At 32.8% G+C, this 111,645-nt stretch carries 128 protein-coding genes, 2 tRNA genes, 3 riboswitches and 1 other annotated feature (1 of these 134 cut by a window edge); of the genes, 123 read left to right on the top strand and 7 right to left on the bottom strand.

The window, feature by feature from the left end:
• The 7 genes from KPL51_RS03505 to disA form a co-directional block, all read left to right on the top strand.
• On the top strand, positions 1-577 hold a 577-nt coding region (locus KPL51_RS03505), incomplete at its 5' end, for a group II intron maturase-specific domain-containing protein (protein ID WP_280526755.1).
• 194 nt (positions 578-771) lie between these two features.
• Positions 772-1,008 carry a hypothetical protein gene (locus KPL51_RS03500; RefSeq protein WP_216157384.1) on the top strand — a complete coding sequence of 79 codons (237 nt, stop codon included), beginning with the start codon at positions 772-774 and terminating at the stop codon, positions 1,006-1,008.
• Positions 971-1,195 carry a hypothetical protein gene (locus KPL51_RS03495; RefSeq protein WP_216157382.1) on the top strand — a complete coding sequence of 75 codons (225 nt, stop codon included), beginning with the start codon at positions 971-973 and terminating at the stop codon, positions 1,193-1,195. The genes KPL51_RS03500 and KPL51_RS03495 overlap by 38 nt, the downstream gene beginning before the upstream one ends.
• A gap of 341 nt (positions 1,196-1,536) precedes the next feature.
• On the top strand, positions 1,537-2,787 hold the full coding sequence (locus KPL51_RS03490; RefSeq protein WP_216157380.1) for an aminopeptidase P family protein: 1,251 nt from the start codon (positions 1,537-1,539) through the stop codon (positions 2,785-2,787).
• Between the two features lie 272 nt (positions 2,788-3,059).
• Positions 3,060-5,495, top strand: a complete 2,436-nt coding sequence (locus tag KPL51_RS03485; RefSeq protein WP_216157378.1) for an ATP-dependent Clp protease ATP-binding subunit — start codon at positions 3,060-3,062, stop codon at positions 5,493-5,495.
• A gap of 178 nt (positions 5,496-5,673) precedes the next feature.
• The gene (locus tag KPL51_RS23925; RefSeq protein WP_263628188.1) at positions 5,674-5,796 is read left to right on the top strand and encodes a hypothetical protein; all 123 of its coding nucleotides are present in this window, start codon (positions 5,674-5,676) and stop codon (positions 5,794-5,796) included.
• A gap of 91 nt (positions 5,797-5,887) precedes the next feature.
• The gene (gene disA, locus KPL51_RS03480) at positions 5,888-6,952 is read left to right on the top strand and encodes a DNA integrity scanning diadenylate cyclase DisA (protein ID WP_216157376.1); all 1,065 of its coding nucleotides are present in this window, start codon (positions 5,888-5,890) and stop codon (positions 6,950-6,952) included.
• Positions 6,953-6,988: 36 nt separating this feature from the next.
• Here disA and KPL51_RS03475 read toward each other — a convergent pair whose 3' ends face one another.
• On the bottom strand, positions 6,989-7,393 hold the full coding sequence (locus tag KPL51_RS03475; protein WP_216157374.1) for a nucleoside triphosphate pyrophosphohydrolase family protein: 405 nt from the start codon (positions 7,391-7,393) through the stop codon (positions 6,989-6,991).
• Positions 7,394-7,539: 146 nt separating this feature from the next.
• On the opposite strand from KPL51_RS03475, the gene KPL51_RS03470 reads away from it, so the two are divergent.
• The 66 genes from KPL51_RS03470 to cwlD all read left to right on the top strand — a co-directional run bounded on the left by KPL51_RS03470 (position 7,540) and on the right by cwlD (position 56,423).
• Positions 7,540-8,013: a CarD family transcriptional regulator gene (locus KPL51_RS03470; RefSeq protein WP_216157372.1), complete on the top strand. Its 474-nt coding sequence runs from the start codon at positions 7,540-7,542 to the stop codon at positions 8,011-8,013.
• A gap of 117 nt (positions 8,014-8,130) precedes the next feature.
• Positions 8,131-9,237, top strand: a complete 1,107-nt coding sequence (locus KPL51_RS03465; RefSeq protein ID WP_216157369.1) for a PIN/TRAM domain-containing protein — start codon at positions 8,131-8,133, stop codon at positions 9,235-9,237.
• Positions 9,238-9,262: 25 nt separating this feature from the next.
• The gene (gene ispD, locus KPL51_RS03460) at positions 9,263-9,955 is read left to right on the top strand and encodes a 2-C-methyl-D-erythritol 4-phosphate cytidylyltransferase (protein ID WP_216157366.1); all 693 of its coding nucleotides are present in this window, start codon (positions 9,263-9,265) and stop codon (positions 9,953-9,955) included.
• 185 nt (positions 9,956-10,140) lie between these two features.
• Positions 10,141-11,853 carry a proline--tRNA ligase gene (locus tag KPL51_RS03455; protein ID WP_216157363.1) on the top strand — a complete coding sequence of 571 codons (1,713 nt, stop codon included), beginning with the start codon at positions 10,141-10,143 and terminating at the stop codon, positions 11,851-11,853.
• A gap of 22 nt (positions 11,854-11,875) precedes the next feature.
• Positions 11,876-12,298 carry a Mini-ribonuclease 3 gene (locus tag KPL51_RS03450; protein WP_216157360.1) on the top strand — a complete coding sequence of 141 codons (423 nt, stop codon included), beginning with the start codon at positions 11,876-11,878 and terminating at the stop codon, positions 12,296-12,298.
• 2 nt (positions 12,299-12,300) lie between these two features.
• A complete protein-coding gene (gene thyX / locus KPL51_RS03445; RefSeq protein WP_216157357.1) occupies positions 12,301-13,104 on the top strand; it encodes an FAD-dependent thymidylate synthase in 804 nt (267 codons plus the stop codon).
• A gap of 335 nt (positions 13,105-13,439) precedes the next feature.
• The gene (rlmB, locus tag KPL51_RS03440; protein WP_224853639.1) at positions 13,440-14,225 is read left to right on the top strand and encodes a 23S rRNA (guanosine(2251)-2'-O)-methyltransferase RlmB; all 786 of its coding nucleotides are present in this window, start codon (positions 13,440-13,442) and stop codon (positions 14,223-14,225) included.
• Positions 14,226-14,233: 8 nt separating this feature from the next.
• Entirely contained in the window at positions 14,234-14,743 is a 510-nt protein-coding gene (locus KPL51_RS03435) for an NYN domain-containing protein (RefSeq protein WP_216157351.1), read from the top strand.
• 75 nt (positions 14,744-14,818) lie between these two features.
• Positions 14,819-15,460: an RNA polymerase sporulation sigma factor SigH gene (gene sigH, locus KPL51_RS03430; protein ID WP_216157348.1), complete on the top strand. Its 642-nt coding sequence runs from the start codon at positions 14,819-14,821 to the stop codon at positions 15,458-15,460.
• Between the two features lie 70 nt (positions 15,461-15,530).
• Positions 15,531-15,605, top strand: a tRNA-Gly gene (locus KPL51_RS03425).
• Positions 15,606-15,614: 9 nt separating this feature from the next.
• Positions 15,615-15,690, top strand: a tRNA-Thr gene (locus KPL51_RS03420).
• 80 nt (positions 15,691-15,770) lie between these two features.
• Positions 15,771-16,964 (top strand): elongation factor Tu, encoded by a 1,194-nt coding sequence (gene tuf / locus KPL51_RS03415; protein ID WP_216157309.1) that lies wholly within the window; start codon positions 15,771-15,773, stop codon positions 16,962-16,964.
• A 253-nt stretch (positions 16,965-17,217) separates the two neighbouring features.
• Positions 17,218-17,367 (top strand): 50S ribosomal protein L33, encoded by a 150-nt coding sequence (rpmG, locus tag KPL51_RS03410; RefSeq protein ID WP_125002828.1) that lies wholly within the window; start codon positions 17,218-17,220, stop codon positions 17,365-17,367.
• Between the two features lie 39 nt (positions 17,368-17,406).
• The gene (gene secE, locus KPL51_RS03405; RefSeq protein WP_216157432.1) at positions 17,407-17,631 is read left to right on the top strand and encodes a preprotein translocase subunit SecE; all 225 of its coding nucleotides are present in this window, start codon (positions 17,407-17,409) and stop codon (positions 17,629-17,631) included.
• A 35-nt stretch (positions 17,632-17,666) separates the two neighbouring features.
• Positions 17,667-18,188 carry a transcription termination/antitermination protein NusG gene (gene nusG / locus KPL51_RS03400; RefSeq protein WP_216157344.1) on the top strand — a complete coding sequence of 174 codons (522 nt, stop codon included), beginning with the start codon at positions 17,667-17,669 and terminating at the stop codon, positions 18,186-18,188.
• Between the two features lie 55 nt (positions 18,189-18,243).
• Entirely contained in the window at positions 18,244-18,669 is a 426-nt protein-coding gene (gene rplK, locus KPL51_RS03395) for a 50S ribosomal protein L11 (RefSeq protein WP_216157341.1), read from the top strand.
• A 58-nt stretch (positions 18,670-18,727) separates the two neighbouring features.
• The gene (rplA, locus tag KPL51_RS03390) at positions 18,728-19,417 is read left to right on the top strand and encodes a 50S ribosomal protein L1 (RefSeq protein ID WP_216157338.1); all 690 of its coding nucleotides are present in this window, start codon (positions 18,728-18,730) and stop codon (positions 19,415-19,417) included.
• A gap of 37 nt (positions 19,418-19,454) precedes the next feature.
• Positions 19,455-19,593 (top strand) — a sequence feature (ribosomal protein L10 leader region).
• A 35-nt stretch (positions 19,594-19,628) separates the two neighbouring features.
• Positions 19,629-20,129, top strand: coding sequence for a 50S ribosomal protein L10 (gene rplJ, locus KPL51_RS03385; RefSeq protein WP_216157335.1), 501 nt, complete (start codon positions 19,629-19,631; stop codon positions 20,127-20,129).
• A gap of 138 nt (positions 20,130-20,267) precedes the next feature.
• Positions 20,268-20,627: a 50S ribosomal protein L7/L12 gene (gene rplL / locus KPL51_RS03380; protein WP_216157332.1), complete on the top strand. Its 360-nt coding sequence runs from the start codon at positions 20,268-20,270 to the stop codon at positions 20,625-20,627.
• 265 nt (positions 20,628-20,892) lie between these two features.
• Positions 20,893-24,606 carry a DNA-directed RNA polymerase subunit beta gene (gene rpoB, locus KPL51_RS03375; RefSeq protein WP_216157327.1) on the top strand — a complete coding sequence of 1,238 codons (3,714 nt, stop codon included), beginning with the start codon at positions 20,893-20,895 and terminating at the stop codon, positions 24,604-24,606.
• 20 nt (positions 24,607-24,626) lie between these two features.
• Positions 24,627-28,160: a DNA-directed RNA polymerase subunit beta' gene (gene rpoC / locus KPL51_RS03370; RefSeq protein WP_216157324.1), complete on the top strand. Its 3,534-nt coding sequence runs from the start codon at positions 24,627-24,629 to the stop codon at positions 28,158-28,160.
• A 119-nt stretch (positions 28,161-28,279) separates the two neighbouring features.
• Positions 28,280-28,522, top strand: a complete 243-nt coding sequence (locus tag KPL51_RS03365) for a ribosomal L7Ae/L30e/S12e/Gadd45 family protein (RefSeq protein ID WP_216157321.1) — start codon at positions 28,280-28,282, stop codon at positions 28,520-28,522.
• Between the two features lie 116 nt (positions 28,523-28,638).
• The gene (rpsL, locus tag KPL51_RS03360; RefSeq protein ID WP_216157318.1) at positions 28,639-29,019 is read left to right on the top strand and encodes a 30S ribosomal protein S12; all 381 of its coding nucleotides are present in this window, start codon (positions 28,639-28,641) and stop codon (positions 29,017-29,019) included.
• Positions 29,020-29,156: 137 nt separating this feature from the next.
• Complete coding sequence (rpsG, locus tag KPL51_RS03355; RefSeq protein ID WP_216157315.1) at positions 29,157-29,627, top strand: 30S ribosomal protein S7; 471 nt, start codon at positions 29,157-29,159, stop codon at positions 29,625-29,627.
• Positions 29,628-29,702: 75 nt separating this feature from the next.
• Positions 29,703-31,769 carry an elongation factor G gene (fusA, locus tag KPL51_RS03350; RefSeq protein ID WP_216157312.1) on the top strand — a complete coding sequence of 689 codons (2,067 nt, stop codon included), beginning with the start codon at positions 29,703-29,705 and terminating at the stop codon, positions 31,767-31,769.
• A 132-nt stretch (positions 31,770-31,901) separates the two neighbouring features.
• Entirely contained in the window at positions 31,902-33,095 is a 1,194-nt protein-coding gene (tuf, locus tag KPL51_RS03345; RefSeq protein WP_216157309.1) for an elongation factor Tu, read from the top strand.
• 408 nt (positions 33,096-33,503) lie between these two features.
• Complete coding sequence (gene rpsJ, locus KPL51_RS03340; RefSeq protein ID WP_216157430.1) at positions 33,504-33,812, top strand: 30S ribosomal protein S10; 309 nt, start codon at positions 33,504-33,506, stop codon at positions 33,810-33,812.
• Between the two features lie 120 nt (positions 33,813-33,932).
• A complete protein-coding gene (rplC, locus tag KPL51_RS03335; protein WP_216157306.1) occupies positions 33,933-34,562 on the top strand; it encodes a 50S ribosomal protein L3 in 630 nt (209 codons plus the stop codon).
• Positions 34,563-34,586: 24 nt separating this feature from the next.
• Positions 34,587-35,207, top strand: a complete 621-nt coding sequence (gene rplD, locus KPL51_RS03330; protein WP_216157305.1) for a 50S ribosomal protein L4 — start codon at positions 34,587-34,589, stop codon at positions 35,205-35,207.
• Complete coding sequence (gene rplW / locus KPL51_RS03325) at positions 35,207-35,500, top strand: 50S ribosomal protein L23 (RefSeq protein ID WP_216157302.1); 294 nt, start codon at positions 35,207-35,209, stop codon at positions 35,498-35,500. Before rplD ends, rplW begins: the two co-directional genes overlap by 1 nt.
• A gap of 56 nt (positions 35,501-35,556) precedes the next feature.
• Positions 35,557-36,390: a 50S ribosomal protein L2 gene (rplB, locus tag KPL51_RS03320; RefSeq protein WP_216157299.1), complete on the top strand. Its 834-nt coding sequence runs from the start codon at positions 35,557-35,559 to the stop codon at positions 36,388-36,390.
• A gap of 46 nt (positions 36,391-36,436) precedes the next feature.
• On the top strand, positions 36,437-36,718 hold the full coding sequence (rpsS, locus tag KPL51_RS03315) for a 30S ribosomal protein S19 (protein ID WP_216157295.1): 282 nt from the start codon (positions 36,437-36,439) through the stop codon (positions 36,716-36,718).
• 22 nt (positions 36,719-36,740) lie between these two features.
• Positions 36,741-37,076: a 50S ribosomal protein L22 gene (gene rplV / locus KPL51_RS03310; RefSeq protein WP_216157292.1), complete on the top strand. Its 336-nt coding sequence runs from the start codon at positions 36,741-36,743 to the stop codon at positions 37,074-37,076.
• A gap of 16 nt (positions 37,077-37,092) precedes the next feature.
• Positions 37,093-37,758: a 30S ribosomal protein S3 gene (gene rpsC / locus KPL51_RS03305; protein WP_216157290.1), complete on the top strand. Its 666-nt coding sequence runs from the start codon at positions 37,093-37,095 to the stop codon at positions 37,756-37,758.
• A 25-nt stretch (positions 37,759-37,783) separates the two neighbouring features.
• Complete coding sequence (rplP, locus tag KPL51_RS03300) at positions 37,784-38,227, top strand: 50S ribosomal protein L16 (RefSeq protein WP_216157287.1); 444 nt, start codon at positions 37,784-37,786, stop codon at positions 38,225-38,227.
• Positions 38,217-38,429 carry a 50S ribosomal protein L29 gene (gene rpmC / locus KPL51_RS03295; RefSeq protein WP_164951487.1) on the top strand — a complete coding sequence of 71 codons (213 nt, stop codon included), beginning with the start codon at positions 38,217-38,219 and terminating at the stop codon, positions 38,427-38,429. Before rplP ends, rpmC begins: the two co-directional genes overlap by 11 nt.
• 21 nt (positions 38,430-38,450) lie before the next feature.
• Positions 38,451-38,705, top strand: a complete 255-nt coding sequence (gene rpsQ, locus KPL51_RS03290) for a 30S ribosomal protein S17 (protein WP_216157283.1) — start codon at positions 38,451-38,453, stop codon at positions 38,703-38,705.
• 36 nt (positions 38,706-38,741) lie between these two features.
• Positions 38,742-39,110, top strand: coding sequence for a 50S ribosomal protein L14 (rplN, locus tag KPL51_RS03285; protein ID WP_216157280.1), 369 nt, complete (start codon positions 38,742-38,744; stop codon positions 39,108-39,110).
• Positions 39,111-39,127: 17 nt separating this feature from the next.
• Positions 39,128-39,451: a 50S ribosomal protein L24 gene (gene rplX, locus KPL51_RS03280; RefSeq protein ID WP_216157276.1), complete on the top strand. Its 324-nt coding sequence runs from the start codon at positions 39,128-39,130 to the stop codon at positions 39,449-39,451.
• Between the two features lie 22 nt (positions 39,452-39,473).
• The gene (gene rplE, locus KPL51_RS03275; protein WP_216157274.1) at positions 39,474-40,016 is read left to right on the top strand and encodes a 50S ribosomal protein L5; all 543 of its coding nucleotides are present in this window, start codon (positions 39,474-39,476) and stop codon (positions 40,014-40,016) included.
• 15 nt (positions 40,017-40,031) lie between these two features.
• Positions 40,032-40,217: a type Z 30S ribosomal protein S14 gene (locus KPL51_RS03270; RefSeq protein ID WP_125002882.1), complete on the top strand. Its 186-nt coding sequence runs from the start codon at positions 40,032-40,034 to the stop codon at positions 40,215-40,217.
• Positions 40,218-40,249: 32 nt separating this feature from the next.
• Positions 40,250-40,648, top strand: coding sequence for a 30S ribosomal protein S8 (gene rpsH / locus KPL51_RS03265; RefSeq protein ID WP_216157272.1), 399 nt, complete (start codon positions 40,250-40,252; stop codon positions 40,646-40,648).
• 200 nt (positions 40,649-40,848) lie between these two features.
• Positions 40,849-41,388 (top strand): 50S ribosomal protein L6, encoded by a 540-nt coding sequence (gene rplF, locus KPL51_RS03260; RefSeq protein ID WP_216157270.1) that lies wholly within the window; start codon positions 40,849-40,851, stop codon positions 41,386-41,388.
• A 20-nt stretch (positions 41,389-41,408) separates the two neighbouring features.
• Positions 41,409-41,771, top strand: coding sequence for a 50S ribosomal protein L18 (gene rplR, locus KPL51_RS03255; RefSeq protein WP_216157268.1), 363 nt, complete (start codon positions 41,409-41,411; stop codon positions 41,769-41,771).
• Positions 41,772-41,788: 17 nt separating this feature from the next.
• Positions 41,789-42,286 (top strand): 30S ribosomal protein S5, encoded by a 498-nt coding sequence (gene rpsE / locus KPL51_RS03250; protein WP_216157266.1) that lies wholly within the window; start codon positions 41,789-41,791, stop codon positions 42,284-42,286.
• A gap of 12 nt (positions 42,287-42,298) precedes the next feature.
• Positions 42,299-42,478 (top strand): 50S ribosomal protein L30, encoded by a 180-nt coding sequence (gene rpmD / locus KPL51_RS03245; protein ID WP_216157263.1) that lies wholly within the window; start codon positions 42,299-42,301, stop codon positions 42,476-42,478.
• Between the two features lie 17 nt (positions 42,479-42,495).
• Positions 42,496-42,936, top strand: a complete 441-nt coding sequence (gene rplO, locus KPL51_RS03240) for a 50S ribosomal protein L15 (RefSeq protein WP_216157261.1) — start codon at positions 42,496-42,498, stop codon at positions 42,934-42,936.
• A complete protein-coding gene (gene secY / locus KPL51_RS03235) occupies positions 42,937-44,217 on the top strand; it encodes a preprotein translocase subunit SecY (RefSeq protein ID WP_216157259.1) in 1,281 nt (426 codons plus the stop codon). It begins immediately after the preceding gene.
• Between the two features lie 21 nt (positions 44,218-44,238).
• Positions 44,239-44,892 carry an adenylate kinase gene (locus tag KPL51_RS03230; RefSeq protein WP_216157256.1) on the top strand — a complete coding sequence of 218 codons (654 nt, stop codon included), beginning with the start codon at positions 44,239-44,241 and terminating at the stop codon, positions 44,890-44,892.
• Positions 44,889-45,635 (top strand): type I methionyl aminopeptidase, encoded by a 747-nt coding sequence (gene map, locus KPL51_RS03225; RefSeq protein ID WP_216157255.1) that lies wholly within the window; start codon positions 44,889-44,891, stop codon positions 45,633-45,635. The genes KPL51_RS03230 and map overlap by 4 nt, the downstream gene beginning before the upstream one ends.
• A 14-nt stretch (positions 45,636-45,649) precedes the next feature.
• Complete coding sequence (locus KPL51_RS03220; protein WP_216157253.1) at positions 45,650-45,931, top strand: KOW domain-containing RNA-binding protein; 282 nt, start codon at positions 45,650-45,652, stop codon at positions 45,929-45,931.
• Positions 45,932-45,938: 7 nt separating this feature from the next.
• On the top strand, positions 45,939-46,157 hold the full coding sequence (gene infA, locus KPL51_RS03215) for a translation initiation factor IF-1 (protein WP_216157251.1): 219 nt from the start codon (positions 45,939-45,941) through the stop codon (positions 46,155-46,157).
• A 15-nt stretch (positions 46,158-46,172) separates the two neighbouring features.
• Complete coding sequence (gene rpmJ, locus KPL51_RS03210) at positions 46,173-46,286, top strand: 50S ribosomal protein L36 (protein WP_021122033.1); 114 nt, start codon at positions 46,173-46,175, stop codon at positions 46,284-46,286.
• A 137-nt stretch (positions 46,287-46,423) separates the two neighbouring features.
• The gene (gene rpsM / locus KPL51_RS03205; RefSeq protein ID WP_216157249.1) at positions 46,424-46,792 is read left to right on the top strand and encodes a 30S ribosomal protein S13; all 369 of its coding nucleotides are present in this window, start codon (positions 46,424-46,426) and stop codon (positions 46,790-46,792) included.
• Positions 46,793-46,807: 15 nt separating this feature from the next.
• Complete coding sequence (rpsK, locus tag KPL51_RS03200; protein ID WP_216157246.1) at positions 46,808-47,200, top strand: 30S ribosomal protein S11; 393 nt, start codon at positions 46,808-46,810, stop codon at positions 47,198-47,200.
• Positions 47,201-47,251: 51 nt separating this feature from the next.
• The gene (gene rpsD, locus KPL51_RS03195; protein ID WP_216157243.1) at positions 47,252-47,872 is read left to right on the top strand and encodes a 30S ribosomal protein S4; all 621 of its coding nucleotides are present in this window, start codon (positions 47,252-47,254) and stop codon (positions 47,870-47,872) included.
• A gap of 64 nt (positions 47,873-47,936) precedes the next feature.
• Positions 47,937-48,884: a DNA-directed RNA polymerase subunit alpha gene (locus tag KPL51_RS03190; RefSeq protein ID WP_216157240.1), complete on the top strand. Its 948-nt coding sequence runs from the start codon at positions 47,937-47,939 to the stop codon at positions 48,882-48,884.
• 12 nt (positions 48,885-48,896) lie between these two features.
• Positions 48,897-49,238, top strand: coding sequence for a 50S ribosomal protein L17 (gene rplQ / locus KPL51_RS03185; RefSeq protein ID WP_216157237.1), 342 nt, complete (start codon positions 48,897-48,899; stop codon positions 49,236-49,238).
• 80 nt (positions 49,239-49,318) lie between these two features.
• Positions 49,319-50,164 carry an energy-coupling factor transporter ATPase gene (locus KPL51_RS03180; RefSeq protein WP_216157234.1) on the top strand — a complete coding sequence of 282 codons (846 nt, stop codon included), beginning with the start codon at positions 49,319-49,321 and terminating at the stop codon, positions 50,162-50,164.
• Positions 50,149-51,003 carry an energy-coupling factor transporter ATPase gene (locus KPL51_RS03175; RefSeq protein ID WP_216157231.1) on the top strand — a complete coding sequence of 285 codons (855 nt, stop codon included), beginning with the start codon at positions 50,149-50,151 and terminating at the stop codon, positions 51,001-51,003. Before KPL51_RS03180 ends, KPL51_RS03175 begins: the two co-directional genes overlap by 16 nt.
• 76 nt (positions 51,004-51,079) lie before the next feature.
• The gene (locus tag KPL51_RS03170) at positions 51,080-51,880 is read left to right on the top strand and encodes an energy-coupling factor transporter transmembrane component T family protein (protein WP_216157228.1); all 801 of its coding nucleotides are present in this window, start codon (positions 51,080-51,082) and stop codon (positions 51,878-51,880) included.
• A 39-nt stretch (positions 51,881-51,919) separates the two neighbouring features.
• Positions 51,920-52,654 carry a tRNA pseudouridine(38-40) synthase TruA gene (gene truA / locus KPL51_RS03165; protein ID WP_216157225.1) on the top strand — a complete coding sequence of 245 codons (735 nt, stop codon included), beginning with the start codon at positions 51,920-51,922 and terminating at the stop codon, positions 52,652-52,654.
• Positions 52,655-52,818: 164 nt separating this feature from the next.
• A complete protein-coding gene (rplM, locus tag KPL51_RS03160; RefSeq protein WP_216157222.1) occupies positions 52,819-53,259 on the top strand; it encodes a 50S ribosomal protein L13 in 441 nt (146 codons plus the stop codon).
• Between the two features lie 24 nt (positions 53,260-53,283).
• On the top strand, positions 53,284-53,676 hold the full coding sequence (gene rpsI, locus KPL51_RS03155) for a 30S ribosomal protein S9 (protein WP_216157219.1): 393 nt from the start codon (positions 53,284-53,286) through the stop codon (positions 53,674-53,676).
• Positions 53,677-53,942: 266 nt separating this feature from the next.
• Positions 53,943-55,556, top strand: a complete 1,614-nt coding sequence (locus KPL51_RS03150; protein ID WP_216157216.1) for a Na/Pi cotransporter family protein — start codon at positions 53,943-53,945, stop codon at positions 55,554-55,556.
• A 144-nt stretch (positions 55,557-55,700) separates the two neighbouring features.
• Positions 55,701-56,423 carry an N-acetylmuramoyl-L-alanine amidase CwlD gene (gene cwlD / locus KPL51_RS03145; RefSeq protein WP_224853631.1) on the top strand — a complete coding sequence of 241 codons (723 nt, stop codon included), beginning with the start codon at positions 55,701-55,703 and terminating at the stop codon, positions 56,421-56,423.
• 120 nt (positions 56,424-56,543) lie between these two features.
• On the opposite strand, the gene KPL51_RS03140 is transcribed toward cwlD, so the two are convergent.
• Positions 56,544-56,741, bottom strand: coding sequence for a hypothetical protein (locus tag KPL51_RS03140; RefSeq protein ID WP_216157214.1), 198 nt, complete (start codon positions 56,739-56,741; stop codon positions 56,544-56,546).
• Positions 56,742-57,013: 272 nt separating this feature from the next.
• Here KPL51_RS03140 and KPL51_RS03135 point away from each other — a divergent pair, with 272 nt between their 5' ends.
• From KPL51_RS03135 to KPL51_RS03050, 18 genes are all read left to right on the top strand, one after another.
• The gene (locus KPL51_RS03135) at positions 57,014-57,997 is read left to right on the top strand and encodes a GntR family transcriptional regulator (protein ID WP_244997981.1); all 984 of its coding nucleotides are present in this window, start codon (positions 57,014-57,016) and stop codon (positions 57,995-57,997) included.
• 49 nt (positions 57,998-58,046) lie between these two features.
• Positions 58,047-58,469, top strand: coding sequence for a methylaspartate mutase subunit S (glmS, locus tag KPL51_RS03130; RefSeq protein WP_216157208.1), 423 nt, complete (start codon positions 58,047-58,049; stop codon positions 58,467-58,469).
• An 11-nt stretch (positions 58,470-58,480) separates the two neighbouring features.
• Positions 58,481-59,875, top strand: coding sequence for a methylaspartate mutase accessory protein GlmL (gene glmL / locus KPL51_RS03125; RefSeq protein ID WP_216157205.1), 1,395 nt, complete (start codon positions 58,481-58,483; stop codon positions 59,873-59,875).
• Between the two features lie 18 nt (positions 59,876-59,893).
• Positions 59,894-61,351, top strand: a complete 1,458-nt coding sequence (locus tag KPL51_RS03120) for a methylaspartate mutase subunit E (RefSeq protein ID WP_216157202.1) — start codon at positions 59,894-59,896, stop codon at positions 61,349-61,351.
• Between the two features lie 51 nt (positions 61,352-61,402).
• Positions 61,403-62,644, top strand: coding sequence for a methylaspartate ammonia-lyase (locus tag KPL51_RS03115; protein WP_216157201.1), 1,242 nt, complete (start codon positions 61,403-61,405; stop codon positions 62,642-62,644).
• Positions 62,645-62,737: 93 nt separating this feature from the next.
• Positions 62,738-63,580: a fumarate hydratase gene (locus KPL51_RS03110; protein ID WP_216157198.1), complete on the top strand. Its 843-nt coding sequence runs from the start codon at positions 62,738-62,740 to the stop codon at positions 63,578-63,580.
• Positions 63,581-63,600: 20 nt separating this feature from the next.
• Positions 63,601-64,158, top strand: a complete 558-nt coding sequence (locus KPL51_RS03105; protein ID WP_216157195.1) for a Fe-S-containing hydro-lyase — start codon at positions 63,601-63,603, stop codon at positions 64,156-64,158.
• 32 nt (positions 64,159-64,190) lie between these two features.
• Positions 64,191-64,454 (top strand): citrate lyase acyl carrier protein, encoded by a 264-nt coding sequence (gene citD, locus KPL51_RS03100; RefSeq protein ID WP_216157192.1) that lies wholly within the window; start codon positions 64,191-64,193, stop codon positions 64,452-64,454.
• A gap of 12 nt (positions 64,455-64,466) precedes the next feature.
• Positions 64,467-65,339, top strand: a complete 873-nt coding sequence (locus KPL51_RS03095) for an HpcH/HpaI aldolase/citrate lyase family protein (RefSeq protein ID WP_216157188.1) — start codon at positions 64,467-64,469, stop codon at positions 65,337-65,339.
• A gap of 49 nt (positions 65,340-65,388) precedes the next feature.
• Positions 65,389-66,927, top strand: coding sequence for a citrate lyase subunit alpha (gene citF / locus KPL51_RS03090; protein WP_216157185.1), 1,539 nt, complete (start codon positions 65,389-65,391; stop codon positions 66,925-66,927).
• A 156-nt stretch (positions 66,928-67,083) separates the two neighbouring features.
• The gene (gene citC / locus KPL51_RS03085; protein WP_216157182.1) at positions 67,084-68,127 is read left to right on the top strand and encodes a [citrate (pro-3S)-lyase] ligase; all 1,044 of its coding nucleotides are present in this window, start codon (positions 67,084-67,086) and stop codon (positions 68,125-68,127) included.
• A 6-nt stretch (positions 68,128-68,133) separates the two neighbouring features.
• Entirely contained in the window at positions 68,134-68,646 is a 513-nt protein-coding gene (citX, locus tag KPL51_RS03080; RefSeq protein WP_224853628.1) for a citrate lyase holo-[acyl-carrier protein] synthase, read from the top strand.
• Positions 68,636-69,523, top strand: coding sequence for a triphosphoribosyl-dephospho-CoA synthase CitG (citG, locus tag KPL51_RS03075; RefSeq protein WP_216157176.1), 888 nt, complete (start codon positions 68,636-68,638; stop codon positions 69,521-69,523). Before citX ends, citG begins: the two co-directional genes overlap by 11 nt.
• Before the next feature lie 562 nt (positions 69,524-70,085).
• Positions 70,086-70,637, top strand: a complete 552-nt coding sequence (locus KPL51_RS03070; protein ID WP_216157173.1) for an RNA polymerase sigma factor — start codon at positions 70,086-70,088, stop codon at positions 70,635-70,637.
• Positions 70,637-71,680: a DUF4652 domain-containing protein gene (locus KPL51_RS03065; RefSeq protein ID WP_216157423.1), complete on the top strand. Its 1,044-nt coding sequence runs from the start codon at positions 70,637-70,639 to the stop codon at positions 71,678-71,680. The genes KPL51_RS03070 and KPL51_RS03065 overlap by 1 nt, the downstream gene beginning before the upstream one ends.
• Before the next feature lie 518 nt (positions 71,681-72,198).
• Positions 72,199-73,458 carry a tetratricopeptide repeat protein gene (locus KPL51_RS03060; RefSeq protein WP_216157171.1) on the top strand — a complete coding sequence of 420 codons (1,260 nt, stop codon included), beginning with the start codon at positions 72,199-72,201 and terminating at the stop codon, positions 73,456-73,458.
• A 204-nt stretch (positions 73,459-73,662) separates the two neighbouring features.
• Positions 73,663-73,980: a thioredoxin gene (trxA, locus tag KPL51_RS03055; RefSeq protein WP_216157168.1), complete on the top strand. Its 318-nt coding sequence runs from the start codon at positions 73,663-73,665 to the stop codon at positions 73,978-73,980.
• A 97-nt stretch (positions 73,981-74,077) separates the two neighbouring features.
• Positions 74,078-74,947 carry an NAD(P)/FAD-dependent oxidoreductase gene (locus tag KPL51_RS03050; RefSeq protein WP_216157165.1) on the top strand — a complete coding sequence of 290 codons (870 nt, stop codon included), beginning with the start codon at positions 74,078-74,080 and terminating at the stop codon, positions 74,945-74,947.
• Between the two features lie 63 nt (positions 74,948-75,010).
• Here the strand turns inward: KPL51_RS03050 and KPL51_RS03045 are convergent, their stop codons facing one another.
• Positions 75,011-75,571, bottom strand: a complete 561-nt coding sequence (locus tag KPL51_RS03045; RefSeq protein ID WP_216157420.1) for a cell wall hydrolase — start codon at positions 75,569-75,571, stop codon at positions 75,011-75,013.
• Positions 75,572-75,578: 7 nt separating this feature from the next.
• Positions 75,579-75,708, bottom strand: a riboswitch (cyclic di-AMP (ydaO/yuaA leader).
• A gap of 25 nt (positions 75,709-75,733) precedes the next feature.
• Positions 75,734-76,753 carry a hypothetical protein gene (locus KPL51_RS03040; RefSeq protein WP_216157162.1) on the bottom strand — a complete coding sequence of 340 codons (1,020 nt, stop codon included), beginning with the start codon at positions 76,751-76,753 and terminating at the stop codon, positions 75,734-75,736.
• A gap of 263 nt (positions 76,754-77,016) precedes the next feature.
• Between KPL51_RS03040 and cdaA the strand changes: the two genes are divergently transcribed.
• The 20 genes from cdaA (at position 77,017) to KPL51_RS02940 (ending at position 96,846) form a co-directional block, all read left to right on the top strand.
• Positions 77,017-77,865, top strand: coding sequence for a diadenylate cyclase CdaA (cdaA, locus tag KPL51_RS03035; protein WP_216157158.1), 849 nt, complete (start codon positions 77,017-77,019; stop codon positions 77,863-77,865).
• Entirely contained in the window at positions 77,835-79,082 is a 1,248-nt protein-coding gene (locus KPL51_RS03030) for a CdaR family protein (protein ID WP_216157155.1), read from the top strand. Before cdaA ends, KPL51_RS03030 begins: the two co-directional genes overlap by 31 nt.
• A complete protein-coding gene (locus KPL51_RS03025) occupies positions 79,072-80,670 on the top strand; it encodes an NAD(P)/FAD-dependent oxidoreductase (protein WP_216157152.1) in 1,599 nt (532 codons plus the stop codon). The genes KPL51_RS03030 and KPL51_RS03025 overlap by 11 nt, the downstream gene beginning before the upstream one ends.
• Positions 80,671-80,802: 132 nt before the next feature.
• A complete protein-coding gene (buk, locus tag KPL51_RS03020) occupies positions 80,803-81,888 on the top strand; it encodes a butyrate kinase (protein ID WP_216157148.1) in 1,086 nt (361 codons plus the stop codon).
• 35 nt (positions 81,889-81,923) lie between these two features.
• A complete protein-coding gene (gene ptb / locus KPL51_RS03015; protein ID WP_216157144.1) occupies positions 81,924-82,832 on the top strand; it encodes a phosphate butyryltransferase in 909 nt (302 codons plus the stop codon).
• 97 nt (positions 82,833-82,929) lie between these two features.
• A complete protein-coding gene (gene buk / locus KPL51_RS03010; protein ID WP_216157140.1) occupies positions 82,930-84,000 on the top strand; it encodes a butyrate kinase in 1,071 nt (356 codons plus the stop codon).
• Between the two features lie 165 nt (positions 84,001-84,165).
• Positions 84,166-84,828 (top strand): nucleotide-binding protein, encoded by a 663-nt coding sequence (locus tag KPL51_RS03005; RefSeq protein ID WP_216157137.1) that lies wholly within the window; start codon positions 84,166-84,168, stop codon positions 84,826-84,828.
• Between the two features lie 132 nt (positions 84,829-84,960).
• Positions 84,961-85,170: a 4Fe-4S binding protein gene (locus KPL51_RS03000; protein ID WP_216157134.1), complete on the top strand. Its 210-nt coding sequence runs from the start codon at positions 84,961-84,963 to the stop codon at positions 85,168-85,170.
• A gap of 19 nt (positions 85,171-85,189) precedes the next feature.
• Positions 85,190-86,260 (top strand): 3-methyl-2-oxobutanoate dehydrogenase subunit VorB, encoded by a 1,071-nt coding sequence (locus KPL51_RS02995; RefSeq protein ID WP_216157131.1) that lies wholly within the window; start codon positions 85,190-85,192, stop codon positions 86,258-86,260.
• On the top strand, positions 86,260-87,009 hold the full coding sequence (locus tag KPL51_RS02990; RefSeq protein WP_216157128.1) for a thiamine pyrophosphate-dependent enzyme: 750 nt from the start codon (positions 86,260-86,262) through the stop codon (positions 87,007-87,009). The genes KPL51_RS02995 and KPL51_RS02990 overlap by 1 nt, the downstream gene beginning before the upstream one ends.
• Position 87,010: 1 nt before the next feature.
• Positions 87,011-87,541, top strand: coding sequence for a 2-oxoacid:ferredoxin oxidoreductase subunit gamma family protein (locus KPL51_RS02985; RefSeq protein ID WP_216157125.1), 531 nt, complete (start codon positions 87,011-87,013; stop codon positions 87,539-87,541).
• 562 nt (positions 87,542-88,103) lie between these two features.
• On the top strand, positions 88,104-88,724 hold the full coding sequence (locus tag KPL51_RS02980; RefSeq protein WP_216157122.1) for a YhbD family protein: 621 nt from the start codon (positions 88,104-88,106) through the stop codon (positions 88,722-88,724).
• 17 nt (positions 88,725-88,741) lie between these two features.
• Complete coding sequence (locus KPL51_RS02975; RefSeq protein ID WP_216157119.1) at positions 88,742-89,476, top strand: polymer-forming cytoskeletal protein; 735 nt, start codon at positions 88,742-88,744, stop codon at positions 89,474-89,476.
• Between the two features lie 169 nt (positions 89,477-89,645).
• Positions 89,646-90,014, top strand: a complete 369-nt coding sequence (locus KPL51_RS02970) for a DUF2089 domain-containing protein (protein ID WP_216157116.1) — start codon at positions 89,646-89,648, stop codon at positions 90,012-90,014.
• Between the two features lie 48 nt (positions 90,015-90,062).
• Positions 90,063-90,476, top strand: coding sequence for an SHOCT-like domain-containing protein (locus tag KPL51_RS02965; RefSeq protein ID WP_216157113.1), 414 nt, complete (start codon positions 90,063-90,065; stop codon positions 90,474-90,476).
• Positions 90,477-90,499: 23 nt separating this feature from the next.
• The gene (locus KPL51_RS02960) at positions 90,500-90,754 is read left to right on the top strand and encodes a hypothetical protein (protein ID WP_216157110.1); all 255 of its coding nucleotides are present in this window, start codon (positions 90,500-90,502) and stop codon (positions 90,752-90,754) included.
• Between the two features lie 123 nt (positions 90,755-90,877).
• Positions 90,878-91,078: a hypothetical protein gene (locus KPL51_RS02955; RefSeq protein ID WP_216157107.1), complete on the top strand. Its 201-nt coding sequence runs from the start codon at positions 90,878-90,880 to the stop codon at positions 91,076-91,078.
• A 418-nt stretch (positions 91,079-91,496) separates the two neighbouring features.
• A complete protein-coding gene (gene glmM, locus KPL51_RS02950; RefSeq protein WP_216157104.1) occupies positions 91,497-92,846 on the top strand; it encodes a phosphoglucosamine mutase in 1,350 nt (449 codons plus the stop codon).
• An 850-nt stretch (positions 92,847-93,696) separates the two neighbouring features.
• Positions 93,697-95,523, top strand: coding sequence for a glutamine--fructose-6-phosphate transaminase (isomerizing) (gene glmS, locus KPL51_RS02945; RefSeq protein WP_216157101.1), 1,827 nt, complete (start codon positions 93,697-93,699; stop codon positions 95,521-95,523).
• A gap of 1,068 nt (positions 95,524-96,591) precedes the next feature.
• The gene (locus KPL51_RS02940) at positions 96,592-96,846 is read left to right on the top strand and encodes a S66 peptidase family protein (RefSeq protein WP_216157098.1); all 255 of its coding nucleotides are present in this window, start codon (positions 96,592-96,594) and stop codon (positions 96,844-96,846) included.
• Between the two features lie 139 nt (positions 96,847-96,985).
• On the opposite strand, the gene KPL51_RS02935 is transcribed toward KPL51_RS02940, so the two are convergent.
• Positions 96,986-97,846, bottom strand: a complete 861-nt coding sequence (locus KPL51_RS02935) for a YitT family protein (protein ID WP_216157095.1) — start codon at positions 97,844-97,846, stop codon at positions 96,986-96,988.
• A 232-nt stretch (positions 97,847-98,078) separates the two neighbouring features.
• A complete protein-coding gene (locus KPL51_RS02930) occupies positions 98,079-99,299 on the bottom strand; it encodes a sensor domain-containing diguanylate cyclase (RefSeq protein WP_216157092.1) in 1,221 nt (406 codons plus the stop codon).
• Positions 99,300-99,547: 248 nt separating this feature from the next.
• On the opposite strand from KPL51_RS02930, the gene KPL51_RS02925 reads away from it, so the two are divergent.
• The 5 genes from KPL51_RS02925 to KPL51_RS02905 all read left to right on the top strand — a co-directional run bounded on the left by KPL51_RS02925 (position 99,548) and on the right by KPL51_RS02905 (position 102,789).
• Positions 99,548-100,072, top strand: a complete 525-nt coding sequence (locus KPL51_RS02925) for a 2'-5' RNA ligase family protein (protein ID WP_216157089.1) — start codon at positions 99,548-99,550, stop codon at positions 100,070-100,072.
• 27 nt (positions 100,073-100,099) lie between these two features.
• Positions 100,100-100,660 carry a GNAT family N-acetyltransferase gene (locus tag KPL51_RS02920; protein ID WP_216157086.1) on the top strand — a complete coding sequence of 187 codons (561 nt, stop codon included), beginning with the start codon at positions 100,100-100,102 and terminating at the stop codon, positions 100,658-100,660.
• Between the two features lie 155 nt (positions 100,661-100,815).
• The gene (locus tag KPL51_RS02915; RefSeq protein ID WP_216157083.1) at positions 100,816-101,340 is read left to right on the top strand and encodes a DNA topology modulation protein; all 525 of its coding nucleotides are present in this window, start codon (positions 100,816-100,818) and stop codon (positions 101,338-101,340) included.
• A 267-nt stretch (positions 101,341-101,607) separates the two neighbouring features.
• Positions 101,608-102,132, top strand: coding sequence for an NUDIX domain-containing protein (locus KPL51_RS02910; RefSeq protein ID WP_216157080.1), 525 nt, complete (start codon positions 101,608-101,610; stop codon positions 102,130-102,132).
• A gap of 51 nt (positions 102,133-102,183) precedes the next feature.
• Entirely contained in the window at positions 102,184-102,789 is a 606-nt protein-coding gene (locus tag KPL51_RS02905) for a histidine phosphatase family protein (RefSeq protein WP_216157077.1), read from the top strand.
• Between the two features lie 270 nt (positions 102,790-103,059).
• On the opposite strand, the gene KPL51_RS02900 is transcribed toward KPL51_RS02905, so the two are convergent.
• The gene (locus tag KPL51_RS02900) at positions 103,060-104,055 is read right to left on the bottom strand and encodes a L,D-transpeptidase family protein (protein ID WP_216157073.1); all 996 of its coding nucleotides are present in this window, start codon (positions 104,053-104,055) and stop codon (positions 103,060-103,062) included.
• A 303-nt stretch (positions 104,056-104,358) separates the two neighbouring features.
• Between KPL51_RS02900 and KPL51_RS02895 the strand changes: the two genes are divergently transcribed.
• The 7 genes from KPL51_RS02895 to KPL51_RS02865 all read left to right on the top strand — a co-directional run.
• Positions 104,359-104,859 carry a GNAT family N-acetyltransferase gene (locus KPL51_RS02895; RefSeq protein WP_216157069.1) on the top strand — a complete coding sequence of 167 codons (501 nt, stop codon included), beginning with the start codon at positions 104,359-104,361 and terminating at the stop codon, positions 104,857-104,859.
• A gap of 255 nt (positions 104,860-105,114) precedes the next feature.
• Positions 105,115-105,235, top strand: a riboswitch (SAM riboswitch).
• Between the two features lie 162 nt (positions 105,236-105,397).
• A riboswitch (SAM riboswitch) is annotated at positions 105,398-105,502 on the top strand.
• 121 nt (positions 105,503-105,623) lie between these two features.
• Positions 105,624-106,616 (top strand): methionine ABC transporter ATP-binding protein, encoded by a 993-nt coding sequence (locus KPL51_RS02890; protein WP_216157066.1) that lies wholly within the window; start codon positions 105,624-105,626, stop codon positions 106,614-106,616.
• Between the two features lie 52 nt (positions 106,617-106,668).
• Positions 106,669-107,310 carry a methionine ABC transporter permease gene (locus KPL51_RS02885; protein ID WP_216157417.1) on the top strand — a complete coding sequence of 214 codons (642 nt, stop codon included), beginning with the start codon at positions 106,669-106,671 and terminating at the stop codon, positions 107,308-107,310.
• A 26-nt stretch (positions 107,311-107,336) separates the two neighbouring features.
• Entirely contained in the window at positions 107,337-108,152 is an 816-nt protein-coding gene (locus KPL51_RS02880; RefSeq protein WP_216157063.1) for a MetQ/NlpA family ABC transporter substrate-binding protein, read from the top strand.
• A 391-nt stretch (positions 108,153-108,543) separates the two neighbouring features.
• Positions 108,544-110,073 carry an alanine/glycine:cation symporter family protein gene (locus KPL51_RS02875; protein ID WP_216157060.1) on the top strand — a complete coding sequence of 510 codons (1,530 nt, stop codon included), beginning with the start codon at positions 108,544-108,546 and terminating at the stop codon, positions 110,071-110,073.
• Between the two features lie 234 nt (positions 110,074-110,307).
• Positions 110,308-110,892, top strand: a complete 585-nt coding sequence (gene rbr, locus KPL51_RS02870; protein WP_216157057.1) for a rubrerythrin — start codon at positions 110,308-110,310, stop codon at positions 110,890-110,892.
• Positions 110,893-111,175: 283 nt separating this feature from the next.
• On the top strand, positions 111,176-111,645 hold the 5' portion of the coding sequence (locus KPL51_RS02865; RefSeq protein WP_216157054.1) for an energy-coupling factor transporter transmembrane component T. 325 nt of this gene lie beyond the right edge of the window; only the first 470 of its 795 coding nucleotides appear in the window; it begins with the start codon at positions 111,176-111,178; the stop codon falls past the right edge of the window.

Here is a 111,645-nt window from a genome sequence, read left to right as displayed (position 1 = left end):
TGTTAAAAGCGAGAAATCAGCAAATAGAGTAATGAAGAGTATTACAAGATTTATTGAGGAAAAATTAAAGCTTAAAGTGAATAAAGAAAAGAGTACAGTAGATAGACCTTGGAAACTTAAATTTTTAGGATTTTCGTTTTACCGAGCAAAAGGTGAATATAGAATGAGAGTTCCTCAAAAACCTATATGTAAATTCAAAGCAAAGCTAAAGGAATTAACTTCAAGAAGTAATGCGATGAGCATGGAATATAGATTTAGGAAACTTAAGCAGGTGATAGTTGGATGGGTAAACTATTTTGCTATCGCAGATATTAAAACTATTCTTAAAACACTTGATGAATGGTTAAGACGAAGAATTAGAATGTGTTTTTGGAAACAATGGAAAAAGATTAAAACCAAGCATGAAAACCTTATTAAATTAGGTTTAAATAACAATAAAGCTTGGCAATATGCAAATACTAGGAAAAGCTATTGGAGAACTTCCAATAGTCCTATATTAAACAAAACATTAACCAATAAATACCTTAAAAATTTAGGATTAGTTTCTATATCAGAAACATATTTATTAAAACATTAATTTCTATTGAACCGCCGTGTACCGAACGGTACGCACGGTGGTGTAAGAGGTCGGCTAATCAAATAATGATTAGCCTCCTACTTGATTTGAAAACTAAATTCTAATATACTAAATAGATATATTAATATAAATGTGCATATTTTAATTGAAATTGCAAACCCTAATCTTAAATATATCAAAGAGGGGAGAACTGAATGTCTGAATATAGATTAGATCTTGTTTCTGATATTAATTTAAGTGATTATAGCAGCATTCATGATTATATGGAGTTGATTGACGAAAATGATAAGTTTACAATTACATCAAAAATGAAAAGCACTGAAGAAATAAAGATATTGTGTAAAATGTTAGAAAATAATTATTTTACGGTTGTGTCACAAGGAGGCAAAGAAAATGGCGAATATTATATCACATCACAAAAGAGAAAATAAAGATGATCTTATAGATACCAGATTAATAGAGCAAGCATATGGTTCAGACTGCCCAGGGAAAGTGACACCACATCCACTAGTGATTAACAGTTATGCAGATTCTACAATGACATCTAAGTCAATGATACCATCTGTGGACTTAGAAAATGGACTACGGATTCATAATAATAATGAATTATCCAAGTAATTAGTTAATTGATATACAAACATAATAGATGAGAAGTTAAATAGCACCTAAGTATTTTTATAGTATTTTAATAAGACAAATTTCAGAGGTGACTTTCCGAAATTTGTTTTTGATTTTATAGAAGATTATAAAGGGGTAATAATATTATTTGAATCCATTATAAGCGGGTTCTTCGTGTTAGTTTGTTATCATCTTTGAAAACATTTTAGGGAGTTATTCATACATCTTAAATCAACTATAAAAAAATATTGAAAATACTTGAGCTCAGTGTTATGTTATAGAGAGAAAAGATATCTAAAGAACGTATTGGTTTTATACTTAACTAGGTAGGGGGAATTGTAATGAAAAAAGAGTTATTTATAAAAAATAGAACTAATTTATGGGCTAAATTAGAAGAGAATTCCATAACATTAATGTTTGCAGGTGAGGCCCCATATAAATCAGCAGATGAAACATATGCTTTCACTCCAAACAGAAATTTTTATTATTTAACGGGTATAGACAGAGAAAAAATGATTTTAATGTTAGTGAAAAGAAATGGTAAGGTGGATGAAACACTATTTATAGAAAAGAATGATCCTATTATGGCTAGATGGGTAGGAGAAAAAATGCCAGAAGTAGAAGCAAAAGAGATTTCAGGCATAGAAAGTATTAAGTTCTTAAAGGAATTTGAAGAAACTTTTGGGGCTATTATGGATAGAGCCAAAATAGATAATTTATACTTAGATCTTGAAAGGCAACAGTTTCATATATCAATGACCTCGCCACAAATGTTTGCTAAGGTTGTAATGGAAAGGTACTCTTATTTAAGAATAAAAAATATACACCATGATATATCAAATCTTAGGCTTATCAAATCAGAGGAAGAAATAGATTTAATAAGAGAAGCTATAGATATAACGGACAAAGGTATAAAGGAATTAATGAGAAATTCTAAAGCAGGAATGAAAGAATATTCGCTAGAGGCTTATTTTGATTTTGTATTAAAAACCAATGGCATAACAGACTATGCTTTCCATACTATTGCAGCTTGTGGTAAAAATGCCACAATACTTCATTATGACCAGAATAATAGTGAACTTGAAGATGGTAAATTAATATTATTTGACTTAGGTGCTCAATATAAATATTATAATGCAGATATAAGTCGCACATTCCCTGTTAATGGAAAATTTACTGAGCGACAAAAGCAGGTATATAATGTAGTACTAAGAGCCCAAGAAGCAGTAACAGCTGTTGCAAGGCCAGGTATATTATTCTCAGTTTTAAACGAGACGGCTAAAAAAGTACTTGCGGCAGGATGCATAGAGTTAGGTCTTATTAAAGATGCTATCGAGTTACCTAGGTATTATTTCCATGGTGTAAGCCATTATTTAGGACTAGATACTCATGATGTGGGAAGTAGAGATCTGGAATTAAAACCAGGAATGGTCCTTACTAATGAGCCAGGACTCTACATAGAGGAGGAAAATATTGGCATTAGAATAGAAGATGATATATTAATTACGGAAGATGGTTGTGAAAATATTTCTATACAAATAATTAAAACCATAGAAGAAATCGAAGAGTTTATGGGAAGTCATAATCATTAAAAAGTTCATATCTTACTGCTTATCTTCTTATTTTTGGAGGGTAAGCTTTTTATTTTGCGAAAATATATAAAGATAAGAATATTATGTACAAAAATGTAAAAAAAACTATCACGGAAAGTATTTTTTAAAGCAGGGTAAAAGAACTTTTTATAGAATAACAATATGTGGTAGAAAATTACTTTGATTTTGAAGGAAAATAATGTGTAAGAATGAAATGAAAGTGGGCATAATTAAAGATATAAGTAAATTCGTTTCAAGTGAGGTGTTTGAATATGATGTTTAATAAATTCACAGAAAGAGCGCAAAAGGTATTGGTATATGCTCAAGAAGAGGCTGAGGAGTTAAAGCATGGGTATGTGGGCACAGAGCATATACTTTTAGGAATTCTAAAGGAACAAGATGGGTTATGTAAAAAATCATTGAATGATATGAAGATTTCTTCAGAAGGGGTAAAAAAATTAGTAATGGAGTATGAGGGTGAAGGAGACGTAGAGATGCGTAGAAATGAGATACCTCTAACTCCTAGGACAAAACGATTATTAGAATTAAGTCTGATAGAAGCCAGAAATTTAAATCATAATTATATTAGTCCAGAACATATTTTGCTTGCTTTAATTCGAGAAGAAGAAGGTGTTGCCTACACAATTTTAACTAATTTAGGAGCGAATTTTAACAAGATAAGAAATGATATACTAAATAATTGGTCCTCTGAAGATATTCAAAAGGGAAGTTTATCAAAAGAAAAAAAGCAACATGGTATCGAAACATTAGATCATTTTGGTAAAGACCTAACTGAAATGGCAAGAGAGGGTAAGCTTGACCCTGTTATAGGAAGAGATAATGAAACTCAAAGGCTACTCGAAATTTTGTGCAGAAGAATGAAGAATAATCCCTGCCTTATCGGAGAAGCTGGTGTGGGTAAAACCGCTATAGCAGAAGGTCTTGCACAAAGAATAGCAACAGGAAGTATTCCTGAAATTCTAAAAAATAAAAGAGTAATAACATTGGATATATCCTCCATGGTGGCAGGATCTAAATATAGAGGAGAATTTGAGGAAAGGCTTAAAAAGGTTATGCAGGAGATAGTAGAAGCAGGAGATGTTATTATATTTATTGATGAAATCCATACTATCATTGGAGCGGGGGGAGCGGAAGGTGCTATTGATGCGTCTAATATATTAAAACCAGCGCTTGCTCGGGGGGAACTTCAATGCATAGGCGCGACTACTATAGATGAATATAGAAAGTACATCGAAAAGGACTCAGCACTGGAGAGAAGGTTTCAACCTATAACGGTAGGAGAACCAAGTAAAGAGGAAGCTGTTGATATATTAAAAGGGCTAAGAGATAAGTATGAAGCACATCATAGAGTTAAGATTACAGATGGCGCAATCGAGGCCGCTGTAACCTTATCAGATAGATATATATCTGATAGATATTTACCTGATAAAGCAATAGATCTTATTGATGAAGCTGGGGCAAAAGTAAGAATTCGAAATTTAACCGCCCCACCAAATTTGAAAGATTTGGAAGATGAAATAGATAAAATTTCTAAAGAGAAATCTGATGCTATTTCAGTACAGGACTATGAAAAAGCTGCTAAGTTAAGAGACTGCGAAAAACAATTAAAGGATAAATTAGATAATTCTAAAAATAATTGGAAAACTCAAAATCAAGGTGATGAATTAATAGTTTCTGAACTTGAAATTGCCAGTGTTGTGTCAAAATGGACTAATATTCCTATAGAAAAATTGACCCAAAAGGAATCTGAGAAATTACTAAAGCTAGAAGAATCACTCCATAGGAGAGTAATAGGACAAAATGAGGCTGTGAAATCTATTTCAAAAGCCGTTAGGCGGGCTAGGGTAGGTTTGAAGGACCCCAAGAGACCTATAGGCTCTTTTATATTCTTAGGTCCAACTGGTGTAGGTAAAACAGAGTTATCAAAAGCATTGGCTGAGGGTATGTTTGGTAATGAAAATAACATGGTAAGAATAGATATGTCTGAATATATGGATAAACATACTGTTTCAAGGCTTGTGGGTTCACCGCCAGGGTATGTAGGTTTTGATGATGGTGGCCAATTAACAGAAAAGGTGAGAAGGAACCCTTATTGCGTTATACTTTTTGATGAAATTGAAAAAGCCCATCCAGACGTAACTAATATTTTATTACAGATATTAGAAGATGGAAGGCTAACAGATGGGAAAGGAAAAACAGTAGACTTTAAAAATACAGTAATTATAATGACATCAAATGTAGGTGCAGCTACTCTAAAAAAGCAGAAGTCTTTAGGGTTCGACATAAAGAAAAAGGGTATAGATTCAGAATATGAAAAGATGAAAGAAAATATAATGGAGGAATTAAAACGTTCATTTAAACCAGAATTCTTAAATAGATTAGATGACATTATTGTGTTTCATTCATTGGAAAAAGAGGAATTATATAAAATAGTAGAATTAATGCTTAATGTAGTGGAGAAGCGCCTAAAAGACCTCGAAATCAATATTACTTTTAATGAGGAGACTAAAAAACATTTAGCTACGGCTGGAATTAATACTGAATATGGCGCTAGACCTTTAAGGCGAGAAATTACAAAGTCTGTGGAAGATGTGCTTTCTGAAGAAATACTTAGGGGGAATATTAACAAGGGTGATGATGTAAGTGTTTTCGTTAGAGAGAATAAATTGATTTTTAAGACTTTATAATTTTAATGTTGTTTATATATAGCAAAAAGTATATACTTTAATTATATTATTTTTTTAAAACCACTCTTGAGTGGTTTTTTAAATTACATTAAAAATAAATAATTCAAAAGTGATTTTTATTGACGTTACTGTTTAAAATAAAGATATTATAGTTAAATAAAAATAGGAGGGCGCATTTATGGAAATTGGCCTTGTAGGTGAAGGAAGACCAATAGCTCAATGCGACAAGATATTTAGTGAAGCAAGTAAGTTAGGGTTAAAAATACTATTATACCTGAGAGAAATTCAAAGAGATTATTGACAAGCGTATTAATATTATAGGTACAGATTCATTAAAAGATATTTTAAATAAGATTTTTTAATGGGGATATCTATTAAATAGGGAGAAAAAAATGAGAGAAGAGAAAAGCAAGGAACTTATGAGTATACTAAAAACAATGGCGCCAGGCACTTCCCTTAGAGAAGGGCTTGAAAATATTTTAAGAGCTAAAACTGGTGGGCTTATTGTTTTAGGAGATGGAAGGGAAATATTAGATATCGTAGATGGTGGTTTTGGAATAAATGCAGAGTATAGTCCCGCTTATATATATGAACTAGCAAAGATGGACGGAGCTATAGTAATAAGCAGTGACCTTAAAAAAATATTATATGCAAATACTCAACTTATGCCTAGTCCTACTATACCCACTTTTGAGACGGGAACAAGGCACAGAACAGCTCAGAGAATAGCTAAGCAAACTGGATCGGTTGTTGTTGCAATATCCCAAAGAAGAACTATCATAACTGTTTACAAAGATGATATAAAATATGTTTTAAGAGATAGTAGTGTTATTTTAGCAAAGGCAAATCAAGCTGTTCAGACCTTAGAAAAATATGTTTCAGTTCTTGAGCGAGTGGTAAGTAATCTAAATCTTTTAGAATTCCAAGATTTAGCTACTCTTTTTGACGTGATATCAGCTATACAAAGGACAGAAATGGTTATGAGAATAGTTGGAGAAATAGAAAGATATATTTGTGAATTAGGGAATGAAGGTAGACTAATTTCAATGCAACTCAATGAGCTGATTAGAAGCGTTGAAGAGGATGGAATACTCTTAATGAGAGATTATTGTCAAAGTGGCATGAACTATACTGAGATGTATAGACAAATAGAAAATTTGAGTTCTGAGGAACTAATGGATTTAGACTTTATTTCTAAAATCATTGGATATGTAGGTGTTCCACTAGTGGATACCTTAATTTCTCCAAGAGGATATAGGATGCTAAATAAAATACCTCGAATACCTGTGAATGTTATAGAAAACTTAGTTAAGAACTTTAGAGAATTAAAAGGTACAATGGAAGCTTCTTATGAACAACTTGATAGTGTAGAAGGAATAGGTGAAGCTAGAGCCAAAGCTATTAAAAATGGATTGAGAAGATTAAAAGAAAAATTCATGTTAGACAAACAAATATAGCACAAAATAAGTTTCAACTTAGTTTGTGCTATATTTTTATCTAAGGTTATATTTACCTAAGGTATTAATTTTGTCATATTCTTTTAAAATAACATCATATAAATTTAAATCTAGAAGGTTGCATAGTGAGGTAGTATAGAAAAGATTGTTTCCAATTTCTCTCTCTATAACTTCTCTACAGTTTTCGCAAAGATTACCTTCCATATGTGTATCAAGTGATGAACTAAGAGTATCTAAATCCAAATCATCTATATTATCAGGAGTATACTGCTTTTTTGCTTCCACTTTAATACAACCACAATTTGTAATAGACTTTACAACAGCTCTATTAACCCGGGCCTCTGATTCTTGAAGCTTAGTAATTATATCTAAAATACTTCTATGTCGCAATAGTGACTCATCCACAGAATTTTGAAAATTATCAAATATACAATCTTTCATTGTGTTCAGCTCCTTATAAAGATTTAAATAACTACACTATATTAATTATAAGTTTTATATTATGTTTTTGTCAATAAATTAAGTACGAATTTCAGCTTATGAATATATAATAAATCAATAGCAGTTTTATTCATAGGGGGAATGTTATGTTAAATATTGGTGAAAACGTATTTTTAGCAGATTATGGTGCTGGGTATGTACAAAATATAGATAGCAATGAATTGTCTTTTATAAAAGGCAAATATGTAAATATTTACATTATACTGGATAATATGAATTTTATGATTCCCATAGAAAAAATAGAGAATTACAAAATAAGAAGAATTTTGAGTAAATTAGAATTAGAGAAGGTCTTGAATATAATATCAAACCATTTTGATTATATAGAAAGTAATTGGAATAATAGGTATAGAATTAATAAGAAAAAAATTCAAAGCGGAGATGCTATAAAAATGTGTCAGGTAGTTAGAGATTTATATTATTTAAAAAAAGAAAATCTGCTTCCGCCAGGAGAGGAAAAGATATTAGAAAGAGTTGAAGGCATGGTAGCCAGTGAAATAATGTTAGTATTGGGAATTAATATGGATGGGGCATTACGTAAAATAAGGAACTTAGTTTAACAAATTGTTAATTGTATGACAGATTTCATTGAAATACGGAAAATTATAGTATATATTAGATAATAACAGGATATAAATTGGATTAAGTGTTAATAATTTAAAAGGAGGTGAAATTTTTTGTTGAAAAAAATTTTAAGAGGACTTTTTACAATAATAGGATTAATTATAGGGTACTTAGTAGGAGATATGCTTCTAACTACAAGTTATTTTGTTGGTCTTAATAACTTTGAAAGTGGTACAATTAAAGGAATAATATTCATTGTTTTTTCTAGTTTGGTTTTTGGAGGTATTTTATTTCTAATATCTCCTATAATCGTGTCTTTGATAATGAGGCTTATGGATTATGTGGAGAAAAGTGTACAGAAGATGCCCACGGCACAAATTATTTTTGGAACAGGTGGTGCAATAATAGGTCTTGTAATTGCAGCCTTATTTGCTGGATTATTTAAATATCAATCACCTATATGGAATATAATTGCTGTTATTTTTACAGTGATAATGGCAGCTTTAGGAGCTGACATTTGTGCTAGAAAAAGAGATGAAATATTATCTTTCTTTACAAGCATTAAAAAGAAAGACGGGTTTAAAGACAAAAAAACCAAGGGGTTTACTAATGAAAATCCAAAAGTATTAGATACGTCTGTAATAATTGATGGTAGGATATTTGATATTTGTCAAACTGGTTTTGTTGAAGGTCCGCTAATAATACCTACATTTGTATTAGAGGAGCTTAGGCATATAGCTGATTCTTCTGATGGACTTAAGAGAAATAGAGGAAGACGAGGATTGGACATACTAAACAAAATTCAAAAAGAATTAAATATCGAGGTTGAAATTTGGGAAAAAGATTTTCCGAATATTGCAGAAGTGGATAGCAAACTCCTAAAATTAGCTCAGGTTTTGAATGGTAAAGTAATTACAAATGATTTTAATCTTAATAAGGTGGCTGAATTCCAAGGAGTTCCAGTTTTAAACATTAATGAACTTGCTAATGCGGTAAAACCAGTAGTACTTCCAGGGGAAGAAATGAAAATTCAAGTGATGAAAGATGGAAAAGAATCAGGCCAAGGAATAGCATATCTAGATGATGGCACAATGATTGTTGTTGAAGGTGGAAGACGTTATATTGGTGAAAATATAGTTGTTATTGTAACATCAGTACTTCAGACTGCTGCAGGTAGGATGATTTTTGCTAAAAATAAAGATTCCTTAGTAAAAAGTTAATCATATTATGTAAGCGAGGTTTTATATGAGTAGAAATTGTGCCATAATTTTGTCGGCGGGCAAGGGTAGCCGTATGGGAGAGACTATTAACAAGCAATACCTAAATATTAAGAATCGTCCCATTTTGTATTATACTTTAAAAGCTTTCACGCAATGCAATTGCATAGATGATATTATAGTAGTTGTAGCAGAGGGTGAAATGGATTATTGCAAAGAAAATATAATTAAAAAATATAATTTTTTAAAAGTGAAAAATGTGGTTATTGGTGGCAAGGAGAGACAACATTCTGTGCTTAATGGTCTAAAGGCTGCATCAAATTGCGAAGTTGTACTTATTCATGATGGTGCAAGACCTTTTATAAACGAATCTATTATTAAAAATGCAATCATATATGCTAATTTATATGGAGCCACTGCTTGTGGAGTAAAGCCCAAGGATACTATTAAAATTAGAGACTCTTCTGGATTTTCTATGGAAGCTCCAGATAGAGAAACACTTTTCTGTGTTCAAACCCCTCAAGCATTTAAGTATGATCTTATATTAAATTGTCATAATAAAATTAACGAAGAAGGCATCAAGGTAACTGATGATACTATGGTAGTTGAAAGGTATGGTAATAAGGTATATCTTTATGAGGGCAGTTACAATAACATAAAGATTACAACACCAGAGGATTTGGAGATGGGAAGACAAATATTAGAAAAGTTTAACTGTTGACACCATCACATTTAATGTGTATCGTAAATAGTAATTATAAAGAATTTTTTTAACAATTAAATTTTAGGTGGTACCGCGAGTTAACTCGCCCTAAAATAGGGCGAGTTTTTTATTTTTTGATATTTTAGTGTTTTAATAAGTAGGTGTTTATTTGAACATGCCTAACTATAAAAGGGGGAATATTCATGAAATTATCAAAAATGCTAATAAGTACGCTAAGAGAAGTACCCGCAGAGGCAGAAATATGGAGTCATAAATTAATGTTAAGAGCTGGTATGATAAGAAAAACGGGATCAGGGTTATACACGTACATGCCATTTGGAATAAAAGTTATAAGAAAGATAGAAGATATTGTTAGATGTGAAATGGAGGATATAGATGCACAAGAGTTTTTAGCATCAAATTTATTGCCTTCAGAAACATTGTCGGAGTCTAACAAATGTGATGTTTTGGGTGTGGAAATGTTTAGACTAAAAGACAGAAGTGGGAATGAATTCTGCTTAGCGGCTAAACATGAAGAGGCGTTTACTGATATAGCTATAAATGAAATTAAATCTTATAAACAATTACCATTAAATTTATATCAAGTTCAAAATAATTACAGAGATGAGAAGTCACCAAAATTTGGTGTTATGAGATCAAGAGAGTTTATAATGGGAGAAGCATGTAGTTTTGATGCAAGTAGTGAAGGATTAGATATATCCTACAATAAAATGCAGGATGCTTACAACAATGTGTTTAGAAGATGTGCGCTGGAATGTAAAGCTGTTGAGGCTGATTCGGTCGCAATTGGTGGCACTAATTCAGTAGAATTTATGGTTAAATCTGAAGTTGGTGAAGATGAGGTCATTTTTTGCAGTTCATGTAGTTATGCAGCAAATATGGAAAATGCCCCAAGTAATCCAGAGCCTACGCAAAAAGAGGAGTTTAAAGAACTTAAAAAAACATTAACTCCAAATGTGAAAACCATAGATGATTTAGCAGTGTTCTTTAATACCACAAATAAAAAATTCGCTAAAACCCTTATTTATAAGGCGGATGATAAAGTAGTTGCTGTTATGGTACGTGGAGATAGACAATTAAATGAGAGTAAAGTAATTAATGCAATAGGTGGAGCTATGAAGTTTGAATTGGCTGATATAGAGACTGTAATGAAATCCACTTCTGCAGAAGTTGGATTTGCAGGCCCAATTGGTATTGTATCCGACGTATTATTAGTTGACGAAGAGGTAGCTAATATGTATAATTTTATGGTCGGTGCAAATGATACAGGATATCATTACGAAAATGTTAATTATGGAAAAGATTTTAAAGGTCAAGTTGGCGACTATAGGAAAGCAGCTGAGGGTGATAAATGCAGTAAGTGTGGATTACAGCTTACTATTGGTAGAAGCATAGAAGTAGCTCACATATTTAAATTAGGAACAAAGTATTCAAAGACTATGGGTGCAACATTTATGGGGCAAGATGGAAAAAATCAACCTTTAGTTTTAGGGTGGTATGGTATAGGTATAAATAGAATAATGGCAGCTGTTATTGAAAAGCATCATGATGAAAATGGCATAATATGGCCAATGGCGGTGGCGCCATATCAGATTGTAGTAGTACCTGTATCTATAAAAGATGAAGAGCAAATGAGAATCGCTGAAAAGATTTATAATGACTTAAAACAATTAGGAATAGAAGTTCTCATGGACGATAGAAATGAGAGAGTTGGGGTTAAATTTAAGGATTTAGATTTAATTGGAATTCCAATGAGAATTACTGTAGGTAAAAAGATTTCCGAAGGTAACATTGAGTTTAAATTACGATGTGCTGGAGAAAATGAAATAGTGGAAATATGTTCAGTTATTGAGAGAGTCAAAGAAGAATTTATAAGTAATAACATAAAATTGTAATATATAAAGGAGCAGAATAAACATGGAATTTAATATGCTAAAGGGTAAATTTACAACGCAGCAAGTTAAACAGTTAAACCCTCTTGTTCTTGCAATAGTTGGAGATGCAATTTATGAGGTGTTTATTAGAACTTACCTTGTAGAAAAAAATAGAGATATGAATGCTCATAAAATTCATGTTAAAGCAGTTACATATGTGAAAGCACATGCGCAAAGTGAATATATGAAATTATTAATAGAAGATTTAGATGAAGAAGAACTGGGTATATTTAAAAGAGCTAGAAATTCCAAAAGCGGAACTACACCTAAAAATGCGAATTTAAATGAATATAAATGGGCTACAGGGTTTGAAGCACTAGTAGGTTATTTATATTTGAGTGAAAAAAATGAACGGTTAAATTGCATTTTTGAAAAAATTATAAACTTTGATTTGGGGGATGAATAATCATGCTTGTAGTTAAATTAATAGAGCATACACCTAGCCCTGAAAAAGTTATAGCAGCAGCAGCTAAACTTTGTTATAGCCCTGTAGGTGTTGATGAAATACTAGATAATTTAGATGAGAAGAAAACCGAAAAGCTTTTGGATATGCTAATGACTTATGGACATCATTCGCCCATAGAACATGTTAGTTTTACCTTTGCAATTGAGGGCATTTCAAGAAGTCTTACTCATCAATTGGTGAGACATAGGGTAGCATCATATTCTCAACAAAGTCAGAGATATGTAAAGCTAGAACAATTTGAATACATAATTCCACCAAATATTGAGAAAAATGAAGTTGCAAAGAAAATATTTATAGAATCTATGAATCGCGTCCAAATAGAGTATAATCAGTTAGTGGAGATTTTGTGCAAAAATGAATTGGATATTCTAATAAAGGAATATTTAAGCCTAGAAAAATTAGTAAGTACTGTAGAAATTGAAAAGAAAAAATACATAATGCTTAAAAGTAAAGCTGAGAAAAAGGCAATCGAGGACGCACGATATGTATTTCCAAATGCTTGTGAAACTAAAATAATAGTTACTATGAATGCTAGAGAATTGATTCATTTCTTTAATCAGAGATGTTGCAATAGAGCTCAATGGGAAATACGGCAAATGGCAAAAACAATGCTTATGCAAGCCAGGGTTGTAGCACCTACATTATTTAAACATGCAGGTCCAAGTTGTGTAAGTGGAACATGTCCTGAAGGTTCTATGTGTTGTGGAAAGACTATGGACGTAAGAAAAGAATATGAAGTTAAATAGATAAAGAAAGTGAGGAATTTAAAATGAGTGACAACAAAAAGCATCAAGGAAGTAGAGAACCTAGAGAGAATAGAGGGGCTTCAAGTACTAGAGAAGATAAAAGTGCAACGGGTTCTAGAAGAGTTTGGACTAAGGAGCCTGCGTCAAAAGAAAGTAGAGGTTCTTCAAGTAGTAAATATAATAAAAGTGCCAAACCAGCTAGAAGATTTAGAGATGACGAAAAAGGTGGAAAAGTTGCAAAAGAAAGCAGAGAAGAGAAAAGCAAAATAAGTACGAAAAGACAAATGGATGAGAATGTTGTAGATGGAAAGAAAATTACTAGGGAAAAATCTGAAATGAAACATAAAAATAGTAATTCCAATGAAGGGTCTGAAACTAAAATCATTAGAGAAGACTTAATTGAAGGAAGAAATGCAGTTATTGAGGCACTAAAATCAGATAGAACTATAGAATATATTCTTATTGCCAAAGGTGATATGATAGGATCTATAAGTGTAGTATTGGCACTTGCCAAAGAAAAAGGAATTGTTACAAAAGAGGTTGACAGAAGGAAGCTTGATGAGATGTCACAAACGGCATCACATCAAGGAGTTATGGCAGTAGTTACACCATACAAATATTTTTCATTGAGCGATATATTTAAAACTGCAGATGAAAGAGGAGAAAAACCTTTTATAATTATACTAGACGAGATAGAAGATCCTCATAATTTTGGGTCTATCATAAGAACAGCTGAGGTATGCGGAGCTCATGGTATAATTATACCTAAGAGGAGAAACGTGGGGGCTACACCAACAGTTTATAAAACATCCGCGGGTGCAATTGAACATGTAAAGATAGCAAAAGTAACTAATATCAATGCTGCTATTGATGAAATAAAAGAACGTGGAGTTTGGGTTTATGGTGCGGATATGGATGCTGAGAGTTATATTTTTAACACTGATTTAACTGGTGCGGTAGCCCTTGTTATTGGAAGTGAGGGGAGAGGTATTTCTAAACTTACAAAAGAAAAATGTGATGTTTTAGTGAAAATACCTATGGTTGGTAAAATAACCTCTTTGAATGCATCAGTTGCTGGTGGTATAATAATGTATGAAATTATGAAACAAAAAATTAGATGAGGTAAAAAGTGAAAACAGTTTTTGTAGATGGGTATAATGTTATTAATAGCTGGCCAAATCTTAATATGATTAAAGATTATAGTTATGAATCTTCTAGGCAGCAACTTATTGACACTCTTCAAAACTACACGGAATTTAAGGGTTATAAAATGTTTATAGTTTTTGATGCACATATGGTTAAAGGAAGTCTTGAAAAAAAAGAAAAACAAGGAAATTTATTTGTGGTTTTTACTAAAGAAGGTGAAACAGCAGATAAATATATTGAAAGAATGGTCAACGATATTGGGAGAAAATGTGAAATATCTGTTGTTACATCTGACTCTTTAGTGCAACAGGTTACTTTTCAAAGAGGGGCTACTAGAATGTCTTCTATTGAATTTTATTATGAAGTAATTAGCATAGAAAAAAAAATTCGAATTAAGACAGAAAAGAAGTATTTAGAAAAAAGAAATTCCTTAGAAGAGAGAATAGATGAAAAAACATTGGCGAAACTTGAGAAAATACGAAGGAACCATTGAATTGTCTTGACTATGGAAATTCCTCTAAGGTATAATCATTTATATGACACATGATTGCTGTGGAGGGGATATTTGTTGGAAAAAATAATTAGGGTAAGTGTTGATATCTCATGCTTTGAAGACAGGTTGGATGAAGAGGTAGTTATTGAGGCACAAAATAAAAATGTTAGAGCACAAGAATATTTAATTAATAAGTACAAAAACTTTGTTAAAGCCAAGGCTAAGTCGTATTTTTTGATTGGTGCTGATAAAGAAGATATATATCAAGAAGGAATGATAGGTCTCTATAAGGCTATTAGAGATTTTAAAGCGGACAGATTGTCTTCATTTAGGGCTTTTGCAGAAATTTGTGTTACAAGACAGATAATTACAGCAATAAAAACAGCTACTCGCCAAAAACATATTCCTCTTAATACATATATATCTTTAAATAAACCAATATATGATGAGGAATCAGACAGAACATTATTGGATGTGTTATCAGGTGCTAAAATTACTGATCCTGAGGAATTAGTTATAAGTAGGGAAGAAGTAATTAGTATTCAAAATGAAATAGGTGAGGTTCTTTCGGAGTTAGAAATGGAAGTCTTGATGTCCTACCTAGATGGTAAATCTTATCAGGAAATTGCATGCGATTTAGACAGACATGCAAAGTCTATTGACAATGCACTTCAAAGAGTAAAAAGAAAATTAGAAAAATGTCTAAGTAAAAGGTAAAAATGTATTGACAAAAAAAACAAACAATAGTAACATTAATAACTGGTGTATAGCTTTAAGTTGTACGTCAGCGGGAGTAGCTCAGTGGTAGAGCACCAGCTTCCCAAGCTGGGTGTCGCGGGTTCGAGACCCGTTTCCCGCTCCAAAATTAAGTGCCCATATAGCTCAGTCGGCAGAGCGTCACCTTGGTAAGGTGGAGGTCACCGGTTCAATCCCGGTTATGGGCTCCATAATTATTAAGGTCCTACAACACACTAGGATAAGTTTACTTGCACAAAAGTGTAATTGTTTAAATAAGGAGGAATACAAAATGGCAAAAGCAAAATTTGAAAGAACTAAACCACATGTAAACATTGGTACAATAGGACACGTAGATCACGGCAAGACAACGCTAACAGCAGCAATAACAGCAGTCCTTGCAACTAAGGGGTTAGCTCAAGCATCAAAGTTTGACCAAATTGACAAAGCACCAGAGGAAAGAGAAAGAGGAATTACAATTAATACTGCGCACGTTGAGTATGAAACAGTAAATAGACATTATGCACACGTTGATTGCCCAGGACATGCAGATTATGTAAAGAACATGATCACAGGAGCAGCACAAATGGATGGAGCAATCCTAGTAGTTAGTGCAGCAGATGGTCCAATGCCTCAAACAAGAGAACACATACTACTCGCAAGCAGAGTTGGAGTAGGATATATAGTAGTATTCTTAAACAAAGCAGATATGGTAGATGATCCAGAATTATTAGAATTAGTTGAAATGGAAGTAAGAGAATTATTAAGTGAGTATGACTTCCCTGGTGATGACATTCCAATTGTAACAGGATCTGCATTAAAAGCATTAGAAAATCCAACAGACGAAGAAGCATCAAAATGCATATTTGAATTAATGGAAGCTGTAGACACTTACATTCCAACACCAACAAGAGCAACAGATAAACCATTCTTAATGCCAGTAGAAGATGTATTTACAATTACTGGACGTGGAACAGTAGCAACAGGAAGAGTTGAAACTGGTATACTTAAGGTTGGAGAAGAAGTAGAAATCGTTGGACTTAGCGAAGAAAAAAGAAAAGTTGTATGTACAGGAGTTGAAATGTTCAGAAAACTTCTAGATCAAGCAATGGCTGGAGACAACATTGGAGCACTATTAAGAGGGGTACAAAGAGCAGATATAGAAAGAGGTCAAGTACTTGCAAAACCAGGTTCAATACATCCACATGATAAATTTGTAGGTCAAGTATATGTACTTAAAAAAGAAGAAGGCGGAAGACATACACCATTCTTCGACGGATATAGACCACAATTTTACTTCAGAACAACTGATGTAACTGGTTCAATCAAATTACCAGACGGAATGGAAATGGTAATGCCAGGAGACCACATTGACATGAATGTAGAATTAATCACTCAAGTTGCAATGGATGAAGGATTAAGATTTGCAATCAGAGAAGGCGGAAGAACAGTAGGTTCAGGAGTTGTTACTTCAATAGTTAAATAATATGGAAAAGATATAACTTAATAGGTATAAATACGCTAAGCTTAATGCATTAGCTCCTAAAAAACAAAATGTGTAGGTTGAATTAGGATAATAAGGAGCATTTAATAAAAAAACACCTTAAACTAACTAATCCATTGACATATCTATTAAGTTGTGATAAATTGTTTAAGTGAAATAAAAAATGCTAAAGATGGCATAGTGCTTATTAAGCATGAGCTTTCTTAAATAGATGGAAAACCGGGAGGTGTAGATTGTGAGAGTAAAAGTAACATTAGCATGTACTGATTGTAAACAGAGAAATTACAATACAATGAAGAACAAGAAAAATAACCCAGATAGAATAGAGATGAAAAAATACTGCAAGTTCTGCCACAAACATACACTTCATAAAGAGACAAAATAATACAGCATAAAACACAAAACGGTGGGGGATGTGAATGAAATGGCTGTTAATGGGAATGTTAAACTTAAAGAAAAATCAAACCAAAAGGGAATGTCAAAGTTTTTTAGGGAACTAAAAGCAGAAGCGAAAAGAATAACTTGGCCTTCAAAAAAAGATACTAAAAAATCAACTATTGCAGTTGTAAGTTTTTCTTTCATTTTTGTAGTTCTTGTAGGTTTGTTGGATTATGGTTTTAATAACCTCTATAAACTAATCTTTAAATAAGGAGGTAGGGGACGGAGTATTCCACCCCGTGAGCTATGGCAGATAAAGCTAAATGGTACGTTGTACATACATATTCTGGTTATGAAAATAAAGTTAAAGTCAACCTAGAAAAAGCAATTGAAAATAGAAACCTTGAAGAATATGTACATGACATTCAAGTGCCTATGGAAGAAGTAGTTGAAGTAAAGGATGGCAAGAAAAAAATAACTTTTAAAAAAGTGTTTCCAGGTTATGTTATGGTTAAAATGCTTATGACAGATGAATCTTGGTATATAGTTAGAAACACAAGGGGCGTAACAGGGTTCGTAGGACCAGGTTCTAAGCCAGTGCCTCTCACTGAAGAAGAAGTTAGAACTATGGGAATAGCAGAAAAAATGATAGTTGTTGACTACGAAATAGGTGAGAACATACAGGTAACATTTGGACCATTAGAAGGATTTGTTGCGCTAATACAAGAGATTCATTTAGAAAAGCACAAAGTTAAAGCACTTATCAATATGTTTGGCAGGGAAACACCTGTTGAACTGGAATTTAATCAAATACAAAAATTAGAATAGGTATCAAGTGGGAGGATTTTTAATCCGATTACCACAATATAGGAGGTATAAACTCATGGCTAAGAAAATAACAGGAATGATAAAACTTCAACTTCCTGCAGGAAAAGCAACACCAGCACCACCAGTTGGACCAGCACTTGGACAACACGGTGTTAATATCATGGGATTCTGTAAAGAGTTCAACGCAAAAACTTCTGATCAAGCAGGAATGATAATACCAGTAGTAATAACGGTATATCAAGATAGATCTTTTAGTTTCATACTAAAGACTCCACCAGCAGCTATATTATTAAAGAAAGCAGTTGGGCTTGAAAGTGGTTCAGGAGTTCCAAACAAAACTAAAATTGCTACAATTTCTAAAGCTAAAGTAAAAGAAATAGCTGAAATAAAAATGCCAGACTTAAATGCAGCATCAATTGAAGCAGCTATGAGTATGATAGCTGGAACAGCAAGAAGTATGGGAATAGTTGTAGAAGAATAATTTTTAATTAATTACGTGGGAGGTAAAAACCGTTATAACCACGAAGGAGGATATTAATATGGGAAAGAATTACATAGAGAGCGCTAAACTTATAGACAAAACAGCTCTATACACACCAACAGAAGCTATGGAACTTACGGTAAAAACTGCTAAGGCTAAATTTGATGAAACTATAGAACTTGCTGTAAGCCTTGGTGTAGATCCAAGACATGCAGATCAACAAGTAAGAGGAGCAGTAGTGCTTCCTCATGGTACAGGTAAAGTAGTTAGAGTTTTAGTTTTTGCTAAAGGCGAAAAAGCTAAAGAAGCAGAACTTGCAGGCGCTGATTTTGTTGGAACTGATGAATTAGTTGATAAAATTCAAAAAGAAAATTGGTTTGAATTTGATGTAGTTGTTGCTACACCAGATATGATGGGTGTTGTTGGTAAATTAGGTAGAGTACTTGGACCTAAGGGATTAATGCCAAATCCAAAGTCAGGAACAGTAACATTTGATGTTACTAGAGCAATAAATGAAATAAAAGCTGGTAAAGTTGAGTATAGAGTTGATAAAACTTCTATAATTCATGTACCACTTGGAAAAGCATCTTTTGGTTCTAAAAAATTAATCGAAAATTTCCATGCTTTAATGGAAGCAGTAGTTAAGGCTAAACCAGCAGCGGCTAAAGGACAATACTTGAAATCAGTATCAGTTTCTAGCACTATGGGACCTGGAATAAAAGTTAATCAAGCTAAAGTCTTAGACTAGTATTGACAAAAAGACTTTTGAATGATATAATTCTAGAGGTAAAATAGATAATATTCCGTAGATAGTAGGTGCGAAAGCGTAAAAGACAACATACCTACCGAGGATTCCAATAGATGTACTTTTGTACGGATATTAGGTCTCTTCGTGTCTGCGGAGAGACCTTAATTTTTTTATAAAGCAGTGTTAAAAACTGTGAGGAGGTGGATACACAGTGTTAAGCAATAATAGACAATTAAAAGAAGCAAAAGTAGCAGAAATAAAAGAAAAATTAGCGAAAGCTCAAGGTGTAGTACTTAGTCAATATCAAGGTTTAAATGTAGAAGATGATACTTTGTTAAGAAAAAACCTTAGAGAAGTTGGAGTAGAATATAAAGTCTACAAAAACACTTTAGTTATTCTAGCAGCTAAAGAATTAGGAATTGAAGGTATAGAAACACACTTGCAAGGATCTATTTCATTAGCATTTGGATACGAAGACCCAACTGTTGCAACTAGAATTTTAGCTGAATTTGCAAAAACTCATAAAAAGTTAGAACTTAAAGCAGCTTTAATTCAAGGAAAAATATTTGACGGTGCGCAGGTTAATATGCTTGCATCAATACCACCAAGAGATGTTCTTATTGCAAAATTACTTGGAAGCTTCAAAGCTCCATTATCAAATTTTGCATACCTATTGAATGCAGTTAAAGAGCAAAAGGAATTAGCTGAATAATATTTTTATTATTGGGCTAAGGTACATAGCAAATAATTTTAATTGATTCAAGAAATGCTTTTATAAAAAGCAGATATGCTTTTATAAAGGGTAAATAAAAAAATATATATATGAAAAAAATTCGGAGGTGCATTTATAATGACAAGAGAAGAAATTATTCAAGCTGTAAAAGATATGAGTGTTTTAGAATTAAATGAATTAGTAAAAGCTTGCGAAGAGGAATTTGGAGTAAGTGCTGCAGCACCAGTTGCTGCTGCAGGAGTTGCTGCAGTTGCTGCTGAAGAAAAAACTGAATTTGACGTAGTTTTAACTAGTGCAGGAGCTAGTAAAATTAAAGTTATAAAAGTTGTTAGAGAAATAACTGGATTAGGATTAAAGGAAGCTAAAGATATGGTTGACGGAGCTCCTAAAACAATTAAAGAAGCTGTAAGCAAAGACGACGCAGAAGCTATTAAAGCTAAAATAGAAGAAGTTGGCGGCGGAGCAGAAGTAAAATAATTTTTTCAGAAAAGGGGGGTGCTTTTATTTAAGAGTGCCCTTTTTTTGAAATGTTATGTTGACATAGAAATATAATTATGATAATATAGCATGATGCACTGAAAATTAGTATTTTGTCGCTAAAAAAAATGCAAATACTGAAAAAAGGTGAATTAAATTAACAAGAGTGGTTATAATATTATAAAAATGTGTGAATCCAGAAACACAAAGTCCTAGGGGAAAGTGTGTTTTTGGTTATTTTAGTTTATGCAAGGGGTGAAAGCTGATGGTACATCCTGTCCAATTAGGTAAAAGAACAAGAATGAGTTTTTCAAAAATAAGAGAAGTAACTGATATGCCAAATTTAATTGAAATACAGTTAGACTCTTATAATTGGTTTCTAAAAGAAGGACTTCAAGAGGTTTTTGACGATATAAATCCTATTCAAGACTATACTGGAAATCTTGTTCTAGAGTTCGTAGGTTACAAACTTGATATAGAGAATATCAAGTATACTGTAGAACAATGTAAAGAGAGAGATACAACTTACGCAGCACCTTTAAAAGTTAAGGTTAGATTGCGTAATAATGAAACTGGTGAAATCAAAGAGCAAGAAGTCTTTATGGGAGATTTCCCTCTGATGACAGAACAAGGGACATTTGTTATCAATGGTGCAGAAAGAGTTATAGTAAGTCAATTGGTGAGATCACCAGGCGTTTATTACAATTATTCTGTGGATAAAACAGGAAAAAAACTTTACTCTGCAACGGTAATACCAAACAGAGGAGCATGGCTAGAGTATGAAACAGATTCTAATGATATTGTATATATTAGAATTGATAAGACAAGAAAATTGCCTATAAGTATTTTGGCTAGAGCTATGATGGATAATGGTAGTGATTTAGACCTACATGAATTATTGGGTGAAGAAGAAAGATTAACAGCAACAATAGAAAAGGACAATACAAAAACAAGAGAAGAAGCACTAATAGAGATATATAAGAGATTAAGACCGGGTGAACCACCTACAGTTGATAGTGCCATATCTCTTATCGATTCACTGTTCTTTGACGCGAAAAGGTATGATTTATCAAGAGTTGGTAGATATAAGTTTAACAAGAAATTATCAATCAATCATAGAATTTCAAATCAAATTGCTGCAGGCAATATTGTAAACCCTATAACTGGTGAGGTTATAGTTGAAAAAGATCAAAAGATAGACAGAGAAACTGCTTTAGACATTCAAAATTTGGGGATTAATGTAGTAGATCTTCAAGTAGAGGATAAAGTTTTAAGAGTTATAGGAAATAACTTTGTCAACATCAATAGTGTAATTAAATTTGATATTTCTGATCTTAACATTAGGGAAATGGTTCATTTTCCAACATTAAAAGAAATATTAGATAATTTCACAGATGAAGAAGCAATTAAAGAGCAAATTAAAATTAACAAAAGCAGATTAATACCAAAACATATAATTAAAGATGATATGTATGCTACAGTGAGCTACGAGTTAGGACTAACTTATGATATCGGTTATATTGATGATATTGATCATTTAGGGAATAGAAGAATTAGATCTGTAGGGGAACTTTTACAGAATCAATTCAGAATAGGCTTATCTAGAATGGAAAGAGTTGTAAAAGAAAGAATGACAATTCAAGACCAAGAAGGAATAACGCCTCAAGCACTCATTAACATAAGACCCGTAGCTGCAGCTATAAAAGAGTTCTTTGGAAGTTCTCAACTTTCTCAATTTATGGATCAAACAAATCCATTATCAGAACTTACAAATAAGAGAAGATTATCTGCACTAGGACCAGGTGGACTTTCAAGAGAACGAGCTGGGTTTGAAGTCAGAGACGTTCATTACTCACATTATGGAAGAATGTGCCCTATAGAAACACCAGAAGGACCTAATATAGGACTTATTAACTCTCTTGCTAGTTATGCTAAAGTAAATGAATATGGGTTTATAGAAACACCATATAGGGTTGTTGATAAGAAAACGTCAGTAGTTACAAACAAAATTATATATATGACAGCAGACGAAGAAGATTTATATTTAGTAGCACAGGCAAGTGAACCAATAAGTGAAGATGGTACTTTTGTAGATAAAAAAGTTACTGTAAGATTTAAAACAGAAGTAATGGTTGTTTCAAAAGAAGAAGTGGACCTTATGGATATATCGCCAAGGCAGATAGTTTCTGTTGCAACTGCAATGATTCCTTTCCTTGAAAATGATGATGCTAGTCGTGCTCTAATGGGTTCGAACATGCAACGCCAAGCGGTGCCACTGCTTAAATCACAAGCACCAATTGTTGCTACAGGAATTGAATACAGAGCTGCAGTAGATTCCGGTGTTCTTCCGAAAGCTAAAAATGCAGGCACAGTTGAGTATGTAAGTGCCAATGAAATTAGGGTAAGAAGAGACTCAGATGGTGAATTAGATGTTTACAAAATTCTTAAGTTTAAAAGATCCAATCAAGGTACATGTATAAATCAAAGACCTATAGTTGATAAAGGTGAAAAAGTTGGAGTAAATACTGTACTTGCAGATGGACCTTCTACAGACCTTGGAGAAATAGCATTAGGTAAGAATATTCGTATTGGGTTTGTAACTTGGGAAGGATATAACTATGAGGATGCAATGCTCATATCTGAAGAGCTTGTTCGTGATGATATATTTACTTCAGTTCATATTGAAGAGTATGAGTCAGAAGCAAGAGATACAAAACTTGGACCAGAAGAAATAACTAGAGACATCCCAAATGTCGGAGAAGACGCACTTAAAGACATAGATGAGGGTGGAATAATAAGAATAGGTGCTGAAGTTAGATCTGGAGATATCCTAGTGGGAAAAGTAACCCCTAAGGGCGAAACAGAGCTTACTGCAGAGGAAAGATTATTAAGAGCAATATTTGGTGAAAAAGCAAGAGAAGTAAGAGATACATCACTTAGAGTGCCACATGGCGAAGCTGGAATTATAGTTGACGTTAAAGTGTTCACTAGAGAAAATGGTGATGAACTTCCACCAGGTGTAAATGAACTAGTTAGATGTTATATAGCTCAAAAGAGAAAGATTTCTGTAGGAGATAAGATGGCAGGAAGACATGGTAATAAAGGGGTTATCTCTAGAGTATTACCTATAGAAGATATGCCGTTTTTACCTGATGGAAGGCCACTTCAAATATGCTTAAATCCACTAGGGGTTCCTTCTCGTATGAATATAGGGCAGGTATTAGAAGTCCACTTAGGATGGGCAGCTAGTGAACTCGGTTGGCATATTGCAACTCCAGTATTTGATGGTGCGCAAGAAGAAGAAATTGAAGCATGCCTAGAAAAAGCCGGATACCATGCAGATGGTAAAACTGATTTATATGATGGAAGAACAGGAGATGCATTTGATAGCAGAGTTACTGTTGGATATATGTATATCTTAAAACTACATCATTTAGTAGATGATAAAATACATGCAAGATCAACAGGGCCATACTCTCTAGTAACTCAGCAACCATTAGGTGGTAAAGCACAGTTTGGTGGTCAAAGATTCGGAGAGATGGAAGTGTGGGCACTAGAAGCTTATGGTTCAGCTCATACTCTACAAGAAATTTTAACAGTTAAGTCTGATGATGTTGTAGGTAGAGTTAAAACTTATGAAGCAATAGTAAAAGGCGAGAATATTCCAGAACCTGGTGTGCCAGAATCCTTCAAAGTTCTTATCAAAGAATTACAAGCATTGTGCCTAAATGTTAAAGTTCTTACTGATGAATTAGAGGAAATTAAACTTAAGGAATCAGTTGATGATGAATTAGAAGAGTTAAATTTAAATGTTAACATTGAAGGATCAGAAGACGTAATTCCTGAAGCACCAACAGAAGAGTACATTGAGCTTATCGATGAAGACGAAGAAGTAGACGTTGATATAAATTATGATGAAATACCCTTGGAAGAATTTGGTGAGGATTTAGAATTAAATGACTTTAATGACGAGCATTAATATGAAGGGAGGATGTACCCTTGTTTGAATTTAATAATTTCGATGCTATTCAAATAGGATTAGCATCACCAGAACAAATCAGAGAATGGTCAAAGGGCGAAGTAAAAAAACCTGAGACTATAAACTATAGAACTTTAAAACCTGAAAGAGATGGCCTTTTTTGCGAAAGAATTTTTGGACCAATTAAAGATTGGGAATGTCACTGTGGTAAATATAAGAGAGTAAGATATAAGGGAATAGTTTGTGACAGATGTGGAGTTGAAGTTACAAAATCTAAAGTAAGACGTGAAAGAATGGGGCATATTGAACTTGCTGCTCCAGTTTCTCACATCTGGTATTTCAAAGGAATACCATCTCGTATGGGACTTATTTTAGATATGTCACCTAGATCACTTGAGAAAATCCTTTATTTTGCTTCCTATGTGGTACTAGACCCAAAAGAAACATCACTACTTAAAAAACAAATCCTTAGTGAAAAAGAATATAGAGAAGCTATAGATAAGTTTGGAGCAGATAGTTTTGTAGCTGGTATGGGTGCAGAATCTGTAAAAGTACTGCTACAAGATATAAACTTAGAAGAGTTATCTAAGGAATTGAAAGAAGATTTAAAAACAAGTACAGGACAAAAGAGAATTAGAAGTATAAGAAGACTGGATGTGTCAGAATCCTTCAGAAAGTCTAAAAACAAACCTGAATGGATCATAATTGATGTTATTCCAGTAATACCACCTGATTTAAGACCAATGGTACAATTAGATGGAGGAAGATTTGCTACTTCTGATTTGAATGACTTGTATAGAAGAGTAATAAACAGAAACAATAGATTAAAAAAGCTTCTAGATTTAGGTGCTCCAGATATAATTGTAAGAAATGAAAAAAGGATGCTCCAAGAAGCTGTAGATGCTCTAATTGACAATGGAAGAAGAGGAAGGCCAGTTACAGGACCGGGAAATAGGCCTTTGAAATCTCTATCTGACATGTTAAAGGGAAAGCAAGGGAGATTCAGACAGAATCTACTTGGAAAACGTGTTGATTACTCAGGTCGTTCGGTTATAGTTGTTGGACCAGAACTTCAAATGTATCAATGTGGTCTTCCAAAAGAAATGGCCTTAGAATTATTTAAGCCATTTGTTATGAAAAAACTTGTTGGAAGTGGAGTAGCTCATAATATTAAGAGTGCTAAAAGAATGGTAGAGAGAGTTATGCCTCAAGTATGGGATGTACTTGAAGAAGTAATATCTGATCATCCGGTACTGCTAAATCGTGCACCTACACTTCATAGACTTGGAATTCAAGCTTTCCAACCTGTACTTGTAGAAGGCAGAGCAATTAAACTACATCCTCTTGTATGTACGGCTTATAATGCTGACTTTGATGGAGATCAAATGGCGGTACATGTACCTCTATCTGTTGAAGCTCAAGCAGAGGCAAGATTCTTAATGCTTGCAGCACACAATATTATGAAACCATCGGATGGTAAACCAGTTTGCGTACCTACTCAGGATATGGTTTTAGGTGCTTATTACCTAACTATTGATAAAGATGGTGCTAAGGGCGAAGGAAGAGCATTTTCTTCACCTGATGAAGTAATAATGGCTTATTCAGTAAAGCAAATTGATATTCATGCTAAGATTAAAGTTAAGATGACTGGAGTAGTTAATGGTAATAGTATCACTCAAATCATAGAAACTACACCAGGAAAATTAATCTTTAATGAAACTATACCTCAGGATTTAGGTTTTATTGATAGAACTATACCTGGGAATGAACTGAAATTTGAAATAGATTTCTTGGTAAGTAAAAAGAATCTTGGTAGTATCATTGATAAATGCTACTTAAAATATGGTCCTTCAGAAACTTCTAAAATGCTAGACAAAATAAAAGCTACAGGATATCATTATTCAACAATTGGAGCAATTACTGTTGCTACATCTGATATGGTAGTTCCAGAAGCTAAAAAAGCACTGCTTGCAGATGCAGATGCCACTGTTGATAAGATTGAGAAGATGTATCGAAGAGGATTTATATCTGAGGAAGAAAGATATGAAAGAGTAATAGAAAAATGGACTAAGACTACAGAAGATGTAGCAAATGCTTTAATGGATAGTTTGGATAAATTTAATCCAATATTCATGATGGCAGATTCAGGAGCCAGAGGGTCTAAGAGTCAGATTAAACAATTAGCAGGTATGAGAGGCCTTATGGCTAACCCATCTGGTAAGATAATCGAGTTACCGATTAGAGCATCTTTTAGAGATGGCCTAGACGTACTAGAGTATTTTATTTCAACACATGGAGCTAGAAAAGGTAATGCAGATACTGCACTTAAAACAGCTGACTCAGGTTATTTAACAAGAAGGCTTGTTGATGTATGTCAAGATGTTATAGTAAGACACGAAGATTGTGGAACAACTGAAGGTTTTGAAGTTTCAGAAATTCGTGATGGAAGTGAAGTAATTGAACAGTTAGTTGAAAGACTTACTGGAAGATATACTGCTGAGGATATTATTCATCCAAAAACAGGCGATATTTTAGTTCCTAAAGGTGAATATATGGATATTCACTTAGCGGAAGCAGTTCAAAAAGCTGGTGTAAAAAAAGTTATGATTAGATCAGTATTTACATGCAAAGCTAAAATTGGTGTTTGTGCACACTGTTATGGAATGAATATGGCAACCTCACAAAAGATCAATATTGGAGAAGCAGTAGGTATAATTGCAGCTCAATCCATAGGTGAGCCGGGAACACAACTTACAATGAGAACATTCCATACAGGCGGAGTAGCGGGTTCAGATATAACTCAAGGTCTTCCAAGAGTTGAGGAATTATTTGAAGCTAGAAAGCCAAAAGGACTTGCAATAGTAAGTGATGTTAACGGATCAGTTAAAATGGAAGATACTAAGAAAAAAAGAGTTGTCATTGTAATTGCTGATTCAGGAGAAGAATTTAGTTATGATATACCATTTGGTTCAAGATTAAAAGTTGCAAATGGAGATACTATTGAGGCTGGAGACGAAATAATTGAGGGTTCAGTTAACCCACATGATATTTTAAGAATCAAAGGTGTTAATGGAGTTAAAAATTATCTTTCTTCTGAAGTACAAAAGGTTTATAGACTTCAAGGTGTTGATATCAATGATAAGCATTTAGAAGTTGTTGTAAGGCAGATGACAAGAAAAGTTAAGGTTGAGGAATCTGGAGATACAGAATTACTTCCAGGAAATTTAGTAGATATTTTTGCATTTGAAGATGCTAATGCTAAAATTGAATCTGAAGGTGGAGTACCTGCTGAAGGTAAAATTTCATTACTAGGAATAACCAAAGCAGCACTTGCAACAGAATCATTCTTATCAGCAGCATCATTCCAGGAAACAACGAGGGTACTTACTGATGCAGCTATTAAGGGTAAAATTGATCCATTGCTTGGATTAAAAGAAAATGTAATAATTGGTAAGTTAATACCTGCTGGTACTGGAATGACAAGATATAGGACAATAAAGATCAATACTGAAGATGATGAGAAGGTAGAAACTGAAAATGATTTAGAAGTATAAGTATTATTAGTTGACATGGTGGTTCTAAAATGATAAAATACACCTTGTGTGTGACTTTAATCGAGTAGATATATCTATATTAGATAAATCTTGCGATTTTAATTATGAGGGGGTTTGAAATGTTAGGTAAAATTGTAGGTCAAAAGGTCGTTGGAGTTAAACAAACCCTGAAAGCTTTAAAAAATAGTAAGGGTAAGGTTTTGTATATAGCCAAAGATGCTGATAGTATTATTACTGAACCTATATTAAAACTAGCTAAAGATAATTCCCTACAAATAATATTTGTAGACACAATGAAAGAATTAGGTAATCTTTGTGATATAGATGTTGCGTCAGCAACAGCATTACTTCTAGAAGATTAAATCAATGCTAGAAACTAAATAACATAGATATATCATGCTGTAACATAGCCATTAAGTTATGTTACAATGCATTGATGTAAATAAACATTAGCTTATAAAAATGAGGAGGTGAAAACATGCCAACTATTAACCAATTAGTAAGAAAAGGCAGAAAGACATTAACAACAAAGTCAGCTTCACCAGCTTTAAAAGACTGTCCACAAAAAAGAGGCGTTTGTACAGTAGTTAAAACAACAACACCTAAAAAGCCAAACTCTGCATTAAGAAAAGTAGCAAGAGTTAGACTTACAAATGGATACGAAGTTACTGCTTATATACCAGGTGTAGGCCATAACTTACAAGAACATAGTGTTGTTCTTATAAGAGGTGGAAAAGTTAAAGATTTACCAGGAGTTAGATATCACATCATCAGAGGGACATTAGACTCTGCTGGAGTTGCTGGAAGACTAAAAAGTAGATCAAAATACGGGACTAAGAGACCAAAGCAAAAAAAATAATGCTTTGACCTAAGGTGCAATGTCTTCAGCATTTATATATATGATAAATTTTATTTACATACATTTGCGAAGTACAGAGCGCTTTGCGGTAGGAATACCGAGTACCTATGAGTTAATTTATTAAGGAGGGAAGAAAAGTGCCAAGAAAAGGATATATTGCGAAAAGAGATGTATTACCAGATCCTATGTACAATAGCAAAGTCGTTACAAAGTTAATAAACAATGTAATGGAAGATGGAAAAAGAGGAGTAGCACAAAAAATATGCTATGAGGCTTTTGACATAATTAAAGAAAAAACAGGTAAGGACCCATTAGAGGTGTTTGAATTAGCACTAACTAATATCATGCCATTACTTGAGGTTAAAGCTAGAAGAATAGGTGGAGCTAATTATCAAGTACCTATCGAAGTTAGACCAGAGAGAAGACAGACATTAGGTCTCAGATGGTTACTTGTTGCTACAGATAAAAGAGGCGAGAAGTATGCAAGAGAAAAACTTGCTAACGAATTAATCGAAGCTTCAAACAATACTGGAGCAGCAGTAAAGAAGAGAGAAGATACTCATAAAATGGCTGAAGCCAATAAGGCTTTTGCTCATTACAGATATTAATATAAAAAACTGTTTTGGCTTTGCCAAGACAGTTTTGTCAAATTTAAAATCACTGGCTGATAGGAGGAACAAATAGTGGGTAGAGAATATTCTTTAGATAAATTCCGTAATATAGGTATTATGGCACATATAGATGCTGGTAAAACAACAACTACTGAGCGTATATTATTCTATACAGGAAAAACACATAAGATTGGTGAGGTTCATGATGGCGGTGCTACTATGGATTGGATGGTTCAGGAACAAGAAAGAGGAATAACAATAACCTCTGCAGCTACAACTTGTTTTTGGAAAGGTTATAATATAAATATAATTGATACACCAGGTCACGTAGATTTCACTGTTGAAGTTGAAAGATCTTTAAGAGTACTAGATGGTGCGGTTTCCGTTTTCTGTGCAAAGGGTGGAGTTGAACCACAATCTGAGACAGTATGGAGACAAGCAACTAAGTATAACGTTCCAAGAATGGCATACGTTAACAAAATGGATATAATGGGTGCAGATTTTTATCATGTTGTTGACATGATGAGAGAAAGACTTCATGCTAATGCAGTTCCAATACAACTTCCAATAGGCAAGGAAGAGGCATTCCTAGGAATTATAGATTTAATTAGAAATGTTGCAGAAGTTTATAAGGATGATTTAGGAACTCAAATAGAAGAAGTAGAAATTCCAGAAGATATGAAAGCATTAACAGAAGAATATAGAGCTGCTATGATTGAAGCAATAGCAGAACTAGATGAAGACCTTATGATGAAATATCTTGATGGTGAAGAAATAAGTGAAGATGAATTAAAAGCAGCACTTCGAAAAGGTGTAATAAAAAATGAAATAGTACCTGTAATCTGTGGTTCTTCATACAAAAACAAGGGTGTTCAAATGATGATTGATGCGGTTATAGAATATATGCCGTCACCTCTCGATATACCAGCTATCAAAGGGCAAGATGTTGATGATGGAGAAGAAATGGAAAGACACCCAAGTGATGATGAGCCTATGGCAGCATTAGCATTTAAAATAGCTACAGATCCTTTTGTTGGAAGACTTTGTTTTGCAAGAGTTTACTCAGGCATAATGAAAACTGGTACATATGTATTGAACGCTAACAAAGGTAAAAAAGAAAGAGTTGGTAGACTAGTTAAAATGCATGCTAATCACAGAGAAGAAGTTGATGAATTACGTGCAGGAGAATTAGGCGCGATAATTGGACTTAAGAATACAACTACTGGAGAAACATTATGTGATGAAGATCATCCAATATTGTTTGAAACTATGGTTTTCCCAGATCCAGTTATTCATGTAGCTATTGAACCAAAAACAAAAGCTGGTCAGGAAAGAATGGGTATGTCCCTTGCTAAGCTTTCTGAAGAAGATCCAACTTTTCAAACTTATACTGATCAAGAAACAGGTCAAACAATAATTGGTGGTATGGGTGAACTTCATCTAGAGATCATTGTTGATAGACTTCAAAGAGAATTTAAAGTTGAATGTAATGTAGGTAAGCCACAAGTTGCATATAAAGAAACAATACGTAAAGCGGTTAAGGCAGAAGGTAAGTATATTAAACAATCAGGTGGACGTGGACAATATGGCCATTGTTGGATAGAGTTAATACCAACTACTGAACCTTACTCATTTGAAAATGCTACTGTTGGAGGATCTATTCCAAAAGAATTTATATCTCCAATTGAAAACGGAATTAAAGAAGCATCAAAAAGCGGTATTCTTGGTGGATATCCAGTTCTTAACTTTAAAGTTAAAGTTGTTGATGGTTCATACCATGATGTTGACTCAAACGAAATGGCATTTAAGGTTGCTGGTTCTATGGCATTTAAAAACGGTATGGCAAAAGCAGATCCAGTACTTTTAGAACCAGTAATGAAGGTTGAAGTAACAGTTCCAGAAGAGTACATGGGAGATGTTATGGGAGATCTTAATTCAAGAAGGGGTAGAATAGAAGGTATGGAAGCTCAATCAGGAGCTGAAGTAATTAGAGCAATGGTTCCATTGTCAGAAATGTTTGGTTATTCTACTACATTAAGATCAAGAACTCAGGGTAGAGGAGTATACAGTATGGAATTTGCTGCATATGAACCAGTTCCAAAGAATATTCAAGAACAAGTTATAGGAAATAAGCAATAAGCAGAATAATAAATAGGAATATATCTAAATAAATTATTATTTAGATATTCCATTCTATTTGTAAGAATAAGCTAGTTATTTTCTACTAATATAAAATATAAGATAATATGTAAATATAAGGAGGAATACAAAATGGCAAAAGCAAAATTTGAAAGAACAAAACCACATGTAAACATTGGAACAATAGGACACGTAGATCACGGCAAGACAACATTAACAGCAGCAATAACAGCAGTCCTTGCAACTAAGGGGTTAGCTCAAGCATCAAAGTTTGACCAAATTGACAAAGCACCAGAGGAAAGAGAAAGAGGAATTACAATTAATACTGCGCACGTTGAGTATGAAACAGTAAATAGACATTATGCACACGTTGATTGCCCAGGACATGCAGATTATGTAAAGAACATGATCACAGGAGCAGCACAAATGGATGGAGCAATCCTAGTAGTTAGTGCAGCAGATGGTCCAATGCCTCAAACAAGAGAACACATACTACTCGCAAGCAGAGTTGGAGTAGGATATATAGTAGTATTCTTAAACAAAGCAGATATGGTAGATGATCCAGAATTATTAGAATTAGTTGAAATGGAAGTAAGAGAATTATTAAGTGAGTATGACTTCCCTGGTGATGACATTCCAATTGTAACAGGATCTGCATTAAAAGCATTAGAAAATCCAACAGACGAAGAAGCATCAAAATGCATATTTGAATTAATGGAAGCTGTAGACACTTACATTCCAACACCAACAAGAGCAACAGATAAACCATTCTTAATGCCAGTAGAAGATGTATTTACAATTACTGGACGTGGAACAGTAGCAACAGGAAGAGTTGAAACTGGTATACTTAAGGTTGGAGAAGAAGTAGAAATCGTTGGACTTAGCGAAGAAAAAAGAAAAGTTGTATGTACAGGAGTTGAAATGTTCAGAAAACTTCTAGATCAAGCAATGGCTGGAGACAACATTGGAGCACTATTAAGAGGGGTACAAAGAGCAGATATAGAAAGAGGTCAAGTACTTGCAAAACCAGGTTCAATACATCCACATGATAAATTTGTAGGTCAAGTATATGTACTTAAAAAAGAAGAAGGCGGAAGACATACACCATTCTTCGACGGATATAGACCACAATTTTACTTCAGAACAACTGATGTAACTGGCTCAATCAAATTACCAGACGGAATGGAAATGGTAATGCCAGGAGACCACATTGACATGAATGTAGAATTAATCACTCAAGTAGCAATGGATGAGGGATTAAGATTTGCAATCAGAGAAGGCGGAAGAACAGTAGGTTCAGGAGTTGTTACTTCAATAGTTAAATAATAATTTCAATATATTTGTAACCATCAATTGATGAAAATTTCCAATAATAAAAGCTTTTATTATTAAGGAGAAGAGGACGCTCTTCTCCTTTAAAATACAACAAAATTAATGTAAAAATATAAGTATAAATTACTAATATAAAAATTATAAGATAATAGTGAAAAAATACTTGTCAAAGCAAATAAAGTGTTGTATACTTTAGTAGTTGTATTGTGGTAACAGCGATGAGGGAAGAGGTTGCCGGACTTCCGGGTTATTCTTCACCGAGCATGTCCTGATCTTGAATCGGGCGACGGGGTTCATGTGGTTGTTTCATGTATTTATTGCATGCAACACCCGGAACAGTTTACAGAACATCCGCTGTTGCACGTAAGAAGTAGAGCGTGCGATGAAAAGGAGGGTATATTAATGATAAAACAAAAAATCAGAATCAGATTAAAGGCTTTTGATCATAACATATTAGATCAATCAGCTGAAAAAATCGTTCAGACAGCAAAAAGTACAGGAGCAAAAGTAGCTGGTCCAGTGCCACTACCTACAGAAAAAGATGTAATTACAGTTTTAAAAGCTCCACACAAATATAAAGATTCAAGAGAACAATTCGAAATAAGAACTCATAAGAGACTAATAGATATAATTAGTCCTTCACCAAAAACTGTTGATGCTCTAATGAGACTCGACTTGCCAGCCGGTGTTGATATCGAAATAAAACTATAAGCGTACATAGAAGTGCGATAAAACACATAAGTGGAGTTCACTGTGTGTAAGTAATAGATAACTATTACTAACTATTATGATCACTGATGTGGTCCGCTAATAAGTAGGAGGTGTATTTTCATGAAAAAAGGAATAATGGGTAAAAAACTTGGTATGACTCAAATATTTGATGAAAATAGAAGAGTTGTTCCAGTTACAGTTGTTGAAGCAGGTCCATGTGTTGTTGTTCAAATTAAAACTATTGAAAATGATGGTTATAATGCAATAAAAGTTGGATTTGGTGACATAAGAGAGAAATTAGTTAACAAACCAATGCAAGGACAATTTGCAAAAGCAGGAACATCTTTAAAAAGATTCGTAAAAGAATTTAGAATGGAAGATACAAGTGCTTATGTGGTAGGTCAAGAATTTAAAGCAGACATATTTGCTGCTGGAGATAAAATTGACGTATCAGGAATATCTAAGGGAAAAGGATTCCAAGGTGTTATAAAGAGATGGAACGCAGCTTGTGGACCAATGAGTCATGGTTCAAAGTTCCATAGAGCCCCTGGATCAATGGGAGCATCTTCTGATCCATCAAAAACATTCAAAAACAAACATATGCCAGGACACATGGGTAATGTTAGTAGAACGGTAATAAACCTTGAAATAGTTAAAGTAATGGTTGAAAAAAACATTATATTAATTAAAGGTGGCATACCTGGTCCAAACAAAGGCACAGTTGTAATAAGAAATGCTGTTAAAGCGTAAATTTAAGGGAAAGGAGGATGCAGAATGCTTACATTAGATTTATTTAACAAACAAGCAGAAAAAGTTGGAGACATTCAACTGAATGAGAACATATTTGGAGTAGAAATTAACACTCATGCTATGCACCAAGTTGTAGTAGCACTACTTGCAAATAAAAGACAAGGAACTCAATCAGCTAAAACTAGAGCTGAAGTTCGAGGCGGTGGAATTAAGCCTTGGAGACAAAAGGGAACTGGTAGAGCAAGACAAGGTTCAATCAGAGCACCACAATGGATACATGGTGGTATAGTATTTGCTCCAAAGCCAAGAGATTACCGTATGTCCGTACCAAAGTCAATGAGAAGAGTTGCTTTTAAATCAGCTTTATCAGCGAAAGTTGCAGAAAATGAAATGATAGTTATAGATAGTTTAGAATTTGATTCACCAAAAACTAAAGCAATGATAGAAGTTTTAAGCGCTTTTGGTGCTAAGAAAACATTGATAGTTGTTGAAAAATCAAACGAAAATGTCTATAAATCAGCAAGAAACATACCAGGAGTTCAAGTATCTCCAGTGAACAATTTAAATGTTTATGACATACTTAAGTATGAAAATTTCATAGTTACAAAGGATGCTGTATCTAAAATTGAGGAGGTGTATATATAATGAAGCTAACTAGCCATGATATTATAAGAAAACCGGTAATCACTGAAAAAAGTATGGCTGTAATGGCTGATAAAAAATACACCTTTATAGTTGATATTCATGCCAATAAAACTCAGGTTAAAAAAGCAGTAGAAGATGTATTTGGAGTCAAAGTTGAAAATGTAAGAACTTTAAGAAACATAGGTAAAACTAAGAGGGTTGGAGTTCACATTGGAAAACGTGCTGATTTCAAAAAAGCTATTGTTACTTTAACAACAGAAAGTAAGACAATTGAGTTTTTTGACGGAATGTAATTATTAAGCAGGTATTGGCAGAAGCCAGATAAGCGAAGAAAAGGGAGGGAAATCAAATGGCTATTAAGAAATTCAGACCAACCACACCTTCAAGAAGAAATATGACTATGTCAGATTTTGTAGAGATAACTACAGATAAGCCACTAAAATCACTTCTTGTAAGCACAAAACGATCAGGTGGTAGAAATAACCAAGGTAAAATAACTGTTCGTCACCGTGGTGGTGGAGCAAAACAAGCATACAGACTAATAGATTTCAAGAGAACTAAAGATGGTATTCCAGCAAAAGTTTCTACAATTGAGTATGATCCAAATAGATCTGCTTACATAGCTCTTGTTGTATATGCTGATGGTGAGAAAAGATACATAATCGCTCCAGTTGGATTAAAAGTTGGAGATGTAATTGTATCAGGTGCTGATTCTGACATAAAAATTGGGAATACTCTTCCAATAGTAAATATACCAATCGGTTCTACAATTCATAATATTGAATTACAGGTTGGAAAAGGTGCTCAGCTAGTAAGATCTGCAGGTTCTTCAGCGCAGCTTATGGCTAAAGAGGGAGACTATGCTCAGGTAAGACTTCCAAGTGGAGAAGTAAGATATATTAGAGTGAACTGTAGAGCTACTATAGGAACAGTTTCTAATGTAACTCATGATATTGTTAATATAGGTAACGCAGGTAAAAAGAGACATTTAGGCTTTAGACCTACAGTCAGAGGTTCTGTAATGAACCCTAACGATCATCCACATGGTGGTGGAGAAGGTAAGTCACCAGTTGGTCATGCTAGTCCGATGACTCCTTGGGGTAAACCAGCATTGGGATATAAAACTAGAAAAACTAAAAAATACTCTGACAAATATATTGTTAAGGGAAAAAATAGAAAGTAGTTTTATTTTTAATCTATGATTAAGTTTTTGAAGGGAGGCCACAAAAGTGAGTAGATCAGTTAAAAAAGGACCTTTTATACAAGAAGTTCTTTTAAAAAGAATAAATGAAATGAATAAAGCTGGCGAGAAAAAAGTTATAAAGACATGGTCCAGAGCTTCTACTATTTTTCCACAAATGATAGGGCATACTATTGCTGTTCATGATGGAAGAAAACACGTACCAGTTTATGTACTAGAAGATATGGTAGGACATAAATTAGGAGAATTCGCGCTAACTAGAACGTTCAAAGGACATATTGATAAGGAAAAAACAAGCAGAGTAAGATAGTGTCGGAAGGAGGAAACAATTAATGGAGGCTAAAGCTATAGCTAAATATGTGAGAACATCCTCAATGAAAATGGGAATTGTTCTTGATCTAATAAGAGGTAAGAATGTAAAAGAAGCATTTTCTATATTACAATTTACTTCCAAAAATGCAGCTGATGTAGTAACCAAAGTACTTAAATCTGCTGTAGCAAATGCAGAAAATAACTTGAACTTAGATGTTAATAGATTATATGTTGCTAATGCCTATGCATGCCAAGGTCCAACACTTAAAAGATTTAGACCGCGTGCACAAGGAAGAGCATATAGAATAAGAAAAAGATCTAGCCATGTAACTATAATAGTTACAGAAAGATTATAAGAAGGAGGGATATAACTTGGGACAAAAAGTAAATCCACACGGCTTTAGAGTTGGGGTAATAAAAGATTGGAATTCTAAATGGTATGCAGACAAAAAGAACTTCGCAGACAATCTTGTTGAAGATTATAAGATTAGAGAATTCTTAAAAGGCAAACTTTATACAGCTGGAATTTCTAAAATTGAAATTGAAAGAGCTGCAAAAAGGGTTAAAATCAACATACACACTGCTAAACCAGGAATGGTTATTGGTAGAGGTGGCTCTGGAATTGAAGTTATAAAACAAGACATGAAAAAACTTGTAGCTGATAAAAATGTTTTAATTAACATTGTAGAAGTAAAACAAGCTGAGAATAATGCTCAATTAATGTCAGAAAACATTGCTTCTCAATTAGAAAAGAGAATTTCTTTTAGAAGAGCTATGAAGCAAACTATTCAAAGAGCTATGAGAACTGGTGTTAAGGGAGTTAAAACTGCTTGTGCAGGAAGACTTGGCGGAGCAGAAATAGCTAGAACAGAACACTATCATGAAGGTACAATTCCGTGTCAAACATTAAGAGCTGATATAGATTATGGATTTGCAGAAGCAAATACCGTATATGGTAAAATCGGCGTAAAAGTTTGGGTTTATAGAGGTGAAGTTCTTCCTACAAAGAAAATCGTTAAGGAAGAAGTAAACGCATAGAAGTGTAAGGAAGGAGGAATAAAATATGTTAATGCCTAAGAGAACTAAACATCGTAAAGTTCATCGCGGTAAAATGCGAGGAAAAGCTACAAGAGGAAACTTTATTGCATACGGTGATTATGCATTGCAAGCTACAGAATGTGGTTGGGTTAAAAGTAATCAAATTGAAGCTGCCAGAGTTGCTATCAATAGAGAAGTAAAAAGAGGCGGACAGGTTTGGATAAAAATCTTCCCTGATAAGCCAGTAACTGAAAAACCAGCTGAAACTCGTATGGGTTCAGGTAAAGGATCAGTAGAATATTGGGTAGCAGTTGTTAAGCCAGGCAGAGTCTTATTTGAAATTGCAGGAGTAACAGAAGAAGCAGCTAGAGAAGCAATGAGACTTGCTTCACACAAACTTCCAATTAAAACTAAGTTTGTATCTAGAAAAGATTTTGAGGAAATGGGTGGTGAACTCAATGAAGGCTAATGAATTAAATGAATTAAGACAAAGTAATCCTCAAGATTTGCAAGTGAAAATGTCTGATTTAAAGGCAGAATTATTTAACCTTAGGTTTCAGCTAGCTACAGGACAATTAGAGAACCCTATGAGAATTAAACAGGTTAAAAAATCTATAGCCCAAATTAAGACCATCCTTAGACAAGAAGAAATAAGGTCTTTAGAACAGTAAAACTGAAAGGAGGTTGCTCTTGTGGAAAGAAATAACCGAAAGACAAGAACTGGTAGAGTAGTTTCTGATAAAATGGATAAGACAGTAGTTGTTGCAATTGAAACAAAAGTTCGTCATCCATTATACGGAAAAATAATCAATAAAACAACAAAATTTAAGGCTCATGATGAAAATAATGAGGCGCAAATTAATGATAAAGTTACAATTATGGAAACTAGACCATTATCTAAAGATAAAAGATGGAGAATTACTGGAATAGTTGAAAAAGCTAAATAATATTTCAGTTTAAGAACTGAAAGGAGGGTATTTGAAATGATACAACAGCAATCTAAGTTAAAAGTTGCAGATAATTCTGGTGCAAAAGAAATTATGTGTATTAGAGTATTAGGTGGATCCAAGAGAAAATGGGGAAACATCAGCGATACAATAGTTGCCAGCGTAAAAAGTGCAACACCAGGTGGAGTTGTTAAAAAGGGCGAAGTTGTTAAGGCTGTTATAGTTAGATCTGTAAAAGGTTTAAGAAGAGCAGATGGATCATATGTTAAATTTGATGATAATGCAGCTGTTATTATTAAAGATGACAAAACCCCAAAAGGTACCCGTATATTCGGACCTGTTGCTAGGGAGTTAAGGGATAAAGACTTCAGTAAGATCTTATCACTAGCGCCTGAAGTTTTATAAGATAGGAGGTGTCTAACATGGCAGTTAAAAAAGTGCACGTAAGAAAGAAAGATTCAGTAATGGTTATTTCAGGTAAAGATAAAGGAAAAATAAGCGAAGTCTTAGCTGTATTTCCTAAAACTGGTAAGGTTTTAGTGAAAGATGTTAGCGTGGTTACAAAGCATCAAAAACCAAGCAAACAAAACATGCAAGGTGGAATAACTCATAGAGAAGCAGCTATAAATTCTGCAAAAGTTATGTTATATTGCACAAAATGTAAAAACGTAACAAGAATTAATAGTAAAATTCTTGATGATGGAACTAAGGTTAGAGTTTGCAAAAAATGTGGAGAAACATTTTAATTTCTGAAAGGAGGTTTAACATATGAGTTCAAGGCTACAAGAAAAATATGAAAACGAAGTAGTTCAAGCTTTAATGGAAAAATTCGGGTATAAAAACATAATGGAAGTACCAAAACTTGAAAAAATCGTTTTAAATATGGGAGTTGGCGAAGCTAAAGACAATTCTAAAGTTTTAGAATCTGCTGTTAGTGATATGCAAATTATAGCTGGCCAAAAGCCAATTATAACAAAAGCAAAGAAATCTATAGCTAACTTCAAATTAAGAGAAAATACACCAATAGGTTGTAAAGTTACATTAAGAAAATCACAAATGTTTGAATTTGCTGATAAATTAATGAATGTTGCATTACCTAGAGTTAGAGATTTTAGAGGAGCTTCTTCTAAAGCATTTGACGGCAGAGGAAACTATGCAATAGGTGTTAAAGAACAACTTATATTCCCTGAAATTGAATATGATAAAATAGATAAGATAAGAGGAATGGATATAATATTCGTTACTACTGCAAAGACAGACGAGGAAGCAAGAGAGCTATTAAGATTCCTTGGAATGCCATTTGCTCAATAATAAGGAGGGAAACATATGGCACGTAAGGCATTAATAGAAAAGTGGAAAAAAGAACCTAAATTTTCAACTAGAGCTTATACAAGATGCAGACTTTGTGGAAGACCGCACTCTGTATTACAAAAATTTGGTATATGCCGTATCTGTTTTAGAGAACTTGCACACAAGGGAGAAATTCCTGGTTGCAGAAAAGCAAGTTGGTAATTAGAACATTCTAATGAAAGGAGGCACGAAAAATGGTTATGACTGACCCAATCGCAGATTTGCTAACACGTATAAGAAATGCAAATGTTGTTAAACATGAAATAGTAGAAATACCTTCTTCAACTATAAAGAAGGAAATTGCAAATATAATGCTTCAAGAAGGATATCTTAAAAACATTGAAGAATATAATGATGGCGTTGTTCCTATGATGAGACTTGCAATGAAATATGGTCAAAACAAGGAAAGAGTTATCACTGGACTTAAGAGAATATCTAAACCAGGACTAAGAGTATATTCTAAAAATGAGGATATTCCAAAGGTATTGAACGGATTAGGAGTTGCTATAATATCAACTTCAAAAGGACTAGTTGCAGATAGAGATGCTAGAAAATTAGGACTAGGCGGAGAAGTTATTTGTTATATTTGGTAGTATAATAATTCTAAGACATAACGAATTGGTTTGTTATGTACATAGTATTGATATATAGTATAAGGAAAATCAAAAAAAAGTATGTACTTACAGTACATATAGAATAAATAATTCTAAATTGGTTAGTACTTAATAAGAATATAAAGGGCATAGCAATTAATAATTGTTAGGTGTCTAAAAACAAAACAGGAGGTGTAAGTATGTCAAGAATCGGGAGACTTCCAGTAGCTATACCGAGTGGTGTAACTGTTACAGTTTCACCAGCTAATGTTGTGAATGTTAAAGGACCGAAAGGCGAATTAACTCAAAACATGAGTGCTAAAATGACTATAGCTATAGAAGACAATATTTTGGTAGTTACAAGACCAAGCGATGTAAAAGAGCATAGAGCTCTTCATGGACTTACAAGATCATTAATAAACAATATGATTATTGGCGTTACAGAAGGATACCAAAAAACTCTTGAGTTAGTTGGTGTTGGTTACAGAGCTCAATTAAAAGGACCTAAAATTACATTAAATCTTGGATATTCACATCCAGTTGAAATAGATGCAGTTGCAGGAATCCAATTTGAATTACCTGATGCTAATAAAATAATAGTAAAAGGTATTGATAAACAATTAGTTGGCGCGGTTGCAGCAAAAATCAGAGCTTGGAGAAAACCAGAACCTTACAAAGGCAAAGGAATTAGATATTCTGATGAAGTTGTTAGACGTAAGGAAGGTAAAACAGGGAAATAAAGTAGGAAGGAGTGATTGATTTGTTCAAGAAAGAAGATAGACAAAAGCATAGAGTTAAGCGTCATCTTAGAGTACGTAGAAAAATTTCTGGTACAGCAGCAACACCTAGATTAGCTGTATATAGAAGTGCTAAGAACATATATGCTCAAGTAATAGATGATGTTGCTCAAATCACATTAGTTTCTGCTTCAAGCATAGATAAAGCTTTCGAACTAAAATTAGGAAGCAATAAAGAAGCAGCAAAATTAGTAGGGAAAATGATTGCTGAAAGAGCACTTGCAAAAGGAATAGAAGGAGTAGTATTCGACAGAGGTGGTTATGTATACCACGGTAGAGTACAAAACTTAGCTGAAGGCGCGCGTGAAGCGGGACTTAAATTCTAAGAAAAGGAGGGAAACACATGAAAATAGATCCTAGCACATTAGATCTTAAGGAAAAAGTAGTTAATATAAACAGAGTTGCTAAGGTTGTTAAAGGTGGAAGAAACTTCAGATTCAGCGCACTAGTTGTTGTTGGAGACGAAAACGGACACGTTGGCGTTGGAATGGGTAAATCTGTAGAAATTCCAGAAGCAATTAGAAAAGGAATAGAAGATGCTAAGAAGAATTTAGTAACAGTAGCTATGGTTGGAACAACAATTCCTCATACTATTGATGGTAAGTTCGGAACTTCAGTTATACACATAATGCCTGGTGCAGAAGGTACAGGAGTTCTAGCTGGCGGACCAGTTAGAGCAGTTCTAGAATTATCAGGATTAAAAGATGTTAGAGCCAAATCTTTAGGCTCAAGTAATGCAAGAAATGTAGTTAATGCCACTATTGATGGTTTAGCAAGGCTAAGAACAGCAGAAGATGTTGCTAAATTAAGAGGTAAGACTGTAGAAGAAATATTAAGATAGGAGGGGAAAACCTTGGCTAAAGTCAAACTAACATTGGTTAAGAGTTTAATAGGTAGAAAAAAAGAACATATTGCTACTTGTAAAGCTTTAGGATTAAGAAAAATAAGACAAAATGTTGAGCACGAGGAAACTCCTCAAATCAGAGGTATGATTAACAAAGTTATATATCTAGTAAATGTAGAAGAAGTTTAAAACGAGGAGGTGTTTACATGAAACTTCAAGATTTAAGACCTGCGGAAGGCTCAAAAAAATCTCGTAAAAGACTTGGTAGAGGTACTGCTACTGGGTGGGGTAAAACTGCGGGAAGAGGTCAAGACGGACAAAACTCTAGATCAGGTGGAGGAACAAGACCAGGATTTGAGGGTGGTCAGATGCCTTTATACAGAAGATTACCTAAAAGAGGATTCACTAATATTTTTGCAAAAGAATATGCTTGTATAAATGTAGATAGACTTAATATTTTTGAAAATGGAACAGAGATTACACCAGAATTGCTATTAGAGAGAAGAGTCATAAGAAAAGTTCATAATGGAGTTAAAATACTTGGAAATGGTAATTTAGAAAAGAGTTTAACTGTAAGTGCAACAAAATTCTCTAAAGCAGCAGCTGAAAAAATTGAAGCGGCTGGAGGAAAAGTTGAGGTGATATAAATGTTATCAACCCTACGTAATGCCTGGAAAATTCCGGATTTAAGAAAACGTATGATATTCACACTACTTATGGTTGCGATTATTAGGATGGGTATTTTCATTCCTGTTCCTGGTGTAGATGCTAGCAAACTTTTATCATTAACTAGTAATGGAGGCACATTATTTAGTTTTTATGATATGCTTTCAGGTGGTGCATTTAGTAAGTTTAGTATTTTTGCGATGGGTGTAGGTCCATACATAAATGCATCAATTATAATGCAACTACTTGTAATAGCAATTCCTTATTTAGAGCAACTTTCTAAAGAGGGTCTTGAGGGACGCAAGAAGATACAGGATTACACAAGATATGCTTCAATAGTGCTTGGAGCACTGCAAGCTTTTGGTATGTATGCAATTATTTCAAGTACTGGAGCATTTTCAAGTAATTCTAGTTTAACCATATTCTTAGTCATACTAACGATGACAACTGCATCAACATTTTTGGTGTGGATAGGTGAGCAAATCACTGGTAAAGGTATCGGAAATGGTATTTCGTTGATAATTTTTATTAATATTATATCAGGGTTACCTTCACTTGTGTATAAAATTTCTGGACTTCAGCAGGCAGGAACTGTAAATTTTGTAGAGGTTATAATGTTTATTGTAGTAGCTATAGCATTATTAGTAGCAGTAGTAATAGCAAGTTTAGGTGAAAGAAGAATTCCTGTTCAATATGCTGGAAAGTCAGTTGGAAATAAAACATTTAAAGGACAATCAACACATATCCCAATCAATGTAAATGGATCTGGAGTTATAGGTATTATTTTCGCAATGTCAGTAATGACATTCCCAGAAACAATAGCGCAACTTAAACCGACATCTTCATTTGCAAAATTCATTACAGGAAGTCCTTGGAGCATTTTTGAAAGGAACAGTTGGAAATATGCCACGGTATATTTTGTGTTAGTAGTATTCTTTACTTGGTTCTATACTCAGGTAACATTTAAACCAGATGAAATGGCTGAAAACATGCATAAATCATCAGGCTTTATACCAGGTATTAGACCGGGAGAGAATACAGCGAATTATATCGATATGGTATTGACTAAGATTTCAATACTTGGAGGAACTTTTGCGGCTGTTATAGCAATATTCCCTATTATTATAGAGGGATATACTCACTTTAAAGGAGTATACTTTGGTGGGACAATGTTAATGATCATGGTAAATGTTGCTATTGAGACGTTAAGGCAACTTGAATCACAATTAGTAATGCGCCATTACCAAGGATTCCTTAGATAAATTATACCAGGAGATGATACTATGAGAATAATCTTGTTAGGTCCTCCGGGAGCCGGAAAAGGAACGCAAGCAAAATCTATAAGTAATAAATTCTCCATACCACATATATCAACTGGGGATATATTCAGAAAGAATATTTCAGAAAAAACCCCTCTTGGAATCGAAGCTAAGAAACATATTGATAAGGGACATTTAGTTCCTGATGGATTGACTATAGATATAATCAAGGATAGATTAGATAATGAAGATTGTAAAAATGGATTTTTATTAGATGGATATCCAAGAACCGTTAAACAAGCAGAAGCCTTAGAAACCCTTTTAGTTGAAAAAGGCGACTATCTTGATACGGCATTATTAATAAAGGTTCCTAGAGAATTTATTCTCAATAGAATGACTGGTCGAAGAGTTTGTCTTACCTGTGGTGCTAGCTATCACATTACATTTAATCCACCACAAACAGAGGGAAAGTGTAATTTGTGCGGATCTGCTCTTGTACAAAGAGCGGATGACAGTAAAGACACCGTTAGTGAACGGTTAGACATATATGATGCTCAAACGCAGCCACTTATAAAGTATTATGGTGACAAAAACTTATTATCAGAAGTTGATGGAACACAAGCAATTAATAGTGTATTTGAAAGTATCTGTGGTATCTTAGAAGAGATAGAAAAGTGATTAACATAAAAAGTGATATGGAAATACAATATATGAGAAATGCAGGTAAAGTAGTTGCTGAAACTCTTGCATTAATTGAATCAGTAATAAAACCTGGAATAACCACTGCAGACTTAGATAAATTAGCTGAAGAGTTCATAATAAAGCAGGGTGCTAAACCATCTTTTAAAGGTTATTGTGGGTTTCCAGCTTCCATATGTACATCTGTTAATGATGAAGTGGTTCATGGAATTCCCAACAACCGGATTTTACTTGAAGGAGATATAATTAGCATAGATTGTGGTGCCATAGTAAATGGCTATCATGGAGATGCTGCTAGAACTTTTCCAGTAGGAAGAGTATCTAATGAAGCTGCAATGCTCATCGAAGTCACTAAAAACAGTTTTTTTAAGGGTGTTGAAAAAGCTATAATCGGTAATAGATTATCAGACATATCTGCTGCAATTCAGTGTTATGCGCAGGAGCATGGATACTCTGTAGTTAGGGATTTTGTAGGTCATGGTATTGGGAGATCAATGCATGAAGATCCAGAGGTTCCTAATTATGGTACTCCGAGTAGAGGTCCTAAATTAGTTCATGGTATGGTACTTGCAATTGAACCTATGATAAATATAGGAAAGCATTATGTCAAAGTAAAATCTAATAGATGGACGGTAGTAACGAAAGATGGCAGTTTATCTGCACATTATGAAAACACTGTTGCTATCATAACAAGTGGTCCTGAAATATTAACTTTGAACTAATAGAGGTGAATGATTTGGACGAAAATAGCCTTTTAGGTAAGGTAGTACATTCTAAAGCGGGAAGGGATATGCACAAAAAATTTATTGTGGTAGGTATACTTAATAAGGAATATGTGTATATTTCTGATGGAGATTTAAGAAAGATTGAGAAACCTAAAAAAAAGAAGGTTAAACATCTGGATTTTACAGGCATTGTAGCTGAGGAAATTAGAGATTTAATTTTATCTAAGGAAAAGGTTACAAATTCAAAAATTAAAATATTTTTGCAATCTGCAGATATTGGTAAGGAGGTTTGATTACCTTATGTCAAAAGATGATATAATAGAAATGCAAGGTGTAGTATTAGAAACTTTGCCCAATGCAATATTTCAAGTTGAGCTTGAGAGTGGACATAAAGTATTAGCTCATATTTCAGGTAAATTAAGAATGAATTTTATACGAATACTACCAGGTGATAAAGTTACAGTAGAACTTTCTCCATATGATTTGACTCGTGGGAGAATAACTTGGAGAGATAAGTAATAAGGAGGGTTTGCTATGAAAGTAAGACCATCAGTTAAACCTATGTGCGAAAAATGTAAGGTTATTAAAAGAAAAGGACGAGTAATGGTTATCTGTGAAAATCCTAAGCATAAACAAAAGCAAGGTTAATAGGTTTTATTTACAAATAGGTGTTAACTATTAAATGTAAAAATTAATATATTATTAATAAATCACATTAAATCGTTTTATAGGATATAGATGTGATAAGATTGTAACAACAAGTATCTAGGAGGTGTAAACAGTAAATGGCAAGAATAGCAGGTATTGACCTACCAAGAGAAAAAAGAGTTGAAATAGCTTTAACATATATCTTTGGTATTGGACTTTCTAAATCACAAGGAATAGTAAAAGAAACAGGAGTGAATCCTGATACTAGAGTTAAAGACTTAACTGAAGAAGAAGTTAATGAACTTAGAACATACATCACCAAAAACTTTATAATTGAGGGTGACTTAAGAAGAAAAGTTGCATTAGATATAAAAAGGTTGATGGAAGTTGGATGTTATAGAGGAATAAGACATAGAAAAGGTCTTCCAGTAAGAGGACAAAAAACTAAAACTAATGCTAGAACAAGAAAAGGCCCTAAGAAAACAATGGCGGGCAAAAAGAAATAGTTAGGAGGGAATACAATGGCTCAAAAAGTTAAGAGAAGTAGAAGAAAAAAAGAGAAGAAAAATATTGAGCACGGTTGTGCACATATAAAGTCTACTTTTAATAATTCTATCGTTACACTTACAGATGTAGCGGGAAATGCTTTATCTTGGTCTAGTGCAGGCGGATTAGGCTTTAGAGGATCAAGAAAGAGTACTCCTTTTGCAGCTCAAATGGCAGCAGAAGCTGCTACAAAAGCAGCTATGGAGCACGGTTTAAAGAGTGTTGATGTATTCGTTAAAGGACCAGGAGCAGGTAGAGAAGCGGCAATTAGATCACTTCAAGCGGCTGGATTAGAGATTACTTTAATCAAAGACGTTACTCCAATTCCACATAACGGATGTAGACCACCAAAAAGAAGAAGAGTCTAGTTATTAAGATTAAAGTAAATAGACGTATAGAAAACAGGAGGTGTAATTTGAATGGCAAGATATACTGGAGCTACTTGTAGGCTTTGCAGAAGAGAAGGTATGAAGCTAAACCTTAAGGGTGATAGATGCTTTACAGATAAATGTGCATTTGCAAGAAGAGGCTATGCACCGGGACAACACGGACAGAGTAAGAAAAAAATGTCTAATTATGGATTACAATTAAGAGAAAAACAAAAAGCTAAGAGAATATACGGAATACTTGAAAGCCAATTTAGAAGATACTATGATAAAGCTGACAAGTTAAGAGGCATAACAGGTGAAAATTTATTAAGACTTCTAGAAGTAAGACTTGATAACGTAGTTTATAGATTAGGTTACGGTAATTCAAGACAAGAAGCTAGGCAACTAGTAACTCACGGACATTTCTTAGTAAACGGTAAAAAGGTAGATATTCCTTCATACAGCTTAACTGCAAATGAAGTAATTTCACCATGTGAAAAGAGTAGAGCTACTGAGAAATTTAAAGTATTTGCTGAGAATCCTAAAACTTTACCAAGTTGGTTAGCAGCTGATACAGAGAAATTTGAAGGAAAAGTTTTAGCACTACCAACTAGAGAAGATATAGATGTTCCTGTTAACGAGACTTTAATCGTCGAGTTATACAGCAAATAGGCATTAATATAGAATCGGTTGCCCTCATAATAAGTTGCCAATTAAAAAAAAGGAGGGTTTTAGTATGTTAGAAATAGAAAAGCCAAAAATAGAATGTGTAGAGACTGCTGATGATGATTCATATGGTAAATTCATAATTGAACCATTAGAAAGAGGTTATGGTATAACACTAGGTAATGCATTAAGAAGGATTCTTCTTTCTTCATTACCTGGAGTTGCTACAAGTGCAGTCAAAATTGATACAGTACTTCATGAATTTTCCACAGTTAAGGGTGTTAAAGAAGATGTTACAGAATTAATTCTAAATATCAAAAGCTTAGCACTTAAAATGAATGGAGAGGGGCCTAGAACAGTCTACATTGATGCTAAAGGACCTGGAGTAGTTACTGGAGCAGATATTAAAACTGATGGTGATATAGAGGTTGTTAACGATGATTTACATATAGCAACATTAGATGATGGTGCTAAACTATATATGGAACTAACTGTTAACAAGGGTAGAGGATATGTGTCTCAGGCTAAAAATAAGACAGATGAATTACCAATTGCTACTATACCAGTAGATTCAATCTATACTCCAGTTAAAAGAGTTAATTTTGCTGTAGAAAACACTAGAGTAGGCCAGATTACTGATTATGATAAATTAACTATTGAAATTTGGACTAATGGAACTATTAGACCAGACGAAGCTATTGGTTTATCAGCTAAAATACTTATTGAGCACTTTAAATTATTTATGACATTAACAGATCATGCAGATAATGTTGAAATAATGGTTGAAAAAGAAGAAGATAAGAAAGAAAAAGTTCTTGAAATGACTATTGAAGAATTAGACCTATCTGTTAGAAGCTATAATTGCTTAAAAAGAGCTGGTATTAATACAGTTCAAGAATTAACAGAGAGATCGATGGATGATATGATGAAGGTCAGGAATTTGGGTAAGAAATCACTCGAAGAAGTTGAACAAAAACTTCAAGCATTGAGCTTGAACTTGAAGCTAAGCGAGGAGTAAGGAGGAAAACATATGGCAATGTATCGTAAATTAGGACGTTCTACTGATCAAAGAATCGCGATGTTTAGAAGTCTTGCAACTAATTTGTTGAAATACGGAAAAATTGAGACAACAGTTACTAGAGCAAAAGAAACTAGAAAGTTTGCAGAAAGAATGATAACTCTTGGAAAAAGAGGAGATCTTCATGCTAGAAGACAAGCACTTTCATTCATTACTGAAGAAAGTGTAGTTAAAGATTTGTTTGACAATATTGCACCTAAATATGCTGAGAGAAACGGCGGATATACTAGGATCATGAAAATGGGTCCAAGAAGAGGCGACGCAGCAGAGATGAGTATAATAGAATTAGTATAGTTTGAACAAAGGGGATTAAGTTAAATCAAACTTAGTCCCCATTTTCTTATAAATATTTATAGATGTAGGGAGTGACACTTATGGGTGAAAAAATGGTTGTATGTAATGATCTTGTTTATAAGTACCCTCAAAGTGAAGATGAGCAGCCTAAAGTAGCCATAGATGGACTAAATTTAGAGGTTAACAAGGGTGAATTTTTAGTAGTACTTGGCCATAATGGCTCAGGAAAATCAACTTTTGCTAAACATATAAATGCACTATTAATACCTACTGACGGGCAAGTGTATGTAGATGGATTACAAACATCGAAGGAAAGCAATTTATGGGACATTAGGAAGGTAGCTGGAATGGTATTTCAAAATCCAGATAACCAAATTGTTGCAACAATTGTAGAGGAAGATGTAGCATTTGGTCCTGAGAATTTAGGCCTGGAGCCTAAAGAAATAAGAAAAAGAGTGGATGATTCATTAAAAAATGTTGGAATGTATGAATATAGGAAACATGCTCCACACTTACTTTCCGGAGGCCAAAAACAAAGAGTAGCTATTGCTGGTATTCTTGCTATGATGCCAAAGTGCATTGTATTTGATGAACCTACAGCAATGCTGGATCCATTTGGGAGAAAAGAAGTTATTCGGACAATAAAAGAAATAAACAAAAAATATGGTATAACAATAATATTAATAACTCATAACATGGAAGAAGCAGTAGAAGCGGATAGAATTGTAGTTATGGATAATGGCAAAATTGTAATGAATGGAATACCTAGAGAAATATTTAGAAATGTTGCTACTATGAAAAAAATAGGGCTTGACGTTCCACAGGTAACAGAACTAGCCTATGAACTTAAACAAAGTGGTATTAATATAGCATCAGATATATTAACCATAAATGAGATGGTGAATGCATTATGTCAATTAAAATAGAAAATTTAACACATATATATATGCCAAAAACTCCTTTTGAAAAAAAAGCTTTAGATAATGTATCTGTAGAAATAAAGCAGGGAGAATTTGTGGCACTCATTGGGCATACTGGCTCAGGGAAATCTACATTAATACAACATATAAACGGACTTCTAAAACCAACATCAGGAAGTCTACTAATAGACGACATAGATATAACAAAGAAAAATGTAAAACTTACAAACATAAGAAAAAAAGTTGGACTAGTGTTTCAGTATCCTGAATATCAACTTTTTGAAGAAACTATCGAAAAAGACATTGCCTTTGGGCCACAAAATTTAGGTCTAGATAATGATGAAATAAATAAAAGGGTTCGTAGAGCTATGAAAATTGTTGGACTGGGCTATGAGCAATTTAAAGATAAATCACCTTTTGAAATAAGTGGTGGGCAAAAGAGAAGAGTGGCTATTGCAGGTGTAGTGGCTATGCAGCCAAGCATTTTAATTTTAGATGAACCAACTGCAGGTCTTGACCCAAAAGGAAGAGATGATATTTTAAATAAGATTGTTGAGCTATACAAAGAAAACAATATCACTATAATTTTAGTGTCGCATAGCATGGAAGATGTTGCTAAAGTTGCAAATAGGATTATAGTAATGGATAGTGGAACTTGCATTCTAGACGGAACCCCAGAGAAAATATTCAAAGAAATAGAAAAATTGGAAAGCGTAGGACTTGCAGTACCACAAGTAACATATTTAATTAGAGAACTACGCAGCAAAGGGTTCCATATATCTGAGGATATATTTACTATAGAAAAAGCTAGACAAGAATTGCTTAGAATATTAAAAAAGCAGTAGTCTAAATTTTTGTCTTAATAAGATTTTTATATAAAACAGTAATGTGTGATGCTTATAACACATTGGAGGAATTTTTATGATCAAAGATATTACAATAGGTCAATATATACCAGGGGAGTCATTTGTACATAAACTAGATCCAAGAGTGAAAATATTGGTATCTCTACTATTTATTGTTGACTTATTTTTAGTGAATAATTTTGAAGGCTATTTATTTGTAATAATATTTTTAATAGTTACAATTTTAATCTCAAAATTATCATTTAAGTATATTTACAGTGGATTAAAGCCAATTTTAATATTATTACTTATTACAGCAGTATTAAATATTTTTATGACTACTGGAAAACAGCCAGCAATTTTTCACTGGGGGTTTATAAATGTTTATAAAGAAGGGCTAATAATTGCAGCCTTTATGATAGTTAGACTAGTTTTCTTAATTATGGGAACATCAATACTAACACTTACAACATCACCCATAGAGTTAACTGATGGCATAGAGAAGCTCTTAAACCCATTTAAAAGAATAGGAGTGCCAGCTCATGAACTGGCAATGATGATGACTATTGCATTAAGATTCATTCCGACGTTAATGGACGAAACTGATAAAATCATGAAAGCACAAATGGCTAGAGGTGCTGATTTTGAGTCTGGAAATTTGATACGTAGAGCAAAAAGTTTAATTCCTATTTTAGTGCCATTATTTATAAGTTCTTTTAGACGAGCTGATGAATTGGCTATGGCTATGGAGTCAAGATGTTATAAAGGTGGAGAAGGAAGAACTAGAATGAAACAATTAAAAATAACTAGAAAAGATTATATTGCAAGTTTTGCGTTTACACTTCTATTTGTTGTTACTATTATTAGCAGAACATAATCATCTGCTAAAGTTATAAATAGAAAAGGGTGTGAAGTGGTGAGAAATATAAAGATTATAATAGAATACGATGGAACAAATTATGCAGGATGGCAAAGACAAAAGAACATAATGACTATTCAAGAAAAAGTAGAGACGGCTATTGAAGCGATTACGGGTGAAAAAACTCAGATTACAGGTGCTAGTAGAACAGATGCTGGGGTTCATTCAAAAGGATATGTAGGTAACTTTTATACTGATAGTAAAATACATGTAGAAAAGTTCACGGGGGCTATTAATAGCAAACTCCCACTAGATATTGTGATCCTACACTCATTTGAGATGCCTTGTGAGTTTCATTCAAGGTATAATAGTACTGGAAAGCTTTATAGTTACACTATATTAAATAGGTATGAGTCTGTTGCAATAGGACGTAATTATATATATCATCACAAAAGAATGTTAGACATAGATGCTATGAAACAAGCAGCAGAATATTTTATGGGTACTCATGACTTTTCTGCATTTAAAAATTTAGGTAGCTCCGTAAAAACCTCTGTAAGAACTATTTTTAAACTAGATATCATAAAGAATGAAGATATAATAAAAATATATATTGCAGCTGATGGATTTCTTTATAATATGGTTAGAATAATAGTCGGGGCACTAATTCGAGTTGGAGAAGGAAAGATTAACCCTAATGAAATAGAAAATATAATCCTTTCAAAAGAAAGAGCAAGGGCTGGAAAATCTGCTCCGCCTGGTGGATTATGCTTGGAAGAAGTTTTTTATTAAAATAAAACATTAATAGTTGCAATATCCTGTGTAAAAACATTGACACACCCGGTAGAATGTATTATACTTATTAATGTTTGAATATATTATCGTGTAATGAGATCCACTAGCCCCGGATCTTTAGCATAGAAATTAATTTGTTAAAAGTTCAGGGAGGGAAAATAATGAAATCAAAATCATTTATAGCAAAACCACTAGAAATTGAAAGAAAATGGTTCGTTGTCGACGTAGAAGGAAAAGTTTTAGGAAGAGCAGCTAGCCAAATAGCTTCAATATTAAGAGGAAAACATAAACCAACATTTACACCACATGTGGATACTGGTGACTTTGTAATCGTAATAAACGCTGATAAGATCGTTTTAACTGGTAAGAAATTAGACCAAAAAATGTTAAGACATCACTCTTTTTATCCAGGTGGATTAAAAGAAGTTCCATATAGAATAGCAATGGTTAAAAAACCTGAGTTTATTTTTGAAGAGGCAGTAAGAAGAATGCTTCCAAAGGGACCATTAGGTCGTCAAACAATTAAGAAAATGACTGTTTACAGAGGACCAGAACATAAGAACCAGGCACAAAACCCAGAAGCATTAGTGCTTAAATACTAATCAGGTTAGGAGGGAGTAAATATAATGGCAAAAGTTCAATATATAGGAACAGGAAGAAGAAAGAAATCAGTTGCGAGAGTTAGACTTGTACCTGGCGAAGGTAAAATAGTTATAAATAAAAGAGCAATAGAAAATTATTTCGGATTAGAAACTTTAATGCTTATAGTTAATCAACCACTAGTGTTAACTGGAACTAAAGATAAATTCGATATATTAGTAAATGTGCACGGCGGTGGATATACAGGTCAAGCCGGAGCAATAAGACACGGAATTTCTAGATCACTTTTAAAAGCTGACGAAACTTTAAGACCAGAACTTAAAAAAGCAGGTTTTTTAACAAGAGATCCAAGAATGAAGGAAAGAAAGAAATACGGTCTTAAAAAAGCAAGAAAGGCATCTCAGTTTTCAAAGAGATAATATTATTGCAATCAAGAGAGAATATACACTTATTAATAAGTGTATATTCTCTCTTTTATTTTAGAAGGATATATAGAGTTATTAGTACTAGAATTGTAATATACAATGTGGTTAAAAAGTAAATACCTCATATGTTATGTTTGTGTTAAGTTTCTTAAAGTCTATGTTAAATATATTATCAATTACCTAACATACGGTCTAATTTATAGTATTATTTATATGAAAGATTAAAATACTAATAGTACCTAAAAATATGGAGGGATTTTATGAATGTTGTAAATATGGTCATTGGCCTTTTTGGAGGGCTTGGATTATTTCTATATGGAATGAAAATGATGGGCGATGGACTCGCAAATACTTCTGGTGAAAAACTTAAAAAAATATTTGAAAAAATAACATCTAATCCAATAAAGGGAGTAGCCACAGGAGCTGCCATAACAGCAGTTATACAAAGCAGTAGTGCTACTACTGTAATGGTAGTAGGGTTTGTTAATGCAGGCCTTATGAACCTATATCAAGCGGCTGCAGTGATTATGGGAGCTAATGTTGGAACTACTATAACTGCTCAATTAATTGCCTTTAAACTAGATAACATAATTCCGATATTTTTAGGAGTAGGTTCTTTAACAATAATATTTTCAAAAGGTAAAAAAGGTAGAGAAATAGGTAATATTATATTAGGATTTGGTATTCTTTTTTTAGGAATGGAGCTAATGAAGGACACTATGTCTCCATTAGGTGATTCTCCAGCTTTTGCAACTTTAATAATGAAATTAGAGGGAAATACTCTATTGGGAATTTTAACTGGTGCACTGATGACAGCAGTAATACAAAGTTCATCCGCATCTACTGGTATTTTAGTGGCTTTAGCTTCCACAGGAGCATTGCCTCTTGGAGTAGCGGTTCCAATTTTATTTGGTAATAATATAGGGACATGCATAACCGCTTTATTATCAAGTATAGGAACCTCTAAAACAGCTAAAAAAGCGGCACTAATACACTTATTCTTCAACATATTTGGTACATTGATTTTTATTCCATTAATACATCCACTAATACAATTAGTACAATATATATCACCGGGCGGAAGTATGGAGATAAAAAGACAAATTGCCAATGCTCATACTATATTTAATATATCAAATACAATAATTATGGTGCCATTTATAAAATATCTTGTAGCACTTGTTAATAAGATAATACCTGGAGACGATGAAGTTCAAATAATGGATGTTAAATATATAGACGACAGGTTACTAGAAACACCAGTTATTGCAGTTGGGCAAACTAAAAAAGAGGTTGTTAGAATGGCCAATTTAGCAAAAGAAAATGTGCAACTTGCTATGGAGTGCTTTATTACCGATAACGAAAATAGTATAAAAACTGTTTATGATAATGAAAAATTAATAAATTTACTTGAGGATGAAATTACATCATATTTAGTGAAACTTTCTTCTACACAATTATCAGAACAGCAAACTAAAATAGTAACTTCCATGTTTAATGTAGTAAATGACATAGAGCGAATAGGAGACCATGCTGAAAACTTAGTAGATATAACTAGTGAAAAGATTCAAAAGAATTTAGATTTTTCTAAAGATGCATTGCAGGAGTTAGATGGAATGTATAAATACATAGTTCACGCGTTAGAGATTAGTATCGAGAGTTTTGAAAACAATGATATTATAAAAGCGGAATCCATTATGGCGATAGAAAATAGAATAGATAGCTTAGAAAGAGAACTAAGATTATCACATATAAGAAGATTAAATAACGGAGTATGCGGAGCTACAGTTGGTACTATGTTTTTAGATATGATTAGTAATTTTGAACGAATAGGAGATCATGCAACTAATATTGCTGAAGTAGTAATAAAGTAAAAGTAAATAAGAATGCAAAAAAAACAGCTGCTAAAATTTTTAGTGGGTGTTTTTTTATTTCAGTCACATTTTTATGTCAAAAATACTAAATCATCTGCAAACTGAATAAAATTAAGGACAGGAATAAATAAAAGGGTGGGTGTGTTGAGATACAGGAACAATAAATTAATAGCTATAGTTATAGTAATCACTTTATCAATGGTGAGTTTTATGGGCATAAATCTAAGATTTGTAAAAGAAACTATGAACAATGAAAAATTACAAGGTGGAAGTAGAATAATACTTATTGATGCTGGTCATGGAGGAATGGATGGTGGAACAAGTTCTAAAAATGGCACTGTAGAAAAAAACATTAATTTAAGCATAGCAATAAAGCTTAAAGCTAGCCTACAAAATGCAGGCTACCAGGTTGTGATGACAAGACAGGAAGATACAGGAACTTTTTTAACCAATGGAACTATACGAGAAAGGTATAAGGAAGATTTAAAAAATAGATACGATTTAAAGAAATCTAGTAATTGTGATATGTTCATTAGCATTCATTTGAATTATTTTACCCAAAGTAAATATTACGGAGCACAAGTATGGTACTCGAATTATAAAGATAGTCTAACTCTTGCCAGTACAATTCAGAAAAATTTTAGGAATGATATAGATCTTAGCAATAATAGAGTGCAAAAGCCTGCTAAAAGTGCTTACAGAGTATTAAGAGAGAATGATAATATGCCAAGTGTTATAGTTGAATGTGGATTTTTATCAAACTTTGAAGAAGAACAAAAATTAAAATCTGACGAGTATCAAGAAAAAATTGCAAAGTCCATAAGTAAATCTGTAGGTGAGTTTTATAAGAGTTTTCCCAAAGAATAAATAATCGTAACACAGTAATTTTAGTCCAATATAATTATAAAAATATTTAATGAATTATTAAGTCAAAAAGAGACATATTGTTCTATGAATATGTCTCTTTTGCATTAAATTGGGCCTTTTTCAATAAGTCCAATATAAATTTATTCCTTTAATATAAGGCTTATTAAAAACTCTTTCACCGGTATATTTTGATATAGTTATTTTATCTACATTAATATATGAAATATGTGTGATAACCATAAATATAAATGTTGAAAGAGCTAATACTAAAACAGCACTTAAAAGATATATAACAAAAGAAAACTTATTCTTGATCATAAGGGTCCCCCTTAGTATTTATATATATTATAATAATGATGATTTTTACAAAATATAACCATAATTGTGAAACTCTTATTAGACAAAACATGAAAACCTTATCAAGCATATGTGGAAATAGTATTAAATATAAGACTAAGCTAGCTAATCAAGGCTAGTACCTTTAAAACACGAAATACAATGCTAAAGACTGATAATTCAATCATTGAAATGGACTAGTCCATATGGTATCATAAAGGTATCGGTGGATTAGTCCATTAATCCAATATGCTTTGGGAGGGATTTTTATCGATATTGAAGTAAATAAAAAAAATGGAGTACCACTTTACATTCAAGTAAAAAAACAAATCATGGATGAGATAAAAAAAGGATCTCTCAAGGTTGGAACGAAAATGCCTACAGAAAGAGAATTATCTCAAAGAATATGTGTAAGCAGAAATACAATAAGTACTGCATATAATGACCTAGAACAAGATGGGGCACTTAAATCCTATCAGGGAAGGGGAACTTTCGTAGTTGAAGAAGCTATTTCTTGGGAGAGTTTAGACATAAAAAAGAAGATAATGAAATTCGTGGACTTGGGCTTAGAAGAAGCTTTAGAAATTGGAATGAAACCAGAAGAATTTTTAGATTTAGTAAATCAAAGAGTAAATGAGAAAAAACAGATAATGGACAAAATCATAGTAATATACGTAGAGTGCAATATTGAACAAGCTAAAGTATTTAGTAAGCAACTTAGTAGGAATAGTAACATGAATGTTATGTTCTTAACTATAAGCGATTTAAAAAAGATGGACAAGGATACTAAAGATAAGATTGAAAGCGCTGAGTTCATAATAACTACATTTAATCACATTAATGAAGTGACTGATCTTACCATTGGACTTGATAAAGAGATTTTAGGAGTTGCTATAATTCCGAATTTAGAACCAATAGTTAAGATTGCTAGGTATAGTTTAAATACAAAGTTTGGGTTTATATGTATCTCAGAAGAATTTATATTTAAAATTAAGGGAGCTTTAGAAAAAGCAGGATTGTGTGAAGCTGATATAAGCTATTCCAATACTACTGATACAAAAGAACTTGAGGATATAATTAAGAAATCAGATGTGCTGATAGTATCTCCGGGTAGATATAAAGATGTTAAGAGTTCAAATTCAGAAAACAAGGAAATAATCGAATTTCTATATAGTCTAGATGAAGGTTCTGTAAAAGCACTTAAGTCAAAGATTATTGAAATAAAGTTCAAAAAATAATGTGTTTAAAAATTATATGCTAATAAATTATTTGGGAGGCTTTTAAAAAATGGAAAAAAAGACTTTGATTTTAGGAGTAATAGGGTCAGATTGTCATGCTGTTGGCAATAAAATATTAGATTATGCTCTAACAGAAGCTGGTTTTAATGTTATAAACATAGGAGTGCTTTCTCCACAAGAGGATTTTATAAATGCAGCTGTTGAAACTAATGCAGATGTAATAATAGTATCTTCTCTTTATGGTCAAGGAGAAATCGATTGCAGGGGTATGAGAGAAAAATGTGATGAAGCAGGATTAAATGGGATATTGTTATTCGTAGGTGGAAACATAGTTGTTGGAAAACAAAATTGGGACGATGTACATAAAAGATTCACTGCAATGGGATTTAATAAGGTATATCCACCAAATACATCTTTGGAAACAACAATACACGATTTAAAAGAAGCACTAGGTTTATTACAAAACAAATAGGAGTGATATAAGTGGATGCATATTTGCTTGTAGATTTTGGAAGTACATATACTAAACTAACCGTTGTAGATTTAGAAAAAGAGGAAATAATTGCTACAGCAAAAGATATAACCACTATTGAAGATAATATAATGATAGGTTATGATAAGGCTTATTCAAAAATAGAGGGTATACTAAAAAAGCAGAACGTTAATTTCGTTAAGAAGTTAGCATGTTCCTCAGCTGCGGGTGGTCTCAAAATGATAGCTATTGGTTTGGTGCCAGATTTAACTGCAGAGGCTGCCAAAAGAGCGGCACTTGGAGCTGGAGCTAGAGTGTTAAAAGTATATAGCTATGAATTAACACTTACTGAAATTGAAGAAATCAAAAATTCAGATTTAGATATAATACTTCTTGCAGGTGGAACCGATGGTGGTAACAAAGATTGTGTTATACACAATGCAAGAATGTTAGCTGAAAATGAAATTAAATTACCAATAGTAGTAGCTGGAAATAAAGTGGCAAGCGATGAGATAAGAGAAATATTTACTAAGGCTAAAATGTACTTTACTATTACAAGTAATGTAATGCCACAGTTAAGTAAACTAAATGTAGAGCCTGCTCGCGAAGAAATTAGAAAAGTATTTATGGATAAAATAATTTATGCTAAGGGACTGAGCAATGCAGAAGAGTTAGTAGAAGGTATCTTAATGCCAACACCAGCAGCGGTTCTAAAGGCTGCAAGGACATTAAGTGAAGGCAGTGATGAAGAAAGTGGTCTGGGAGATTTAATAGTTATAGATATTGGTGGCGCAACCACCGACGTACATTCTATAGCAGACGGAGAACCTACAAAAGCAGGGGTTACCGTAAGGGGTCTTGAGGAACCATTTGCTAAAAGAACTGTTGAAGGTGATCTTGGAATGAGATATTCTGCAGTTTCATTAAGAGAAGCAGCCGGTAGCAGAAAAATGAGAAATTATCTAGGTGATACGGAAAGAAAGATTGATATTGATGCAAGTTGTAAATATAGAATAGAACATATAAAAATGGTTCCTATGACTAAGGAAGAAATAGACTTTGATGAGGCTATGGCGAAGGTAGCCACAGAGTTATCAATGGAAAGGCATGTAGGTACAATAGAACACACAGCTACTCCTATGGGAGCTATGTATACCCAAATAGGAAAAGATCTTATGGATGTAAAGTTTGTGATAGGTACAGGTGGAGTATTAGTTCATAGTGAAAATCCACAAGATATTTTAAAAGCAGGAGCTTTTAATGATGAGAACCCAATATATTTGAAACCACGTAATGCAAAGTATTTGATGGATAAAACTTATATATTATCCGCTATGGGATTACTTTCACAATATTATCCAGATAAAGCTGTTAGAATTATGAAAAAATATTTAGTGCAAGTATAATTATTAGGAGGGATTTTAGTGGAATTAAGAAATAAAAAATGGACAGACGAAGAGTTCTTTGAAATAAGAGAAGAAGTATTAAAGCAGTGGCCAACAGGCAGTGAGGTAGATTTAAAAGAGGCTATAGAATACAATAAGCAAATTCCTGATCACAAAAACTTTGCTAAAAAATTAATAAAAGCTAAAGAAGAAGGAATAACACTAGCACAACCAAGAGCAGGTGTTGCATTAATTGACAAGCACATTGAACTTTTAAAATTTTTAGAAGAAGAAGGTGGAGCTGATTTACTTCCAACGACAATAGATAGTTATACAAGGTTAAATAGATATGACGCATGTGAAATAGGAATAAAGGACAGTATAACTGAAGGAAGATCATTGTTAAATGGATTTCCAGGAGTTAATCATGGAGTTAAAGGTTGTAGACAAGTATTTGAAGCAGTAAACCTTCCATTAGAAGCAAGACACGGTACACCCGATGCAAGACTACTTGCTGAAATAACTCATGCTTCAGGTTGGACTTCAAATGAAGGCGGCGGAATTTCTTACAATATTCCTTATGCTAAAAATGCAAGTTTGAAGAAATCAATGTTAGATTGGCAATATTGTGATAGACTTGTTGGTTATTATGAGCAGCAAGGAATATCAATAAATAGAGAACCTTTTGGACCATTAACAGGAACTTTAGTTCCACCTAGTACTTCAAATGCAGTTGCCATAATAGAAACATTAGTTGCAGCAGAACAAGGTGTTAAAAACGTTACAGTTGGATATGGTCAATGTGGTAATTTAATACAAGACGTAGCAGCTATAAGAGCTTTAGAAGAGCAGTGCCATGAATATTTAAAAGCTAATGGATATAACGACGTATATGTAACAACAGTAATGCATGAATGGATGGGAGGATTCCCAGAAGATGAAGCAAAAGCTTTTGGAGTTATAGCAACAGGAGCAGCAGCTGCAGCACTTGCAGGAGCAACAAAAGTAATAGTTAAAACTCCTCATGAAGCTGTAGGAATTCCTACTAAAGAAGCTAATGCTATGGGAATAAGGGCTACAAAAATGACTTTGAACTTATTAAGTGGTCAAAGAATGCCTATGTCTCAGGAATTAAAAACTGAGATTGAAATAATTAAAGCAGAAACGAAATGTATGGTAGATATGATTTATCAAGTTGGAAAAGGTGATTTAGCCATAGGAGTTATTAAAGGCTTTGAAATGGGAATTATTGATGTGCCATTTGCACCAAGTAAATTTAATGCTGGTAAAATGATGCCTGCAAGAGATAATAATGGAGCAATAAGATACTTTAAATTTGGTAATCTACCATTTACAGAGGAATTGAAAAATTTTAATACTAAAAAGTTGGAAGAAAGAGCGAAGTTTGAAAATAGAGATGTATCCTTCCAAATGACAATAGATGATATATTTGCAGTAGGAAAAGGTGTACTTATAGGAAGACCAGAAAAAAAATAAACAAATTGATTAAAAGGTATTATAAAATAAAAAAAAGGATAGGTGTTAAATATGAAAATTATTGATGTATTATGTTCAACAGGAAGAACAGGATTTTATTTTGACGATCAAAGAGCTATAAAAGCTGGAGCAGGTCATGATGGTTTTACATATGTAGGAGAACCAGTAACAGAAGGATTTACATCCATTAGACAAGCGGGAGAATCAATATCAGTAATGATTATACTTGAAGATGGGGAGGTTGCTTATGGAGATTGTGCAGCAGTACAATATTCTGGAGCTGGCGGACGTGATCCATTATTCCTAGCAAAAGACTTTATTCCAATCATAGAAAAAGAAATAGCACCAAAATTAATAGGTAGAGAATTAAACAGCTTTAAAGAAATGGCAGAAGAGTTTGACCACATGCTAGTTAATGGTAAAAGACTTCATACAGCAATAAGATACGGAGTGACTCAAGCTATTCTAGATGCTGTAGCAAAAGCTAAAAAAGTAACTATGGCAGAAATCGTTCGTGATGAATATAAAACTGGAGTAGATATTAAGAGAATTGCTATCTTTACACAATCAGGTGATGATAGATACAATAGCTCAGATAAAATGATAATTAAAGGTGCAGACGTAATGCCTCACGCATTAATAAACAATGTAGAAGAGAAATTAGGACTTAAGGGTGAGAAATTACTTGCTTATGTTCAATGGTTAAGTGCTAGAGTATTAAAACTCCGAACTGATAAAAACTATAACCCAATATTCCACATAGATGTATATGGAACAATCGGAGTTGCTTTTGACAATGATATAAAAGCTCAGGCAGATTATATAGCAACTCTTGAAGAAGCTGCGAAACCATTCAAGTTAAGAATCGAAGGGCCAATGGATGTTGAGCACAGAGAAAGACAAGTTGAGGCACTAGCTGCATTAACTGCTGAACTCGATAATAGAAAAATCAATGTTGAATTAGTTGCAGACGAATGGTGTAACACATATGAAGACGTAGTATTGTTTGCAGATAAGAAAGCAGGCCATATGCTTCAAATAAAAACACCAGACTTAGGTGGAGTTAACAACATAATTGAATCAATACTATACTGCAAGAAAATGGGCCGTGGAGCATACTGTGGTGGAACATGTAATGAAACTAACAGATCAGCAGAAGTTTGCACAAACATAGCTATTGCTTGTGGAGCAGATCAATGCCTTGCTAAACCAGGTATGGGCGTAGATGAAGGATACATGATAGTTAATAATGAAATGAATAGAGTTGTAGCTCTAGTTAATAGAAAAAAATAATTGAATATAAATTTGGGAAAGTTACTTAGGTAGGCGGTTTATATAAACTGCCTTTTCCCATATTGAAATATTTACTTAAAAAGGAGCCGAGCGATGAAAGAAATAAATGTAGCTGAAATAACAAAAACTATAAAAAAATTATGTATAGATGCTAATTACTACCTTTCTGATGATATGAGAGATCAATTAAAAAAGGCTAAAGAAAAGGAAACTTGGGATATAGCAAAAGGTATTTTAGATAAGATTATAATAAATGCAGATATAGCTAAAAATGAAAAAATGCCAATGTGTCAAGATACAGGTATGACTTGTGTATTCATAGAGCTAGGCCAAGAGGTTCATATAATAGGTGGCGGACTTTATGATGCTATCAACAAAGGTGTAGCGCAGGGTTATGAAGAGGGATTTTTAAGAAAATCAGTAGTTAGTGATCCAATTAAAAGAGTAAATACAAAAGATAACACTCCAGCAGTTATATATTATGATATAGTGCCAGGAGATAAATTAAAAATAACTGTAGCTCCAAAGGGTTTTGGGTCAGAAAACATGAGTCAAATTAAAATGCTCAAACCTTCAGATGGACTTCAGGGAGTTAAGGAATTTATCATAAAAGTAGTAAAAGAAGCTGGTCCTAATCCATGTCCACCTATAGTGGTGGGAATAGGTATAGGCGGAACTTTTGACAAGGCAGCAAATCTTGCTAAAAAAGCAGCAGTTAGACCTACTGACCAAGCAAATTCAAATCCATACTATGAAGATCTTGAAAAAGAGCTTAAAGAGGAAATAAATAAGCTAGGTATAGGACCTCAAGGTTTTGGGGGAAGAACTACTGCTTTAGCTGTTAATATTGAAACTTATCCAACCCACATAGCAGGTCTACCAGTGGCAGTAAATATAAACTGTCATGCTGCAAGACATGCTAGTGCAGAATTTTAAGGATAAGGGAGGAGAATATTATGGAGAAAAGAATAACTACGCCACTTACAGAAGATAAAATTAAAGATTTAAAAGTAGGAGATAGTGTACTGCTATCTGGTGTAATATATACAGCTAGAGATGCAGCTCATAAAAGACTAGTAGATCTTATAGATAAGGGAGAAAAACTCCCAATAGATGTTAAAGATGCAGTTATATATTATGTAGGACCAACTCCTGCAAAACCTGGAAATGCATTAGGATCAGCAGGTCCAACTACTAGTTATAGAATGGATGCTTATGCACCACAACTTTTAGATAAAGGTTTAAAAGGAATGATAGGTAAAGGACTTAGATCACAAGAAGTTGTAGATTCCATGATTAAAAATGGTGCTGTATATTTTGCAGCTATTGGTGGTACGGGAGCTTTAATAGGCAAATGTGTAAAAAAGGCAGAAATAGTAACTTATGAGGATTTAGGCTCTGAAGCTATAAGAAGACTTGAAGTAGAGGATTTACCTATAGTCGTAGTAATCGATAGTCTAGGTAATAATCTGTATGAACAAGGTCAAAATGCTTATTTAGAAAGTGTAAAATAAATATAACTTAAAGTAAAGCGAGAGGTGATACCATGGAAATAAACAAACCAGCCAAAGCAGGAACAATGGAATCTAACGATATATATGTAATGATTATGCCTAGCCCTAAGGGTGGTATTGAAATTAATCTTCAAAGTATTGTTATGAAACAGTTTGGTGAAGAAATAGAAAAAGTAATACGTAATACTCTTAAGGAATTAGGAGTAGAGAGTATTATAGTAAATGCTCAAGATAAAGGTGCATTAAATTATACAATAAAAGCTAGAATAGAAACTGCTACAAAAAGAGCGGAGTAAGAGGTGATTAATATGAAAAGGTTGAGAAGAACTATGCTTTTTATGCCGGGTAATAATCCAGGAATGCTTCAGAATGCAGGTATATTAGGTGCAGACTCAATTATATTAGATTTAGAGGATGCTGTAAGTCTAACAGAAAAAGACAGTGCTAGAATTTTGGTAAGTGAAGCAATAAAAAATGTAGATTATGGAAATGTAGAAGTAGTAGTAAGGGTAAATCCATTTACTACGGAATTTGCAAAAAAAGATATTGATGTAATAGCAAGGGTTAAACCAGATACACTAATGATACCAAAAGCTACAGAAGAAGAACTTATAGCTATAGACAAAATACTTACAAAGATTGAAAGTGAAGAAGGCTTTGATGCAAAAAGTATAAAATTAATTCCTTTAGTAGAAACAGCCTATGGTCTTGAAAATGTTTATAGCATAATAAAATCTTGTGACAGAATAGTAGCGATTTTACTTGGAGGAGAAGATTTAACTTCAGATTTGGGTATTGTGAGAACTAAACCAGGGGAAGAAATTTTCTATGCAAGAAATAAAGTGGCTGTTGCATGCAGGGCAATGAAGGTGGATTCTATAGATACTCCATTTACAGATACCAATGATTTTGATGGATTAGCCATAGACACTAGAAAAGCTAAAAGTTTAGGATTTACAGGAAAAGCTGCAATAAGTCCAAAACATATTGATACTATTCATTCTGTATATGCTCCAAGTTTAAAGGAAATAAAACATGCCCAAAGAGTACTCGAGACTATGGAAGAAGCAGAAAGTGAAGGAAAAGGAGTATTTTCTCTAGATGGTAAAATGGTAGATGCTCCAGTTATAAATAGAGCTAAAAACACAGTAGAACTAGCAAGGATTTTAGGTCTTATCTAAAAACTTATTAGAAGCTACTTTTGTGTATTAGTTAATTGAGGTGATAATAATGAAAAATGTATTAGGTAGAGAAATACCTGAATATATAGAAGGTTACGGAAAAGTAATTCCTTTTGAAGGGGCATTTAAACATGCTGGTATTAAGGTGAAAAAAGAAATTAAATTAAACTGCGTAACTCCAAATGACAAAAAAGTTTTAAGCAATATAGAAGAAGTTTTAGACAAGGTAGAGTTAAAAGATGGCATGACAATTTCATTTCATCATCATTTAAGAAATGGCGATCATGTACTTAATTTAGTAGTTGCTGCAATTGCTAGCAGAGGAATAAAAAATCTTACACTGGCTGCAAGTTCACTATTCCCAAACAATGTGCCTTTAATTGAGCACATAAAAAATGGTGTAATTACTAAAATAGTGACTAACTATATGTCTGGGCCAATAGCTCAAGAAATTTCTAGAGGTATATTAAAAACTCCAGTAATAATGCATACCCATGGTGGACGTGCTAGAGCAATAGAAAGTGGAGAGCTGCATATAGATGTAGCATTCATTGCAGCACCCACAGTAGATACTTATGGAAACGTTAATGGATTATATGGAAAATCAGCATGTGGTGCTCTAGGTTATGCAGTAGCAGATGCTGAGTGTGCAGACAAGGTAGTAGCAATAACGGATAATTTAGTACCATATCCAGCTTGCCCTATTGAAATCAGCCAGATATATGTAGATTATGTTGTACAGGTAGATTCTATTGGTGATCCAGCTGGAATAGTATCAGGGACTACAAAAATTACTAACGACCCAGTGGGACTTAAAATAGCTAAAATGGCTAACCAGGTTATGGTGGCCACCGGTCTTGTTAAGAACGAAATGTCATTTCAAACAGGTGCAGGCGGAACTTCACTAGCTGTAGCTGCGCAGCTTAAAAAATACATGAAAGAAAATGAAATAGTTGGAAGCTTTGCATCAGGTGGAATAACTGGATATCTTGTAGATATGTTTAAAGAAGGATTGTTTAAATCATTATTTGATGTACAGTGTTTTGATTTACAAGCAATTCAGTCTTATGTAAGTTCACATAAGCATCAGAGAATGTCTGCTTCTATGTACGGAAACCCAGATAACAAAGGCGCGGTTGTAAACAATCTAGACATAGTTATCTTAGGTGCTACAGAAATAGACACAAACTTTAATGTTAATGTAACCACTGGTTCAGATGGTGCTATTATGGGTGGCTCTGGAGGCCATAGTGACACAGCAGCAGGAGCGAGACTTACAATAATTGTTACGCAATTAATGAAGGCAAGACTTCCAATTATAGTTGACAGTGTAACTACAGTAACAACTCCAGGTGAAAGTATTGATGTTATTGTAACAGAAAGAGGAATAGCAGTTAATCCGAGAAGGACAGATATAATTGAAAAATTAAAGAAAACTAATCTTCCTATAATGACGATTGAAGAACTTAAAGCAATAGCTGAAAAAATGACAGGTAAACCAAAAGCTATTGAATTATCTGATGAAATAGTTGCAGTTATAGAATATAGAGATGGATCAGTAATTGATGTGGTTAGAAAACCTCTATAATACATAAAATAAAGCTGGAATTAATAATTTCCAGCTTTATTTTATTTCATATTATTATTTTCTAGTAAAACTAAATATATTGCCTTTTTATACATAATAAACATATAATATATTTAAATATAGTCTTGGTATTAGCTTTAATAAGGAGGAAATTCTATGTGTGGAATTGTAGTCCAGAAAATCAATCTATTGGACAAAGATGCAGTAAAAGAAGTAAGAGATTTTTTACAAACCTTTCAATTATTACTTGATGACAATGTTGATTATACTATAGTTGTAAGGCAAAATGAAGAGATTAAAGCAACCTGCTCTAAGGCGAAAAATGTGTTTAAATGTTTTGCGGTCTCAGAGGATTTAAGAGGAACTGGTGTAGCAGCGATTCTTATGGGAGCAGTATCAGATAGGTTATTTGAGGAAGGGATTTATCATAGTTTTATATTTACTAAGGTAGCAAATATAGATATATTCACCTCGCTTGGGTACGAATTAATCTATAAAATAGAAAATGTAGCTCTCCTTGAAAGTGGAATATATGACATAGTAAAATATCTAGAACAATTAAAAGAGAAATACAATATAGATACAGTTACTAAGAAGTCAGCGATAGTTATGAATTGCAATCCCTTTACTTTAGGGCACAAGTATTTAATAGAAGAGGCTGCATCGCAAAGTGAAGAGGTACTGGTATTTATAGTTGAAGAAAATAAATCTTCATTCCCCTTTATTGATAGATATAATATGGTTAAAGAAGGTGTTTCTCATTTGCATAATGTTAAGGTGATTAATGGCGGAGAATACATCATTTCCGAGGCTACCTTTCCAACATATTTTCTAAGAAAAAAAGATGAAATACTAAAGGCCTATACTACCTTAGATGCATCGATTTTTGGGAAATATTTTTGTAAGACTCTAAATATAACTAAAAGATATATTGGAGAAGAACCATATTGTCAGGTTACAAATGCTTATAATGATGCACTTAAAGATATTCTACCTACCTTTGGAGTAGAAGTTGTAGAAGTAAAAAGAAAAGCTTTTATGGATGATATTATTAGTGCTTCAAAGGTGAGAAAATTAATTGTGGAAGGGAAAATATCGGATATTCAGCAGCTTGTTCCTAATTCAACCTGGGAATTTTTAAATACTGTGATAGGAAAGGAGATAATGGGGCGGATTAAAGTTAGTGATTCCCCGCATTAATATGATATGTATACAGCAGAAGATATATTGATGGAAAGAGAAAGAAGAGTTGAGTTTCAAGAAAAACTATCAGAAAAATACAAAATGTCAATACTGGTTATAAGGGTGAACTATCCTGGAATAAATAAAGACAACGATATTTCACAAGGAATAACTGTCATTATAGAGCAAATACTTAGTGAATTATTTTCTTATTCTATTAATTATAAAATAATGACTACTACTGCGGAAGGCCCTATTGTGATTATGGCGATAGACAAAACAGCAAGAGATATAAAATCAATTACACTTGATATAGAGGATAAACATATTTTAGGAAGATGTGTGGATATAGATGTATATGATGAAAATGGCAGGGGTATTAGTAGAGAAGATTTTGGACTCGGCATGAGAAAATGCTTTATTTGCGATGACATAGCCCATATTTGTGTAAGAAGTAAAAAACATAGCTTAGATGAAGTTGAAGAATTTATCAAAAATAGATATTTAAAATATATGGAGAAATTTTATGGAAAATAAGTATTTAATATCCAAAGAAGCTTTTATTATAGCAGCCTATGCAATTGAAGCAATGCTATGCGAAGTGGCTTCATATCCATCGCCTGGTCTAGTGTCATCTATATCCAAGGGAGCTCATGCAGATATGGACCATTACTTATTTATTAAAAGCACATCTATCTTAAGTAAGTACATGGTGTTATTTGCGCAGAAAGGATACTCAAATAGAACTCCCAAAGAAATATTTGTGGCTATCAGAAATATAGGAATAGAAGCCGAGAGTGAAATGTTTAAGGGTACCAAAGGTGTCAACACTCATAAAGGTATGATTTTTCTTTTAGGGATAAGTTGTGCAGCTGTCGCAAAAGCAATGTATGATAAAGTTAATTTTAGTGAAATTAAAAATATAATAAAGCAAATGACTAAAGGGCTTGTTCAGAATGAACTATGCTATATGGATAAAGATAAAGCCAAAAGCTATGGCGAAAAATTGTTTGTAAAATACAATGTACAGGGGATAAGAGGTCAAGTAGAAAGCGGCATACCACTTGTATTTGATTATGCTCTCTCGGTATATAAAGAAAATAAAACTTTAACATTAAATGATAGGTTAATACATACTCTTATATGCATCATGCAGCATTGCGAGGATTCTAATGTACTTCACAGGCATTCAATGGATATGCTAAAACAAGTACAGAAAAAGGCAAAACATATAATAACACTTGGTGGAATGTCCACGGAGGTAGGAAAAGTAGCAATAGAAGAATTGGATCATGAATTTATAAAAGGAAACATAAGCCCAGGGGGATCTGCAGACATATTAGCCGTAACTGTATTCTTTAATTCTGTAGAGGGGTATTTCAACGACAATGCAGAATCTCACAGGATGGGTTAATACTTTATAAACAAGTGTGCATTATTTTTGTGGATAAACTAGTTTTAAAATTCAGATTGTGGATAACCTCATTAAAAATAAATTAAATATAATACAATATTTTATACAAGCATATCCAGCCATTTCCTAATGCTGGTTATGCTTGTTCTATATGGAATACTAGTATATATATATTTAACATCATCAATAGCAAGTCTTATGCAAGCATGGGATAGGGGAGTTCCCAGTCTACCATCTTGAATATATTCATTATTATCAACATCATAATATGAAATACCCCTTTAACTAAGAAATTTTAATTTCTTAGTTAAAGTTGTTTAGAAAACACTATATTACGTAAATTTCAATCCTTAAGATCTAGTAATTGGGAGATGCGTTAAGAAATATGCATGTTTGAGCGCTAGCGAGTTTGCATATTTTAGCATCTTTCATTAAAATTTGTTTAGAATTCCTCAGCGCAGCGAACAGAAGTTGTAGTAATATATACTTCCCACTTGTCACTTTTATTTGTTTGAAACGTATATAAAGTAGAAAGAAAATCCATCCTAAGGGGGGAATGAGAGTGCAGGAAGATTTAAATTTAATTGAAAACATATTAGACGGAAATGTTGATAGCTTTAATATATTAGTTAATAAATATGAACTTACAGTTTTAAGGTTTATTTACAACATGATAAAGGATAAAGAAGCCTCAGAGGATATAACTCAAGAAGTGTTTATTACGGTCTATAATAAACTTTATCTTTATGATAAAACTCATAAATTTTCAAATTGGTTACTGCAAATTTCTAAAAATAAATGTATTGATTATATAAGAAAGTATAAAAGGGTGTACGAATCAAACATAGAGGATATACCAAATATTACATCAAAAGAAATGTCGCCAGAACAGGTAGCGGAATTCAAAGAAACAAAAGAAAATATAGAATCTTATTTAAATTGTTTAAATGAAGTAGACAGGCAAATACTATCTATAAGATATTCGCAAGACATGACATTTTATGATTTGTCACAAATTTTAGAAATGACAGAATCAAATGTTAAACGCAGATACTATAGGAGTAGAGAAAATTTTAAAACTTTTATATCTCAAAACGAAAAGGGGTGTAAATAATGAGTTGTAATATGTTTAAAGACAGATTAGAGGATTATGTACTAGGAAACACTTCTAATGATTTAAAAATTGCATTAGAAAAACACATGGAGGGATGCGAAAGCTGTAGAAGGCTATATGAGGAAGAAGTTAAAATTGATACAGATTTTAGGATGATTTTATCAATAGATGGGATAGATTTTAACAAATCAAGGGCTAGTATAATTAAGTCTATAGATAAAAATAGATATAGCAAAAGGACTTCTAATAAAATATTATACAATTTTAGAAGATATAAGAATAAATATTTATCTTATGCAGTGGCTGTTATAGCTATGATAGTATTCATTCCAATTATGCTTAAGGGTTTTCCTGGAGTAAGCTATAAGGGTGAAACCTCCCCCAAAAGCACAGATATGGAAAAACCAAGCAAGAAAGAACTTACTGAAAGCAATGAGAGTAGTGCCAAAAAAAGTTTAGCAATGGATAAAGCCGATGAGGGAAATGTAGCAGCAAAGAGTGTACCACTACAGAATGTAACATTGCAATTTAAAAAAAGCATAATCGCAAAACTGCCATCATTTAATTATGATCTTAAGTGGAAAAACTCAACAGAGGGGAAAAGTTCTGCTGCTATAGATATAAGACCAGTAAAGGACGTAGATTTCGGTATACATTTACTATACATTAAAAATATAAAGACCAATGAGATAGTAAAATATGAAGTTATAAATAATGATAGGCAATTTACACCACGAAGTGTAGAATGGTGGGACAATGAGCATTTAATAATAGTAGCTGGTTTGGGATATGGCACTGTAGCCTATGGATCAGAAATTTATAGTTTAAATGCTAGTACTGGTGAGATTTCTACCTTATATCAGGAAAAAGATAAAAAACAACAAATACTGGAGTTTGAAAAGGTGGGAGAAGATTTAATATTCCAATTGATATTCTATAATGATGATACCAATAATGCCTTTCATAAAGGCATTGGCAAGATGACTGTATCACAATTAGAAAAACCAGCAGAAATGCAAATTATAAGTGAAGATAAAAAATAAGGTTATGCAGTAATAAGTATGCAATTTATTCTTTTTTGTGTTTTTCAAACTTAAAGATGGGAGGGAAAGTATATATTACTTAAGAAGCATTCGAATTTTACATCACTGAATTAGCTTATTCATTAGGTCATTTTCACTTGAAATTATATAAATCAACTTTTCTGTTTCGTTAAAAGACAATTTATAATCATGAAGGTGAAAGTATGTAGGAATGTGGAAGATAGTATATAATGAGTTTTATAGAGTCTTAGTTTATGTAATGAAAAATTTCCGTAAGCAGCCCAGGACGGGATGCTACAACTTCTAAGACAGGATGTCCAATAAGTGCGTTAGGAAATTTTTCATGGAATAAACTTAGAGTCTGTTAACGAATGCTCTACTATCAGAACATCCTACATGCCGAACCTTCATGGGATATTTAGAATTAGTCAGCAAAGTGAGATGCATCTGTAGTAATATATACTTTTCTAGTGGTATAATTAGAATACTCATAAATATAGGAAACTAAAGGTGAAACTATGGATAAATCAGGAAAGACTTATGTAAAGGCTATGAATAAATATAATGATGGATATATAGACAAAGCATTAGCTCTTTGTGAAAAAAGTATTTCTTTAAATATTACAAATGCTGCTGCTTTAAACTTAAAGGGGATTTTATATTATTTAAAAGGCGATTTAGAAAATGCAAAAAAAATGTGGAACATAAATTATAAAAGAAATAATGATAAGATATCAAAAAAATATATTAAGGATAGCATACGTGATAAGGAAAAGCTACAGTTGTATGTTAGCTCCTTAGAATTAATAAAGTCTTTTAATATATCTGGCGCTCTAGAAATTTTAGAGCAGTGTGAAGATAGCGACTTTAATTTTATAAATGTAAATAACCTTATTAGCCTTTGTTATATAAAACAAGGAGAATATGATAAAGCACTACCTCATATAGTGAAAGTTTTAAAAACCGATAAAAAGAATACAGCAGCTATTATGAATAAAAAAACATTAATAGAATATGGCAACTTAAAGCGGGAAATAAACTATAAGAAAACATTTATAGTAGCTGCTGGGATATTTGTAGCTATATCATTGATATTAATAAGTAAGACATATATGTATAAATTAAAAAATATTTCAACAACGGGTATCAAAAAAGTAGAAAAAAATACTGAATTAGTGGAGCAAAGTACGAATATGAGCACAGAGAAACCCGTAGAAAAAAAACCCGCAGAAAATAAAGCTATAGAAAATAAAACCACGGATTTACCTAAATTCCCCAAGGAGCAATTAACAGAAAGCATAAAGAATAATAACATGGAGCAAATAGTTGGATATTTGAATCAATGGAATAAGGTTGATTTGGATATGAATGATAAACTACTTATGGTAAAAGGTGAAGAAATTATTAAAAATAATGGAATAGTATATTTTTATGAAAAAGGTATAAAGTATATGGAAGATAAAAATTTTATGGAGGCAGAAAAATATTTTTTATATGCATTGCCTTATTCTAAAGATAATTATCTTAGTGAACATATCATCTATATGTTAGCCGTAAGTTATAAATCTAGTTCTGATTTTGAAAAAGCTATTAAATATTACGAAAATTGTTTAAAACAATTTCCTAAGGGAAGCTATACGGAGGAAGCTTTATATAACTTAATCCTGATAAATAAAGATGTGGATAAAAACAAAGCGGTGGGATATGCAGAAAAATTAGTAGATCAATTTCCAAACTCACAATACTATAACACTATAGTTAAAAATATATTAAAATAGTCAAAGGCATTTTTGTATTTTTGTTTGGGTATACTAATATTATTATGTAAGATGATGAAACGGGGAATTCTTACTTTCAAAGATCTAAAAAAAACCAAGTTTTAACAAATATTAGATTAAAATATTATTGACTAGTCGCATAATAAGGTATACAATAATAATATAGAATATACCCTTACGGGGTATAAAACTGGAGGTAATAATATGATTAAAGAAATTAATGATAAAAATTTTGGTGAGGAGATTACGAATTCCGATAGCATAGTTGTAGTTGATTTTTGGGCACCTTGGTGTGGACCTTGTAAAATGCTAAGTCCAGTAATCGAAGAATTAGCAAAGGAAATGGGAAAAGAAGTTAAATTTGCAAAAGTAAATGTAGATGAAAATCCATTGATATCATCAAAATATAGAATTGCAAGTATTCCAACAGTTATGGTATTTAGTAAAGATACAGTAAAAGAAACTATGGTGGGATTTAGACCTAAAGCGGACATAAAAAAAATAATTCAAAGAAATTTATAAGATTAGCAGAAGTATTTTGGAGATATATTATTTAAATTTTTATAATTTAAATAAATATCTCCATTTTACCTATTACAGGATAAAATGGAGGAGAATAATGGGAGAAAGATATGATATAGCTATAATTGGAACGGGTCCAGCTGGACTTGAAGCAGCTATTAATGCAAAAATTAGAAATAAAAATATAATAATTTTCGGAAGTTTGGATTTAAGCCCAAAATTAGTAAAAGCACCTAAGATAAATAATTTTTTAGGATTTTATAACGTTACAGGGAAAGATCTTAAAAATCAGTTTGCAGCTCATATTTCAGCTATGGGAATAGGTATAGTAAGAGAGAGAATAAATAATGTTTATGCTATGGGAGATTATTTTGCACTGATGGTGAATGAGAAAATATACGAGGCTAAAGCTATAATTTTAGCTACAGGCATAGAATATGCAAAACCATTAAAAGGAGAAGAAGAATTTTTAGGGAAGGGTGTAGGCTACTGCGCTACATGTGATGCTCCATTATATAAAGGCAAAATAGTTGTTATAGTTGGGTACAATAAAGAAAGTGAAGAAGAAGCTAATTACGTAAGCGAGTTAAGTAGCAAAACATATTATATTCCAATGTATAAGGGGGAATATAAATTAAATCCTAATGTAGAGATAATAAGCCGTAAACCAATGGAAATAGTCGGTGATGATAGGGTAACTAAAATTATTTTAGCTCAAGGCGAAATAATCACAGACGGAATTTTTATGCTAAGGGATAGTTTATCGCCAAGTCAATTAGTACCAGGTCTTCAAATAGAAGAAGGCCATATAAAAGTAGATAGGAATATGATGACAAATATAGAGGGATGTTACGCTGCAGGGGACTGTACTGGAAAGCCATATCAATATATGAAGGCTGCCGGTGAGGGCCAGGTAGCTTCATTAAGTGCAGTTACCTATTTAGATAAGGCAAATGAGAAGAAATAAAAACAGGTAGCTAATTTTAGTTAGCTACCTAGAATGTAGTGTATTTTCACACTACATTTTTTTTCATTTAACTACGAAAAAAACGTGATTTCCTATAGTTTTTATATTGGATTTTTTTACATCCTTCATCCACTTAGAAGTGGATATTTCAGGATTGTAAAAGAAAACAGCCCTGCCAGTAGGATCTTTACCTTTTAATGCATTTAATACAGCAGTGTAACTAGCGGAATCTGGAACAATATCCGTTTTGCCATTGTGAATTACCTTCCCTCTTCTAACACAAGAAAATGCATTCTTTTGATTAATAACACCGGAAATAGATTTTGGAAAGGATCCATCTCTAGCGCGATTTAGTATAACGGATGCTACTGCAAGTTTGCCGCTGTCAGATTCACCACAACTCTCAGCATATACAACCTGAGACATTAAATAAATGTCTTGATCAGTAACATAAATAGAGTCATTGGTCTTATTAAACACTGCAATTGCTGTTATTTTCTCATTATATAAATCTTCAACCTCTGAATCTGAACCTAGTGAATATAGAGATTCTCCATTTACGCATAAGCTGGGTAATACTAAAAACAACGTTAGAATACAACTTAAAAAGCTTAGTTTTTTCATTTTCATATTATCTTCTCCCTTTGCCTACGGAGTTAGCTGACGGGTTCGGAAAAGGTTTAACCTACACAAATAGTGATTCACCCCAAATGCTTGGTTCCTCCGCGTTTTTTTTATTTTTACTTAGGCTTGTAATAGTATTTCCTAGAGTGAAAAAATAATACACTATTTTTTCAATTGAGTAAAGACTTTAACAAATCCATTATAGGAATTCTGTAGTTCACCAAATTTTACATTAGAAGAATCATATAAAGCATCTAATACTGATGGAGAGACTACTGCACTTAGGGTTTGTATTTTTTCGCTTATTAAAGCAAGTTTAAAGTCCCTTAAATAATTTTCATACATATATAATAATGGTCTGAAGGCTTGATAAGTAGGAAGAGTAGAAGCTGGTATAGACAAATTTTTAAAATCAGTTTGTAACATACTTAACTTTGCAAAATTATTATCTACCAATAACAAAAGTTCATCATAAGACATACTTTTTTTTCTTACCTTAAGGACATATGAGGAGTAATTGATTTTAATATCTAAGAAGTTCTTGGATAAATCATCAATTTTACTGATGAACTCTTTATTTTGCTGCGATTTAATATCGTCTTCTTTTTTCATCATTAATGATTTATAACTGTAATTAAGAACGTTATCTATGAATGATAAAGTGGTTGGGGGTAAGTCTATTCTAATATTCTTAATATTTAATAAGGAGTAAAAATTCATACAATCATTTCTATAAGTTTTAAGGTTAGCACTAAGCTCAGCTACATCAGGCCCAGAAGGATTATTTAAAATTGCTAGTGCTTGCCTATATATCAATATGTTATTATCTAAGCCTGATTTTAGATTTTCATGGTCCACTCTATATTTTGAAGTAGGTTGTGAATTTGATAAATCATATCTCAATGTAGATAAATTTTTTATGATATTAGGTAATTGGTCTTTGGCATATTTAATATCTATGGTTTGGAGACTATTAAATTGTGCTATATTTTTATTGACTTCATTAATGCCGTTAATATCAGTTACTAAGGTGGTTTCATAGGAGTCATATACCTTATATATTGATGAATAGTAGCTAGCTAAAAAAATGCCTATAGAGGCAATTATAATCGATAGAAAAAGTATAATTTTAAATGTTGTTTTTTCACTTTTAGTATTTACAATATTTTTATCTTCACTCAAAATATTCACTCCCTTATTATTTGTCTTATACTATTATGTGCTTATATTCTTATATTATCATAATATACATATTATTCTAACTAATTTATTTTAGCAAATTAGAGGATTACAGTCTTTGTCTTTAATGATATTACATACTAATTATAGTGACTTAAGAATATAAGTTAGATTATTAAAATAAAATTAACTTATAATTTATATTAATAAGCCAAATCATGGTGTATAATTAAATATAGGAGTTTTAGTGGGGAGGTGGAAGCTTTATGGAGATATTTAAGTTAATGTTAAGTACTATTAAAAATATGAGTTTCTTTTCAGTTTTGGATATATTAGTGGTGGCATATATATTTTTTAAAATTTATATGTTAATGAAGGAAACAAGAGCTGAGCAATTATTCAAAGGAATTATTCTTATTTTTGTACTTATTCCAATAAGCCAATTGCTTAATTTAACAATTTTAAATTGGATTTTAAATAAGACAATAACAATCGGTGTTTTGAGTATTATTATAATCTTTCAACCAGAAATAAGAAGAGCATTAGAGCACCTGGGAAGATCAGCTTTTACGGATAAACATATATTTGAAAATGAAGAGACTATGGAGATAGTTATTACTGAAATTGTTAATGCTGTTGAAAGCTTATCAAAAAGTAAAACAGGAGCACTAATAGTAATAGAACAAAAGACAGGTATCGGAGAAATAATCAAAACAGGAACAACTATAGATGCGTTAATATCCGGGGCACTATTAGAAAATATATTTGTAGTTAACACTCCGCTTCATGATGGAGCTACAGTAATAAGAAATGGTAGGATAATAGCGGCTGGATGTTTTCTGCCTTTAACAAATAATGATAAAATAAGCAAAAAACTAGGGACTAGGCATAGAGCAGCCATAGGAATAACTGAAACATCAGATGCACTAACAATAATAGTGTCAGAAGAAACTGGAACTATATCTCTAGCGGTTAATGGGAGATTAGTAAGGAACTATGATAAGGATAAACTTAAGAAAATACTTGTTCAAATAATAAAGAATAGACAGAGCAAAAAAATAACATTAAAGGAGAGAGTGAAGTCATGGATAAAGACGGAAAACAACAATTTATAATTAAAATTTGCTGTGTGATAGCTGCCTTTGCACTATGGCTTTTTATAACAAGTACAGAAAACCCAGTTACTGCTTTTAAAATTAAAAGTATACCTGTACAGCTTTTAAATGCTGATGTACTGACTCATTCAAATCTTATTTTAGTGCCAGGGCAAGATTTAACCACAAGTCTAAATATTAAAGGAGCTAATACAAGCACACTTCTAAATGCGAAAGCAACAGATTTTACAGTAGTAGCAGATTTAAGTCAATATGCGCTTAAAAAAGGAGAACAAAAGATTCCTATTGAAATAAGAAAAAGTCCTGATAATATAAGTGTGATAAATAGTGATAGTCTTTTTATAACGGTAAACCTAGATGAACGTATTGAAGCTAAATTACCTATAAGTGTAAATGTAACTGGAAAGCCTAAAGAAGGTTTTTACGCATCTGCAGCAAAATTATCACAGGAGTATGCTACTGTAGTAGGCGGATCAAAATTTGTCAATATAGTAAAAGAATTATTAGTAGAAGTGGACATAGAAGGTCAAGAATCAGATGTTGTTAAAAACTACAAGCTCAAACCGGTAGATGCGGCAGGAAAAGAAATAAAAGAAGTTGCTGTAAATCCATCTAATATGGATGTTAAAATTCCGGTAAGAAAGACCAAAGCTGTAGCAGTAAAAGTAAAAACTACAGGAAATTTAAGCTCTGATTATACTTTGGCAAGTATAACCGTGTTACCGGAACAATTAGATATAACGGGAAGCACAGCTGATCTTGAACAACTAGAAAATTTAAATACAGAGGCTATTGATTTAAGCAAAATAAATAAGACCACTACAGTGAACGCAAAGGTATTAATTCCAGATGGATTAAGTTTAGTTAACAATACTACCGATGGCATAGTTAAGGTTCAAATCACTCTAAATAAAGTAGTGCAAAAGAATCTAAGTCTAGATATCAAATATGTTAATTTAGATGGAAAATATGATGCGAAGTTAGAAAAAGTTAAACAAGCAATAGTTATTTCAGGTACTGAAACGGTTATAAATTCACTTGATTTAAAAAAGTTTAGTGCTGCAGTAGATTTAGCTAATTTAGTAGAAGGTGAGCATACTGTTAAAGTATCAGTACCTATGCCAGAGGGCGTAAATTTGATATCAGGAGTTCCAGATAAAATCTTAGTAACTATTACTAAAAAACAAACGGGGGTAACTACCAGCAATGGCAATTAAAATAAATAACATAGGATTAGATATAGAAGAAGATATAGATGATGTAAAAACAAAGGCAGCAAGAAAAATGAAGGTTGCTGAAAGCGAAATAAAATGGTTTAGAATAGCCAAAGAATCCATAGATGCTAGGAAAAAAAATAATATTAAGTTTAATTATTCTGTTCTTGTGAAAATGGATGATGAAATAAAAATCGTTGCTAGAGCGAATGATAAGGATGTTAAACTTGAAGAAATTAGATATGATTCTGAGTTTGAATTTGGAAATAAAGAGATGAAGCATAGACCTATAATAGTAGGAATGGGACCAGCAGGAATGTTTGCGGGCCTTCTTATGGCACAAAAGGGGTATAAGCCACTAATTATCGAAAGAGGAGAAAATGTAGAACGTAGGACAAATAGTATAGTTAAGTTTTGGACTAGGGCAGTTTTAAATACAGAATCTAATGTGCAATTCGGTGAAGGTGGAGCAGGGACTTTTTCAGATGGAAAGTTAACCACAAGAATAAAGGACACTAGATGTGATTACGTATTAGAGGAATTTGTAAAAGCTGGTGCACCAGAGGAAATATTATATATGGGTAAACCTCACATAGGTACAGATATACTTAAATCAGTGGTAAAAAACATTAGAGAAACCATTATAAGTCTGGGCGGAGAGGTAAGATTTAACAGTAAACTTTGCGATATAATAATTAAAAATAAAAAAATAAGAAGCATAATAGTGAATGGAGAAGAAATACCTTGTGAGAACTTAATATTAGCGCCAGGACATAGTTCTCGTGATACCTATGAAATGTTATATGAAAAGGGAATATTTATGTCTAGTAAGCCTTTTGCAGTGGGAGTTAGAATAGAGCATCCCCAAGCTATGATTGATGAAAATCAATATGGAAAGTATGCCAGCCATCCAAGGTTAAAGGGAGCGGATTATAAGCTTACTTATACAAGCGGAAAATCTGGAAGATCAGTTTATAGTTTCTGTATGTGTCCGGGTGGAGAAGTAGTAGCAGCTGCTTCAGAGAAGGGATGCCTTGCAATAAATGGTATGAGCAGTTATAACAGAAATAAAACAAATGCAAATTCTGCCATAGTTGTATCAGTAGGTCCTAAAGATTTTCCATCAGATAGTCCACTAGCTGGGATAGAGTTCCAAAGGCATTATGAATCCTTAGCATACACACTAGGAGGATCAAATTATAATGCACCGGTACAATTGGTTGGAGATTTCTTAAGGGACAGTACTAGTAGCGAAATAGGCGGTGTAAAGCCAAGTTATACTCCAGGATATAAATTTGCTGATCTTACCAAATGTTTGCCAAATTTTGTAACGGATACTATAAAAGAGGCATTGCCTAAATTTGAATATAAAATTAAAGGCTTTGCAAGGGAAGACGGAGTTATGACTGGTATTGAAACAAGAACATCAGCGCCACTCAGAATTGATAGGAACGAAAAACTTCAAAGTATATCTTTAGAAGGGCTATATCCAGCAGGAGAAGGCGCGGGATATGCAGGTGGAATAATATCTGCAGCTGTGGATGGATTAAAAGTTGCAGAAAACATAATGAAAGAATGGAAGCAATTATAATTAATTTCCATAGTCCTTGAAATTCATCTATAAAATTTGTTAAAATGGATGTAGCAACGGAAACACATATTTACCATAGATAATAATTAGTAGTTGCTATTATTACACAGGCAAATAAGGAGAGGTGTTTAAATGAAAAGCAAAGGATACATTTTAGCAGTAAATCCTGGTTCTACTTCAACTAAATTATCAATATTCAAAGGTGAACAGTGTGTAATTATATCTAATTTGACCCATAGCTATGATGAAATTAAGAAGTTTGACAAGATTTATGATCAAAAGGACATGAGAACCAATTTGATTCTACAGTGGTTAGAGAAAGAAGGCATAGCCCTTGAAGATTTAATTGCAGTAGTTGGCAGAGGCGGGTTATTAAGGCCAATGCCAGGTGGTACATATGAAATTACACCGAAAATGCTAGAGGATTTAAAAATAGGGTATCAGGCAGAACATGCTTCCAACCTAGGCGGAGTAATAGCTTTTAAGATTGCAAAAAAAATTAATATACCCTCATTTATAGTAGACCCGGTAGCGGTGGATGAGATATTAGATGTAGCAAGAATATCAGGACTTCCAGAAATTCAAAGGCGCTCACTAGTTCATGCATTAAATATAAAAGCTGTAACAAGAAGGATTTGCACTAAATTACATAAAGATTTTGAAAATAGCACTTATGTTGTTGCGCATATTGGTGGGGGAATTTCTGTGTCTCCAGTTAAAAATGGAAGAATTTTAGACGCTAACAATGCCAACGAAGAAGGTCCTTTTTCTCCAGAAAGAACTGGAGGACTTCCAGTAGGAGATTTAGCAGCACTGGCTTTTAGTGGAAAGTATACTCTTCCACAGTTAAAGAAAAAATTAACCGGTGAGGGGGGGCTCGTGGCTTATCTAAACACTAACGATGGAAGAATCGTTGATAAGATGATAGACGATGGCGATGTGAGAGCAGAACTTATTTTAAAAGCTATGGCATATCAAATCGCTAAGGAAATTGGAGCCATGGCAACTGTAGTTTCTGGGCAAATTGATGCTGTGATTCTTACAGGAGGACTTGCCTATAATAAGAGACTCACTACTTGGATAAGTGAAATGGTGAGCTTTATAGCTCCCGTTGAATTAGTGCCAGGGGAAGATGAAATGCTAGCCCTGGCACAGGGAGCTCTAAGAATATTAAATGGAGAAGAGAAAGCTAAAATATACGAAGAAGAAACAAAGTAAAAAAATATAATATAAACTAGAAGGAGTGTAATCTAATGATTAAAACTTTTAATGAAGTATTAAAAACCGCAAAAATGCAAGGTATGAAAACTGTAGCAGTAGCTGTAGCACATGACGAACCAGTTCTTGAGGCAATTTGCGACGCTAAGAAAAATGGCATAGCAAATGCAATACTAGTAGGAGATAAGGAAAAAATAATTTCTGTTGCAAGTAAAATAGGTATGAACATAGAAGATTTTGAAATTATAGATGAAAAAGATGATAAAAAAGCATCTATGACTGCAGTTGCACTTGTATCATCAGGAAAAGCTGATATGCTTATGAAGGGACTAGTAGATACAGCTACATTCTTAAGAGCTGTGTTAAACAAAGAAGTAGGTCTTAGAACTGGAAAGCAAATGTCCCACGTAGCAGTATTTGAGATACCCGGCTATGATAGATTGATATTTATAACAGATGCTGCCTTTAATATGTATCCAGAATTAAAAGAAAAAATAGATATAATAAAAAATTCAGTGGGAGTAGCGAAAGCTTGTGGTATTGATCTTCCAAAAGTTGCAGCAGTTTGCGCGGTAGAAGTAGTAAACCAAAATATGCCAGCAACACTAGATGCAGCAATGCTTTCAAAAATGAATGAAAGAGGACAGATAAAAGGGTGTATTATTGATGGACCTCTAGCACTAGATAATGCATTATCAGAAACAGCTGCAAAACATAAAAACCTACAAGGACCAGTAGCCGGTAAAGCAGATATTCTTTTAATGGCTAATATAGAAGCTGGAAATGCTATGTATAAATGCTTAACTTATACTACTCAGGCTAAGAATGGTGGACTATTAGTAGGCACCTCTGCCCCAGTTATATTAACTTCTAGAGCAGATACTCCAGAAACAAAATTAAATTCTATAGCACTTGCAGCATTAGTTGCAGAGTATAACAAATAAGATTACTAAGTGTTAGGCTGCATTTGCATTTGTTAACTTAACCGAAAGGGTTTTGCAGAATATAATAAATGATTTTAGAGTACAAGGGAGGAACAATATGACATATAAATTGTTAATAATTAATCCAGGATCAACATCAACTAAAATAGGCGTTTATGAAGATGAAAAGGAAGTTTTAGTAGAAACCTTAAGACATTCATCAGAAGAAATAGGTGAGTTTGAAGGTATATTTGAACAGCTTAATTTTAGAAAAGATGTTATATTAAATGTACTTAAAGAAAAGAACTTTGATATAAATACACTGAATGCTATAGTAGGCAGAGGCGGACTTCTAAAACCTATCGAAGGTGGTACTTATGCCGTAAATGATGCTATGCTCAATGATTTGAAAATCGGTGTGCAAGGTCAGCATGCTTCAAATTTAGGCGGAATAATTGCAAACGAAATAGGGAAATCTTTAGGTGTACCAGCATTTATAGTTGATCCAGTGGTTGTGGATGAAATGATGGATGTAGCTAGGATATCAGGACTTCCAGAAATAGAAAGAAAGAGTATTTTTCATGCACTAAATCAAAAGGCAGTAGCTAAAAGATATGCAAAAGAAATTGATAAAAAATATGAAGAACTCAATTTAATAGTAGCACACATGGGTGGAGGAGTTTCAGTAGGAGCTCACAAGGCTGGAAAAGTTGTTGATGTTAATAATGCATTAGATGGAGATGGCCCATTTTCACCAGAAAGAGCTGGAGGATTACCAGTTGGTGATTTATCCAAAATGTGCTTTAGTGGAAAATACACTGTTGAGGATATAAGGAAAATGATAAATGGAAAAGGCGGCTTTGTTGCTTACCTTAACACAAATGATGCTAGAGAAGTAATAGCTAAAGTAGAAGCTGGTGATAAAAAGGCTAAATTAGTTTTTGAAGCTATGTCCTATCAAATAGCTAAAGAAATTGGTAAATGTGCAGCAGTTTTAGCGGGAAAAGTAGATGCTATAATTTTAACTGGCGGAATAGCTTACGGTAAAGAAACAGTTGAGTATATAAAAGAAAGAGTAGCATTCATAGCAAAGGTGGTAGTATATCCAGGTGAAGATGAATTACTAGCACTAGCTGAAGGCGGGTTAAGAGTATTAAACGGTGAAGAAATGGCAAAAGAATATAAATAACAAACTGCAGTAATAATAGTAATAAGGCACATTCAAATAAATGATAAGTAGTATACTATTTATTTGAATGTGCCTAAACTCTTTTAATTCTCCATTAATAATAAAATAATGAAATAGTGAAGTAACAAAATAAGCAATTTACAAAAATTTAAAGGGGTGAGTGAGATGAGTAGAATTAGGGTATTTACGGGTCACTTTGGTTCAGGAAAGACAGAAATAGCAATAAACTATGCAATAAATCTTGCAAAACAAGGGAAGAAAGTTGCAATAGCTGATTTAGATATAGTAAATCCTTATTTTTGTGTAAGAGACGTTAGAAAACAACTAGAAGATTACGGAATAAGAGTTATAGCATCAAAACCAGAACTAGTTAATGCAGAACTAATGGTAGTGCCAGCAGAAATAATAGCTATATTTAATGATAAAAGCTATGAAGTTGTAGTAGATGTAGGTGGAGATGATTTAGGTTCAATAGCCCTTGGTCAGTACAATAGGTTTTTTGTGGAGGAGCCCTATGATATGTACTTTGTTATAAATACAAATAGACCATTCACATCAAATTCTGGGGACGTTGTGGAATACTTTAAAGCAATAGAAAGAGCCTCAAGACTCAAGATAACGCATTTGATTTCCAATACAAATTTATCTTATGAAACTGTACCACAACATATAATAGATGGAGATAAAATAGTGGCTAAATTATCTAAAGAATTAAATATACCCCACGCATATACTGTTTGCAGAAAAGATCTAGTAGAAGAGATGACGGGAAAATTGCAAGGAGACATATTTGGTATAGATATACATATGTTACCACCTTGGAGATAGCAAGAATATAATTAAAAAATTAACAATATTGACAGTTGAACATTCACAAGGTAAAATCAAGTAGTAAACGTTTAAATTTTATAAATTAGTATTTCTACAGCACCGTAAGGTGATGATTAAGGAGGTTTAAACATGCCAAGAGTAACCTTTAGAGAAGACAGATGTAAAGGGTGTGGACTATGTATAACAGTATGCCCTAAGAAAATCATAAGTTTTTCGGATAAATTAAATATAAAAGGATATCATCCAGCAACGGTAACAGAAGAGAAGATGAAAGAATGTATTGGATGTGCATCTTGTGGAAAAATGTGTCCTGACTGCGTAATAACAGTTGAAAAGTAAAGAATAGGAGGATAAACTTATGGGAGAAAAAGTGTTAATGAAAGGTAATGAGGCTATTGGAGAAGCAGCTATAAGAGCAAATTGCAAGTGTTTTTTTGGATATCCAATAACACCTCAAACAGAAATATCTGCATATTTATCAAGAAAAATGCCTAAGATTGATAGGGTTTTCTTACAGGCAGAAAGCGAAATCGCTGCTATAAACATGGTTTATGGAGCAGCTGGTACAGGGGTAAGATGTATGACATCTTCAAGTTCGCCAGGAATAAGTTTGAAAGCTGAAGGAATATCTTATATAGCAGGAGCAGAACTTCCATGTGTTATCGTAAATATAGTTAGAGGTGGTCCAGGACTTGGTAGTATTCAACCGGCTCAATCAGATTACTTCCAAGCAACTAAAGGTGGATCACATGGTGATTTTAACATGCCAGTATATGCACCAGCTTCAATACAAGAAATGGTAGACTTAGTTCAAGATGCTTTTGACACTGCAGATATGTATAGAACTCCTGTAATGGTTATGGGAGACGGAATGCTTGGACAAATGATGGAACCGGTAGAGTTCAAAGAAAGAGCACCAAAATTGTTACCAGAAAAAACATGGGCAGCGTCTGGTTTAAAAGGAAGAAAAAAACATAATGTAATAAATTCCCTTTATTTGAAATCAGAGGATTTAGAAAGACATAATTTGAAATTACAAGAAAAGTTTAAAGAAATAACGAAAAATGAAACAAGATATGAAATGTATAATTGTGATGGTGAAAGTGATTTAATAATGGTCGCTTACGGAACAACATCAAGAATATGCAAAAATGTTGTTAAAATGGCAGAAAAAGAAGGTATAAAATTGGGATTAATAAGACCAATTACACTATGGCCTTTCCCACTAGAAGCTTTTGAAAAAACCATAAGTAGCACAAAATATGGATATATATCAGTAGAAATGAGTTGTGGACAAATGGTTGAAGATGTTAGACTTTCAGTTGAAGGAAGAAAACCAGTATATTTCTACGGGAGAACAGGTGGAATGGTTCCTCATCCTGAGGATATATTAAATAAAGTTAAAGAAATAGTAGGGGGTGCAAAATAATGGCAATAGTATTTAAGCCAACGAAAGCATTATTAGATGTTCCTACGCATTACTGCCCTGGATGTACTCATGGATTAATTCATAGATTAGTAGGGGAAGTACTTGAAGAGTTAGATATAATAGATAAAACTATAGGCGTAGCACCAGTTGGATGTTCTGTTTTAGCATATGACTATTTTGCCTGTGATATGTTTGAAGCAGCACATGGAAGAGCTCCAGCGGTTGCTACAGGAATAAAAAGATCTAATCCAGATGCAGTTGTGTTTACATATCAAGGTGATGGAGATCTAGCGGCAATAGGTACTGCTGAAATAGTGCATGCTGCAACTCGTGGAGAAAACATGGTTACAATCTTCGTTAATAACTGCATTTACGGTATGACAGGTGGACAAATGGCTCCAACTACACTTCCTGGTCAAGTAACGGAAACTACACCTTATGGAAGAGATGTAAAGCTTCAAGGTCACCCAATTAGAGTATCAGAAATGATATCTACCTTAGCAGGTGCTTGTTACGTAGAAAGAGTAGCTGTAGATAATGTGCCTAATGTTAATAAAACTAAAAAAGCTATAAAGAAAGCTTTCCAAAATGCAATTGATGGAAAAGGGTTCTCAATGGTAGAGGTATTATCAATATGCCCAACTAACTGGGGACTATCACCTCAAGAGTCAATGGGATGGTTACGAGATAATATGATACCGTTCTATACTCTTGGAGTTAAAAAAGACACAACTGGGGAGGTTGAATAGTATGGCATCGCAAGAGATTATATTTGCAGGATTTGGTGGTCAAGGTACACTTTCAATGGGAAAATTTTTAGCATATGCAGGAATGGATGCCAATATGAACGTTTCGTGGCTTCCATCTTATGGACCAGAAATGCGTGGAGGTACCGCTAACTGCTCTGTTATACTTTCTGATGAGCCAGTTGGTTCACCAATAATTAATGATGCAAACACATTGATAGTTATGAATAGACCTTCCCTTGATAAGTTTGAAACTACATTAGTAAAAGGCGGACTATTAATAATGGATTCTGATCTTGTAGATAGAATGCCCACTAGGGAAGATATAGAAGTAATATGTGTTCCAGCTCAAACAGAAGCTTTAAAGATTGGAAGTAAGCAGATTGCTAACATGGTACTTCTAGGAGCTTTAGTAAAGAGAACAGGAATAGTATCTATGGAAGGATTAGTAAGTGCTTTAAAGGCTCATGGTAAAGAAAAATTTTTCGAGATAAACAAAAAAGCTCTTGAAATAGGAGCTTCGTATATCAAGTAAAACCAAAAGTATATATTACTACAACTTCAGTTCGCGACCCTAAGGAATTCTAAACAAATTTTAATGAAAGATGCTAAAAATTACAAACTCGCTACCGCTCAAACATGTAATTTTCTTAACGCAGCTTTCATTAAAATTAGTTAAGAATTACTAAGGCTTGCTCTCATGAAGTTTAGGTAATATATACTTTTTATGCTACTTGATATATGAAGCTCTATTAAAACAGTAAGGGTAAGGAACATCGAGAACATCGAGAACATCGAGAACATCGAGAACATCGAGAACATCAATAACATTGAGAAAAGGCTACTGGTAAACCAGTAGCTTTTTTGTGATTAAGTCGGAATAGATGAAAGATGATAATTAATCACAATTACACAGTATGTTTATTTTATCCATCGCATTAGTATTCGATTAAACCAATAAAAGAAAATTTGGTATATTTAGGTTTATAATATTTACAACGTAACAATGTTATGTTACACTACGTATATAGGTAGGTAGAAGTTAATAGCTGGTATATAATTCAGAGGGTTACAAAAATACATGACGGAGGTATAATATGGAAGAAGACTTGATTTCTAAAAAAGAATTACTGCAAATTACAGACGTGTCCTATGGACAGTTGTATAGGTGGAAAAGGAAAAACCTTATACCAGAAGAATGGTTTATAAAAAAATCTAGCTATACTGGACAAGAAACTTTTTTTCCTAGAGAAAAAATATTAGATAGAATAGCTAAAATTAAAGATATGAAGGATAATGTATCCTTAGACAATTTGGCTCAGATGTTTTCCCCACAGCTGGGGGAGGTATTTTTAAGTGAGGAAGAGTTGTTAAAAAAGAACATTGTTACGCAGCAAACATTGATAATGTATAAAAATATATATGGTGAAATAAAAACCTTCTCTTTTGAGAAGATATTATATATTTCTTTGTTAGAAAAGAGTTTAATATCTGGGAATGTATCATTAGAGGAAGGCAAACTTATAATAGATACTTTAGAAGAAAATTATAAATCCGTAGAAGGTAAGAATTGTGAGATTGTTTTTCTAAGAAAATTTGGCATGGCATTATGTTTTTTAATTACGATACCTAATGAGTTTTATATAGAAAAGACTGCAAAGATAATATTAAGGCTTAATATATCACAGAGTATTGAAGAGCTAAAAATTATAATATAATTATGAGGAGGGTTAAAATGGAAAAGATTAATTATGGAGATATAAAGATATCAGGGTCAGGTACATCTGGTGGTGGAAAGTATAATGAAGTAAGCATAAGTGGCTCAGGAAAAATAAACGGAGATTTGGAATGCGTAGACTTTAAAACTAGTGGCTCATCAAAAGTTATAGGAGATTTAAAAGCGGGCACTATAAAAATTAGTGGATCTGCAAGGATTGAAGGTAATGTAGAGGTAGAAGAAATGAGGGTCAGCGGTTCAGCACATGTAACGGGGCAAATTGAATGTCAAAGTATAAAAATTAATGGGTCAACTCATATAGGAGGAAACCTACATGCAGAAGAAGTTACTATAGCTGGGTCAGCTCATATAGAAAAAAATTGTGATGCTGAATGTTTTAAGGCTAGTGGTAGTTTTAAAATACTAGGCTTATTAAATGCAGGAGAAGTAAATATAAGAATTGGTGGGAACTGTAATGTACAAGAAATTGGTGGGGAGCATATTGAAGTAAGAGTTAGTCCTTTAGACAATTCCTTGTTTAAAAAAGTAATAGACAAGATGTTTAATACAAAGGGTGAGTTAACTACTTCATTAATTGAAGGGGATGAAATATATCTCCAAAACACCAATGCTAAAATAGTAAGGGGAAATCATATCACCATAGGTGAAGGTTGTAATATAGGCCTTGTAGAATATAGTGGAGAGATTATTATAGCAAGTGATTCAATAGTTGGAGAACAAAAACAAGTATAATGTATTTTATCATCATAAACCCATTAAAAATCTATAAATATATTAACAATATTAATATATATATTAACATAATAAATATATATTTAAAAAACATTAATATAGTCAATTTACATATTGACTATATCAATTAATGGTAATATAATGAATATAAAGGAAGAAGGTGGTAAAAGTGGCCTATAAAATATTGTGTAAATGTCCAGTTTGTAGTTCTAAATTAAAAGTAACTAGACTTAAATGTGATGAATGTGATACTACTGTTGAAAATCAATTCGAGTTATCAAAATTTGATTATTTGAATAGTGAGCAGCTATATTTCATTGAAGTATTCTTAAAATCCAGAGGAAATATTAAGGACGTGGAAAAAGAACTTGGCATATCCTATCCAACCGTTAGAGCAAAGCTAGACGAGGTTATTATTGCACTTGGGTATACTGTTTTAAAGCAAAAGCCTTCTGTTGATAAAAAAGATGTAGTAGATATGTTAGAAAAAGGCGAAATAACTGCTGATGAAGCATTAATAATTTTAAATGGTAAGTAAATAATTTGTGAATTGGGAGTTTCGAGCTATAAAAAGGGGGTTTATATAATGAATGAAGAAATCTCAAGAATATTAAAAATGGTTGAAGAAGGTAAAATTGATTCAGAAAAAGCTATGCAACTTATAGAAGCTCTAAAGGGAGAAAGTAAAGAATCTATTATTTTAGACAAACCATCATCAAATAATAGTCACAGTAACCTTAAATTTAAAGTGAAAATGCTCAGAATAAAAGTAAGGTCTAAAGAGAATGACATAGTGAATATTAACCTTCCACTGGCATTTGTAAGTGGCATGATAAAAACCTTTGGAAAAATTCCAAATGTTAATGTAAATGGCATGAGTGACATAGATATGGATGCTATGACTCAAACTATATTGGAAGCCATAGATGGCGGTGTAGGTGGAAAGATTGTTGATATAAAAACTGGAGATGGAGATGTAGTGGAGGTCGTTATAGAATAAATCTAGAATTTTAGAGGTGTTATATGAGGATTTATATTAAAACAGAGGAAGGTAGAAAACTAAGAATTCCAGTACCTATTTGGGCAGTAAGATTAGCATCAAGATTTCCCTTAGAGAGAATTGTAAAGAAACATATAAAGGAAAAGGATGCTAAGTATTTAGAACTAATCGACTGGAAGGTAATGAGAAATTTAATCATTTCATTAAGTAATTATAAAGGGCTAAACTTAGTAGATATAAGAGCAAATGATGGCACGGAAGTATTAATACGAATGTAGGATTCTTCAAGGACGCAAGTACTACCATCAGGTAAATATGGAGTTGCAATTGTAAATACACTCATAAGTGCAACACTTCAGCTAACAGTTCCACAAGAAATGAGAGGAAAAGTCTTTTCAATTATGAATACTGTATGTGGAGGATTAACGCCAATAGCAATGGCTGTGGGAGGGATACTCGCGGAATTTATAGCAATAAAATATATTGTTTTAACTTGTTTTGTGCTATCAGGAATGACAATAATACCACTGGGGTTTGTTAAAAAATTCAAACATTTCATAAATTATAACCCTGACTTCCAAACTTTAGAGGATATAATTTAGTGTATTTGTAGTTTTGTATGGTAATAAATTTTACGAATAACTATACTTAAAAAAATAATCCAAATTGGGTTATTTTTTTAAATTTAAAATTGCGCAATAGTAAGACCTTTTTTACAAGTACATATTATTGTAGTATAATACAAACTATATTATAATTAGGGTATATATTTATATACTCGAGTTTGAATATAGGCACAAACAATAATGAAAAGCTTTTTATATAAAGTACATATAATTATTATTGTATGTCTATTTAGTCAGTAGTGCTTAGTGAATTATTTGATAACGACTCGAATTTATGTGGATAGAAGGAAGACGAATATATGTGTCAGAAACGAAATGCTAGCATAATTACTAGTGTTTTGTTTAAAATGCCCTGTAATAAACCTATAATATATAGAGAAAGAGGTAGAAAAATATGAGTAGAATATTCGGAACAGATGGAGTACGTGGTATAGCAAATACAGAATTAACAAGTGCGCTTGCATATAATTTAGGAAGAGCAGGAGCTTTTGTACTAACAGACTCAGCTCACAAACCTAAAATTATAGTAGGAATGGATACAAGAATTTCTGGAGATATGTTAGAATCAGCATTAGTTGCAGGAATTTTATCTGTAGGAGCAGAAGCAATATGTCTTGGAGTGGTTCCTACACCAGCGGTAGCATATTTAACTAGAAAATATGGAGCAGATGCAGGAGTTGTTATTTCAGCTTCTCACAACCCGGTGGAATATAATGGAATAAAGTTTTTTGATAGCAAGGGTTTTAAATTATCAGATGAATTAGAGGATACTATACAAGCAGTTATTGAAGGTGATTTTAAAGAAGTGCCATCACCAATAGCAGGAGATTTAGGCAAGAAAACAGTTAAGCTAAATGGTGTTGAGGATTATATAGAATTCGCTAAATCTACTATAGCAGGAGATTTAAAAGGACTTAAAATCGCATTAGATTGCGCAAATGGTGCTTCTTACATTACTTCAGTAAAAGCTATAAGATCACTTGGAGCAGAGGTTTTAGTTATTAACAATGATCCAGATGGTGTAAACATAAATAAAGACTGTGGATCTACTCATCCTGAGCATCTAATGGCCTTTGTTAAAGAAAATCATTGTGATATAGGGCTGGCTTTTGATGGCGATGCAGACAGATGTTTAGCCGTTGATGAAAAAGGAAACCTTATAAATGGAGATTTTATAATTGCTATTTGTGCTAAACACCTAAAGGACATGGGAAAATTAACTAGAGATACCGTAGTAGTAACAGTTATGAGTAATTTAGGCCTTGATATTGCAATGAAGCAGGAAAATATAACTACTGTGAAAACTAAAGTAGGAGATAGATATGTTCTTGAAAAAATGCAACAAGAAGGTTATAGCCTAGGTGGAGAACAATCAGGACATGTAATTTTCCTGGATTTTAATACAACAGGAGATGGACTTGTATCTGGACTTCAATTAGCTACCGTAATTAAAGAATCAGGAAAATCACTATCTGAGCTAGCAGCAATGATGACAGAACTTCCACAAGTACTTGTTAATGCAATGGTGCCAAACGATAAAAATGACATTCATGAAACTGATATTGAAATAGTAGAAGAAATTAAAAAAATAGAAAAAAAATTAAATGGCTGTGGAAGGGTACTTATTAGACCTTCAGGTACAGAACCTTTAGTGAGAGTAATGCTCGAGGGTAAAATTCAAAGTGAATTAAACGAAATGGCACATTCTCTTGCAAAATTAATCGAAGAAAAAGCGAACAGATAAGTAAAAGGGTATATATTACTACAATTGCATTCGCTGCGCTAAGTAATTCTAAACTAATCTTAATGAAAGATGCTAAAATATGCAAACTCGCTAACGCTCAAACATGCATATTTCTTAACGCATCTTTCATTAAAATTAGTTAAGATTACTAACACTTGCTCAAATGCAATTTACGTACTATATACCCTTTTTATACAGTTTCTGCGTTTCTTATTCAAGTCGCTATGAAGTGTCCCTATTTCTACTATAGGTGCTAATTTTGTGGTTAGTTTATAGTGTAATAAAGTAACAATTCAATGAATTTATTGTTAAAAGCATTGACGTTTAGGGTATAAAATGAATATAATGTACTGAAAGCTTGTGAAAAGGTACATAAGCTTTCAGTTTGTTTGATATTATAGTAAAGGAGGATAGAGTATTTGTAATTTAAAAGCGCCAGGACTCATTAGGAATATTAGTAATTTATAATGCATTATGAGTTGACGAGGATGGGGAGTATCGAATCTTCGGCGGATGCCCCGCGGTAGCGCACTACCGTTAATGATTGATAAACGCGAAAAGTGATTTTCGTAACAATATCAATCTGGTGTTAAAACCTTTTAAAATATTATAGCACCTATAAGTGCTAAATAGCATTTATAGGTGATGAACAGCATCTGTAGATGATGAATTAACTAGCATATTTCATTGGATTATTAAGATAGTGTATTTCTAGTTATACAACATCAGAATTGTATGTATAATAACTGTAAATACTATTTTTAAAATAATTATGAAAAACAATGATTAAATGATTATAAGTATGCTTTATTGATTTGTGAAAAATTTTAAATTTGAGAGGAAGATTAATATGTGCGGAATAGTTGGATATGTTGGAAAAAAGCAAGCATCATCAATTTTAATAGAAGGTCTTAGAAAATTAGAATATAGAGGATACGATTCAGCAGGAGTCGCAATTATAGATAATGGGGTTTTAAGCGTAACTAAATGCAAGGGAAGACTAGCAAATTTAGAAGCTCAATTATTAGAAGAACCACTTAAAGGAAACGTTGGAATAGGTCATACTAGATGGGCTACTCACGGTAAACCATCAGATGAAAATTCTCATCCACATACTAACGAAAAAGGAACTATTAGTGTAGTCCATAATGGAATTATAGAGAATTATATCCACCTAAGAGAATGGTTAATGGCAAAGGGATATAAATTTATATCCGAAACTGATTCAGAAGTAATACCACATCTTATAGATTTTTACTATGATGGAGATATAGTTGATGCGGTTATGAAGACTGTTACTAAAATGGAAGGTAGCTATGCTATAGCAGTAGTTACAAGTAATGAACCAGATAAATTAGTAGCAGTAAGAAAAGATAGCCCTTTAATAGTAGGACTTGGAAAAGATGAATTTTATATAGCTTCAGATATACCAGCGGTATTAAATCATACAAGAGAGGTATATTTATTAGAAGACAAGGAATTTGTTGTAATTTCTAATGATGGAATAAAACTTCTTGACGCAGAAGGCAAAACTATAAATAAAGAGATTTTCCATGTGACTTGGGATGCAGAAGCTGCTGAAAAAGGTGGATATGAGCACTTTATGCTAAAAGAAATCCATGAACAACCAAAGGCAATTAGAGATACAATGACTTCAAGAATAGTTCTAGGAGAGCCTATTACCCTAGACGACATAAATATAACTAAAGATCAAATTAAAAATTTAAATAAAATATATATAGTGGCTTGCGGAACTGCATATAATGCAGGAGTTGTAGGTAAATACGTTATAGAAAAACTTGCAAGAATACCAGTTGAACTAGATATTGCTTCTGAGTTTAAATATAGAGATCCAATAATGGACAAAAACACACTAATGATAGTTATTAGTCAATCAGGAGAAACTGCAGATACTATGTCAGCTTTAAGACTTGCAAAGTCAAAAGGTTCAAGAGTTATAGCAGTAACTAATGTTGTAGGTAGCGCAGCTTCAAGAGAAGCAGATGATGTACTATATACTTGGGCAGGACCTGAAATAGCAGTTGCATCTACTAAAGCTTATGTAACTCAGCTTATAGCAATGTATATAATAGCATTATTCTTTGCTCAGAACAAAGAAACATTAAGTCACGAAGAAATTGAAGAAATTAAAATAGCTATGATGGAGCTTCCAGAAAAAGCAGAAGAGGTTTTAAAAAATAAAGAAACAGTTCAAAAATTCACAGCAAAAACTTATATGCACAAAGATATGTTCTTCATAGGACGTGGACTTGATTATGCAGTAGCACTGGAAGGCTCATTAAAGCTTAAAGAAATATCTTATATTCATTCAGATGCTTATCCTGCAGGAGAGCTAAAACATGGTCCGATAGCACTTATGGAAGATGGGACTATAGTAATAGCACTAGCTACTCAAGAAGCAATATTTGATAAGATGGTAAGTAATATAAAAGAGTTAGCAACTAGAGGAGCAAAAGTATTTGCTTTCGCACCAGAAGGTCACACTGAAATTGAAAAATCAGTTTTTTCTGTAACTTATATACCAAAAGTAATGGATATATTAGCACCAGTAATTTCAGTAATTCCACTACAATTATTAGCTTACTACATGGCAATCCAAAAGGGCTGCGATGTGGATAAGCCAAGGAATTTGGCAAAATCTGTAACTGTGGAATAGGTGCTACCCTTATTAAATAATTGTTGTAGCTTTAAAACAAATAAAACAAACAATTTAAGAAAAACTGCACATCCTCATTTAAGGTGAGAGTGTGCAGTTTTTCTGCGCTATTAATGCATATAGCAGGGGGGGATCTTACATAACCGCAACAATAGATGTACACAAACAATAAACATTGTCCCCGAATATTAAAGTCTGTCTCAAAATAATAAAGTCTGTCTCAATATATGAAGGAAACGCAGGAACACCAACCTGCCTTCCTTCATTTTTTTATTCCCCCCCCCCGCCCCCTAATCGCAGATTCCTTCCCGACCAACCCACCCGATAATCTACCCGAATATATTCAAGAAAAAAGCGTGAGAGAATGAGCCGAAGGCTACGCCATGAATGGATTGATAGATTAAAGTGTAAGGTATATTTGTATTAAAATCTTGAAATTTAAATAGAATTATCAACAGAATTGTCCACATCAGACTCATAAAGTTGAGTGCTACTGTGGACAATTTTTCTTTTATTTTGTCCAGACATAAATCTTTACATCACCCAAAACATAAGGTGTTGGGGCAGTTTATCGCTCTTCTCTTCTTACCCGTTCCTCCTTTTAAAGGACCCCAAAAATGATAAAAAGATTGACCAGAGGATTGAAGGATTGACGGAAAAGATTGAATAAGGATTGAGAAAATAATTGATTTAAAATATGAGAAAACTCATGATAAGCTTGATATGAGAGTGATTGATAGAATGGTCGTTAGACCTTTTGTGGGAGCTAAGGGTGGATAGGATGATAGATTTAAGAAGGGAAAAGGGTATTGCTGACTTAATTATTGGGATGAAAATATGAAGGAAGGATAGAAAAAATGCAAGAAAAAGGACAGACTTTAATATTCGTATTTGAGTGTGTTTTAGGAGTATTTTAGGAGAATTAAGTGGAGAAAAGGCGTGATTTTGGGACAGACTTTAATATTTGTGTGAGAAACTGGATTGAAGGTTGGAATGGGTGGGAGGGGTGGTGGGTGAAGGGGTGAGAGGGGGTTGGTGTGGTGGGGGGATCGGGACAGACTTTAATGTTTGTTTACAGTAAATGATGTTTTAGATAGAATTTCAGCGATAATTTTTGGTAAACATGAATTATTTGATGATTTAAAGACAGGTAGAAAATTATATGAAATATTATTAGAAGTATTTGGAGATAGGAAGTTGCCATTCATTGCAGAGTTTGATTGTTGCCATACACATCCAATGATGACTCTACCAATAGGATGTGAGATTGAACTTGATGCTACAAGGAAGAAAATAACAATTATAAAGTATTGGTTCAAATAATATTTTAGTTGAAAATATTGTGCGATAAGTGTTCTAAGGTGGGTTTGAAAAATAATAGAAACAATTTAAAAAGCCAGGTAATCACAATCATTTTAATCAAAAATGATTGTGATTACCTGGCTTTTTTTATAACTTAACATTATATTAAATCATTTACAAAACCCTTTCCTTTAACTTCAGAAGCATCAAGGAATATCATAAAAGCAGTATTGTCTATTTCTTTAACAATTAATTTTAAATCTGGAATCTGATGGAGTGATACTGTACAAAATAATATTTTTTCATGTTTTCCAGTATATGCACCTTCTCCATATAAAAAGGTGACACCTCTATGCATTTTATATAAGATTCCACTACAAATTTCTTTTTCTTTTTTAGTAATAATAAGAACTAATTTTTGTTTGTTTAATCCGTTTATTATTCTATCAGTAACTTCAGCCGTTATGAACATAGCAGCTATAGTATATAAAGCACTGGTTATTCCAAAAAAGAAAGTAGCAATACAAACAATTACTATATTAATATAAAATGATATTTGTCCTATATTAAAGTTATCATGCCTCACTTTTATTAGAGCAGAAATGATATTGAGTCCTCCTGCAGAACCATGATTGCTGAATACTATTCCAATTCCAATTCCATTTAATACACCACCGTATAAGCATAATAGCAATATATCATCTGTGTTAATAAGTCCTTTTAATGGAGCTGTTAAAATTAAGAATAGTGAAAAGGAGATTGTACCTATGAATGTATAAATAGTAAATCGTTTGTTAAGACATTTATAGCTTAAAATTAATAAGGGGATATTTATTAGAAGTATGGAATATCCAGCAGGAAACTTAAACAAATATTGAATAATTAATGATATGCCAGAAGCACCACCACTTAAAAGTTTTGCTTTGGATATAAATAAATTAATTGCTAATGAAGATATCAAACTTCCCACTAGTATTGAAAAAATATTTTTAATGATGGTTTTGTTTATATGTTTAAACATTGTGTTCCTCCCGCTTATTAAAAGGTATAGGCTAGATGCTTACATTAGTCACTTAACAATTATTTAGAAACTACAAAAATAAGTAATATCAATTTTTATTAGATTGTGCTACAACAGTATCATTATATGAATTAAATGTAAATAAGCAGATTTTTAATATGAAAGATATATGGAAAAGAATAAGAAAAGAAGATGCCACTCAAGTGGCAAGGGGCAAGTTTAAAATGTAATTTTAAGAGTTAGGCATTTTAATCTGAAAATGATTGGAAGTACCTGACTTTTTTCTTTGTTTATCTTTATACATGTTCTTATCAGCAGTATTAATAAGTTGCCTGGTTACTCCTAGGGAGGTTTCTGAAAAAGAATATCCTATAGAAACTTCTACTTTATGCTTAGGATTACGTTTGTTTTGTTGCTTTATCGATTCACATATAAATAAGAATAATAGCTTTACTTTGATAAGAGATGTATCTTTAATGATTACTACAAACTCGTCTCCACCTGACCTACAGATAACTGAGTTATCAGTAAAGCTGCTTTTTAATATATTAAAAGCGTTTACTATTAATTTATCTCCAAACTCATGCCCAATATTATCATTAGTTACTTTTAAATTGTCCAAGTCACAAAATAGAATGCCTATGGGAAGGTCTTTCTCAGTATCTAAGATATGTATTTCCTTTTCAAGATAATGTCTATTATATGCTCCAGTTAAACTATCGTAATAACTTAATCGTTCCAGCTTTTTTTCTAGCAGCTTTTTATCTGTAACGTCTCGATTAAAACCTTCTTGTGCAACGAGTACACCATTTTCATCATATATAGGAGTGCAATAATCATCTAGCCAAACATAATGTCCATCTTTATGCTGAAATCTGCAAGGAATAGGTTTAGAAAAATCAAGGTCATTATTCATTTTTCTTATAAGAATATTAGAGTCATCAGGATGAACAATATTAAATATAAGTGTTGAATCAATTAAGTTTTCCTCAGCACTATATCCTAAGATCCTTTTTACAGATTGGCTTAGATATGTAAATTTAAATGCAGGAATTAATTCTACTCTATATATAAGATCTCTTGATCGTTCAAACATTTGACTCGTCATTTTTTCATGACTATCAGATTTATGATACCAAGAAATATCAATCAAGGATAGTCTATATCCAACTATATTTTTCTTGTCATCTACTCTTGGAGAACCCGCAAGATCAACGGGGATAATTTTATTATCCTTTGTTATCACTGAGGATTTTAGGTTTGCTACAGATATAGATTTATTGGGAAGTGTGGATAGAATATCTCGGATACTTTTATCTAACAAATCTGGCATAGTATAGCCTAGTAAATTGGAACAATTTCCGCTGATAAATGTTATTAACTCATTATCATCAATCTCAATATATATTTCTCTTAAAAAACTAACTGTATTATCATTATGATCATAACCCATTTAAATTCTCCTTTATATAATTGTTAAAATATCCTTTTATAGTATTTATTATGATGCTACTTTTTATTATATATCATATTAAAAAGATAGTACATCCTATTGAGCTAGGTTACAAATAATAAGAGAAGCATTATAAAAGATAAGATGTGGTGCAGATGTAGAATATGGTACAATGTTACATATAATAGGAATGAATATTGAGTGTAATCTCCATATATAAGGATTTTATTTAGAAAGGTGGGCTAATATTGTTAAAAAGGTGTATTATGATTTTTCCTAAATTGGACAATGTACGAATAGTAGATAAACTACGACAGAAATACGACCCTCTTGCCGGCCATGTAAAACCACACATAACTCTTGTTTTTCCCTTTGATAGTGAGATAGAAACTAAAGAATTAAAAGAACATCTTTCAACTGTTTTATCTAAAATTACTTCCTTTGAAGTTATTCTTAGTGGAGTTACACCTACTAATGCCTTTGGAAGATATCTGTTTTTAAATATACAAAAGGGTGGTAACGAAATTGTTGAATTGCATAAAAAATTGTATACAGGCATTTTACAAAGTTATTACCCAAAATGGCTAAAAAGTAAAGTGTTCCTTCCTCATATGACCCTTGGAAACTTTGATAATGATAAAGACTTTGCAGTGGCAATTAATGAAACCAGAAATATTAATGATTCATTTAAATGTACTGTTAATGAAGTAACTGTAGAAATTATTGATGAAAATGAAGATTCAATAATAGAGCTAAATATTGCTTTGAAATAAAAAAATAATGAGATGAGGGGGATATATATGAGTACAAATTTACGGAGTCACATTTTAAAAGAGATACAATTAAAAAAAGGTCAGAAGTTAATATTAAGAAAACCTATAATAGAGGATGCTGAAGAAATGATTCAATATCTTAATATTGTTGGTGGAGAAAGTGACAACTTATTATTTGGGAAAGATGAATTTCACCTTACTGTTCAGCAAGAAATTGAACATATAAAAGATATAAGTAATAGTGCTAATACACTTATGGTGTTAGGAATTATAGACAATAAGATTGTTAGTATCGCACAGATTAGTAGCTCTAGTAGGAAAAGAATAGCCCATAACAGTGAAATTTCTATTTCTGTTAAAAATGATTATTGGAGAAATGGCATTGGATGTACTGTAATGGACGAACTTATAAGGTTTGCAAAGGAAAGTGGTACAATAAAAAACATAAATCTAGGTGTTAAAACAAGTAATATTAATGCAATTAGCATGTATGAGAAATTTGGATTTGAAAAAGTCGGAGTTCATAAAAATAACTTCAATGTAAATGGTAATTTTGATGACGAGATACTTATGGATTTATATATTTAGGGTTTGGGAGGATGATGAATTCTTTCCAGAAACAAAAATAAGGATAATTTGGTAATAGAATTTAAGGACACTGATGGAAATGATGTTGAAGCTTATTGTAGAATTCTTGTAGAGGAGAATGAGTTAGTTTCCTATAATGAGAATGAGGGGGCATAATGATTAATATAGGTAAAAGAATAATGGTAGTAGGATCACCAGGTAGTGGTAAGAGTACATTTTCAAGAAAACTAACAGAGATAACGGGCCTCCCGCTAATTCATCTGGATAAAGAATTTTGGAAAAATGGCTGGATTGAAACCCCAAGGGCAGAGTGGATAAAAAAACAAAAGGGTTTTTTATCAGGATCTGAGTGGATAGTAGATGGTAATTATGGTGGTACTATGGATATTCGTCTTGAAAAAGCGGATACAGTGATTTGTTTTAAATTAAGTAGAGCAGTATGTTTGCAGAGTTATTTCAAAAGGGTTATAACAAATATAGGCAAAGTAAGACCAGATATGCCAGAAGGTTGTCCTGAAAAATTCGATTTTGAATTTATGAAATATATTTGGAACTTCCCTAAAAAATCAGGACAGGTAAACATTAATAGACTACAAAAAAATAAGGGCAAACAAATAATAATGTTTAAAAATAGAAGAGAAGCAAGGAAGTTTATTACAGAAATTTCTAATAAGTTCTAGTAACAAATACTTGGTTATTTTTAACCGAGTATTTGTTATATGTAAGGAATAATTATTAGTAGAATTAATAGAAATAGCCTCGAAGCATAGAAGCACAATGCCCCTACAAGGGTTGAAACTAAAGACTCAACGTAAGAAAATCCTTTAGACATATATTTGTAACACAAAGTGTGCTAGAATAAGGAATATAAAGCATGAAAATTACTAATTGATAAAACATTTGTTGAGTATATAAATAAAACAAATTGGAATAGGGGGCAAAATATAATGGATTTAATAAAAGAAATATATGAAAAAGATATTGGTTATAATTATGAATATACAGATATTAAATATAAGCTAAGGAAGGCATCAAGATCAATTGTACTAAATGATTCACAGGAGATAGCATTATTATTTGTATCAAAAAATAACTATCACAAGCTCCCAGGCGGTGGCTTTGAAGCAGGCGAGGATATAGAAACCGCTTTAAATCGCGAGATTATGGAAGAAGCAGGAGTTAATATTAATGTGATGGGTGAAATTGGTACAATAATAGAATATAGAAATAAGCATAAATTATTACAAATATCCTACTGCTATTATTCTGAAGTAAAAGGAGCTATTAAAGAGCCATCATTTACAGATGAGGAAATAAATAGTGGGTTTAAATTAAAATGGGTTTCACTCAAGAAAGCTATTTCTATTCTTGAAAATGATACACCAGATAATTATCTGGGCAAATTCATTCAGATAAGAGATTTACTGTTTTTAAAGCGTGCAGAATGTCTTTTAAGCAACAACAATATATAATAATTATTAGAATTCAATATTATTTTATAAGAGTCAGGGGATGGATGAAAATTGAAGATATACATAACAAGACATGGAGCAACACAGTGGAATAATGAAGGCAGAATGCAGGGTTGGCAAGATTCTAGTTTAACTCAAACAGGCATTGATAATGCTAAAAAGCTAGGTGAGAGTTTGCAAGATATAGACTTTGATTATATTTATAGCAGTCCACTGGGTCGAGCTTATGATACAGCAAAATACATTAGAGGGAATAAAAATACGGAAATAATTAAAGTTGAAGATTTAAAAGAAATGGGATTTGGTATATGGGAAGGCATGGATAATGAAAAAGTACAAGAATTATATCCCACCCAGCAATTTAATTTTTGGAAAAAGCCTCACTTGTATGAATCTATAGATGGAGAAAGCTTCAATGAATTAATTCACAGGGTAAAAAAGGTTTTATATGATATTATAAATAATTGTACTGGTGAAAACATCTTAATAGTAACTCATACAGCTGTAATAAAGGCAATGTATTCAATAATTAAAGATTATTCTATTGAAGATTTTTGGTGTAACCCCTTTATGTATGATACATGTTTAACAGTACTCGAAGTTGGAGATAAGAAAATTGAAATCATCTTAGAGGCTGATATTTCACATTTGGATTAGACTATATTAGTTAAACCACAACAAATCAATTATTAATGTTTTAATTTTGAAACAATCATTCCTTTTTAATTAATAATATACTTATTTTTACAAGGAAAGATACTATAAAGCTAACATATGGGGAATGTATGTAGTACGTGAATTTCGCCAAACTGGTATTGGTAAGTTATTACTGGCTGAATTATTTGGGTCTCAAAATGATTTAATTAATCATTTTGAGACCCTTCTTTTTTAAATTTTAAAACCATTGTGCAATTTTTACATAATTAACTACATCTTTTGTACTTCAGACATTGGTCCTTCAATTATTATAGGATTTTTAGATGGATTTAACCATTTTAAGGTACGTATTACATTTTCTTGAGCTGCTGCAGTGCAGCCTGCAGTTCCACTGCCTTCACCAGACCATACATGAAAGAATATAGCTGAACCTTTTGATGGTACTCTCTCAGAAGTATTATAGTTTATTACAAAACCATAATTATACTGGGGGATATACATCTTTTCAGCAGAATTCCATCTGCCATTAATAGGCCCTTGTTGCCAAGTATTGTACAATGGCGAATTAACATCATCTACCCAAAAATCATTAGAGGTAGATTGCTTATAGTCCATTGAAGTACCAGGATTTGAATTTTTACCAAAGGTAGTACCCAATGAAAAAATACCTATTGGTGAATGTCCATCACCTTCTGATTTAGCATAAGCAAAACCTGTTCTGCCTATATTGCCATCATAAGTGTCAACTTGTTTCCAAGCTCCATTAACATTTTCAAATGTTGTAATGGTAGCATTTACAGTGCCAAAATCGTTAGTAGTAACAACTATAGCTTGCTTTGCATTTCCTTTTCCATTTATCCTGTCTATCAATAATTCGGATTTTGGTTTAGGTTCTGCAGGGGTAACTGCTAACTTGTCTTTATTACTAGAGCTTGTCTCATTTCTAGAAGAAACTTCTTGTTTTTTTGCCTCTTTTTGTTTTTTCTGTTCAGCTTGTGCTTCAAGTTTTTTATGTGCTTCAAGTTTTTTATGAACTTCTAATTTTTTTTGATCTTCCAACTTTTTTTGATCCTCCAATTTTTGTTGTTTCTCTAGTCTATGCTGCTCGTCAAGTTGTTTAGTATCTTTATTAACTGAAACTATAGTAGCATTTTGAAGCTGATTTTTCGCAACAGTGGAATTCGATTTAACAAATGTCACAATGGCAATTGTGGCAACTAATATAAACATAAAAAAAATTATATATACTCTTCTAGATAATTTCATAGACATCTCCTTAAAAAGTGGTTTTTATTAGAAAAAACGTGATAAAATATAATAATAATAGACAACTCGTATAACTGTAATTGTCCATAAATGATATTATAGCATATTGTAACGTTTACTTAACAGGTATTTTGACGAAATATGTCTTATTATATATATTTATATATAATAAGGACTAATAATATAGAGAAAATAAAATATTTTTAACGGTATGCTGAATGAACATATATTGTAGGTTCTGGCATGCTTGAAACTGCTAACAAATTTAATCCGGGAAAATCAGTACCATTAGGGGGAGAAAAAATGGAATATAAAATTGAAGAAATGATGGATTTAGACTGGAATCAGGTAGCAAATATCTATTTGGAAGGTATTCAGACGGGAATAGCGACATTTCAAAGCGAAGTACCTACATATGAAAACTGGAATAATAGCCACATAAGTTCATGTAGATTAGTTGCTCGATGTGGTGATAATATATTGGGGTGGGCAGTTCTTAGTCCAACCTCAAGTAGACGTGTTTATGAGGGGGTAGCAGAAGTAAGTATATATATTGGTGAAAGATATAAGGGAAAGGGAGTAGGAAAGGCTATTATAAGTGATTTAATTAAAGTATCAGAAAAAAATGGCTTTTGGACTTTGCAGTCTGGAATTATTAAATCGAATGTTTCAAGCATAGCCTTGCATAAAAAGTGTGGATTTAGAGAAGTTGGTATTAGAGAAAAGGTTGGTAAAATGAATAATGAAAATTGGCTAGATATAGTTTTAATGGAACGTAGAAGCACCATAGTAGGTATAAATTAAAGAAGGCAAAAGAAGGTGACACCCACGTGGAAATTGGCAAGTTGGACAATCAGGCGCTGTCCATATAGCAAATGGTAACTTATAAAATAAGCAAAAGGAGAGAAAAGAATGGAAGAGAAAGTCCACGATTTATCAATATCACAAATGCTCCAAATGTCCCATTGTTTTCCTCAAGTTGTTTCCTATATAATAAAAAACACTTTACATTTAATCTATATAGTGATAATATGAATCTTAATTTAATAAATCAATTAGTTCTCATCAAGAGAGGTAGAGGGACTGGCCCTATGACACCTCGGCAACCGTCAGATTTCATTAGTCTGAAAAGGTGCTAATTCCTGCGCTAAGTTCCTTAGAACTTGGCGGAAGATGAGAGAGGTGCCTTTGAATATTTATACCTCTTTCATCATTATATTTTGATGGAAGAGGTTTTTTGTTTTTAAATGTATTTATGAAGTTGTGAATATTGCAACTTGGAAGATGATGAATATTTATGTAATTGATGATTTTAGATAAACTTAAAGTAAAATTGAATATTCTCTTATCAAGAGAGGTGGAGGGACTGGCCCTATGAAACCCGACAACCAGTATCATATTTATGATACATGGTGTTAAATCCTGCAGCAATGCTGCGAGATAAGAATAAGTTTGGCGATAGAGCTCAAGTTTATTCTTGGGTTCTATTTTTTTTTAGGCAAAAGATTGTTAAGGGTAACGTTTGAGTTGTAGCACAAGTTATAAATTATAAAAGGAGAAGGGATATTATGATTAAGGTTTGTGACGTAAGTAAAAGTTTTTCAGGGGAGAAGGTATTAAATGGTGTCTCTTTTACAGTGAATGAAGGTGATATTTACGGTGTTATAGGTCATAGTGGTGCTGGTAAATCTACTTTGCTTAGATGTTTTAACGGCCTTGAATCCTATGATACAGGCACCATTAATATAATGGGAAAAGAAGTAAAGCAGCTGAGTTCCAAAGAACTTCGAGAATTCAGAAAAAATGTGGGCATTATATTTCAAAGCTTTAATCTAATTAATAGAAAAAATGTTTTTGAAAATATATCATTTCCACTAGAAGTATGGGGAAATGATAAAAATTTTATTAAAAAAAGAGTGGATGGCTTAATAGATTTAGTAGGACTTAATGATAAAGTAAATAGCAATGTACAAGAACTAAGTGGAGGTCAAAAGCAAAGAGTTGGAATCGCTAGAGCATTGGCACTTAACCCGAAAATATTGCTTTGTGATGAAGCTACCTCGGCGCTAGACCCTAAAACCACAAAATCCATATTGGAGCTTCTAAAAGATATTAATAAAAAATTCAATATAACAATTATTGTAGTTACTCATCAAATGGAGGTGATAAAAGAGATTTGCAATAAATTTATTCTTTTAGAAGGGGGAGAGATCAAAAGCAGTGGAATTACTGATGAATTGTTTGTTAGGCCAACGAAAGAAATGAAAACACTTATTGGTGAGGAAGAATTATTACCTAGCACGGGCTATAATATTAAGATATTTTTTCCTAAAGAAATTAGCCAAAGTTGCATAATAACTTCTATAGCCAGGGAGTTAAATATTGATTTTTCAATAGTCTGGGGGAGGCTTGAAAAATTCAGAGATAACGTAATGGGCAGTCTAATAATAAATGCAAGTGAAGAAAATAAGGGGAAAATATTAAACTATTTAAATGAAAAATCTATAGATTGGGAGGTCATTGATTATTTAGTTAAGCATGAGCAATATAAAGGGGCTTAATACTTGATAACTATTAAGTGCTAATAAGGAATATGAGGGGGTCTTATAAATGATATTTAAAGATGTTTTAATGCCAGCACTAATAGACACTGTATATATGGTAGCAGTATCCACGATTTTTACATTAATTTTAGGATTTATATCAGCAGTGGGACTTGTTATAAGTAGCCCTAAAGGACTATGGCCAAATGTTATAATTTACAAAACTTTAAATTTTGTAATAAATGTACTTAGGTCTTTTCCATTTATTATATTAATGATTTCTATATTCCCTTTAACAAAGTTTATTGCTGGGACAACCATAGGTACTAACGCAGCTATAGTTCCATTAACTTTTGGAGCAGCTCCTTTTGCTGCAAGAATAATAGAATCCGCATTACTTGAAGTGGATTACGGTATCATTGAAGCGGCTAAATCTGTTGGCGCCAAAACTCATCAAATTATATTTGGGGTTATGTTAAAAGAGGCAATGCCCTCTATAGTTCTTGGAGTTACACTAACTGTAATAAATATTATAGGTTACTCAGCTATGGCTGGCACCGTAGGCGGAGGAGGCCTTGGAGATGTGGCTGTAAAATATGGGTATTATAGATTTAAAACAGATATCATGATATACACAGTAATTATATTAATTGCAGTGGTTCAAATAATTCAAGCCTCAGGAAATTTATTGTACAGAAAAATGATTAAATAGATTTGAAAATTAAGGAGGAAATTAAAATGAAAAAAATATTAAGTATATTATTAACAACTGCTGTGATTTTAACATTAAGTGGCTGTGGAGCAAAAAAAGAGGTGGCAACAACTGCAAAGGTAACTGCTGAGAAAAAAATAATCAAAGTCGGTGCTTCACCAGTACCTCATAGTGAAATATTAGGGGTGGTAAAGCCACTGCTAGCAAAGAAAGGATATGCCCTCGAAATAATAGAATTTAATGATTATGTAACACCTAACACTGCTTTAGCTGAAGGACAATTAGATGCAAATTTCTTTCAACATATACCATATTTGCAATCATTCAGTAAAGAAAGAAATTTAGATCTTGATTATACTGTAAAAGTTCAAATTGAACCTATGGGTCTGTACTCCAGTAAATACAAAAAACTTAGTGAAATAAAAAGTGGAGCTGAAATAGCTATTCCAAACGATGCTACAAATGGAGCAAGAGCACTTAGAGTACTTGAAAAGGCAGGGCTTCTAAAATTAAAGAGCGGAGAGCTTATTTCCAAACTCGATATTACAGAAAATCCAAAGAAACTTAAAATAACTGAAATAGATGCGCCTCAACTTCCAAGAGTTTTAAATGAAGTAGATGCAGCGGTTATAAACTCAAACTTTGCCATAGAAGCTAAATTAAATCTAGAGGATGCACTAGCTGTTGAAGCAAAAGATTCACCTTATGCTAATGTGCTGGCGGTTAGAAAAGAAGATAAAAACAAGGATTATATACAAGCCTTATCAAAGGCATTAAATTCGCCAGAAGTTAAAAAATTTATTGAAGATAAGTATAAAGGCGCTATAATTCCTGCTTTTTAGGTGCCGCCTTAAGATGAGGTGAAACCACATGGCAAGTGGGGAATGACAAAGTACGAAGAAGAATGTAGATTATTAAAACCTATATTCTTCTTTTTTATTCTATAATAATCTATAAAATTTAAACGATGTTCATATCTTTTGACCTTATATGAGCTTATTGCCTATGTTGTTGGTGTATAATTATATAAAGCTTGTAAAATTTTTTAAGGCAACAGAATATATTGGAGGAAATTAATATCTGATTTGCTGTGATTACATATAGTGTACAACAACAACGAGGAGGAATTTATATCTTACAAAAGGAAAATAACAATTATATTCTATATTTTTCGGAATTTGAAGTTAAAAAAATATTTAAAGTAGACAATTATTGCAGTGCGGGGGTTAAAAAATGAATGTATTATTTGAAGCAATAAATAGATTTTTTGACTTTATAGTTCCTATTGCAGATTTTTTGTGGGAATTCCCAACCAACATTGAGTGGTATGCAAACATTCCCGTTTTAGGTGGATTTGCTCTTGCGGTTATTTTACTTTTAGGAACGGGAATTTATCTTACATTTAAAACTGGATTTGTTCAAGTTATGGCATTTAAAAAAGGAATCAAAATTCTTGCTGAGAAGAAAACCTCAGATACGGGAATTAGCCCCTTAGCTTCATTTTTGCTAAGTTCTGCTATGAGAGTGGGACCCGGTAATATTATGGGAGTTACAGGAGCGATATCTGTTGGTGGACCAGGTGCACTATTTTGGATGTGGGTTTCAGCATTTTTTGGAATGTCCACAGCTTTTATTGAATCAACCCTTGCACAGATCTTCAAAGAGAAGAATGGAAAAGAGTACGTAGGAGGACTTCCTTTTTATGGACAAAAGATTTTAGGTAATAAGCGTTGGGTAGGAGTGATATTATCTTCACTTTTTATAATATATGCACTCTTTGTTATACCATCTCAAGCCTTTCATTTATTTACAAGCTTTGGTTCAATAGCTGACACTATAGCTGGTAAATCCTTTGGACGTCAATCTACTGTTTATTATGGTATAGCTATAGTATTAATAATTACTGTGCTTTTAACCGTAATCGGAGGAATTAAAAGAGTTACTGCTGTTACGGATGTATTGGTTCCTATTATGGCAGTTATTTATACAGTCATAGTTCTTCTGATTATAATAGTTAACATAGATAAAGTTCCATATTTCTTTAAAGAAGTATTTGGTGGAGCATTTAAGCCAAATGCAATATTTGGTGGGGCCTTTGGTGTGGCACTGGCTCAAGGAATTAAGAGAGGACTTATGTCCAATGAAGCTGGTCAAGGTACAATTACAATGGCAGCAGCTACAGCGGAGAATAATCATCCTGCAGAACAAGGATTTGTACAAGCATTAGGTGTTTTTCTTGATACAATGATAATATGTAGTATGACTGGCTTTCTTATTGTTATGGCACATGTTTGGACAGGCACTGCTGGAGTTGCGTGGGATAGTATACAAGCCTCTAAACTTACAGTTTATCTATCCTCAGTAAAATACTTAGTTCCAGGTACTTCCTTAGATGGGATAGTCACAATTATTGTTTCATTATGCTATGGGATGTTTGCATTTACAACACTACTGGGTTTAATATTGTTTGCAGAAGTCTCTGCAAATCTAATCTCCAGAAATAAGAAATTCATCATGAGCATACGTTTGGTAGGTGCATTGTTCTTTGTTCCATTTGGAGCACTTACGGTTCTTGCAGGTTTGGAACTTAAAAACTTATGGTACATAGGTGACTTTGTAAATATTGTTCTAGTTTATGTAAATGTACCGATTATATTAATCGGATCTAACATCGCCTTAAAAGCATTGAAAAATTATAAAAAAACCGATGGATCTAAGTTTAAGTCAAAATCTATTGGTGTCCATAGTGAATTTTGGAAATAGGGGACTTGTGCTACTTCAGTTATAGGTGAAACCACAGGGCAGGTGGCAAGTTTGAAATAGAAAATCATGACACCTTCCTCGTGGTAATTGGAAAGTTTAGAATAAGATATACCGTTGGCAAAATAAGTAACTTTTTTGTGAATAACAGGATTTAAAAGAGGAAAAGTATAGTATTTAGAGAATACTTAAGATGTATAATTCTTTTCTCTTATGAGAAAAAACAGGAGGTATTTTATGAAAATGTTAAAAGGTACGAAAACTGCTGAAAATCTTATGAAATCATTCGCTGGTGAATCACAAGCTAGAAATAGATACACTTATTATGCGTCTGTAGCTAAAAAAGAAGGATATGTACAAATATCTAACATATTTACAGAAACAGCAGGAAATGAGAAAGAGCATGCTGAAAGATTTTTTAAATTTTTAAGCACAAGTTTAAATGGAGAAGTAGTAGAAATTAATGCAACTTATCCTGTAGGTTTATCAGATACAAAAGCAAATTTATTATGGGCAGCAAATGGAGAAAAAGAAGAGTGGTCAGAACTTTATCCAGAATTTGCAAAAGTAGCAGAAGAAGAAGGATTCCCTGATGTTGCATTTGTTTATAGAAAAATCGTTGAAGTTGAAAAACATCATGATGAAAGATATAGAAAATTATTAAGTAATATAGAAACTAATACAGTATACAAAAAAGATACAGTAGTTAATTGGAAATGTAGTAATTGTGGATATATTTTTGAGGGAAAAAGTGCCCCAGAAGTATGCCCAGCTTGTGCACATCCAAAGGCATATTTTGAATTGCTATGTGAAAATTATTAATAAAGCAGAAGGGAAATGGATTAATAATAAAATAATCCATTTCCCATTCTTTTGCTACAGAATATATACTATTTTAATTAATAATGATGAACTTATCAATCAAGCTATTAATAAGCAACAAGTTGTAATATATAAGCAATCAGTGTAAAATATGTAGCATGTAGAATTAAAAAACTAGAGCGGCGTTAGGGTGGGATTACATGGATATTCCAGAAAATTATTTAAGTCTGACAACCTGTTTAGTTATGGGCGCAGTTATGTACATGAAAAGAGGGAGTTTTAAATGCCAGAATGGCTTTTGAAAAAAGATGATTATGTTCCTTCAAAGGAAAAAAATACTTTTATTAATAAGAGTATTCTATCTATTTTAAAGATGTTAACAAAATTCAAATATAATGCAAAACATAAATCTAGTAGATTTGGGATAAACACCATAACTAAATTTGTATCAACGATTATATTAATAATACTTGTAGCACTTTCAAGAAATCTTGGGTTTATTCTAATAGTAGACGTGTATTTACTACTCATTATTAGTATGTTGAAAGCAGAAGAAATAGTGCACATAATTAAATTGGCAGTAGTAGTAACAATTTTTACAATAATTATTATCATACCTTCTTTTCTTATGGGAAACGTAAATAATAGTATACTGATTGTAATTAAAACATTAACCACTGTAACAGCGGTTAATATTACATCTGCCATTACACAATGGAATGATATAACTAAGACGTTAAAACTGTTCTTTAT

The sequence above is a fragment of the Clostridium bowmanii genome, from assembly GCF_018861315.1.
GTDB classification, from domain to species: Bacteria; Bacillota; Clostridia; order Clostridiales; family Clostridiaceae; genus Clostridium_AD; species Clostridium_AD bowmanii.
The sequence above is the reverse complement of the archived record's forward strand: the minus strand, read 5'-3'. Positions and strand labels throughout refer to the sequence as shown.

Bases quoted from the DNA above. Each gene is read 5' to 3' on its own strand.
- KPL51_RS03105 (WP_216157195.1), top strand. From the start codon at position 63,601: ATGGAGAAAAGAATAACTACGCCACTTACAGAAGATAAAATTAAAGAT.
- infA (WP_216157251.1), top strand. From the start codon at position 45,939: ATGTCAAAAGATGATATAATAGAAATGCAAGGTGTAGTATTAGAAACT.
- rplF (WP_216157270.1), top strand. From the start codon at position 40,849: ATGTCAAGAATCGGGAGACTTCCAGTAGCTATACCGAGTGGTGTAACT.
- KPL51_RS02920 (WP_216157086.1), top strand. From the start codon at position 100,100: ATGAGTACAAATTTACGGAGTCACATTTTAAAAGAGATACAATTAAAA.
- rpsJ (WP_216157430.1), top strand. From the start codon at position 33,504: ATGATAAAACAAAAAATCAGAATCAGATTAAAGGCTTTTGATCATAAC.
- secE (WP_216157432.1), top strand. From the start codon at position 17,407: ATGGCTGTTAATGGGAATGTTAAACTTAAAGAAAAATCAAACCAAAAG.
- KPL51_RS02910 (WP_216157080.1), top strand. From the start codon at position 101,608: ATGGATTTAATAAAAGAAATATATGAAAAAGATATTGGTTATAATTAT.
- rpsI (WP_216157219.1), top strand. From the start codon at position 53,284: ATGGCAAAAGTTCAATATATAGGAACAGGAAGAAGAAAGAAATCAGTT.
- citD (WP_216157192.1), top strand. From the start codon at position 64,191: ATGGAAATAAACAAACCAGCCAAAGCAGGAACAATGGAATCTAACGAT.
- rpsH (WP_216157272.1), top strand. From the start codon at position 40,250: ATGGTTATGACTGACCCAATCGCAGATTTGCTAACACGTATAAGAAAT.
- KPL51_RS02975 (WP_216157119.1), top strand. From the start codon at position 88,742: ATGGAAAAGATTAATTATGGAGATATAAAGATATCAGGGTCAGGTACA.
- KPL51_RS02985 (WP_216157125.1), top strand. From the start codon at position 87,011: ATGGCATCGCAAGAGATTATATTTGCAGGATTTGGTGGTCAAGGTACA.
- rpsD (WP_216157243.1), top strand. From the start codon at position 47,252: ATGGCAAGATATACTGGAGCTACTTGTAGGCTTTGCAGAAGAGAAGGT.
- disA (WP_216157376.1), top strand. From the start codon at position 5,888: ATGAGAGAAGAGAAAAGCAAGGAACTTATGAGTATACTAAAAACAATG.
- rplO (WP_216157261.1), top strand. From the start codon at position 42,496: ATGAAACTTCAAGATTTAAGACCTGCGGAAGGCTCAAAAAAATCTCGT.
- KPL51_RS03030 (WP_216157155.1), top strand. From the start codon at position 77,835: ATGGATAAAGACGGAAAACAACAATTTATAATTAAAATTTGCTGTGTG.
- rplP (WP_216157287.1), top strand. From the start codon at position 37,784: ATGTTAATGCCTAAGAGAACTAAACATCGTAAAGTTCATCGCGGTAAA.
- KPL51_RS03150 (WP_216157216.1), top strand. From the start codon at position 53,943: ATGAATGTTGTAAATATGGTCATTGGCCTTTTTGGAGGGCTTGGATTA.
- KPL51_RS03180 (WP_216157234.1), top strand. From the start codon at position 49,319: ATGGGTGAAAAAATGGTTGTATGTAATGATCTTGTTTATAAGTACCCT.
- KPL51_RS03475 (WP_216157374.1), bottom strand. From the start codon at position 7,393: ATGAAAGATTGTATATTTGATAATTTTCAAAATTCTGTGGATGAGTCA.
- KPL51_RS03500 (WP_216157384.1), top strand. From the start codon at position 772: ATGTCTGAATATAGATTAGATCTTGTTTCTGATATTAATTTAAGTGAT.
- rplV (WP_216157292.1), top strand. From the start codon at position 36,741: ATGGAGGCTAAAGCTATAGCTAAATATGTGAGAACATCCTCAATGAAA.
- KPL51_RS02980 (WP_216157122.1), top strand. From the start codon at position 88,104: ATGGAAGAAGACTTGATTTCTAAAAAAGAATTACTGCAAATTACAGAC.
- rplX (WP_216157276.1), top strand. From the start codon at position 39,128: ATGGCAGTTAAAAAAGTGCACGTAAGAAAGAAAGATTCAGTAATGGTT.
- thyX (WP_216157357.1), top strand. From the start codon at position 12,301: ATGCTTGTAGTTAAATTAATAGAGCATACACCTAGCCCTGAAAAAGTT.
- KPL51_RS03270 (WP_125002882.1), top strand. From the start codon at position 40,032: ATGGCACGTAAGGCATTAATAGAAAAGTGGAAAAAAGAACCTAAATTT.
- KPL51_RS03060 (WP_216157171.1), top strand. From the start codon at position 72,199: ATGGATAAATCAGGAAAGACTTATGTAAAGGCTATGAATAAATATAAT.
- KPL51_RS02990 (WP_216157128.1), top strand. From the start codon at position 86,260: ATGGCAATAGTATTTAAGCCAACGAAAGCATTATTAGATGTTCCTACG.
- KPL51_RS02965 (WP_216157113.1), top strand. From the start codon at position 90,063: ATGAATGAAGAAATCTCAAGAATATTAAAAATGGTTGAAGAAGGTAAA.
- KPL51_RS03140 (WP_216157214.1), bottom strand. From the start codon at position 56,741: ATGATCAAGAATAAGTTTTCTTTTGTTATATATCTTTTAAGTGCTGTT.
- KPL51_RS02895 (WP_216157069.1), top strand. From the start codon at position 104,359: ATGGAATATAAAATTGAAGAAATGATGGATTTAGACTGGAATCAGGTA.
- KPL51_RS03045 (WP_216157420.1), bottom strand. From the start codon at position 75,571: ATGAAAAAACTAAGCTTTTTAAGTTGTATTCTAACGTTGTTTTTAGTA.
- KPL51_RS03365 (WP_216157321.1), top strand. From the start codon at position 28,280: ATGTTAGGTAAAATTGTAGGTCAAAAGGTCGTTGGAGTTAAACAAACC.
- rplB (WP_216157299.1), top strand. From the start codon at position 35,557: ATGGCTATTAAGAAATTCAGACCAACCACACCTTCAAGAAGAAATATG.
- rplK (WP_216157341.1), top strand. From the start codon at position 18,244: ATGGCTAAGAAAATAACAGGAATGATAAAACTTCAACTTCCTGCAGGA.
- rpsE (WP_216157266.1), top strand. From the start codon at position 41,789: ATGAAAATAGATCCTAGCACATTAGATCTTAAGGAAAAAGTAGTTAAT.
- cdaA (WP_216157158.1), top strand. From the start codon at position 77,017: ATGGAGATATTTAAGTTAATGTTAAGTACTATTAAAAATATGAGTTTC.
- rpsK (WP_216157246.1), top strand. From the start codon at position 46,808: ATGGCTCAAAAAGTTAAGAGAAGTAGAAGAAAAAAAGAGAAGAAAAAT.
- KPL51_RS03455 (WP_216157363.1), top strand. From the start codon at position 10,141: ATGAAATTATCAAAAATGCTAATAAGTACGCTAAGAGAAGTACCCGCA.
- rplM (WP_216157222.1), top strand. From the start codon at position 52,819: ATGAAATCAAAATCATTTATAGCAAAACCACTAGAAATTGAAAGAAAA.
- rplA (WP_216157338.1), top strand. From the start codon at position 18,728: ATGGGAAAGAATTACATAGAGAGCGCTAAACTTATAGACAAAACAGCT.
- buk (WP_216157140.1), top strand. From the start codon at position 82,930: ATGACATATAAATTGTTAATAATTAATCCAGGATCAACATCAACTAAA.
- rbr (WP_216157057.1), top strand. From the start codon at position 110,308: ATGAAAATGTTAAAAGGTACGAAAACTGCTGAAAATCTTATGAAATCA.
- rplL (WP_216157332.1), top strand. From the start codon at position 20,268: ATGACAAGAGAAGAAATTATTCAAGCTGTAAAAGATATGAGTGTTTTA.
- citG (WP_216157176.1), top strand. From the start codon at position 68,636: ATGGAAAATAAGTATTTAATATCCAAAGAAGCTTTTATTATAGCAGCC.
- KPL51_RS02875 (WP_216157060.1), top strand. From the start codon at position 108,544: ATGAATGTATTATTTGAAGCAATAAATAGATTTTTTGACTTTATAGTT.
- buk (WP_216157148.1), top strand. From the start codon at position 80,803: ATGAAAAGCAAAGGATACATTTTAGCAGTAAATCCTGGTTCTACTTCA.
- trxA (WP_216157168.1), top strand. From the start codon at position 73,663: ATGATTAAAGAAATTAATGATAAAAATTTTGGTGAGGAGATTACGAAT.
- KPL51_RS03065 (WP_216157423.1), top strand. From the start codon at position 70,637: ATGAGTTGTAATATGTTTAAAGACAGATTAGAGGATTATGTACTAGGA.
- glmS (WP_216157101.1), top strand. From the start codon at position 93,697: ATGTGCGGAATAGTTGGATATGTTGGAAAAAAGCAAGCATCATCAATT.
- glmS (WP_216157208.1), top strand. From the start codon at position 58,047: ATGGAAAAAAAGACTTTGATTTTAGGAGTAATAGGGTCAGATTGTCAT.
- KPL51_RS03110 (WP_216157198.1), top strand. From the start codon at position 62,738: ATGAAAGAAATAAATGTAGCTGAAATAACAAAAACTATAAAAAAATTA.
- KPL51_RS02960 (WP_216157110.1), top strand. From the start codon at position 90,500: ATGAGGATTTATATTAAAACAGAGGAAGGTAGAAAACTAAGAATTCCA.
- tuf (WP_216157309.1), top strand. From the start codon at position 31,902: ATGGCAAAAGCAAAATTTGAAAGAACAAAACCACATGTAAACATTGGA.
- KPL51_RS03115 (WP_216157201.1), top strand. From the start codon at position 61,403: ATGAAAATTATTGATGTATTATGTTCAACAGGAAGAACAGGATTTTAT.
- KPL51_RS03495 (WP_216157382.1), top strand. From the start codon at position 971: ATGGCGAATATTATATCACATCACAAAAGAGAAAATAAAGATGATCTT.
- KPL51_RS03190 (WP_216157240.1), top strand. From the start codon at position 47,937: ATGTTAGAAATAGAAAAGCCAAAAATAGAATGTGTAGAGACTGCTGAT.
- ispD (WP_216157366.1), top strand. From the start codon at position 9,263: ATGAGTAGAAATTGTGCCATAATTTTGTCGGCGGGCAAGGGTAGCCGT.
- KPL51_RS03230 (WP_216157256.1), top strand. From the start codon at position 44,239: ATGAGAATAATCTTGTTAGGTCCTCCGGGAGCCGGAAAAGGAACGCAA.
- rplE (WP_216157274.1), top strand. From the start codon at position 39,474: ATGAGTTCAAGGCTACAAGAAAAATATGAAAACGAAGTAGTTCAAGCT.
- KPL51_RS03490 (WP_216157380.1), top strand. From the start codon at position 1,537: ATGAAAAAAGAGTTATTTATAAAAAATAGAACTAATTTATGGGCTAAA.
- rlmB (WP_224853639.1), top strand. From the start codon at position 13,440: ATGAAACATAAAAATAGTAATTCCAATGAAGGGTCTGAAACTAAAATC.
- KPL51_RS02930 (WP_216157092.1), bottom strand. From the start codon at position 99,299: ATGGGTTATGATCATAATGATAATACAGTTAGTTTTTTAAGAGAAATA.
- tuf (WP_216157309.1), top strand. From the start codon at position 15,771: ATGGCAAAAGCAAAATTTGAAAGAACTAAACCACATGTAAACATTGGT.
- citX (WP_224853628.1), top strand. From the start codon at position 68,134: ATGTATACAGCAGAAGATATATTGATGGAAAGAGAAAGAAGAGTTGAG.
- rplC (WP_216157306.1), top strand. From the start codon at position 33,933: ATGAAAAAAGGAATAATGGGTAAAAAACTTGGTATGACTCAAATATTT.
- KPL51_RS03450 (WP_216157360.1), top strand. From the start codon at position 11,876: ATGGAATTTAATATGCTAAAGGGTAAATTTACAACGCAGCAAGTTAAA.
- KPL51_RS03485 (WP_216157378.1), top strand. From the start codon at position 3,060: ATGATGTTTAATAAATTCACAGAAAGAGCGCAAAAGGTATTGGTATAT.
- KPL51_RS02915 (WP_216157083.1), top strand. From the start codon at position 100,816: ATGATTAATATAGGTAAAAGAATAATGGTAGTAGGATCACCAGGTAGT.
- KPL51_RS02900 (WP_216157073.1), bottom strand. From the start codon at position 104,055: ATGAAATTATCTAGAAGAGTATATATAATTTTTTTTATGTTTATATTA.
- nusG (WP_216157344.1), top strand. From the start codon at position 17,667: ATGGCAGATAAAGCTAAATGGTACGTTGTACATACATATTCTGGTTAT.
- KPL51_RS03175 (WP_216157231.1), top strand. From the start codon at position 50,149: ATGTCAATTAAAATAGAAAATTTAACACATATATATATGCCAAAAACT.
- glmM (WP_216157104.1), top strand. From the start codon at position 91,497: ATGAGTAGAATATTCGGAACAGATGGAGTACGTGGTATAGCAAATACA.
- rpsM (WP_216157249.1), top strand. From the start codon at position 46,424: ATGGCAAGAATAGCAGGTATTGACCTACCAAGAGAAAAAAGAGTTGAA.
- rplW (WP_216157302.1), top strand. From the start codon at position 35,207: ATGAAGCTAACTAGCCATGATATTATAAGAAAACCGGTAATCACTGAA.
- KPL51_RS02955 (WP_216157107.1), top strand. From the start codon at position 90,878: ATGAATACTGTATGTGGAGGATTAACGCCAATAGCAATGGCTGTGGGA.
- rpmJ (WP_021122033.1), top strand. From the start codon at position 46,173: ATGAAAGTAAGACCATCAGTTAAACCTATGTGCGAAAAATGTAAGGTT.
- KPL51_RS03470 (WP_216157372.1), top strand. From the start codon at position 7,540: ATGTTAAATATTGGTGAAAACGTATTTTTAGCAGATTATGGTGCTGGG.
- KPL51_RS02935 (WP_216157095.1), bottom strand. From the start codon at position 97,846: ATGTTTAAACATATAAACAAAACCATCATTAAAAATATTTTTTCAATA.
- KPL51_RS02890 (WP_216157066.1), top strand. From the start codon at position 105,624: ATGATTAAGGTTTGTGACGTAAGTAAAAGTTTTTCAGGGGAGAAGGTA.
- rplN (WP_216157280.1), top strand. From the start codon at position 38,742: ATGATACAACAGCAATCTAAGTTAAAAGTTGCAGATAATTCTGGTGCA.
- KPL51_RS02880 (WP_216157063.1), top strand. From the start codon at position 107,337: ATGAAAAAAATATTAAGTATATTATTAACAACTGCTGTGATTTTAACA.
- KPL51_RS02995 (WP_216157131.1), top strand. From the start codon at position 85,190: ATGGGAGAAAAAGTGTTAATGAAAGGTAATGAGGCTATTGGAGAAGCA.
- KPL51_RS23925 (WP_263628188.1), top strand. From the start codon at position 5,674: ATGGAAATTGGCCTTGTAGGTGAAGGAAGACCAATAGCTCAATGCGAC.
- rpmC (WP_164951487.1), top strand. From the start codon at position 38,217: ATGAAGGCTAATGAATTAAATGAATTAAGACAAAGTAATCCTCAAGAT.
- ptb (WP_216157144.1), top strand. From the start codon at position 81,924: ATGATTAAAACTTTTAATGAAGTATTAAAAACCGCAAAAATGCAAGGT.
- rpsL (WP_216157318.1), top strand. From the start codon at position 28,639: ATGCCAACTATTAACCAATTAGTAAGAAAAGGCAGAAAGACATTAACA.
- citC (WP_216157182.1), top strand. From the start codon at position 67,084: ATGTGTGGAATTGTAGTCCAGAAAATCAATCTATTGGACAAAGATGCA.
- rpoB (WP_216157327.1), top strand. From the start codon at position 20,893: ATGGTACATCCTGTCCAATTAGGTAAAAGAACAAGAATGAGTTTTTCA.
- KPL51_RS03000 (WP_216157134.1), top strand. From the start codon at position 84,961: ATGCCAAGAGTAACCTTTAGAGAAGACAGATGTAAAGGGTGTGGACTA.
- rplD (WP_216157305.1), top strand. From the start codon at position 34,587: ATGCTTACATTAGATTTATTTAACAAACAAGCAGAAAAAGTTGGAGAC.
- KPL51_RS03025 (WP_216157152.1), top strand. From the start codon at position 79,072: ATGGCAATTAAAATAAATAACATAGGATTAGATATAGAAGAAGATATA.
- rplQ (WP_216157237.1), top strand. From the start codon at position 48,897: ATGGCAATGTATCGTAAATTAGGACGTTCTACTGATCAAAGAATCGCG.
- KPL51_RS03095 (WP_216157188.1), top strand. From the start codon at position 64,467: ATGAAAAGGTTGAGAAGAACTATGCTTTTTATGCCGGGTAATAATCCA.
- KPL51_RS03005 (WP_216157137.1), top strand. From the start codon at position 84,166: ATGAGTAGAATTAGGGTATTTACGGGTCACTTTGGTTCAGGAAAGACA.
- citF (WP_216157185.1), top strand. From the start codon at position 65,389: ATGAAAAATGTATTAGGTAGAGAAATACCTGAATATATAGAAGGTTAC.
- KPL51_RS03050 (WP_216157165.1), top strand. From the start codon at position 74,078: ATGGGAGAAAGATATGATATAGCTATAATTGGAACGGGTCCAGCTGGA.
- secY (WP_216157259.1), top strand. From the start codon at position 42,937: ATGTTATCAACCCTACGTAATGCCTGGAAAATTCCGGATTTAAGAAAA.
- KPL51_RS03170 (WP_216157228.1), top strand. From the start codon at position 51,080: ATGATCAAAGATATTACAATAGGTCAATATATACCAGGGGAGTCATTT.